At 60.6% G+C, this 115,343-nt stretch carries 98 protein-coding genes and 3 pseudogenes (1 of these 101 running past the window's edge); 52 read left to right on the top strand and 49 right to left on the bottom strand.

What is annotated here, in order from left to right:
* The 5 genes in view from CIT26_RS02035 to CIT26_RS02015 are tightly spaced (at most 13 nt apart) and all read right to left on the bottom strand, a layout consistent with a single transcriptional unit that may run on beyond the window.
* Nucleotides 1-838, bottom strand: partial view of a sugar phosphate isomerase/epimerase family protein gene (locus CIT26_RS02035; protein ID WP_095491009.1) — the 5' portion only. The gene continues 8 nt to the left of window position 1, outside the view; the window shows 838 of its 846 coding nt (coding positions 1-838); it begins with the start codon at nt 836-838; its stop codon lies beyond the left edge, outside the window.
* Nucleotides 835-2,178: a DUF6005 family protein gene (locus tag CIT26_RS02030; RefSeq protein WP_095491036.1), complete on the bottom strand. Its 1,344-nt coding sequence runs from the start codon at nt 2,176-2,178 to the stop codon at nt 835-837. Before CIT26_RS02030 ends, CIT26_RS02035 begins: the two co-directional genes overlap by 4 nt.
* Nucleotides 2,178-3,449 carry an AMP-binding protein gene (locus CIT26_RS02025; RefSeq protein WP_095491008.1) on the bottom strand — a complete coding sequence of 424 codons (1,272 nt, stop codon included), beginning with the start codon at nt 3,447-3,449 and terminating at the stop codon, nt 2,178-2,180. Before CIT26_RS02025 ends, CIT26_RS02030 begins: the two co-directional genes overlap by 1 nt.
* Before the next feature lie 13 nt (nt 3,450-3,462).
* Entirely contained in the window at nt 3,463-5,172 is a 1,710-nt protein-coding gene (locus CIT26_RS02020; RefSeq protein ID WP_095491007.1) for an IucA/IucC family protein, read from the bottom strand.
* The gene (locus CIT26_RS02015) at nt 5,156-6,595 is read right to left on the bottom strand and encodes an IucA/IucC family protein (RefSeq protein WP_342586979.1); all 1,440 of its coding nucleotides are present in this window, start codon (nt 6,593-6,595) and stop codon (nt 5,156-5,158) included. Before CIT26_RS02015 ends, CIT26_RS02020 begins: the two co-directional genes overlap by 17 nt.
* Between CIT26_RS02015 and CIT26_RS38425 the strand changes: the two genes are divergently transcribed.
* Nucleotides 6,530-6,991 (top strand): hypothetical protein, encoded by a 462-nt coding sequence (locus CIT26_RS38425; protein WP_342586980.1) that lies wholly within the window; start codon nt 6,530-6,532, stop codon nt 6,989-6,991. The two genes, CIT26_RS02015 and CIT26_RS38425, sit on opposite strands and share 66 nt — an antisense overlap.
* A gap of 165 nt (nt 6,992-7,156) precedes the next feature.
* On the opposite strand, the gene CIT26_RS02010 is transcribed toward CIT26_RS38425, so the two are convergent.
* The gene (locus CIT26_RS02010) at nt 7,157-8,284 is read right to left on the bottom strand and encodes an NAD(P)/FAD-dependent oxidoreductase (RefSeq protein WP_095491005.1); all 1,128 of its coding nucleotides are present in this window, start codon (nt 8,282-8,284) and stop codon (nt 7,157-7,159) included.
* 64 nt (nt 8,285-8,348) lie between these two features.
* On the bottom strand, nt 8,349-9,350 hold the full coding sequence (locus CIT26_RS02005; RefSeq protein ID WP_095491004.1) for an SIS domain-containing protein: 1,002 nt from the start codon (nt 9,348-9,350) through the stop codon (nt 8,349-8,351).
* Between the two features lie 102 nt (nt 9,351-9,452).
* Here CIT26_RS02005 and CIT26_RS02000 point away from each other — a divergent pair, with 102 nt between their 5' ends.
* The 13 genes from CIT26_RS02000 to CIT26_RS01940 all read left to right on the top strand — a co-directional run bounded on the left by CIT26_RS02000 (nt 9,453) and on the right by CIT26_RS01940 (nt 26,129).
* On the top strand, nt 9,453-10,319 hold the full coding sequence (locus CIT26_RS02000; protein WP_095491003.1) for a PfkB family carbohydrate kinase: 867 nt from the start codon (nt 9,453-9,455) through the stop codon (nt 10,317-10,319).
* A 163-nt stretch (nt 10,320-10,482) separates the two neighbouring features.
* Nucleotides 10,483-11,319 (top strand): ABC transporter substrate-binding protein, encoded by an 837-nt coding sequence (locus CIT26_RS01995; RefSeq protein ID WP_095491002.1) that lies wholly within the window; start codon nt 10,483-10,485, stop codon nt 11,317-11,319.
* A gap of 76 nt (nt 11,320-11,395) precedes the next feature.
* Nucleotides 11,396-12,925, top strand: coding sequence for an amino acid ABC transporter permease/ATP-binding protein (locus CIT26_RS38165; protein WP_095491001.1), 1,530 nt, complete (start codon nt 11,396-11,398; stop codon nt 12,923-12,925).
* Between the two features lie 111 nt (nt 12,926-13,036).
* The gene (locus CIT26_RS01985; protein WP_095491000.1) at nt 13,037-14,131 is read left to right on the top strand and encodes a LacI family DNA-binding transcriptional regulator; all 1,095 of its coding nucleotides are present in this window, start codon (nt 13,037-13,039) and stop codon (nt 14,129-14,131) included.
* A 585-nt stretch (nt 14,132-14,716) separates the two neighbouring features.
* Nucleotides 14,717-15,748 (top strand): substrate-binding domain-containing protein, encoded by a 1,032-nt coding sequence (locus CIT26_RS01980; protein WP_095490999.1) that lies wholly within the window; start codon nt 14,717-14,719, stop codon nt 15,746-15,748.
* 100 nt (nt 15,749-15,848) lie between these two features.
* On the top strand, nt 15,849-17,390 hold the full coding sequence (locus tag CIT26_RS01975; protein ID WP_095490998.1) for a sugar ABC transporter ATP-binding protein: 1,542 nt from the start codon (nt 15,849-15,851) through the stop codon (nt 17,388-17,390).
* Nucleotides 17,391-17,409: 19 nt separating this feature from the next.
* Nucleotides 17,410-18,399 (top strand): ABC transporter permease, encoded by a 990-nt coding sequence (locus CIT26_RS01970; protein ID WP_095490997.1) that lies wholly within the window; start codon nt 17,410-17,412, stop codon nt 18,397-18,399.
* Between the two features lie 28 nt (nt 18,400-18,427).
* Nucleotides 18,428-19,408 (top strand): sugar-binding transcriptional regulator, encoded by a 981-nt coding sequence (locus tag CIT26_RS01965; protein ID WP_095490996.1) that lies wholly within the window; start codon nt 18,428-18,430, stop codon nt 19,406-19,408.
* Complete coding sequence (locus CIT26_RS01960; RefSeq protein ID WP_095490995.1) at nt 19,405-20,400, top strand: aldo/keto reductase; 996 nt, start codon at nt 19,405-19,407, stop codon at nt 20,398-20,400. Before CIT26_RS01965 ends, CIT26_RS01960 begins: the two co-directional genes overlap by 4 nt.
* An 18-nt stretch (nt 20,401-20,418) precedes the next feature.
* Nucleotides 20,419-22,155 carry a glycerol-3-phosphate dehydrogenase/oxidase gene (locus tag CIT26_RS01955; protein ID WP_095490994.1) on the top strand — a complete coding sequence of 579 codons (1,737 nt, stop codon included), beginning with the start codon at nt 20,419-20,421 and terminating at the stop codon, nt 22,153-22,155.
* Entirely contained in the window at nt 22,128-22,970 is an 843-nt protein-coding gene (locus tag CIT26_RS01950; RefSeq protein WP_095490993.1) for a class I fructose-bisphosphate aldolase, read from the top strand. Before CIT26_RS01955 ends, CIT26_RS01950 begins: the two co-directional genes overlap by 28 nt.
* Before the next feature lie 25 nt (nt 22,971-22,995).
* Nucleotides 22,996-24,510, top strand: coding sequence for an FGGY-family carbohydrate kinase (locus CIT26_RS01945; protein ID WP_095490992.1), 1,515 nt, complete (start codon nt 22,996-22,998; stop codon nt 24,508-24,510).
* A complete protein-coding gene (locus tag CIT26_RS01940) occupies nt 24,507-26,129 on the top strand; it encodes a GMC family oxidoreductase (protein ID WP_095491035.1) in 1,623 nt (540 codons plus the stop codon). Before CIT26_RS01945 ends, CIT26_RS01940 begins: the two co-directional genes overlap by 4 nt.
* A gap of 87 nt (nt 26,130-26,216) precedes the next feature.
* On the opposite strand, the gene CIT26_RS01935 is transcribed toward CIT26_RS01940, so the two are convergent.
* Nucleotides 26,217-27,005, bottom strand: a complete 789-nt coding sequence (locus tag CIT26_RS01935; protein ID WP_095490991.1) for a class I SAM-dependent methyltransferase — start codon at nt 27,003-27,005, stop codon at nt 26,217-26,219.
* A gap of 115 nt (nt 27,006-27,120) precedes the next feature.
* Between CIT26_RS01935 and CIT26_RS01930 the strand changes: the two genes are divergently transcribed.
* The 4 genes from CIT26_RS01930 to CIT26_RS36365 all read left to right on the top strand — a co-directional run bounded on the left by CIT26_RS01930 (nt 27,121) and on the right by CIT26_RS36365 (nt 30,851).
* Entirely contained in the window at nt 27,121-28,251 is a 1,131-nt protein-coding gene (locus CIT26_RS01930) for an ABC transporter substrate-binding protein (protein WP_095490990.1), read from the top strand.
* Complete coding sequence (locus CIT26_RS01925; protein WP_095490989.1) at nt 28,241-29,308, top strand: FecCD family ABC transporter permease; 1,068 nt, start codon at nt 28,241-28,243, stop codon at nt 29,306-29,308. Before CIT26_RS01930 ends, CIT26_RS01925 begins: the two co-directional genes overlap by 11 nt.
* Nucleotides 29,302-30,087, top strand: coding sequence for an ABC transporter ATP-binding protein (locus CIT26_RS01920; protein ID WP_095490988.1), 786 nt, complete (start codon nt 29,302-29,304; stop codon nt 30,085-30,087). The genes CIT26_RS01925 and CIT26_RS01920 overlap by 7 nt, the downstream gene beginning before the upstream one ends.
* Nucleotides 30,088-30,515: 428 nt before the next feature.
* Entirely contained in the window at nt 30,516-30,851 is a 336-nt protein-coding gene (locus tag CIT26_RS36365; RefSeq protein ID WP_245318986.1) for a hypothetical protein, read from the top strand.
* Nucleotides 30,852-31,026: 175 nt separating this feature from the next.
* On the opposite strand, the gene CIT26_RS01910 is transcribed toward CIT26_RS36365, so the two are convergent.
* The 14 genes from CIT26_RS01910 to CIT26_RS36360 form a co-directional block, all read right to left on the bottom strand.
* Entirely contained in the window at nt 31,027-32,697 is a 1,671-nt protein-coding gene (locus CIT26_RS01910; protein ID WP_095490987.1) for a DUF7055 domain-containing protein, read from the bottom strand.
* Nucleotides 32,698-33,852 (bottom strand): glycosyltransferase family 4 protein, encoded by a 1,155-nt coding sequence (locus CIT26_RS01905; RefSeq protein WP_095490986.1) that lies wholly within the window; start codon nt 33,850-33,852, stop codon nt 32,698-32,700. It lies immediately after the preceding gene.
* A 12-nt stretch (nt 33,853-33,864) separates the two neighbouring features.
* Nucleotides 33,865-34,527 (bottom strand): class I SAM-dependent methyltransferase, encoded by a 663-nt coding sequence (locus tag CIT26_RS01900; protein ID WP_143747761.1) that lies wholly within the window; start codon nt 34,525-34,527, stop codon nt 33,865-33,867.
* Between the two features lie 6 nt (nt 34,528-34,533).
* Nucleotides 34,534-34,923 carry a GtrA family protein gene (locus CIT26_RS01895; RefSeq protein ID WP_095490984.1) on the bottom strand — a complete coding sequence of 130 codons (390 nt, stop codon included), beginning with the start codon at nt 34,921-34,923 and terminating at the stop codon, nt 34,534-34,536.
* Nucleotides 34,920-35,609 carry a class I SAM-dependent methyltransferase gene (locus CIT26_RS01890; RefSeq protein WP_095490983.1) on the bottom strand — a complete coding sequence of 230 codons (690 nt, stop codon included), beginning with the start codon at nt 35,607-35,609 and terminating at the stop codon, nt 34,920-34,922. The genes CIT26_RS01895 and CIT26_RS01890 overlap by 4 nt, the downstream gene beginning before the upstream one ends.
* Nucleotides 35,610-35,714: 105 nt before the next feature.
* Nucleotides 35,715-36,929, bottom strand: a complete 1,215-nt coding sequence (locus CIT26_RS01885) for a glycosyltransferase family 2 protein (protein WP_280951076.1) — start codon at nt 36,927-36,929, stop codon at nt 35,715-35,717.
* Nucleotides 36,930-37,581: 652 nt separating this feature from the next.
* Nucleotides 37,582-38,517, bottom strand: coding sequence for a lipid kinase (locus CIT26_RS01880; RefSeq protein ID WP_095490982.1), 936 nt, complete (start codon nt 38,515-38,517; stop codon nt 37,582-37,584).
* 251 nt (nt 38,518-38,768) lie between these two features.
* Complete coding sequence (locus CIT26_RS01875) at nt 38,769-39,752, bottom strand: branched-chain amino acid ABC transporter permease (RefSeq protein WP_095490981.1); 984 nt, start codon at nt 39,750-39,752, stop codon at nt 38,769-38,771.
* Nucleotides 39,752-40,639 (bottom strand): branched-chain amino acid ABC transporter permease, encoded by an 888-nt coding sequence (locus tag CIT26_RS01870; RefSeq protein ID WP_095490980.1) that lies wholly within the window; start codon nt 40,637-40,639, stop codon nt 39,752-39,754. Before CIT26_RS01870 ends, CIT26_RS01875 begins: the two co-directional genes overlap by 1 nt.
* 68 nt (nt 40,640-40,707) lie before the next feature.
* Complete coding sequence (locus CIT26_RS01865) at nt 40,708-41,904, bottom strand: ABC transporter substrate-binding protein (RefSeq protein ID WP_095490979.1); 1,197 nt, start codon at nt 41,902-41,904, stop codon at nt 40,708-40,710.
* 46 nt (nt 41,905-41,950) lie between these two features.
* Entirely contained in the window at nt 41,951-42,697 is a 747-nt protein-coding gene (locus CIT26_RS01860) for an ABC transporter ATP-binding protein (protein ID WP_095490978.1), read from the bottom strand.
* Nucleotides 42,690-43,445 carry an ABC transporter ATP-binding protein gene (locus CIT26_RS01855; protein ID WP_095490977.1) on the bottom strand — a complete coding sequence of 252 codons (756 nt, stop codon included), beginning with the start codon at nt 43,443-43,445 and terminating at the stop codon, nt 42,690-42,692. Before CIT26_RS01855 ends, CIT26_RS01860 begins: the two co-directional genes overlap by 8 nt.
* Nucleotides 43,446-43,620: 175 nt before the next feature.
* A complete protein-coding gene (locus tag CIT26_RS01850) occupies nt 43,621-43,821 on the bottom strand; it encodes a hypothetical protein (protein ID WP_095490976.1) in 201 nt (66 codons plus the stop codon).
* A gap of 61 nt (nt 43,822-43,882) precedes the next feature.
* Nucleotides 43,883-44,029 (bottom strand): hypothetical protein, encoded by a 147-nt coding sequence (locus CIT26_RS36360; RefSeq protein ID WP_095490975.1) that lies wholly within the window; start codon nt 44,027-44,029, stop codon nt 43,883-43,885.
* Between the two features lie 178 nt (nt 44,030-44,207).
* On the opposite strand from CIT26_RS36360, the gene CIT26_RS01840 reads away from it, so the two are divergent.
* Together CIT26_RS01840 and CIT26_RS01835 are read left to right on the top strand one after the other, a co-directional pair.
* Complete coding sequence (locus tag CIT26_RS01840; RefSeq protein WP_095490974.1) at nt 44,208-45,302, top strand: glycosyltransferase family 4 protein; 1,095 nt, start codon at nt 44,208-44,210, stop codon at nt 45,300-45,302.
* A gap of 77 nt (nt 45,303-45,379) precedes the next feature.
* Nucleotides 45,380-47,548, top strand: a complete 2,169-nt coding sequence (locus CIT26_RS01835; protein ID WP_095490973.1) for an amylo-alpha-1,6-glucosidase — start codon at nt 45,380-45,382, stop codon at nt 47,546-47,548.
* 126 nt (nt 47,549-47,674) lie between these two features.
* Here CIT26_RS01835 and CIT26_RS01830 read toward each other — a convergent pair whose 3' ends face one another.
* Complete coding sequence (locus CIT26_RS01830; protein ID WP_095491032.1) at nt 47,675-48,325, bottom strand: GntR family transcriptional regulator; 651 nt, start codon at nt 48,323-48,325, stop codon at nt 47,675-47,677.
* Nucleotides 48,326-48,520: 195 nt separating this feature from the next.
* Between CIT26_RS01830 and CIT26_RS01825 the strand changes: the two genes are divergently transcribed.
* From CIT26_RS01825 to CIT26_RS01815, 3 genes are all read left to right on the top strand, one after another.
* A complete protein-coding gene (locus CIT26_RS01825) occupies nt 48,521-49,915 on the top strand; it encodes a malonyl-CoA decarboxylase (RefSeq protein WP_095490972.1) in 1,395 nt (464 codons plus the stop codon).
* Between the two features lie 22 nt (nt 49,916-49,937).
* Complete coding sequence (locus CIT26_RS01820) at nt 49,938-51,458, top strand: malonate--CoA ligase (RefSeq protein WP_095490971.1); 1,521 nt, start codon at nt 49,938-49,940, stop codon at nt 51,456-51,458.
* A 111-nt stretch (nt 51,459-51,569) separates the two neighbouring features.
* The gene (locus CIT26_RS01815) at nt 51,570-52,919 is read left to right on the top strand and encodes an SLC13 family permease (protein ID WP_095490970.1); all 1,350 of its coding nucleotides are present in this window, start codon (nt 51,570-51,572) and stop codon (nt 52,917-52,919) included.
* Nucleotides 52,920-53,114: 195 nt separating this feature from the next.
* Here CIT26_RS01815 and hutC read toward each other — a convergent pair whose 3' ends face one another.
* From hutC to CIT26_RS01775, 8 genes are all read right to left on the bottom strand, one after another.
* On the bottom strand, nt 53,115-53,846 hold the full coding sequence (gene hutC / locus CIT26_RS01810) for a histidine utilization transcriptional repressor HutC (protein ID WP_095490969.1): 732 nt from the start codon (nt 53,844-53,846) through the stop codon (nt 53,115-53,117).
* The gene (locus CIT26_RS01805; protein ID WP_095491031.1) at nt 53,843-54,847 is read right to left on the bottom strand and encodes a zinc-dependent alcohol dehydrogenase; all 1,005 of its coding nucleotides are present in this window, start codon (nt 54,845-54,847) and stop codon (nt 53,843-53,845) included. The genes hutC and CIT26_RS01805 overlap by 4 nt, the downstream gene beginning before the upstream one ends.
* Nucleotides 54,848-54,853: 6 nt before the next feature.
* Nucleotides 54,854-56,176 carry a histidinol dehydrogenase gene (gene hisD, locus CIT26_RS01800; RefSeq protein ID WP_095490968.1) on the bottom strand — a complete coding sequence of 441 codons (1,323 nt, stop codon included), beginning with the start codon at nt 56,174-56,176 and terminating at the stop codon, nt 54,854-54,856.
* Between the two features lie 35 nt (nt 56,177-56,211).
* Nucleotides 56,212-57,012 (bottom strand): ABC transporter permease, encoded by an 801-nt coding sequence (locus tag CIT26_RS01795; protein ID WP_095490967.1) that lies wholly within the window; start codon nt 57,010-57,012, stop codon nt 56,212-56,214.
* Nucleotides 57,009-57,953: an ABC transporter permease gene (locus tag CIT26_RS01790; RefSeq protein WP_095490966.1), complete on the bottom strand. Its 945-nt coding sequence runs from the start codon at nt 57,951-57,953 to the stop codon at nt 57,009-57,011. Before CIT26_RS01790 ends, CIT26_RS01795 begins: the two co-directional genes overlap by 4 nt.
* A gap of 65 nt (nt 57,954-58,018) precedes the next feature.
* Entirely contained in the window at nt 58,019-59,125 is a 1,107-nt protein-coding gene (locus CIT26_RS01785) for an ABC transporter substrate-binding protein (RefSeq protein WP_077381662.1), read from the bottom strand.
* A 35-nt stretch (nt 59,126-59,160) separates the two neighbouring features.
* Nucleotides 59,161-60,306 (bottom strand): ABC transporter ATP-binding protein, encoded by a 1,146-nt coding sequence (locus tag CIT26_RS01780; RefSeq protein ID WP_245318979.1) that lies wholly within the window; start codon nt 60,304-60,306, stop codon nt 59,161-59,163.
* Nucleotides 60,307-60,424: 118 nt separating this feature from the next.
* A complete protein-coding gene (locus tag CIT26_RS01775; protein WP_095490965.1) occupies nt 60,425-61,198 on the bottom strand; it encodes an SDR family NAD(P)-dependent oxidoreductase in 774 nt (257 codons plus the stop codon).
* A gap of 218 nt (nt 61,199-61,416) precedes the next feature.
* Between CIT26_RS01775 and CIT26_RS01770 the strand changes: the two are divergent.
* Both CIT26_RS01770 and CIT26_RS01765 read left to right on the top strand, forming a co-directional pair.
* Nucleotides 61,417-61,664: pseudogene (locus CIT26_RS01770) on the top strand (plasmid stabilization protein).
* Nucleotides 61,637-61,894: pseudogene (locus CIT26_RS01765) on the top strand (PIN domain-containing protein); the annotation flags it as partial. The pseudogenes CIT26_RS01770 and CIT26_RS01765, both read left to right, overlap by 28 nt.
* Before the next feature lie 125 nt (nt 61,895-62,019).
* Here CIT26_RS01765 and CIT26_RS35560 read toward each other — a convergent pair.
* A complete protein-coding gene (locus CIT26_RS35560; RefSeq protein WP_143747760.1) occupies nt 62,020-62,259 on the bottom strand; it encodes a hypothetical protein in 240 nt (79 codons plus the stop codon).
* A gap of 606 nt (nt 62,260-62,865) precedes the next feature.
* On the opposite strand from CIT26_RS35560, the gene CIT26_RS01760 reads away from it, so the two are divergent.
* Together CIT26_RS01760 and CIT26_RS01755 are read left to right on the top strand one after the other, a co-directional pair.
* Complete coding sequence (locus CIT26_RS01760; protein WP_095490964.1) at nt 62,866-63,492, top strand: transglutaminase-like cysteine peptidase; 627 nt, start codon at nt 62,866-62,868, stop codon at nt 63,490-63,492.
* Nucleotides 63,493-63,889: 397 nt separating this feature from the next.
* Complete coding sequence (locus CIT26_RS01755; RefSeq protein ID WP_095490963.1) at nt 63,890-64,627, top strand: TylF/MycF/NovP-related O-methyltransferase; 738 nt, start codon at nt 63,890-63,892, stop codon at nt 64,625-64,627.
* Between the two features lie 16 nt (nt 64,628-64,643).
* Here CIT26_RS01755 and CIT26_RS01750 read toward each other — a convergent pair whose 3' ends face one another.
* Nucleotides 64,644-65,732 carry a GSCFA domain-containing protein gene (locus tag CIT26_RS01750; protein ID WP_143747759.1) on the bottom strand — a complete coding sequence of 363 codons (1,089 nt, stop codon included), beginning with the start codon at nt 65,730-65,732 and terminating at the stop codon, nt 64,644-64,646.
* Between the two features lie 147 nt (nt 65,733-65,879).
* Here CIT26_RS01750 and CIT26_RS01745 point away from each other — a divergent pair, with 147 nt between their 5' ends.
* From CIT26_RS01745 to CIT26_RS01715, 7 genes are all read left to right on the top strand, one after another.
* On the top strand, nt 65,880-67,685 hold the full coding sequence (locus CIT26_RS01745) for an ABC transporter ATP-binding protein (RefSeq protein ID WP_167391243.1): 1,806 nt from the start codon (nt 65,880-65,882) through the stop codon (nt 67,683-67,685).
* Nucleotides 67,686-67,691: 6 nt separating this feature from the next.
* Complete coding sequence (locus tag CIT26_RS01740) at nt 67,692-68,870, top strand: glycosyltransferase family 9 protein (protein ID WP_095490960.1); 1,179 nt, start codon at nt 67,692-67,694, stop codon at nt 68,868-68,870.
* Between the two features lie 8 nt (nt 68,871-68,878).
* Nucleotides 68,879-70,066 carry a hypothetical protein gene (locus CIT26_RS01735; RefSeq protein ID WP_095490959.1) on the top strand — a complete coding sequence of 396 codons (1,188 nt, stop codon included), beginning with the start codon at nt 68,879-68,881 and terminating at the stop codon, nt 70,064-70,066.
* Entirely contained in the window at nt 70,056-71,228 is a 1,173-nt protein-coding gene (locus CIT26_RS01730; protein ID WP_095490958.1) for a glycosyltransferase family 9 protein, read from the top strand. Before CIT26_RS01735 ends, CIT26_RS01730 begins: the two co-directional genes overlap by 11 nt.
* A 191-nt stretch (nt 71,229-71,419) precedes the next feature.
* Complete coding sequence (locus CIT26_RS01725) at nt 71,420-72,454, top strand: hypothetical protein (protein WP_095490957.1); 1,035 nt, start codon at nt 71,420-71,422, stop codon at nt 72,452-72,454.
* Nucleotides 72,455-72,492: 38 nt separating this feature from the next.
* Complete coding sequence (locus CIT26_RS01720) at nt 72,493-73,257, top strand: sulfotransferase domain-containing protein (RefSeq protein WP_143747758.1); 765 nt, start codon at nt 72,493-72,495, stop codon at nt 73,255-73,257.
* Nucleotides 73,254-73,940 (top strand): sulfotransferase family protein, encoded by a 687-nt coding sequence (locus CIT26_RS01715; protein WP_167391242.1) that lies wholly within the window; start codon nt 73,254-73,256, stop codon nt 73,938-73,940. Before CIT26_RS01720 ends, CIT26_RS01715 begins: the two co-directional genes overlap by 4 nt.
* 18 nt (nt 73,941-73,958) lie before the next feature.
* Here the strand turns inward: CIT26_RS01715 and CIT26_RS01710 are convergent, their stop codons facing one another.
* Entirely contained in the window at nt 73,959-74,876 is a 918-nt protein-coding gene (locus CIT26_RS01710) for a sulfotransferase family protein (RefSeq protein WP_095490954.1), read from the bottom strand.
* A 174-nt stretch (nt 74,877-75,050) separates the two neighbouring features.
* Here CIT26_RS01710 and CIT26_RS01705 point away from each other — a divergent pair, with 174 nt between their 5' ends.
* The 4 genes from CIT26_RS01705 to CIT26_RS01685 all read left to right on the top strand — a co-directional run bounded on the left by CIT26_RS01705 (nt 75,051) and on the right by CIT26_RS01685 (nt 78,931).
* The gene (locus CIT26_RS01705) at nt 75,051-76,220 is read left to right on the top strand and encodes a glycosyltransferase family 4 protein (RefSeq protein ID WP_095490953.1); all 1,170 of its coding nucleotides are present in this window, start codon (nt 75,051-75,053) and stop codon (nt 76,218-76,220) included.
* Between the two features lie 105 nt (nt 76,221-76,325).
* Nucleotides 76,326-77,141 carry a glycosyltransferase family 2 protein gene (locus CIT26_RS01700; protein WP_206072706.1) on the top strand — a complete coding sequence of 272 codons (816 nt, stop codon included), beginning with the start codon at nt 76,326-76,328 and terminating at the stop codon, nt 77,139-77,141.
* Between the two features lie 43 nt (nt 77,142-77,184).
* A complete protein-coding gene (locus tag CIT26_RS01695; protein ID WP_425350318.1) occupies nt 77,185-77,955 on the top strand; it encodes a glycosyltransferase in 771 nt (256 codons plus the stop codon).
* A gap of 520 nt (nt 77,956-78,475) precedes the next feature.
* Entirely contained in the window at nt 78,476-78,931 is a 456-nt protein-coding gene (locus tag CIT26_RS01685) for an NUDIX hydrolase (protein WP_095490951.1), read from the top strand.
* Nucleotides 78,932-79,008: 77 nt separating this feature from the next.
* Here CIT26_RS01685 and CIT26_RS01680 read toward each other — a convergent pair whose 3' ends face one another.
* From CIT26_RS01680 to CIT26_RS01670, 3 genes are all read right to left on the bottom strand, one after another.
* The gene (locus tag CIT26_RS01680) at nt 79,009-85,041 is read right to left on the bottom strand and encodes a DEAD/DEAH box helicase (RefSeq protein ID WP_095490950.1); all 6,033 of its coding nucleotides are present in this window, start codon (nt 85,039-85,041) and stop codon (nt 79,009-79,011) included.
* The gene (locus tag CIT26_RS01675) at nt 85,038-86,381 is read right to left on the bottom strand and encodes a hypothetical protein (RefSeq protein ID WP_095490949.1); all 1,344 of its coding nucleotides are present in this window, start codon (nt 86,379-86,381) and stop codon (nt 85,038-85,040) included. Before CIT26_RS01675 ends, CIT26_RS01680 begins: the two co-directional genes overlap by 4 nt.
* Before the next feature lie 211 nt (nt 86,382-86,592).
* Nucleotides 86,593-88,263 carry an STY4851/ECs_5259 family protein gene (locus CIT26_RS01670; protein WP_143747756.1) on the bottom strand — a complete coding sequence of 557 codons (1,671 nt, stop codon included), beginning with the start codon at nt 88,261-88,263 and terminating at the stop codon, nt 86,593-86,595.
* Nucleotides 88,264-88,596: 333 nt separating this feature from the next.
* Between CIT26_RS01670 and CIT26_RS01665 the strand changes: the two genes are divergently transcribed.
* The 9 genes from CIT26_RS01665 (at nt 88,597) to CIT26_RS01630 (ending at nt 102,604) form a co-directional block, all read left to right on the top strand.
* On the top strand, nt 88,597-91,647 hold the full coding sequence (locus tag CIT26_RS01665) for a BPTD_3080 family restriction endonuclease (protein WP_095490947.1): 3,051 nt from the start codon (nt 88,597-88,599) through the stop codon (nt 91,645-91,647).
* Nucleotides 91,648-91,723: 76 nt separating this feature from the next.
* Nucleotides 91,724-92,152 carry a hypothetical protein gene (locus CIT26_RS01660; protein ID WP_095490946.1) on the top strand — a complete coding sequence of 143 codons (429 nt, stop codon included), beginning with the start codon at nt 91,724-91,726 and terminating at the stop codon, nt 92,150-92,152.
* Entirely contained in the window at nt 92,149-93,141 is a 993-nt protein-coding gene (locus tag CIT26_RS01655) for a PGN_0703 family putative restriction endonuclease (protein ID WP_095490945.1), read from the top strand. Before CIT26_RS01660 ends, CIT26_RS01655 begins: the two co-directional genes overlap by 4 nt.
* Complete coding sequence (locus CIT26_RS36980; RefSeq protein ID WP_095490944.1) at nt 93,141-96,260, top strand: site-specific DNA-methyltransferase; 3,120 nt, start codon at nt 93,141-93,143, stop codon at nt 96,258-96,260. Before CIT26_RS01655 ends, CIT26_RS36980 begins: the two co-directional genes overlap by 1 nt.
* A gap of 111 nt (nt 96,261-96,371) precedes the next feature.
* Nucleotides 96,372-96,635 (top strand): DUF4357 domain-containing protein, encoded by a 264-nt coding sequence (locus CIT26_RS01645; protein ID WP_167391240.1) that lies wholly within the window; start codon nt 96,372-96,374, stop codon nt 96,633-96,635.
* Between the two features lie 18 nt (nt 96,636-96,653).
* A complete protein-coding gene (locus CIT26_RS01640; protein WP_095490942.1) occupies nt 96,654-98,435 on the top strand; it encodes a DUF262 domain-containing protein in 1,782 nt (593 codons plus the stop codon).
* Nucleotides 98,436-98,523: 88 nt separating this feature from the next.
* Nucleotides 98,524-99,486 carry a hypothetical protein gene (locus CIT26_RS35540; RefSeq protein WP_143747755.1) on the top strand — a complete coding sequence of 321 codons (963 nt, stop codon included), beginning with the start codon at nt 98,524-98,526 and terminating at the stop codon, nt 99,484-99,486.
* 102 nt (nt 99,487-99,588) lie between these two features.
* The gene (locus tag CIT26_RS35535; RefSeq protein ID WP_143747754.1) at nt 99,589-100,500 is read left to right on the top strand and encodes a hypothetical protein; all 912 of its coding nucleotides are present in this window, start codon (nt 99,589-99,591) and stop codon (nt 100,498-100,500) included.
* A gap of 10 nt (nt 100,501-100,510) precedes the next feature.
* On the top strand, nt 100,511-102,604 hold the full coding sequence (locus tag CIT26_RS01630; RefSeq protein ID WP_095490940.1) for a 3'-5' exonuclease: 2,094 nt from the start codon (nt 100,511-100,513) through the stop codon (nt 102,602-102,604).
* Nucleotides 102,605-103,236: 632 nt separating this feature from the next.
* Here CIT26_RS01630 and CIT26_RS01625 read toward each other — a convergent pair.
* Complete coding sequence (locus tag CIT26_RS01625; protein WP_245318977.1) at nt 103,237-104,349, bottom strand: calcium:cation antiporter; 1,113 nt, start codon at nt 104,347-104,349, stop codon at nt 103,237-103,239.
* A gap of 392 nt (nt 104,350-104,741) precedes the next feature.
* Between CIT26_RS01625 and CIT26_RS01620 the strand changes: the two genes are divergently transcribed.
* Nucleotides 104,742-105,398 carry a TerC family protein gene (locus tag CIT26_RS01620; protein WP_095490939.1) on the top strand — a complete coding sequence of 219 codons (657 nt, stop codon included), beginning with the start codon at nt 104,742-104,744 and terminating at the stop codon, nt 105,396-105,398.
* Nucleotides 105,399-105,508: 110 nt separating this feature from the next.
* Here CIT26_RS01620 and CIT26_RS01615 read toward each other — a convergent pair whose 3' ends face one another.
* From CIT26_RS01615 to CIT26_RS01605, 3 genes are all read right to left on the bottom strand, one after another.
* Nucleotides 105,509-106,639 carry a site-2 protease family protein gene (locus tag CIT26_RS01615; RefSeq protein WP_095490938.1) on the bottom strand — a complete coding sequence of 377 codons (1,131 nt, stop codon included), beginning with the start codon at nt 106,637-106,639 and terminating at the stop codon, nt 105,509-105,511.
* A gap of 162 nt (nt 106,640-106,801) precedes the next feature.
* Entirely contained in the window at nt 106,802-106,993 is a 192-nt protein-coding gene (locus tag CIT26_RS01610) for a hypothetical protein (RefSeq protein WP_095490937.1), read from the bottom strand.
* A gap of 38 nt (nt 106,994-107,031) precedes the next feature.
* Nucleotides 107,032-107,469 (bottom strand): CBS domain-containing protein, encoded by a 438-nt coding sequence (locus CIT26_RS01605; RefSeq protein WP_095490936.1) that lies wholly within the window; start codon nt 107,467-107,469, stop codon nt 107,032-107,034.
* 322 nt (nt 107,470-107,791) lie between these two features.
* On the opposite strand from CIT26_RS01605, the gene CIT26_RS01600 reads away from it, so the two are divergent.
* Nucleotides 107,792-108,202 (top strand): DUF427 domain-containing protein, encoded by a 411-nt coding sequence (locus CIT26_RS01600; RefSeq protein ID WP_095490935.1) that lies wholly within the window; start codon nt 107,792-107,794, stop codon nt 108,200-108,202.
* Nucleotides 108,203-108,256: 54 nt separating this feature from the next.
* Here the strand turns inward: CIT26_RS01600 and CIT26_RS01595 are convergent, their stop codons facing one another.
* Nucleotides 108,257-108,673, bottom strand: a complete 417-nt coding sequence (locus CIT26_RS01595; RefSeq protein WP_095490934.1) for an HD domain-containing protein — start codon at nt 108,671-108,673, stop codon at nt 108,257-108,259.
* 298 nt (nt 108,674-108,971) lie between these two features.
* On the bottom strand, nt 108,972-109,208 hold the full coding sequence (locus tag CIT26_RS01590) for a hypothetical protein (protein ID WP_095490933.1): 237 nt from the start codon (nt 109,206-109,208) through the stop codon (nt 108,972-108,974).
* A gap of 180 nt (nt 109,209-109,388) precedes the next feature.
* On the opposite strand from CIT26_RS01590, the gene CIT26_RS01585 reads away from it, so the two are divergent.
* Nucleotides 109,389-109,799 carry a hypothetical protein gene (locus tag CIT26_RS01585; protein WP_143747753.1) on the top strand — a complete coding sequence of 137 codons (411 nt, stop codon included), beginning with the start codon at nt 109,389-109,391 and terminating at the stop codon, nt 109,797-109,799.
* A 59-nt stretch (nt 109,800-109,858) separates the two neighbouring features.
* Here the strand turns inward: CIT26_RS01585 and CIT26_RS01580 are convergent, their stop codons facing one another.
* Both CIT26_RS01580 and CIT26_RS01575 read right to left on the bottom strand, forming a co-directional pair.
* Nucleotides 109,859-111,265, bottom strand: coding sequence for a PAS domain S-box protein (locus tag CIT26_RS01580; RefSeq protein ID WP_245318974.1), 1,407 nt, complete (start codon nt 111,263-111,265; stop codon nt 109,859-109,861).
* Nucleotides 111,266-111,439: 174 nt separating this feature from the next.
* Nucleotides 111,440-111,604 carry a DUF3309 family protein gene (locus CIT26_RS01575; RefSeq protein WP_077381102.1) on the bottom strand — a complete coding sequence of 55 codons (165 nt, stop codon included), beginning with the start codon at nt 111,602-111,604 and terminating at the stop codon, nt 111,440-111,442.
* Nucleotides 111,605-112,025: 421 nt separating this feature from the next.
* Between CIT26_RS01575 and CIT26_RS01570 the strand changes: the two genes are divergently transcribed.
* Nucleotides 112,026-112,529, top strand: a complete 504-nt coding sequence (locus CIT26_RS01570; RefSeq protein WP_095490931.1) for a DUF2267 domain-containing protein — start codon at nt 112,026-112,028, stop codon at nt 112,527-112,529.
* 65 nt (nt 112,530-112,594) lie between these two features.
* Here CIT26_RS01570 and CIT26_RS01565 read toward each other — a convergent pair whose 3' ends face one another.
* Nucleotides 112,595-112,816, bottom strand: coding sequence for a hypothetical protein (locus CIT26_RS01565; RefSeq protein WP_095486347.1), 222 nt, complete (start codon nt 112,814-112,816; stop codon nt 112,595-112,597).
* Between the two features lie 8 nt (nt 112,817-112,824).
* Nucleotides 112,825-113,007 carry a hypothetical protein gene (locus tag CIT26_RS01560; RefSeq protein ID WP_095490930.1) on the bottom strand — a complete coding sequence of 61 codons (183 nt, stop codon included), beginning with the start codon at nt 113,005-113,007 and terminating at the stop codon, nt 112,825-112,827.
* A 413-nt stretch (nt 113,008-113,420) separates the two neighbouring features.
* On the opposite strand from CIT26_RS01560, the gene CIT26_RS01555 reads away from it, so the two are divergent.
* Nucleotides 113,421-113,909 carry a GNAT family N-acetyltransferase gene (locus tag CIT26_RS01555; RefSeq protein ID WP_095490929.1) on the top strand — a complete coding sequence of 163 codons (489 nt, stop codon included), beginning with the start codon at nt 113,421-113,423 and terminating at the stop codon, nt 113,907-113,909.
* Nucleotides 113,910-114,299: 390 nt separating this feature from the next.
* Here the strand turns inward: CIT26_RS01555 and CIT26_RS01550 are convergent, their stop codons facing one another.
* Entirely contained in the window at nt 114,300-114,491 is a 192-nt protein-coding gene (locus CIT26_RS01550) for a hypothetical protein (protein WP_095491027.1), read from the bottom strand.
* A 489-nt stretch (nt 114,492-114,980) separates the two neighbouring features.
* A pseudogene (locus CIT26_RS38420) lies at nt 114,981-115,321 on the bottom strand (YciI family protein).
* Nucleotides 115,322-115,343 lie beyond the last annotated feature (22 nt).

Genomic DNA, 115,343 nt, shown 5'->3' with positions numbered 1-115,343 from the left:
CGCCGGCGCGGATCGGCGCGTCGCGATCGGCCTTGAGGAGATGCATGTTGCGGGCGTCGTTGGCGAGTATGTTGAAGCAGTCGCCGCCGAACCATTCCAGCGAGGCATCTACCTCCTCGCGCTCGAACAACTCATCGAAGAATTGCAGATAGTCCACCGCGCCATCGAAAAGCGCGGTCATGCCCGCCCGCTTTCCGGCCGCGGCATAGACGTTTGCCGGCTCGAAGACGGCGAGGTCGGCACGCGAGCGTACATTCTTCAGATGATAGTGCCGGATATGCGGCAACAGCGCGCGATGCGCGGCGACCGGATCGTCACCACCTTCCCAGACGTGCAAAGTGTCGAAATTGATCCCCAGCGCAGGATGATCGACCTCCTCGAGCAGGCGCTGCGTCGACGACAGCGTATCGGCAAGCGTTCCTGGATGTGTCTCCACCAGTATCTCGCAACCCTGGTCCTGCGCTATCATGCAGGCGTCCTTGAGCCGCGCCGACAGTCGCCAGCGCGCTTCTGGCGAGGTGTCCCGGCTTGCCGACTTGCCGGCGAACGTACGCACCTTGCGGGCGCCCCAGCGGCCGGCCAGGCGGCAGAGGTTCGACGTGGCGTGACGCAGCGACGCCAAATCCTCATCGAGAGGCAGATAGTCGCTGAGCATCGGCACCGAAAGGCCGAATACCGCCATCCAGTCGGCGTTGCGATCGGTCATATGCTGCATATTGCGCGCGTGTGCTCCCCAGAGTTCGATGCCCTGGAAGTCGTTCGCCGCCGCCCATCGCGCGATGTCCTCCAGCGACAGCAGATGATGGCGGAACGTGATCGTGCAGAGCGACAGCCTCATGCGACGGCGTCCTCGACATCGTGGCGTGGGGCGTGCAGGAAGCCGCGCGTGTCGCACCACACCCGATAGGTTTGGGCGAGACGGCGCTTCAGCGAGCGCTCGATCGCGTCCAGAACATCGAGTTTTTCAAACACCCGCGCCGCCAGTGCTTCGTTACCTGTCTGGCTGAGCTTCATGATGGCGTAGTGAAGCGCCTTGAATTCCTGGATCAAGGATTCGATGTCGTCGCAGATCGTGTCGAACTCGGCGTTGGAAAGCTGCAGCGATCGCCAGAAAAAGGCAAAGCCGTGCTCCAGCGCGTATTTGCGGATCGAGATGACCGGCAGCTCGCGCAGCGCCGTCGACAATTCGGCCAGTTGCAAGCCGTCGCAGCCTTCCAAATGCGCTCGGACGACCTCGCGCGTGGCACGCGTCAAAAGATTGTCGTCCTCATGAAAACAGGCAAGGAAATAGTCGCGCAGATCGACGGCCGACGGCTTCCTGATGTCGGCAGCGTCAAAGATGAAGCCGCCGGCAACGGTCGGCTGCATGATTGCGTTGATGACTTTCTGCTTCTCGATCCTGCCTTCCCAGCGGAAATCCGGGTCGAGGACCATCCAAACCGCCGGATCCTCGGTGTATTCCAGCATCAAATAGTGCGGGAATGGATTCTGGTTGAACTTGTTCTCGCGCTCCGGCAGGTGGAAGAGATCGAGCATGACCATCAGGTACTCGCTCTCCTTTTTGCGCTCCAAAAGCTCCAGCATCGTCGCCAGGTTCTCTTCCTTCGTAGCGCCCGGCCGATACCATTGGCGAACCTTGGCGCCATACAGGCGCTCGAACCAATCGCGGAAGAAGTCGTGGTTGATTTCAGACGCGTGATACGCCAGCCGCCAGCTTTTATCGACGGCGAAACCCGCATCCCAGACGCCGAAGAAGAAGGGTCGATGGTCAAGCTGCCTTTGCTTCACCGCGTGACAGACATTGCTGACGAAGCAATGGACCTTGATGTCGACGAAGTCCTCGCCATGCACGCCGATCTGCTCGGCCGCTTCTCTTTCGGCGCGAGCGAGAACAAGCTCTTTTGCGGGCTTCACCAGTGTTCCACTTGGTTCCGGCGCCTTGACGAACAGCCGCGCCAGGTCGTCCACAGTGTCCAAATCCTGGCGACTGATCACATCCTCGGGCAGCGCGACACCGTGGTCGAGTTCGAGAGCCAGCATGATCTCGAGAATGAGCACGGAGTCGAGATACAAGTCCTCGTTCAGCCTGGCTTGCGGCGCAAAGGCATCGATGTGCTGGTTGTCGAGCTTGTCGCGCAGGATGGTCCCGATTGCGTCGAGTATTTGATCGTAGGTCATCATGCCGCCTCCGTCCGTACCGGCCCGAATTCGCCCGCACCGTAGCGCGCGGCCACGTCGCGCCGGCTGATCTTGCCGTTCGCTTGGCGCGGGATCCGCTCCACCTGAAGGATTTCAGTTGGCATCTGGTGTGCTGCAAGCCGCTCGGCGCACCATTGCCGAAGCTGCGTCCGGTCGACCGCATGTTCGGCGCTGAACAAAAGCGCGACGCGCTCGCCCGCGAATGCATCCTGCTTGCGGAAGACGACGGCGTCGCCAATGCGGGCGAACGTCATGACCACGTCCTCGACTTCCTTTGGATAGACGTTGAGGCCCGAGACGTTGATCAGGTCGTCGAGACGCGACAGGAAGACCAGCATGCCGTCGTCGCGGCGATAGCCGAGGTCGCGCGTCTCGACCGCCACGTCCTTGCGCTCGACGGTAATTTCCTTCGGGTCGCCGGCCGTCCCGGCGTCACGCAACGAGAAGCGCGGCAGCACATAGCCGACTTCATTAGCAGCTTGCACATCCGGGTTGATCGCGATGCAGCCGGCCTCCGAGCAGCCGTACTGCTGGAACATGTATTTTGATTTGGCCCTGATCTGCCTGAACCAGGATTCGGGTAAGAGGGTGCCGGATGTCATCGTTGCGTGGATATGCTCGCCAGACGGCAATAGCCTGGCGAGCGTATGCAAGATGGCCGGCGACGAGATCAGGTAGGGGCGCTCCGTTTCGCGCAGCTTGCGCAGCAGGAATTTGGGGTTCCCTGTGTCCAGTACGGCGGGCGACTGGCCGCGCTTCAGCGCCACCAGCACGCCGCAGATCAAGCCGTAGGAATGGGAGGTTGGCCCGGCGATCAACGGGGTCATGTCCTGTGGCTCGACAAACGTCGAGGTATAGCTCTCGATCTCGTCGTCTATCTCGCTCCAGGCGCGCGCGATGCATTTCGGCTCGCCGGTCGTGCCAGAACTCATCTGCAGCAGCTGTCCAGCTTCGCTCGCGCGCTCCTCGCAGATCGGCTCGCCTTCCAGCCGGTTGTAGAAAAGCCAGTTGCACTTCGCCGTCTCTGCCTGCCGGCGCGCCGCGGCATATGGTGTCGAGGGATGCAGCGGCAGCACGCTGGCACCGGCCGCGCGCGCGGCAAAGAAGAACGCCAGCCAATCCTGCGCCGCGGAGAAACAGACCGCAAAACGGTCGCCTGCGCGCTTGTCGAGTTGCGCCTCAGCCGCCATGCGGTCCGCCGCATGGCGGAAATAGGTCTGATCAAAGACCGTGTCGTTGATTGCGATCATGTTCTCTGTCTCCTTACGCGACTGCAAGGCTGTTTGGAATTTCGTGAGCGCATTCGGTGCCCGGTGGCGAGAGCTTCCGCCGCAGCAGCGATTCCGTGCGGATGCGTGGCTGGAAAAGGCCAAGTGCGGCTTGCCGGTGCGTCAGTCCGAACTGCCGGCTATGGTCGCGCAATCGCCTGCCGATGTCCGACCAGAAGCCGTCTTCGTCGAGACCGTAACAGTGCCGCAGCAGATGCGAGATCTCGGCGAGGTTGTAGACGAACAGGGCGTCCAGGCAGAGTTCGCCGAGCAGATCGGCGCTCTCCATCCAGTAGTACTGGTTGGGCGCAGCGTCGCGATAGGCGGGGTTCAAGGCGAAGAAGTCGGGAACAGTATCGGGATCGCGCAGGAAGCCCGGCACATATTCGACGCTGTCGTGGAAGTCGCGCATCGCCAGCCTTACTGGCCAGCCGTCGCGGTGGATCAGTATCAGGTTCTGGCCATGCGCTTCCGTCGCGATGCCATGGCCGACGAGCAGGTGATAAACGGGCATCACCACCGTAGCCACAAGCCTGTCGAGCCAGGCGTCCAGCCCGTACCGCTCGATCCAGTCCGCGACGAACGGCCGGCTGTCGCTCTCCATGGCCATCAGCGCGTTGAGAGGCACGGCGGTTTCGCCGGGCTTGAGGCTGCTCGTAACGTCCTCCCGCCAAATCGCGGCGATCTGTCCTGCCAGCGGTCCTTCCCGATCTGCGATCGTGCCGGCATATTCGCCGAGGATCGTGAGCGGGTAGCGTGTCTCGAACAGCGAATCGCTGGCGACAATGTCCTTGAGCCAGCGGCTGATCGCCGGCGCGCTGCACACCGAATGCGGTTCGATGATGCGCTTGGCCGACGAGTTGACGAGATTCATCGGCAGTTTGAGATTAGCGCGTCGCGGGTGGTCGCGATTAAAAAGCGTCCGCACGGATTGGCTGGCGGTGTAGCGATCGCCGGCCTGGCCGAGGAAACTGGCGGAGCCCTCCGCCAGCCAGCGCGACAGTTCCGAGCCCTGCAACGCTTTCCATTGCCAGGGGTGCAGCGGCATCAGGCCGAACCGCCGTGCATCGTCGCCGAGTCTGGCACGGCGCTCGTCCAGCAGCGCGTAGGTTTCGGCGCCGAGTTCGTGCATCCAGAAAGCCTGCTCGTCCGTGGGAAACGCCGAGTGCAGACGTTCGGGCGCGACCGCCAGCCAGGCCAGCTGGAAGGCGTTGCCTGCTTCCGGGCCGTACGCGGCGTGGTCGGTGTAATCGAAGCCGGTGCGCGCCTTGAAACACGGATGATAGGGATGACCCTCGTCGATCGCGCTGTCGAGTTGCGCAAATGGGAGATCGCGGCGCGGTCTGGGCCGGAGGTTGCTTTTGTTCCAGGCGCTGAAATCAAGCGTCCGATCCAGTTCGGATGTGAGTTGCGCACGCCGTTCGGGGCAGGTGTCTATGCTCGCAAGGAGATCGCCGAGCGTCGCCGGCCGCCATTGGCCGCCGCAGCCCCGCACGATCGTTTCGGGGGCGATCCTGATCCGGCCGAAGGCGCCGATCGATCCCTCGCAGCGTATCGTGGCACCGTCGCAGCACCATTCGAAGCGGGATTTCCCGCCGCCTCGCGACACCGCGCAGTCGACCAGGCCCTCATAGACCAGGGCTTCCGCGAGCTGGCGCATCACACGCAGCTCGGGGATGCCGTGGAGATCAAGAGGCAATGGCATGTGCCTGCTCCGCGGCCATGAACAGCCCGACACGGCTCAGTGGATTGGGAAAATGCGTGTAGATGGCGCTGCCGCCCTCGGCCAGTTCATCGACATCCTGCAGCCGGATTGCCAGGTTGGCCTTTGCGGTGATGTGCGGCTTGTCCAGCAGGCTGGACGCGAATTCCCCGCCCGCGCCAGTGAGCTCTCCCGCCAGCTTTTTGAGCCGCGCACGCAGGATGCCGAGCAGTTCGGCCTCGCTTGCCAAGCCGTCATGTCCGGCGCGCGCGACGACCGAGAAGATCTGGTTGACGATGAGGTAATAGGAGAGCCGCTCGCGAATGTCACGGTCATCGAAGAAGAGGCTGCGGATCTGGACAACCTCAGGCACCAGGCCATACCACCGGGCCTTGAAACTGTTCGAGAGGTAGAATCCCTGGCTGTCGCGATAGAGGTATCGGCTAGGCAGCCCGTGCTGCGAAAGGTCCAGCAAGCTGTTCTGCTGATGCGCTTCCAGCGCGACGCCGAACCGGTCGTAGAGTTTGACCAGCGGATCGAGCACACAGTCGAGATAGCATTCGAACCAGCGACGGCACGCCTGCCGCACAGAGATATCATGATCCTGCGCGACGCGCCGGACGACGTTTTCGAACAACGAGCTGTGCCCGGGACATGGTTCGGCCGTCAGTGCCGAAACGGTTATCACGGGATCGTCGGCGCGGCCTTGGAACGGGTTTTCACGGAAGATGACTTCGAAACCGCTCTCGGCCTGTCCGGAAATGTCCAGCGTCACGTAGGCGCTGTCATGGAGAAAGCCGAGGCGCGGCTCGAACGTGTCGATCCCGGCGCATGCGAACAGGCGCGCCACCGCAACGCCGGCCTCCAGCTCGTGCCGCCTGTTAACGCGCTTGGAGTTGGTGATGCGGACGGGCAGCGAGAATTTCGGCATCCAGGCGGCGTCATCGCTGTAAACGGTGCGTACCGAGGAAGTCGCCGTGAACAACGGCCCTGCCGGACCGAGATACCGGATCTGCTCTGAATCCATGAGCCCGCGCACCGCCGGGTCGAGCATCAATGCTTGCGCCTGAAGCGGATGCATGGGCAGGAGCATCTCGCCGTTACCTGCGGCGACCTTGCCAGCGTCATTCCCCAGCAGTGACCTGACGATCGAGGTCACCGCGATGCCGGCGGAATCCTCGCGGACGAGGTGGGCAGCGGCGGCGAAATAGGTCAGCTGGAAACCGCCGCGCAATTCGGGGGCATAAACATCCTGCTGCCAGTTCGACATGCCTTGCAGGCTCTTGGGCGTCGGATGCAGCGGATGTCCGAAATACAGGGATTGCTCCGCGGCTATAAAGCCGACCAGGGGCGGCGCCCGATGGGCGGCGTCGAGGTAACGTTTCGTCGCCTGACAGCTCTGAAGAATCCGTTCGAGAAGCTCCACGTCGGCCTGTCGGTGCGCGGCCGGTCCGGATTCTCGGGCTTCCAGCACAAGCAGATGCACGGCCAGGATCGGCTCTATCTCGTGCCAGTTCGGACCGGCATCCTGACGCATCCATATCTGTCCAAAGAGGTGCATTCCGAAAAGCGATCGGGATTTGATTTCGATACGCAGGACTACATGCCGCGACGGCAGGGAAATCTCCACGCAATCGAAATTCCGTTCTCCAATGCGGTGGAATACGGGAATCCCGGAATTCAGCTCTCGCAGATAGCTGTTTGCGAAGGCTCGAAACGTTGCCTGTTCTGCTGCAATCTGATTCTTGTCGATCATTCGTTGCGGACGCCATGTCACACAGACGCCGCGCAGGCGCTCTGTGCTGAGTTTCAAAGGTTTTGATGGCGCCGCGCGTGAAGGGCCAGCCTTGCTGCGGCCGCGGCTAAAACTAAACTACGATTGTCATGTTATCCTAGTCAGGTGCGCGGATCAACCTCCGAAGGCGGTCATCTGGGCAATGCCAGCGCGGCTTATCTGGACAGTTCGTCCTCGGCCGCGATTGCCCTTTCAGCCGAAACGGTTGGCGCGGAAGGCAGCAAGCATGGGGTGCGGATTGCCGGAGGCGATTTCTTTGGCTAGCAATTCGCCGACGATCAGTCCAAGCGTGGCGCCGCTGTGGCTAAAGGCGACGTGAAGATCGGCGACGGTCTCGACGGAGCCAAGCACCGGCTCGCCATCGCCGGGGATAGGCTTCGGGCCAACGGCGTAGGTAGCGAGTTGGAGCCGCGGATTGCCTTCGAGCACGGCGCTAGCTTCGTCGAGCAGTCCTTTGACGGTTTTGTCGAGCACGGTGTAGGTGTCGTCCGAGTTGACCACGACTTCTTCCTCGGACCATGCCGAATCCAAAACAAGTGCGCCATCCGGCGTCGGGCGCACCGCCACGCGCGGCGTATTCAGCACGGCACGGAGGTCGGTCTTGATCGGCTTGGTCTTCAAGAGAAGTGAAATCGGCGTGGCGTCGGGAACATGGACTCCGATCTCCGCAAGCATGGTAGGCGTCGCTGGCCCAACGGCAAGGACCACTGCATCCGCCTCGACCGCCGCACCGCCAGCAGTGACGACGCCACGTGCGCGACCACCTGTGGCAACTATCCGCGCGCGTCCAGCGTCCTGAACAAGCTTGCCGCCGCGCGAGCGGAATTCATTGAGCAGCAGATCGATCAAAGAGGGCAGGTCAACCCATCCTTCGCCAGGATTGAAAATGGCGCCCTGCGGGGTGACGGCACCGGCATTGACCCCGGGCGTCACTGCGCCAACTTCGGCAGGGCCGAGCAGAAGCGCGTCATAACCAATATCCTGCTCCAGCTGCCAGATGGACGCGATCTGGTTCGCCTCATCATCCGCATCCCAGGTGAGGCCGCCGTCAAAGCGAAGCCAGGACGCGGTTTTCGGCCTGGTGGCGGCCAGGGTCCGATAACGGTCGACGCCTGCAAGCCTCAAGCGGTGATAGGCAGTGTCTGCGCGTCGCGCTGAGTTCAGCCAGGAAAGTGAACGGCCGGATGCACCGTTGGACGGCGCGCCGTCGTTGACAATCGTCACATCAAAGCCAAGGCGGGCGAGGTGCAGCGCAGTTGAGGTGCCAAAGATGCCTGCGCCGACAACGACGACATGGCGCGGCTTTCGGGATGCAGTCATAGAGAAATCCTTCTACGCAGAAGATGGGCCGGAAAATGCTAGATCGCTACAAAGCGCGGCGGAACTAGTAGTCCGACAGCTTCTTCATGTAGCGCCTACCCTCGAGCATCGGCCGATCGCGCAGACCTGCCAGCTTGTAGGCAAAACGCCATAGAGTGTCGAAGAAGACCAAAGGCACGAGATAGGGTTTGATATGTTCGGACATACCGCCGAGGTCGAGTTCCGCCCCATCGAGCACCAGGATGTTTTCCCGGCTGCCGTACTTGATAAGGAAATCACGGGCACGTTCGGAAAGGCTCCGCGTTTCGTCCAAACCCAGCAGGACCACGAAGCAAGCATCCCTATCCACCACTTCGAATGGGCCATGAAAGAACTCGTTTGCGTGTATTGCCTGCGAGTCGTACCACTGCATTTCCATGAGCACGCAGATGGCGTAGGAATAGGCCGCACCGTAGCTGGCACCGCTGGCTAGTGTGTAGATTGCCTCTCGAGATGCGAAGCGAGCGGCGAAGGTCTCGAACCGGTCAGCGTAGGCCCGGTGCGCGCGCTCGATGGCCGGTTGAAGATGGCTCAGGCTGATCAGCAGGTCGTCGGTTAGCCCGCCGTCCTCCCGAGCATCCATCAAACCGGCGAGCAGCATGTAGAGCACGCCGTAATTGCTGTAGGCTGCATTGATTGCTTTGCCCGTCGTATACGAGGCCTGGTAGGCAATCGGGTGGTCGACCGCCCGCGCGAGGGGCGATGTTTGGTCGAGCGTCATGCCGATTGTCGTTGCGCCTCGGTCTTTTGCGTGATTGGCCGCCCGTACGGTCTCCTTGGTGGTTCCTGTCTGCGAGCAAAGAACCACGAGCGTGTCAGATCCCAACCGCCGCGGATCTCGGCAGACGAACTCATCCGCGTTGTAGATGTCGCAGGCGAATGTGCCACTGTGGCGGTCGAGGAAGTATTTGCCTGCCATCATGATCGAGAGCGAGCCGCCGCACGCCACGAGAAAGAGGTGCGAAAACCGCCTGCCCGCCGTAGCGGTCAGGGCGCGTTCTACGTCGGCGGGCAGGGCGGAAATCATGAGCTTCCTCGTCTCGCTGGCAAAGCTTGGGGCGGGCGCATAATTGACAGACAGCATTGACTGTGTGAACGTTATCACATCCTTTAAACTGAAAGTCATGCAATGGTCAAGATTGCCACGATCGGCGATAACGTGGTCGATTGTTATCTTACTCGCGGCGAGATGTTTCCTGGCGGAAACTGCCTCAATGTCTCGGTCTATGTGAGCCGCTTCGGCGGGCAGTCGGCCTATGTGGGAGCGATCGGCAAAGACCGGGCCGGGGACTTGATCCACACGGCACTGGCGTCAGAGCGTGTAGACCTCACCCGATTGCGGCGCCTCGAAGGGTCGACCGCTTACTGCCTCATAGGTCACCGAAACGCCGATCGGATTTTCGTGGATTTCGATCTCGGCGTCTCAACGTTCACGCCGACGCAAGAAGATCTGGATTTTCTCTCAGGCTTTCAGGCCGTCCATATAGGCCAGTCCAGCGGGTTAGACCCGTGGGTTGCCGCAGTCTCGGGTAAATCCCTGTTATCTTATGATTTCTCCACGCGGCGGGAACCGGAACACCGGCGCGAGATTGGGCGCTATTGCTATCTGGCCTCCGTCTCGGGTGACGGTCTCGACGACAATGAATTGGCTGCAATTGCATCCGAGCTGCTTGCATGTGGTTCAAAGTGGGTTCTGGTGACTCGTGGTCGAGCCGGCGCGGTGCTTCACAGCGACACCGTCTCCTACCGCACCCCGGCGCGGCTGGTCGAACCCGTCGACACCCTGGGCGCGGGCGACACCTTCATCGCCAGAACGCTATTCGGCCTGCTTAACGAAGAGGCGCCTCAGGACATTCTCCGCCATGCCGCTGAGGCGGCGGCCGCTACCTGCCAGTACTACGGGGCGATCGGCCATGCGTCAGCAATAGATATAGGGAAGATGACGCCGGAGATCCTCCGCGGAGCGGGTCACGTTCAAGACGGAAAAACCGTCTAGCTGCGAAATCCTCCGGAACAATTGACGCGAGAAACGGACAATGCTAGATGAAGTGATAACGTTCTCATTCATCTAACTGAACGCCACCAAAGAGCGTTTTGATGAATCAGACGTCGAGTGGGATCGCAAGGGCTGGGTTCGGCCAATCGTAAGAGGAGAAGACATGCAAACGAGTTCAAGCAGGCGCCAACTGGCGAAATGCGGTCTGGCGCTGACTATCGCGTTGGTGACAGGATTTAGCACATTGGCCTCGTCAAAGCAGGCAAAAGCGGCCGACAACCCCTACAACCTCATCGACCCGACGGTGATCAGCGTCGGAACCATGGGCGATGCGAAACCCTACGTCTTCACCGACGCCAACGGTAACTTCACGGGCTTCGACGCTGAACTCTTCCGCGACGTGGCGGGCCGGCTCGGGTTCAAGGAGGAGCAGGTCGTCTTCACCGGCCAGGAATTCTCGGCGCTGCTGCCATCCGTTGCCAACGGCCGCTTCGACGTCGCTGTCGCCGCCATTGGCACGACCGCGGAGCGCAAAAAGACCGTGGATTTTGGCGACGGCTATCTCGCGGGCTACCTTTCGATCATTTCGGCTGATCCAGCTCTGACGAGCAATGAGAGCACCGCCGGAAAGCGCATCGGCGTGATCCAGGGAACGCTGCAGGAAATCTATGCCGAGAAGAAATTGAAGGGCGACATCGTCAAGTTCCCCGACAACAACACCGCGGTGGCCGCGCTGAACAACGGGACGATCGATGGCCATTTCACCGACTATGAGTCGGCCAAGCAGTATGTAGAACGCTATAAGAACCTGAAGATAACCATGAACGTGCCGTCCTTCGATGCGCCAGCCGGGTTCGTGGTCAAGAAGGGCAACGATGCCTTCCGTGAGGCGCTAAACAAGGCACTGCGCGAGGCCATGGACGATGGCACTTGGAAACGGCTGCACGAAAAATGGTTCGCGGGCACCCCCATGCCGGATCAATATCTGCCCAAGAAGTGAATTCGAGCGACTTCGCTGTGTTTTCCGGCCGGGCCCGTGAGCAACGGTGCCCGGCCGAGTTATAGATGGACTTGATATGAGCTGGTTCGACACCTTCGCCCGCAGCTTCCTTGATTTCCAGGCGATGGCAGAAGTTCTGCCAAACATGGTGATGGTCGGCCTCAAGAACACCCTGATCCTGGCCGTGGCCTCGACGTTTTTCGGGACGCTGATCGGTATCGTTCTCGCCGTGATGGGGATTTCCGAGAACCGGCCGCTGAAACTCCTCGCGCGGGTCTACACCGATATCTTCCGTGGGCTTCCCGCCATTGTCACCATTCTGATCATTGGCCAAGGCTTCGCGCGGTTGGGCCGGGACCTGTTCGGTCCATCGCCTTATCCGCTGGGCATTCTTGCACTCAGCCTTATTGCCGGCGCCTACATCGGAGAAATTTTTCGGGCCGGCATTCAGAGCGTCGAGCGTGGTCAGATCGACGCCACCCGCACTCTCGGAATGACGTATGGCCAAGGCATGCGCCTGGTGGTGATCCCGCAAGGCATCCGCCGCGTCCTGCCGGCACTGGTCAACCAGTTCATCGGCAACGTCAAGGACTCCAGCCTGGTCTATTTCCTTGGCCTGCTCGCCTCCGAACGCGAACTGTTCCGCGTCGGCCAAGACCAGGCCGTGCTAACCGGCAACCTGTCACCGCTCTTGCTGGCCGGCGTGTTCTATCTCGTGATCACGGTGCCGCTAACCCACCTCGTCAACTACATCGACGCGCGCATGCGCGTCGGCAAGCGTATCACCGGCGTGCAGAGCGGCCTCAAGGAAGTCGCCGAGCTTGCGGAAGCCGGCGTGCCGGGCGCAGGGAAGTCGCCCGCAGCCGCGCCCACCCGCTTCAAGGGCGGCAGCATCGAGGTCAAGAATATCGACATGGCCTACGGTGCCGTCCAGGTGCTCCATGACGTCAGTCTGAAAGTGGAGCCCGGGACGGTCACCTGCCTGATCGGGCCATCCGGCTCGGGCAAGTCGACCTTGCTGCGTTGCCTCAACCGCCTCGTCGAGTGTCGAGCCGGAGACATCCTGCTCGATGGTGAAAGCATCTACAAGCAGACCCCTGACCAACTCCGGCGGCGTGTCGGCATGGTTTTCCAGCAATTCAACTTGTTCCCCGACCGCAGTGCGCTCGCCAACATCACCCTGGCGTTGCGCAAGGTAAAAGGCATGTCGCGCCAGGAGGCTGAGCGCGCGGCCTTAGCGAGGCTGCATGAAGTGGGACTCTTGGAGCGCAAAGACCATCGGCCGGCAAATCTTTCGGGCGGACAGCAGCAGCGGGTGGCCATCGCGCGCGCCCTAGCCCTCGAGCCCGAAGTCATGCTGTTCGACGAAGTCACCAGTGCTCTCGATCCGGAATTGGTGAAGGGTGTCCTAAACTTGATGGCCGACCTCGGACGGGGCGGGATGACGATGGTGGTCGTTACGCACGAGATGAACTTCGCTCGCAAGGTTGCAAACCAGGTCGTGTTCATGGACGAGGGGCGGATTGTCGAGGCAGGGCGACCAGAGGACCTTTTCGACAATCCGCAAAGCCCACGTCTTCGGCGCTTTCTGTCTGAGGTGCTGTGATTGCAATGGTGTGTGCAACGGCGAGTGCTGCGGTGTTCGGGCTTGCGGGGTGGGCCTAACTGCCACTAGCTCGTCTTTACGACGCACGAATGGGCGGCGGGGGCTTGCTGAGTGATTCAAAGATCGTCGAAAAACGCAACCATCATAGAGGTCGCTCGCCGGGCCGGGGTCAGCTCCGCCACGGCGGGGCGTGTGCTTGGTGACTACGGCTACAGCAGCCCCGAGGTTCAGGAGAAGGTGCGCGCCGCCGCAGCTGCGCTGGGCTATCGCCCCAATCGCCTGGCAAAAGGTCTGATCACCGGAAAGACGCAGACTATCGGAGTTGTAGTCGGCGATATCGAAAGCCCATTCTACGCGAGCGTGCTGCGCGGAATAGGGGATGTCGCGCGCCGTGGCGGCTTCGGGGTTATCGTTACGAATAGTGACGAAAATGCCGAACTCGAGCGAGAGGCGGTGCAACTGCTGCTGGAAAAGCAGGTCGACGGGTTGATCGTCTCGTCGACCTTCGTGGATGAGCCGGATCATCTTCGTGAGGCAGTCGCGGCCCGCTGTCCCGTGGTGCAGTTCGACCGCGTCGTGGCGGGCCTGGAAACCGATTCCGTGGTGGTCGACAACGTGTCTGTGACGCGCAGCAGCATCGCTGCGATGATCGAGGCCGGACACAGCCGCATCGGCATACTGGCCGAACTAGGTCCGGGCCAGCGCGATGATGTCGGCTCGTTTGTGGCGAACGTTGATCTCTCCAGCGCCGACGTTCGCTACCACCATCCAAGCTGGCAACGGCTGTTGGGTTATCTGGAAGCTCATCGTGCCGCAGGTATCGAGCCGGATCTGCAATTGATCCGCCGCGTGGCGGTCTATTCTAGCGAGGCAGCCCGCAAGGAGGCGCTCGATCTGCTGACGATGCGCAATGCGCCGTCCGCTCTATTTACCGCCGACGGTGTGATGTCGACAGGCGTTCTGGAGGCGACTTCCGCACTGAAGCTTGCGATTCCAGGAGGCGTTTCGCTGCTTTGCTTCGACGATCTCGACTGGATGCAGTTCGTGGCCCAAGGTATCACAGCCATCGCGCAGCCAGCGCATTTGATTGGAGCGGCGGCGGCGGAGCTTCTCTTGAAGAGGCTGGTGGAGGCCACCTTACCTTTCGAGCACCGTGTCCTGACGGCCCGCCTGGTGGAGCGTAATTCAATTGCGGTGCATGTCTAACTGCAGGCTGGACGATCTGAGGTCCCGGAATGGCAAGCAGGCGCGTCCCTGACATTCAAGCCGTGGCTGCGTTGACCTAAAACGGTCGTACGTCATTCTGGAAGACATCGCCAGGTCAGTTTGAAACGCTGAACTGAGCTTGCCCGGCTCGTTCGTTCGCCAACACTGGCGTCCCATCTGTGCTAGTCATCGCATTGAAAAATTGCATAAACTACAGCGTGTCGATGGTGCTGTTGGCTACGCGTTACTATGGACTCGGCCCTCACAGCGGCCGAAATGATCGACGTCAACAGGAATACTGCGCCGCTTTGCCAGTACTAGTGGGCCCGCCGCGATCTATCGCGCGAACGGCTTAGTTCCGTGGCGCATCCGCTGCGATAGCGAACCGAGGTTGTCTGGGTCGGCCGAGTGCACCAAGCAGGTGTGAAATATATTTCTGCATGTGAATTTTATTGACACTCGAGCCAACTCCTGCGAATGATCAGCTGCTGGGCCTCGGGAGGAGGTTCGGTGTCAGCAACCACAAGCGGCGGCACGTAAGTGTCAGGCCGCCCAATTGACCAGGCTTCGGCCGAGGGAGGACTCTTGCGCAAATTTTTGAGCATGCTCGCCATTTCGGCAGCAGCCACCACAGTGTTGGGGGCAACCCACGCCGCGGCTCAGGCCGCTAACCCGTTCAAGTGCGAGCCGGGTGAAAAATACGTCATGAACGTCATGGTTTCGGGCGTCGAATATTGGTTCCCGGTCTACGAGATGTTCAAGCAGGCTGGACAGCAGTTCGGTTGCGAGACCGAATACACCGGAACGCCCGAATACGATGTGAACAAACAGATAGCGACATTCGACCAGGCGCTGGCTCAGAAGCCGGCTGGCATCCTGGTGCATCCGATGAACTCCGATCCATTCATCGAGCCAATCAATCGGGCCATAGACCAGGGAACGGCAGTGGTCACATTCGCCGCAGATTCGCCCAACTCCAAACGAGTATCCTACATCACCTCCGACAACGTCGCCGAGGGCACCTATGCCGCCGATGCAGTCGCCAAGGCGATGGACGGCAAGGGCGAATACGCAGTCCTCGAAAATCCCGGACAGGATAATCACGATAAGCGCATCGCCGCCTTCATCGCCCGCATGGAAGCCAAATGGCCGGATATGAAGCTCGTCGGCCGCGCGGCGTCGAACCAGGATGCGACGAAGGCCTATCAGGCTGTGCTCAGCCTTGCCCAGGCGCATCCCGAACTGGGCGCGGTGTTCATGCCGGAAGCCAACTCGGCAATCGGCGCCGCGCAGGCCGCGAAGGAAGGCGGCGGCAAGATCCGGGTTATGCTGGCCGACGTCAACGCCAAGATCCTCGATATGATCAAGGCCGGCGAAATCTTTGGTTCAGTCAATCCGAACCAGGGCATGCAGGGCTATATGGGGTTCATGCTGCTGTGGCTGGCCAAGCATCCTGAGTTGATCGATCCGATGAACGACGCCCGGCGGTCGGGATTCAACGGCATGGGCGTGCCTTTCGTCGACAACGGCTTTTCCATCGTCACTGCGGAAAACGCCGACGATTTCTATTGGGATGCCTACCTCACGCGGCGCGGCACCAAGGGCATCGAGGAATAAGTCCCACCGCCTTTGGGGCTCTTCGGAGAAATGCTCGAACCGGACGGGGCGCGCTCGCGCCCCGCCGACCCAACCGCCACATCAACACTAGGGGGACGGAGTGACTGCCGCCGCCATTCTTGAAATCCGCGACATATCGAAATCCTTCGGCGCCATCAAAGCGCTGACCGAGGTCGATTTCACGCTGCAGCGAGGCGAAATTCACGCGCTGTGCGGCGAGAATGGCGCGGGCAAGTCCACGCTGATGAATATCATCGCCGGCATTGTGCAGCCCGACGACGGCACCATTCGTCTCGAAGGCAGGGACGTCACCATCGCATCGCCATCCGTCGCGCAGCGGCTTGGCATAGGCCTCGTCCATCAGGAAATCGCGCTGTGCCAGGATGCCACGGTCGCCGAAAATATCCTCATGGCGGCCATAAACAATCGGCGCGCGCCGCTGATGAGTTTTCGCCGGCTCTACGCCGATGCGCAGAAGATAATGGACCTGCTGGCACCGATCCCGGTTGAGACACCGGTCGCCGACCTTTCGATTTCCAACCAGCAACTTGTGGAAATCGCCAAAGCGCTGACGCTCGAATGCCGGGTGCTGATGCTCGACGAGCCGACAGCCGCCCTGACCGAGACCGAGGCGCAGCGCCTTTTCGCAATCGTCCGCGATCTCAAGGCGCGCGGAATTTCAATTGTCTACATCAGCCACCGCATGGCCGAGATCTTCAGCCTGTGCGACCGCGTCACGGTGTTTCGTGACGGCAGATATGTAGCGACCGATTTTATCGCTTCGGTCACTCCCAAAGAGGTCGTGCGCAAGATGGTCGGGCGCGAAATCACGCAGCTCTATCCGCAAAAGCTCTCGCCTGAACGGCGCACGGGCCGCCCTGTGCTGTCGGTCGGGAATCTCTCCTATCGAGAGGGTCCCGACGGCATCAGCTTCACGCTTGGTGCAGGCGAAATTCTTGGCATCGGCGGATTGATTGGCGCTGGCCGCAGCGAGATGGTTCAGACCGTTTGCGGCTTGCGCCCGAAGGTGTCGGGATCGGTCGAACTCAATGGCAAGCCGGTCAGCATCAGGACCTACAGCGATGCGGTGCGCGCGGGCCTGGTCTACCTCTCTGAGGACCGCAAGGCGTCTGGCCTGTTCCTGGACCTGTCGGTTGCCTCGAACATTTCCGCGCTGGACCTTCGGAAACTGACCACACCGCTTGGGCTGCTCGATCGCCGCGCCGAGGCAAAGCAAGCCAGCGACCTGGTGGAGCGCCACGGTGTGCGCATGGGCGGCATCGAGACACAGGTGTCGACGCTTAGCGGTGGCAATCAGCAGAAAGTCGCCATCGCCAGGCTTCTTTCGGTCGGCCCCAAAGTGGTCATTCTGGACGAGCCCACACGCGGGGTCGACGTCGGCGCCAAAGTGGAAATTCATCGCCTGCTTCGCGACCTCGCCGAGCAGGGCGTTGGCGTTATCGTGATTTCATCCGAGCTTCCGGAATTGATCGGGCTCAGCGACCGGGTGCTTGTCATACGCGAAGGTGCCATCGTCGGCGAACTGGGGGCGGACGAATTGACCGAAGAGGCGATCATGCTGCTGGCTTCGGGTGTCCGCCAGCAGCGATCAAACGCAAGGCATGTTCAGAATGTCGCTTAGACAGACCGGAGGAACCCTCATGGACGCCGAAATCAAAGCGAGCGCCCCCGGGCTTGGCTGGCGCAACTGGCTGCGTCTGGGGTCAATGCGCGAGGCGGGGCTGATCGCGATCATGCTGGCGCTGTGCATCGCCATGACATTCGCCTCGCCGCATTTCCTGACCTGGGGAAATTTCCGCGCGATGCTGATGAGCTTCTCCATTGAAGGCATCGTCGTGGTCGGCATGACGATACTCCTCATTGTCGGCGGCATCGACCTTTCCGTCGGGTCGGTGGTCTGCTTCTCCATGGTCGTGTCAGGCGCTCTCTTCCTGATGGGACTGGACCCGTGGACCGCGAGCCTCATCGGGATAGGCGCCAGCGCGCTGGTCGGCGCGACGATGGGCTTCTTCGTGACCGTTATCGGGCTCAATCACTTCATCACATCGCTGGCGGCGATGGTGATCGTGCGCGGCCTCTGCCTTGTCATCACCAAGGGAACCCCGCTGTCACTGTTCACCCTGCCGCCCGGGTTCAAGGCGATCGGCCAGGGCAGCTTCGGCAATGTGCCTTATGTCATCGTCATCTTTGTCGTGGTCGTGGCCATCTTCGATTTCCTGCTTCGGCGTGCCACCGCCTTCCGCAAGGTCTTCTATACCGGCAGCAACGAGAAGGCGGCCCAGTTTTCGGGCATCAAGACCAAGCAGGTCAAATTCTGGGTCACGGTCCTCTGCTCCACCCTCGCGGGCTTTGCCGGCGTCATCTACATGTCACGCTTTGGCGCTGCCACCCCGACCTTCGGCGCTGGCATGGAACTCAACATCATCGCCGCGGCCGTCATTGGCGGAGCATCGCTCAATGGCGGCTCGGGCACCATCTTCGGCGCCATACTGGGCATGGCGCTGCTCTCAGTCGTCACAAGTTCGCTGATCCTGCTCGACGTTTCAGTCTATTGGCAGGACATGATCAAGGGATGCATCCTGCTCGCGGCAGTATCAATCGACCACTTCCTGCACCGCAGGAAATCCTGAGCAGCAGCGCGAGAATTGAGCATCCATCATGTCACCAACCAATTCGCGGGACGACATCACGATCGTCCGCCAGATGTATCAGGCGCTTGTGCTTCATTACATGGAAGCCAAAACGCAAGCCGAAATCGCCAAGGAGCTCGGCATCTCGCATGCGACCGTCAACCGGCTGATCAAACGCGGTCATCAACTCGGGCTTGTCGAGATCAAGATCAAGTCGCCGGTCGAGCAACTGGTCGACATCGAGGCGCGGCTTGTCGCGATAGGTGGCCTCCAAAGGGCCGTCGTCGTCCCTTCCGTTTCGGACAATCCGCAGACTGCGCTTCAGCGTGTCGGTGAGGCCGCAGCCAGGCTGGTGCTCGAGACGATCAAGGACGGCGACACGATTTCCATCACCGGGGGCAAGGGGGTGAGTGCCGTTGTCGCCGGCCTCAAGCCGAGCCGCAGCTACGACGTCGAGGTCGTTCCCGCGACCGGCCTGGTTCAGGGCAAGCATTACACCGACGTCAATCATGTCGCGTCTCTGATGGCCGACAAACTCGGCGGGCGCGCCTATCAAATTCACGCGCCGCTGTTTGCCGACAGCCCGGCCCAACGCGATATGCTGATGGGCGTGCGGGCGGTTTCGGATGTCTTCAGCAAGGCGCGGGAAGCAACGCTTGCGGTCGTCGGCATCGGCTCCATCCTGACCGACGATTCGAGCTACTACGATCTGCACCCGTCCTCGAGCGCCGACCGGCTGGCCATCGAACGCTCGGGCGCGGCGGGCGAGCTGCTCGCGCATCTCATAGACAGCAACGGCAAGCTCGCCGACTACCGCCTCAACCACTCACTGGTTTCGCTGACGCTCGAGGAATTCGCGACCATTCCGCAGTCGATAGGGGTCGCCAGCGGGGCAAGCAAGGTGGTCCCGATCCTCAGTGCCATGCGCGGCTCTCACCTTGACACTCTCGTCACCGACGAAACCACCGGCTTGAAGATCCTCGAGCTCGCCGAAGGAAATGCAGCATGAATTCTCGACAAATCACCCGCTCAATCGGCAAGTCCGGCGTTGTCGCTTCGGCGGTGGGACTCGGCACCTGGGCCATCGGCGGCTGGATGTGGGGTGGCACGGATGAAGCAGAATCGATCGCTGCGATCCAGGCGTCCATCGATGCCGGCGTCTTGCTAATCGACACCGCGCCGGCTTACGGTCTCGGCCGCAGCGAGGAGATCGTCGGCAAGGCCATCAAGGGCCGGCGCGACCGCGCGGTCATCGCCACCAAATGTGGCCTGAACTGGCATTCGAAAAAGGGCAATCACTTCTTCGATCAGGATGGAACGCCGGTGAACCGATATCTCGGCGCCGAGGGCATCGCTTATGAAGTGGAACAGAGCCTGAGGCGGCTCGGCACCGATTATATCGATCTCTACATCACCCATTGGCAGGACCCGACGACCCCCATTGCCGAAACAATGCAAGCGCTCGAACGTCTCAAATCAGCTGGCAAGATCCGCGCCATCGGCGCAAGCAATCTCAACGCCGCCGAGCTGCAGCAGTATGTAGGAACTGGCCAGCTTGACGCGATCCAGGAAAGATATTCGATGCTGGATCGCGAGATTGAGCAGACATTGCTGCCGATCGCGCGCCAGCATCAGGTCGCTGCGCTCAGTTATTCGTCGCTTGCGCTCGGCCTGCTTTCGGGCGCGATCGATCCGGCACGTGAGTTCAGCGGCGACGACCAGCGCAAAGACAACCCGCGCTTCTCTCAGGCCAACCGGCGCAAGGTAGCCGCTTTGAAGCATGCCTTGGCGCCGGTCGCGGAGGTCCACCAGGCAAGCATGGCGCAGATCGTCATCGCCTGGACGCTGGCGCAGCCCGGCATCACCTTCGCGTTGTGTGGAGCGCGAAACGCGACGCAGGCGCTCGACAACGCCAGGGCAGGGGAGATTTTACTGAGCGCCGCGGAACTGACGGCCATCGATGCGGCGGTGGCCGGGCATCTCGTAGCGATAGATGCGTGATCGAAAGCGCGTCCTGAGATGAATCGCATCCAGACGATCGCCGGCTTGCGCGAGAACCCCGATATTGACGTCCTCGTCATAGGCGGCGGTATCAACGGCATCAGCGTGTTTCGCGAACTCGCTTTGCAGGGCGTCGATGTGCTGCTCGCCGAAAAGGGCGATTATTGCTCCGGCGCCAGCGCGGCCCTTTCGCGCATGGTACATGGCGGCTTGCGCTATCTTGAAAACGGGGAGTTCAAGCTGGTCCGCGAATCTCTGCTCGAACGCGATCGGCTGTTGAAGAACGCGCCGCACTACGTTGCGCCACTGCCAACCACGGTGCCTATCTTCGACCTGTTCTCAGGCATCGCAAATGGCGCATTCCGCTTCCTTGGGCTAAGCCGTCGTCCGGGCCGGCGCGGCGCTTTGGTTATCAAGGCCGGCCTGGCGATGTATGATTTCTTCACCGCCGCACGGCGTATCGTCCCGACGCATAAATTCAGGAGCCGTGCTGAAACACTCAAGGTCTGGCCTGCAATCAACCCTGCTATTCGCAATTCGGCGACATACTATGATGCCTGGGTCAGCCATCCCGAGCGGCTGGGTACCGAGATGCTGCGCGATACTATGAAGGAAAAGCCGTCCGCCCGGGCGCTCAACTATGCACGGGTATCGCTCAATGACGCGAGTCTGGTGCTTAACGACGGACTTTCTGGCGAAACCGTGGCTGTGAAGCCGCGGCTCGTGGTCAACGCCACTGGCGGCTGGATCGACTTGACCAATTCGGCGATCGGAGCCGTTGCGCCGAAGCTTATGGGCGGCACCAAAGGTTCGCATCTGATCGTCGACAATCGCGAGCTTCACGACGCGCTCGACGGTCACATGATCTACTATGAGAACGAGGACGGCCGGATCTGCATCCTGTTCCCCTATCTCGGCAACGTGCTGGTCGGCTCGACGGATATCCGTGTCGACGACCCCGACCAGGCGCGCTGCATGGATGACGAGCGGCAATACATCCTGCAGTCGCTGTCCTTCGTGTTTCCCGCGATCGAGATCGCCGATACCGACATCGTCTTTCAGTTCACCGGGGTGAGGCCGCTGCCGATAAGCCAAGACAGTGTTACCGGGCGCATTCCCCGCGATCATTTCTGCGAACTCGTCGAGGGCGCCGGCATACTGCCGCCGACGCTCTGCATGATCGGCGGAAAATGGACAACCTTCCGCTCGTTCGGCGAACTGGCAGCCGATATCGTGCTCGAGCGATTGTGCCGACAGCGCATCGTCGGCACCGAAAACATGCCGATCGGCGGCGGCCGGCATTTTCCCACTGCTCCCGAAAAATGGTGTGCAGAACGCGCGGCGGCGCGCGGCCTGTCGCTTGACCGCATGCGTAGCCTCTTCGAGCGCTACGGTACCGCGGCGGATGCCGTCGCCGCCTATATGGCAGCGGGACATGACGATCTCTTGCCCGGCAGCGACTACTCGGCCCGGGAAATTCAATATCTCATCGCTAATGAATATGTCGAACAGTTGGAGGACCTGCTGCTCCGCCGCACGACAATCGCCATCACCGGTGCTCTCTCTCCCGACCTTCTCGATGCGGTTCTCGATATTCTCGCTGTCGAAAAGAGCTGGGACGCCGCGCGTAAGGCATTCGAGCGCACGGATTTCCTCGCCCTGTTGCAACGCCGGCACGGCATCGATCTCGACCAGCTATCTCAAGAAGACGAAGGAAGGAGCGCCGAATGCGCATCAACAAGAAAGTCCGCATGAACCGGTTGTTCGGCCGGGCGCGCTGTCTCGACGTCGCAATCGACCATGGCGTGTGCAACGAGCCGTCGTTTCTGGAAGGGCTCGAGGATATGGCCGACGTCGTCGCCCAACTGGTCGCCGCGGGACCGGACGCCATTCAGATGAATTATGGCCAGGCCGATCTGCTGCAGTCCTTGCCTGGCAAGGACAAGCCAGCATTGGTCATGCGCATAGACATGGGCAATCCGTATAACAAAACCCGCCATCGCTCGATGTGGGCCATCCTGCAGAACGAAGCCGAGCCACTGATTGGCGCGCTGGAAATGGATGCGGCCTGCGTAGTCGTCAATCTATTCATGCTGCCCGATGAGCCGGACCTATTCCGGCAATGCGTCCACAACATTGCCCGCGTTCGCGCCGACTGCGAAAAATACGGCCTGCCGCTGATGATCGAGCCGTTGGCGATGCTGCCGAACTCGGATCGCGGAGGCTACATGGTCGACGGCGATCCCGAAAAGATCGTCACCCTGACCCGGCTCGCCAGCGAGATGGGCGCCGACATCATCAAGGCGGACCCGACCACCGATCCGAACGACTTCCACCGGGTGGTGGCGGCGGCGCGCTGTCCTGTCCTTGTGCGCGGTGGGGGCAGGGAGGATTTGCGCGCCGTCTTCGACAAGTCGGCGGCGCTGATGGCACAAGGCGCGGCAGGCATGGTCTATGGCCGCAACATATACCAGCATTCCAACCCTCGCGCCGTCGTGACAGGATTGATGGCGATCATCCATGAGAATGCGGATGGAGCGGCGGCCTGGGAGCTCTACCAACAAGAATAATCTTTGCAGCTTGGGAGGAGCTTCAATGCAGCGATACATTCTTGGTCTTGATGCGGGCAACACCGTCATCAAGGCCATCATCTTCGACACCGCCGGTCGCGAGCTCGCGCTCGCCGCCCGGGACGGCCGCTCCTGCATGCCAAAGCCGGGCCATGTCGAGCGGGACCTCGGCGAATTATGGCGCAACGCCGTCGAGGTCATCCGCCAGTGCCTCGACCAGTCGGGCATCGACCCCCGCGACATCGCGGCGATCGGCTGCGCCGGCCACGGCAACGGGCTCTACGCGCTGGACCGCGGCGGTGACCCGCTGCTCGGCATCCAGTCGCTCGACACGCGCGGTGTCGGCATCGTCAGCGAATGGGCGGCCGCGGGCGTTGGCGACCGGACCTATGCCCACTGCCTGCAACGGCCCTGGGCGGCGCAGACGCCGACTCTGCTGGCGTGGCTCAGGCGCCATGACCCGGCGCTTTTTGCCCGAATAGGCACCGTCTTCCTGTGCAAGGATTTTGTCGTCAACCGCCTCACCGGCGCGCGCTCGACCGAGACCACGGATATGTCGGGCTGCGGGCTTTTGCACATGCCCGGCCGATGCTACGAGCGTGAGTTGCTGGCCGCCTACGGGCTCGACGATTGCATGGAACTGCTGCCGAACGTGCTGGAAGCCTCCGACATCGCCGGCCATGTCACGCGCGATGTCGCCGATGCCACCGGCCTTCTTGCGGGCACGCCTGTGGTGGCGGGCCTGTTCGATGTCGTCGCCAGCGCCATCGGTTCGGGCGTCACCAGCACCGGCGCCGCCTCGATCATTGCCGGCACCTGGAGCATCAACCAGGTCATCACCGAAGAGCCGATCCGCGATCCCTCGATCTTCATGCTGTCGACGTTCGATCCGGTGCGCTACCTCGCCATCGAATCGAGCGCCACTTCGGCCGCAAATCTCGAATGGATCGTGCGTGAGTTCTTCGAGCATGCGCCGCCGGCAGGCGCATCGCCATTCGAGATCTGCAGCGAGCTCGTTGCTTCCGTCGATCCCGCGGGAGACATGCCGATCTACCACCCCTTCCTTTACGGTTCGCAGCAGAATGGCAAGGCGCGTGCAGGTTTCTACGGCATCGCCGGCTGGCACACGCGGGCGCATATGCTGCGCGCACTTTTCGAGGGGGTCGTCTTCGAACACCGGCGCCATGTCGAGACGCTGCGCCGAGCGGGAGCGACTGTCAGCCAGGCGGTTCTTTCGGGCGGCGGCTCGCGCAGCGCCATCTGGCCGCAGATATTCGCCGATGTGCTGGATGTGCCGGTGACCGTAGCGCGCAGCCGCGAGACTGGTGCGCTGGGCGCTGCAATTGCGGCTGGGACAGGCGTCGGCCTGTTTGCCGACTTCTCTGCGGGCGCGGCTGCGATGACCGCGCCCGACCGTTGCTACCAGCCCAATAGCGCGATCGCACCGGTCTATGAGCGGCGCTATCGTCTGTATGGCGAGATCAACCAGGCCATGGGTCCGCTATGGGACAGGATGGCAAGCGAACGGACGTGCCATTGACACAGACCGCTGCCGAGTTTGGACACTACGACTTCATCATCGTCGGCGCGGGTTCAGCCGGCTGCGTGCTGGCCAACAGACTGTCGGCCAATCCAGGCACGCGCGTGCTGCTTCTGGAGGCCGGCGGCAGTGACCGCTACCACTGGGTCAATATTCCCATCGGCTATCTCTATTGCATGGGCAACCCGCGCACCGATTGGCTGATGAAGACCGAGCCGGAGGCCGGGCTGAACGGTCGAGCACTCAACTATCCGCGCGGCAAGCTTCTGGGCGGCTGCTCGTCGATCAACGGCATGATCTACATGCGCGGCCAGGCGGCCGACTATGATGGCTGGCGGCAAGCCGGAAATCTTGGTTGGGGCTGGGATGACGTGCTTCCGTATTTCCGCAAGTCCGAGGACCATTTTGGCGGCGCCAACGACCTTCATGGCGCCGGTGGCGAATGGCGCGTCGAGCGCCAGCGTCTGTCGTGGCCGATCCTGGATGCGTTCCGCGATGCTGCCGAGGAACTCGGCATCCCCCGGACCGGAGATTTCAACTGCGGGACCAACGAGGGGTCGGGCTATTTCGAGGTCAACCAGAGGAAGGGCGTGCGCTGGAATACCTCGAAGGCGTTCCTGCGGGGCGTGCTCCGGCGGCCGAATTTGCGCGTCGTAACCGGCACCGAGACCGAGAACTTGGATTTCGACGGAGCTTGCGTCACCGGCGTTGTCTTCCGCATGGGCGGCCAGGTGCATCGTGCGCGGGCAGGCGAGACGATACTTGCCGCTGGCGCGATCAATTCGCCGAAGCTGCTCGAGCTTTCCGGCGTCGGCCGACCCGACGTGCTTGGTGCAGCAGGAATCCCGGTTCGCCACGCGCTGGAAGGCGTCGGCGAGAACCTGCAGGATCATTTGCAGATCCGCACGGTCTTCAAAGTCGCCAATGCCTCGACGCTAAACCAGCGCTACCACAATCTGTTCAGCCGCGCGGCCATGGGCGTCGAATACGCCATCCGTCGCAGCGGACCGCTATCGATGGCGCCGAGCCAATTAGGTATCTTCGCTAGAAGCGACCCACGCCTGGAGACGCCCGATCTCGAATATCATGTCCAGCCGTTGAGCACTGACCGGCTGGGCGAGCCGCTGCATCGCTTCCCCGCGGTCACGGTTTCGGTTTGCAACCTCAGACCGGAAAGCCGCGGCACCGTCCACATAGGGACGCCCGATCCGCAGACGGCCCCGAAGATCCGGCCGAACTATTTGTCTACCGAGGGAGACAGGACAGTGGCTGTAGCATCGCTCCGCCACGTCCGCCGCTTGATGAAGGCGCGCGCCGTTGCCCGTTTCGCGCCTGAGGAAATACTGCCCGGTGCACAATATGAAAGCGACGAAGATCTCGTCCGCAAGGCCGGCGATATCGGCACTACGATTTTCCACCCGGTCGGCACCTGCAAGATGGGCGCGGGCTCGATGGCAGTGGTCGACGGCCGGCTGCGGGTGCACGGCATTTCTGGCCTGCGCGTCGTCGACGCTTCGATTATGCCGACGATCGTTTCCGGCAACACCAACTCTCCAGTGGTCATGATCGCGGAGAAGGCATCGGAAATGATCTTGCAGGACGCCAACCAGGAGAAATAATCCTCGGTGGTGAGTTGACGCAGACCGGCAGCTATTCGCTGTCGTGCCTCTCCTGTGAGGCGACCGATGCCGGCAGCGCCGCGGAGTTTACTGCCGCTTTGTCGCGCAGATCGCGAAGCGATGTTGCGTGGCGCGTTCGAGCGCCTTGGGCCAACTCATCTGTCGAGCCTGTGCGCGATGGATCGCGCCCAGTTTCCAGTCGACGACCGGCTGCTCCAACCCGGCTTCGGCCAGCAAGCGAACTATCTCTTCCGCCCGTGCGCCGCCCGAGAAATAGACACGAGCAAGAATGCTCTGGTGGCGTCTGGCCATCGAGGAGCCGTCATTATCCGAGACCCGGGACTTGCCGGCCGTGAGCTTCTCCCAAACTTCCCGCAAACCCATCGCCCAGTTGCGGCTGACAAAATCGCCGTCGATGACCAGCAGCTTGCCGCCGGGCTTCAGCAGCGACAACCATTCGGCAAAGGCCGCCTTCGGATCCAGCAGCGTCCAGACCAGGTGACGGGTGACGATGACATCGTAGCTCGCCTTGTCCTCGAGCGTCCGTTCGGCATCCCTTACGATGAAGCGGATATCGGCGCCGCGGTTTTGTGCCTTGGCGCGCGCCTTGGCGAGCATGGCTTCCGACCAGTCGAGGCCTGTCACCACAAAGCCTAGATCGTGCATCAGATGCGAAATAACGCCTGTCCCACAGGCGAGATCCAGAGATGCTCGCCCGGCGCCTGGCCCAAGGTGCCTGCTTATGAGCGCATGCCAGGCTGCGCGCTCCCGCTCGGAAAAAATCTCGTGGCCGACCTGCAAGTCGAACGTCTCGGCGCGCTCGGACCAATAGTCCCGAATTTCATCGCGCAGCGAATAGTTTGCGTGAGCCGTCATTGCCCGAAACGCTCTCCCCTAAAGCGGTACATTGGAATTGCTCTAAAAGATAATTCTTGATTACACAATTCATGTTTTCTAAAGCCGGGCCGGTAAACTGAATTGCGAGAGCCCAATGATTTTGAAGTCGATATTCGCGGCCGCGGTCGCCCTCGCGGCCTCCATGCCGCTAACCCATGGCGCGCGCGCCGAAACCGTCACCGACATTAGCGGCCGCAAGGTCGAGGTGAAGACGCCGGTCGAGAAGGTCATCCTCGGCGAAGGCCGGCAAATCTACCTGATTGCCGCGCTCGATACCGACAACCCATTCAAGCGAATTGTTGGCTGGCGCGAGGATTTCTACCAGGCCGATCCCGACAATTACGCCGTCTATCTGGAAAAATTCCCCTCGATGGCCACGATCCCGACCTTCGGCGGTTTCAAGGACGGCACCTTCGACATCGAGCAGGCCATCGCGCTTCAGCCGGACGTGATGATCATGAACATCGAGTCCAAGCAGGCGACCGAGGACGCGCAATATATCGAAAAGCTCGCCGCCGTCGGCATTCCGGTGGTCTATGTCGATTTCCGCGAGCATCCCTTCACCAACACCGAGCCGAGCATGCGCCTCATCGGCAAGCTCTTTGGCCAGGAAAAGCGCGCCGAGGCGTTCATCGCCTACCGCGCCGCGCAGATCGCGCGCGTCACCGAGGTGATCGCAGAGAAGGATCCAAAGCGCCCAACCGTCTTCGTCGAGCGCGCCGGGGGCTATTCCGACGATTGCTGCATGAGCTTCGGCAACGACAATTTCGGCAAGTTTGTCGAGATGGCCGGCGGCCGGAATATCGCGGCGGATCTGATCCCGGGCACCTTCGGCGCGCTCAATCCCGAACAGATCATCGCAAGCGATCCTGACCAGGTGATTGTCACGGGCGGTAACTGGGAGGCCTATGTGCCGGGTGGCAAATGGGTCGGCGTCGGTCCCGGCGCGGACGAGGCGGCAGCACTGAAGAAACTCAAGGGCCTGACGGAGCGGCCCGCCCTCACCGGCATCAAGGCGGTGGAGAATGGGCGGATCCACGCCATCTGGCACCAGTTCTACAACAGCCCGTATCAGTTCGTCGCCATCCAGCAGATGGCCAGGTGGCTGCACCCCGACCTGTTCGCCGATCTGGACGCTGAGGCCACCTTCAAGGAGTTGCACGAGAAGTTCCTGCCGGTCGACTACAGGCCTGGCCATTGGGTCTCGCTCTCCAATGAGCAGTGAACCAGCGGCACTATCGGCCAAAGAAGGGCGCGGCCTCTACCGCGCCCTCGTCCTGCGCAAGCAACTCATCCTCGCAGGGCTCGCCCTGGCGCTGCTCCTGAGCCTTTGCATCGACCTCGCGCTCGGCCCGGCCAGCTACAGCCTGGACCAGGTTGTGCTCGCGCTCGTTTCTCCCAGCAGCGTCCCGCTTCAGGTGCGTGTCGTGCTGTGGGAAATCCGGCTTCCCATCGCGCTTATGGCCGTGGTCGTCGGCGCGGCACTGTCCGTCGCCGGTGCACAGATGCAGACTATCCTCAACAATCCGCTCGCCAGCCCGTTCACGCTCGGCATTTCGGCGGCGGCCAGTTTCGGCGCCGCGCTCGCGCTCGCCTTCGGCGTCACGCTCATCCCCGCGGCAATCGAATATGTCGTGCCGCTCAACGCCTTCGTGGTGGCGATGCTGACCGCGTTCGTTATCCACCTGCTGAGTCTCAAGCGCGGCGTGACGGTCGAAACCATCGTGCTTCTCGGTATCGCGCTCGTATTCACCTTCAATGCGCTGCTGTCGCTCGTCCAGTATCTTTCCTCAGAGCAAGCGCTCGCCGCGGTCGTGTTCTGGACCATGGGAAGCCTCGCAAAGGCCACCTGGCCCAAGCTCATCATTACCAGCCTCATCCTTCTCGCAACGCTTCCGATATTCGCGCGCCGCGCCTGGGCGCTGACGGCGCTGCGGCTAGGCGAAGACAAGGCCGCGAGCTTTGGGGTCAAGGTCGCACGGCTGAGGCTCGAAACCATGATGATGGTGAGCCTGCTCGCCGCCATTCCCGTCGCCTTCGTCGGCACGATCGGCTTCATCGGGCTTGTCGGTCCGCACATCGCCCGCATGCTGATCGGAGAAGATCAGCGCTTCTTCCTGCCCGCCTCGGCTCTTTCGGGGGCACTCATCCTTTCGGCGAGTTCGGTTGCCAGCAAGTCGCTCATTCCAGGCACGATCTTCCCGATCGGCATCGTCACCTCGCTTATCGGCATTCCCTTCTTCATCTCGCTGATCCTCTCGAATGTGAGGCGCTCATGGTAACGATCAGGCTCGATGGACTCGGAGCCTTCCACGGGGCGCGGCTCGTCCTTTCGGACGTTTCAACTCCCATTTTTCGGGGCGGCGAGGTAGTCGCCGTTATCGGGCCTAACGCAGCGGGCAAGTCGACGCTGTTCAAGCGCATCGCAGGACTTCTGAAGGGCCCGGGGCGTGTCTGCCTCGATGGAGCGGCGAAGGGACCGGGTGGCATCTGCTACATGCCGCAGGATACGGCAGCCAACGCAGTGCTAACCGTTTATGAATCGATCCTGCTCGCCCGCAAGCAGGGCGCGGCCTGGTCCGTTAGTGATGGCGACCTCGCACTCATAGACGGCATCCTGACCGCGCTCAGCATCTCGGATCTTGCCTTTCGCAATGTCGGAGAATTGAGCGGGGGGCAAAGGCAGGTGGTGAGCATCGCCCAGACCCTCGCGCGCGAACCTGAAATCCTGCTGATGGACGAGCCGACGTCCGCGCTTGACTTGCACCGGCAGGTCGAGGTGCTGAGCTTCATGCGCGGGCTCGCGCACAAGCAGGGGATTGCGGTGCTGATCGCAATTCACGACCTCAATCAGGCCCTGCGCTTCGCCGACAAATGCATCGTCATCGCCGACGGCCGGATGATCGCCTGCGGCACGCCGGAAGAGGTCGTTACGCCGGCGCTCTTGCGTGACGTTTATCGCGTCGAGGCGCGGGTCGAGCGCTGCTCGCGGGGCATCGGCCATGTAATGGTGGATGGCATCGCGGACGAAGCGGCAGCGGCCGCGTCGATAGCAGCTTAGGCATCTGTGGTCGAAAGCCAAAACCTAGAAAATAGATCGAAAGTTCTGGCGTAAACGTTTGAATTAAAAATATTTTCCATCGCCAAGGCGGCTATTTTGGCGACAAATGGAGGCGTTCACTCACGACCGCTGCACGTCCTTCGACGAGCCGCTTTTGTACGAGACACCTTGGCTAGACAGAGGTCGTGAAAACGCGCGATAAGGTTAGCCTGCGCTAGATTCAAAGATGGCCGGGGCACCAGAAGATGGCACGCCGAATATGCAACGCAATGCTTGGCTTCGCGGCGCTTGCCATAACCGCGTGCCAATCGGCTCCTGAAACGCCGCGACCCACCCTCGAACCTGCATTAGAACCTGGTACCATTCCTGCCCAAACTGCCTCGGATCCTGCCGCTGTTCCCTCCGGCTCAGCAATTATGGATCAATCCGTGGCGGTCACTCCCCCCGACAAGGCCGTTCCGACAAAGTATGCTGTTTTTTCGGGTCTATGGGCCGGACGATTGGATGGGATGTATGACGCCAAACTTGCTGTTCAGACGATTTCTTCCAATGGGAAGGTGACGGTTACCTATGCGTGGGGAACTCTGGGCGACAACCATCCGGGAGAGGCCGCCGGCGCTGGACGAATTGTGGGGACTACGTTGAAGCTTGAGCGCCTACCGAATGGCGCAGACGTCAGTTTTGTCATGCGGCCCGACAGAACCCTGGCCGGAACCGTTAGGCTTGCCGGCCAGACCTACACGGGCGCGTTCCTCAAGCAATGATCAAAGACGTGTCTGAAGGCTATGTAGGGGCCAGGCGACTGTTCCATATCGCAGCCTGCTGTTCCGGGGTGGGCGGCCTGCAGGCCGTGATCCCAAATGTGAGCCTTAATTCATCTATGGTCGGCATTCCGATTGCCTTTTCAGGGCTTGGCCAGTGAGTCAGTATCCCGAACACTCAGTCGTAGGCATTGGCAAACATGCTCAAATTGTCAGTGCCGTGTTTGAAGCGTCCGGCGTACGAACCTTGTGGCAAGAGCAATGCCTCGCCTGAACCCATCCGCAAAATTACAGTCTTCGGCCCGCTTGAGAGGTGGACTGGCCGATCAAAGACGGTGCCGTCAATGTCAACCGCGCCCCGTAATGGCGTTCCGGTTGCGCTGTACAGGCCATATACGCTAGGGAATGGGACATCGAAGACCTCCTGCTCATCGAGGTAAAGTCGACGGCCGGCAATCCTCAAGTTTGGTGCGACGGTGACATAGCTGTTCCGGATCAGAGGTGCGATTACGGGATAGATATATTCCGTGCGGTAAGACCACAGGATCATTTTAGGCGGAGACTTACTGAATACTTCATAGGCCTCGGATCTGTCGCCCTGCCGCAAAGTCGCGAGGACATAGTGTCTATCAAGCCATAACGTCGACGGTTCGCTCCTGTTGGGCAGCATCCCGATGCCGTCGAAGTACCGGTCACCCGGAGCGAGCAAAGATTCTGCACGCGCGACCAGTTCAAGTTGCGCCGCGTTGTTGAAACGAAGGTAAACAATATTGCTGACGAAACTTAGGACCACGGCGGTCACCAGCGCCACCGATGCAATTCGAAAGTGGCGTGTGTTGGCCACGATCCGATCCAATGGTGCCAGTGACCACAATGACATGAACGGCAACGCCATGATGAATACGTAAGGCCAAGGCTGATCGTGAATGAAGACCAGAACGGTGATCACGATCGAGAAGATAAGCGCGATGCGATTTCTTTCCTCAAGCTGCCTGAACCGCATCAGTGACAAAGCCATTCCAGAGAAACAGAAGACGTAGAGTACTACGTTCCGCAAAAGCGTCTGCAACACGAGGTGCCTCAGTCCGCCGTACTCAACACCCCCGCGGGTCGCAACTTCAATCGGACCGAATACAAGGCTCTCGGCGATGGGGACCGGGTTGCTGCCGCCGAAAACGAAGCAGTACGCAAGGATCGAAAGAGTCCACCCCAACACCAGACATGCCCCGCGAGCCAGCCCAGTTGAATAGCGTCTCATCATGGCTGCGTCAGTGAACAAGCCGAGCCCCAGCGCAACATTGAAGTAGACCGATTTTTGAGTGGCCAGGAAAGCCAGTCCGCTTAGGACGCCTGCAGCAAGTACATGCCGTGCCCTCAACGCATGTGCGCGCACCACGACCAGGAGCGCAGCCACCGCGAAGAACACCGCCAGCGGTTCGGCGATTGTTCGGAAAACACGCTCCATGAAGTTCGAAAAGCACAGTAGGACGAGAACGATGCTTAAGGCACGCACGCGATCCTCCCCGAGCGCACGGGCGCAGGCGTATACCATGGCAACGATCGCGCAGCCCAGGAGCGCGGTTTGTATGCGCCCGACAAGCAGAATAGACGTGGCATCCCAGCCTACCAGGTGCGCCAGCTTAAAGAACGCTGTCGAACCCGCCGCTTTACTCGGCTGAATTGTATCGAAGAGTTCCCTGAACAGATATTTGGCGTATCCGAGCTGCCCGAACTCGTCCATGACGAAGAGACTATTCCACGCAAGGACGAAAAGCAGAATAATCTTCACCATGATAAGACCGAGTACGATTGTGCCTATCTGGTATCGGTCTCCACCGTAGGCTTGCATTCAAAGATCGCCCCGATTTTCAGGAGAATTGGGCTTCTCTCCTCGTGCCAACGCAAGTAGACGCTCCGCCATAGACCTCCAGTCATAATGTGCTAACGCGTAGCGAGCCATGGCGGCCCGTTCTTTAGATGTGGGTGCAAGGGAATTAATGGCTTGGGCGCAACGTCTGGCCGAGCCTTCCGCGTCGCTGAGATCGATGGTCACGCCACAGAGCCAGTCGGTTGCGCTAGGGTCGGCTCGGTTGCTGGGTTCACCGCAGACGACCGGCAGCCCAGATGCCATCGCCTCCTGGATTACGAGCGGAAAGCCTTCGCCCACACTCGGCAACAGCAAGAGGTCAACACTGCGATAGAGGGCGGCTAGAGCCTGCGGGCTCTGAGTCCCAAGGTCATGGACGTTGGCGAGTCCCCACATGGCGGGGCAGATCGGTCCGCTGCCGACCATCAGAAAGGTCAGGTCTTCCCTGGACGCAGCCAGGGCGCGTACCACCCTGAGCCCCTTCTTCTCGACATAGCGACCAACGAAGAGAATGCGGCGCGCACCCGGCGCAATTGGCATCCCGGCCAGAGCGTCCGGCTCGGGAGCCAAACCTTCGCCGGGATGAAAAACTGCACTGTCGACACCATTGAACAGTAGGGAACACGGCATGCGGGCTGGCGTACCGACAAGGTCGTGTCGCACGCTATCGCTAATGAACACGAGTGCGTCGGCCGCCCTCAGCATCGGGCGCGTGACGACGATGTTGGCCAGTGCAACTGCCGAGCGGAGCACGCGCGATGAAAAAGCAACGCCAGCAATATGCTGGATCAAGACAACGCGCTTGCGGTGCGCCTTCGCCATCAGCAATGCGAGTATCGAGGTGACGTACAATGCGTCATGCACCACCACCGCGTCGCAGCGGCGCACTTCGCGAGCCAGGGTTCGGATCGCGCGCGCACCCGGTAGGGGCATGGGCAGGCCAGTGATCTTCTCGATTGGGTTGGCGCAGGCAAGCGAATGCGCCTCAACTTCGGTATACGGCGCTGGATCGGCATTACTGGCCGCCCAGACTGCCTCAGCACCTAAGCTTGCGAATTGGCGGCACAATTGTCCGGCGACACGTTCTATGCCGCCGCCATGGGCCTCATAGAAATGGCTGATCGTGAGAATGCGCAACGGGTTATTCGGTCATACTGGCTCGAAGCGCATTGTTACTTCGAGCCGATTGGGAAACAGCAGTGCACCGACGCTTTTTCGATAGCGCGCTGGTGTAGCGCGACCAGCGATGCGGTAGCCACTGTTGGCGGCCAGCATCTCCCATTCTGCTCGAGTGAGGTAACGCGCCCAGATCATGCCCCCAAAGGGGATATTCCCTATGGCATCCAAGGCCATGAGCCGCAGGTTGTCCAGCGTGCCGCATCTTTCGTGATCCTTGATATAAAGTGGACCGGTTACTACCCGCCGTATTTCGCGCAAGAGATCCGAACGGGCAGTGACCGGAACGTGGTGCACCACGTTGTTGAGCGTCGCTGCTTCAAAAGTTGCGTCAGCGAAAGGTAGTGTTTTGCCGTCATATTGCCGGGTTGGTACGCTGAGCGAGGAGCAGAAGCGATCGATTAGATCAACTGCCTGGACCTCGTCGACTGGGAAAAGTTCCGCCATGGCCTGGGCAATCACGCCAGTGCCGCCGCCGACGTCGAGCAGGTTCCGATGGCGCGCGGCCCATACCTCACGCAAACTATCGAGCATCGTCGCTTGGTAAATTGGGACCCTGCTCCGATACATCGCCAGATGACGCGATAGGATGACTTGCAGAAGCCGCGGGTCGATTGGCGACATCGTTGTGTTCATCGTCAATCACCTGAGCTCCGTCCAGCGGGTCGGCGTGACGATGGCCCAGCGACCGAGCAGGAAATTCAGAGCTAGCATGCAGACCGAAGCGATCGGTGCGGCGAATGTCATCGGCAGATCGACCTGCTCATGCCAGAACCAGGTGGCAACGAAAGCGAACGGTATATTTGCCGACATTGCGATGAAGTAACGAACCAGGCCAATCGCGGCTAGCGGCTGACGAAAAGTGAACAACCCATGCAGAACATACCCGGCGCAAGCAACGATACCGAAGGATAGCAGCACGGCGAACCACAGCGGCATACCGACACTATCTGCCAAGATGACAACGGCGTTGTGTAGCGCTATGCACAGGCCGGCGACAGCAACGTAAGCGAGAGGGGTCCGCACAGTCATGCAGCAGCCTTGCGAGCTCGTACCAGGAAGACACACGCGTCGTCATCGCGTATGTGAGCGGGCGTAATCCGGTCTTCCAACTGAGCGCGCAGGTTCATCAACACGGCCAACGAGGACGCCAAAATACCACCGATGATAGGCACACGCCTGAGGATGAAAGAAAATCCCGTCGATCGGATCAGTGTGGTAGTCGCCAGCGGACCGACGATTGCGTGCACATCCTCCACTTCGAGGCCTCGATTGGCGAGGTCCACGATAAGCCCGGTGCGTGTCCAGCGGCGATGATCTTCGGGGTGAGGATGATAGAGCCAAGTGCCGTGGGTAGATAGCAGCAGCACGCCATCATCGCGCAACAGCCTCCGTATTTCGCCACAATAGGCGTCGAGGTCGCGCACGTGCTCAAGTACCTGCACCGAAAGCACTGCACCTGCGGCACCATCGGCCAGCGGCACACGGCCCTGCTCGTCTATTTGCAAGAAACCGTCACCGCCGATGTCTGCACCGCAATAATCGATATTCATCTGACGCATCATGTCAGCATACGGCATGTCGCCGCAGCCAAGGTCTACCATCAGCGAGCCTTGTCTGACATGCGCACTTGCTTCTTCCCGCAACAGTCGCGCAAGCGCGCGTAGGATCAGCCAGTCCGTATCCCAGACGCGTGGAACAGCCCTGCGTTGCCTCATGCGGTCCAGCCCCCAAGAACACGCATGATCTGCCCCGCGGCGTCGCCATCCATAGCTAGACCCGCAAGGGGGGCAAGCAGGTCCGGAATCCCCGAAACCGAATGGTTAGCAGACACGTCGATTGTCCAGGTTATCCAGGAGCAATTTGAGTACAAACCCGGAAAGCACCATGGAAACGCCTGCCACGCAGGCCGTGGTAATCACAAAAGTCAGATGCACGGATTGCTCCATTGAGCCGCCAACGAAGATCCATCGCAGCGCCAGCAATATGTCCCCGAGGAAACCAACCGTCGCGAGCACACCTCCGGAGAGGACTAGCCATTCCAGCGGGCGACTGCGCGTCAGCCAGGCGATCATCAGTCCTGCGGGTATAGGGTGATAGATTGCGATCGCTACCTTGGCCAGCGTCCCGAAGAGAATGGCCGAAAGACCGATCAATGTTGCCATGGACGAGAGCGCGACGAAGTGGATCCCGAAATACTGCCCACCTATGGTGACAGGCCCAGCAGCGAGGATGGCAAGCCCGATGACACCGGCGATCAGCAGGATTAGTCCGGGTAAAAGATACATCGTGTCCGGTGCATGAGCTACGATCAGCCGCAGGTGTCGCCACCCGTCACGGAAAGAGCGCAGGTGTGGAGGGCGGTCACGTTTGTCTGGATAGAGCTTGATTGGCACCTCACGGATGATCAATCCGGCGCGATGCGCGTTGATGACCATTTCGGAAGCGAATTCCATACCGGGCGAGCGTGCGCCCATTCTTTGGAATGCGTCACGAGTGAAACCCCGCATCCCGCAATGAAAATCGCCTATGGGAGAGTGGTGAAGCCAGCGCGCAATCGTCGAAAGCACAGGATTCCCAAGATATCGGTGCAGAGGAGGCATGGCGCCCGGCTCTATCCCGCCAGCAAAGCGATTGCCCATGACCAACTCCGCGCCATCCTCCAGCGCGTCGATGAAGTCGTCGAGTTTGCTCCAGTCGTAGGAATCGTCTGCATCGGCCATGATCAGGTACTTGCCGTGCGCAGACCCAGCCGCTGCACTAATCGCGGCGCCGTAGCCCTTGACCGGCTGGTGCGCGACGCGCGCACCAAGCGACCGGGCAATCTCCACCGAGCGATCGCTCGATCCATTGTCCCCGACCACCACCTCACCTCTGATCCCCCGCTTTGCGAACGCATCAAGCGCCTTTCGAATGCAGATGCCGAGCGTGCGCTCTTCGTTCAGGCAAGGTATGATCGCCGATACCAAGGGAGCCTCCAACTCAAGGAAGCCTTGGTCAGTTTGGCCCGTCGCGACGTCAGACCAGCTATTCATCATTCCACCTGATCCAGTCGAATCGTCAGCTGCATCGAGAGTCGGGCATGTGACCAACGTGTTGCTTCTGGCCTTTATCGACCTGGAAAGAACAAGTTGCGTAATTATTTCCAAAGCCTAATTACCGTTGGGCGCGTTAATTTTTTGTGCTTATGCAACCACGACGATTGCAATCAGGAACACGATAGCTCCTGGCCAACACGACGCGCACAGCGCAAACCTAGCGGGAGAATGTCTGGAACTTTGGTGGATAGCTGTCGTTCGCGTCAATCTGCAAGCCTGCAGCCGCTTTGGGAGGCGTTCGGTCAGCTCTTAGCTGACGTTGAGGCCGGTCATGACACGGTGTTGCAAATCACCTTCGCCAGGCTCTGACGAGCCGAGGGGGAATCAAGCAGGCACTCCATTCGAAGACGCGATGTGAGCGCAGAATGTCGCGAAATCGCGTAAAGACGCTGCTCAAGTTCGAGTGTACAGCGGTGGCGGGACCATAAGGGGCGATGCGGAACGATCCAATTCAAGCCCACGAGCCCGCCTAGCGGTTGGGCTGTGCATCCGGACAGACGCTTAACGGGCTCGCCCTCATGACACGACCAACGGAGGAGAATGAGATGACCGCAGGCGGTTGGATCTATTCGACGTTCGCTTGGTCGCCTGTCTACCCGCTGACCGCGTCACCAAGAACCTTTGTGCGGGGTTGCATGCGCGCGGCGGCAGGCGCGAAGACCGAAATCGCCTTCGGGTGGACCTTGAAATGCGCCGGGGTCGAGGTGACGATCTCACCATCGGTGTTCACCGGCATCGGCCTTTTCGTCTCGATGTCGAACTCGACGCATCTGGCCGTGCGAACCTCGCTCCAGGCGCCGTGTGTGCCTGAGCGGAACGAGCGCAGCAAGAGCGCCATCTTCCAGAGATTCGTCATTTCCAGGCTGTACAGGTCGAGATGGCCGTCATCGATCTCCGCCGTCTCCTCAACGACGTTGCCGCCGCCATAGTGCCGGCCGTTGCCGACTGCTATCTGGTAGGTCTCGACCTCGGTCGCTACCCCCTTTTCGGTAATCCTTGCTTCGAAGTGGCGGGCCTTGGTCAACACTTTCATGGCCGCCAAGGCATAGCCAAACCTGCCGAAACGTTTCTTCAGCGCCGGGTCGAGACCCTGGGCAAGGTCGGTGCTGAGGCCAATGCTCGCAACATTGAAGAAAGCGTGACCATTGACGGTCCCGACATCGATCAGACGCCTTCCGCCCTGTACAATCACGTCGGCGGCCTTCCGCAGATCCAACGGTATTTCGAGCGTTCGTGCCAGATCGTTCGCCGTCCCCATCGGAATGATGCCCATCGGCAGCCCGCTTTCCATCGCCGCGACCGCCGCCGAGGACACCGAGCCATCGCCGCCGCACACGATCACAAGGTCGGCCCTATGGCGAAGGCGCACGATGTCGCGTGCTATCTCGGGCAGCGCCTCAAACGTCTCGACGCTGACGCGGAGCCCGCCGGCTTCCAGCCGTTCGACGACCGGTGCGATAGATTCCTGCCCGCGTCGCGCCTTTGGATTGACGAGCAGAAGCGCGCGTCTGGTCGTGATGTCGTTCATGCGGCGTAGATAGGGTGCGTGCCTGCGGATTACGACGTCAACAGGCGCGCCTGGGAAGACCCAGAGTTGAATTTTCGTAACAGCCCGAATTGCTGGTTGTCACATCCGATGAGGAATCTGCACAGTTGAGGCCGCTGTGCGCCCGTCTCCGCTGCGGTCAACTTGGCCGAATCTGGCGCTCAAACGTCCTTGGTGGGCCGACTTCTCGATGTCGACCGTCGATGATCCGAAATTTCGGTTTCATGACCTGTTCAGAGCGGTTTCCGGATCCATTTTGCCAGGACGCCAATGATGCCCTCCCGGAACAACAGCACCGCGACAACGAAGATGATGCCTTGGCCGATCGTGACCCAGTCGCCAAATGTCGCGAGGTAATTCTGCATCGTGACGATGACTGCCGCGCCGACGATCGGTCCGAACACCGTGCCCATGCCGCCTAAGAGCGTCATCAGCACGACCTCGCCGGACATGGTCCAGTAGACGTCGGTAAGCGACGCCAATTGGAACACGATTGCCTTGGTTGCGCCGGCGACGCCGGCGAGCGTGGCCGACAGCACGAATACGGCGAGCTTGTAGCGGTTGACCCGATAGCCCAGCGAGATCGCGCGGGGCTCGTTCTCGCGGATCGCCTTCAACACCTGTCCAAACGGCGAATGGATGATCCGATAGATCAGCAATATGCCGGCGAAGAAGATGGCGAGCACGAAGAAATAGAGGACTTCGCTCGAGCGCAGGTCGATCAGCCCGAACAGATGGCCACGCGGCACGGCCTGGATGCCGTCCTCACCGCCGGTAAACGCCGCCTGCAGCGAGAAGAAATAGATCATCTGCGCAAAAGCCAGCGTCACCATGGCGAAATAGATGCCGTGGCGGCGAATGGCGAGGGAGCCAATCGCGAGACCGAGCACGGCTGCCACCAGCGTGCCCGCGATAATGGCGAGTTCAGGCGTCAGACCCCACACCTTTGCCGCATGGGCCGAGACGTAGCTCGCCATGCCGAAATAGGCAGCGTGGCCGAACGACAAAAGCCCGCCATAGCCGAGCAACAGGTTGAAGGCGCAGGCAAACAGCGCGAAGCACAGCACCTTCATGACAAAGATCGGGTAGAGCAGAAATGGCGCGGCGATGAGGAAGACGAAGAGCGCGGCGAAGATCGCAAAGTGATGACGTGGCATGCCAGCGGCGCCAACCGAGGTGATGGCCGCCATAGCGATCGGGTTGGTGTCGGTTGTCATCACACACTCCGCCCAAACAGACCCGCGGGCTTGACGAGCAGCACGAGCGCCATGATGACAAAGATCACCACGGCCGAGCCTTCCGGATAGAACACGCGGGTCAGGCCCTCGATCAGCCCAAGCCCGAAGCCGGTGAGGATCGAGCCCAGTATCGAGCCCATGCCGCCGATGACGACGACGGCGAAGACGACAATGATCAGGTCTGCCCCCATGTTCGGATTGACTGCGTATATCGGCGCGGCGAGCACGCCGGCAAAACCCGCGAGTGCGACGCCGAAACCATATGTGAGCGTGACCAGCAGCGGCACGTTGATGCCGAACGCGCCGACCATGACAGGGTTCTCGGTAGCTGCCCTGAGATAGGCGCCAAGCCGGGTCTTTTCGATGATGAACCAGGTCGCGAGGCACACGATGAGTGAAGCCACGATCACCCAGGCGCGCGAATTGGGCAGGTACATGAAACCGAGATTATGCCCGCCGGTCAGAAGCGGCGGCGGCGGGTAAGGCAGGCCGGATACGCCGAAAAACTGGCGGAAGAAGCCGACGATGATCAGCGCCAGGCCGAAAGTGAGAAGCAGCCCGTAGAGATGGTCGAGGTGATAGAGCCGTCGGATCAGCACGCGCTCGAGCACGATGCCGGTGACGCCGACGATCGGCGGCACGATGAACACGGCCCACCAGTAGCCGACGCCGAGATAGTTGAGCAGCATCCAGGCGCCGAAGGCGCCCAGCATGTACTGCGCGCCATGCGTGAAATTGATGATGTTCAAGAGCCCGAAGATGACCGCCAGCCCGAGGCTCAGAACCGCATAGAACGACCCATTGATCAGCCCGAGCAGCAATTGGCCGAACAGGACCTGCGGCGGAATTCCAAGCAGTTCGAACATGGTCGCTCCGGCTGACTTGTCGACGAAGGACGCGCCGAGCGGCTCGGCGCGTCGTTGGCGAGGCTCGCTTACTTGACGAGCGGACAGCCGCCGTCGGCGAGCGGGCGGAACGCTTTGTCGGCCGGAATGGTGGCCACCGTCTCGAAATAATCCCATGGCCCCTTCGATTGGTCCGGCTTCTTGACGCGGAACAGATACATCTCGTGCAGCTTGCGCCCGTCCGCGCGGATCGTGCCCTTGCCGAACAGCGGATCATCGGTCGGCATTTCCTTCATCTTGGCCATCACCTTGGCCGCGTCCTTGTCGCCAACGGCCTCGACGGCTTTAAGGTAATGCAGGACCGAAGCGTAGACTCCGGCCTCGATCATCGAGGGCTTCTGTCCGGCATTCCGCTCCTGGAAGCGGGCAGAGAATTCCCGCGTTTGATCGTTCTTGTCCCAGTAGAACGCGCCGGTGAGCACGAGGCCCTGCGCCACGTCGAGGCCAAGCGCATGTACGTCATTGATGAACATCAGCAGGGCGGCGAGCGCCTGGCCACCCTGCGTGATGCCGAATTCCGACGCCTGCTTGACCGCGTTGATCGTGTCGCCGCCGGCATTGGCGAGGCCGACGACCTTGGCACCCGACCCTTGCGCCTGCAGCAGGAAGGACGAGAAATCCTGGCCGGGGAAAGGATGACGGACGGCGCCGAGAACCTTGCCGCCCGATGCTTCGACGACCGCCGACGTATCGCGCTCGAGCGCGTGGCCGAAGGCGTAGTCCGCTGTGACGAAGAACCAGCTATCGCCGCCCTGCGCGACCATGGCCGATCCCGTGCCGTTGGCAAGCGCCCAGGTGTCGTAGGTCCAGTGGACGGTGTTGGGCGAACAGGCTTTGCCGGTGAGGTCGGACGAAGCCGGACCCGAGGCGAGGAAGATCTTGTTCTTCTCCTTGGTGATCTCGTTGACGGCGAGCGCCACCGACGAGGTTGGCACGTCGGCGATTACATCGACATTTTCGGTGTCGTACCACTGGCGCGCGATATTCGAGCCGACGTCCGGCTTGTTCTGGTGGTCGGCGGAGACGATCGACACATTGATGCCCTTGTCCGCCGCCTTGAAGTCTTCCGCCGCCATCTGGGCGGCGATGACCGAACCTTCACCGGCGATGTCTGCATAGATGCCGGAACGGTCATTCAGAACGCCGATCTTGACATCCGTGGCGTAGGCCGCACCGGCCATCAGCAGGCTCGTCAGCGAAGCCAGAATAAACCCCATTTTTTTCATCGCTACTCTCCTCCGATTGCGGCGCAACGCGCCATTGATAATTGCCTCAGACACCGAGATAGGCGTGCAGTTTGTCGATGTTGGCGTCGAGTTCGTCGTTGGGGATCGTGTCGATCACGCGCCCCTGTTCCACCACGTAGTGCCGGTCCGCGACCAACGCGGCGAAATGAAAATTCTGTTCGACGAGCACGATCGTGAATCCCTCCTCCTTGAGCCGGGCAATGGTGCGGCCGATCTGCTGCACGATGACGGGAGCAAGTCCTTCGGTCGGCTCGTCGAGCAGCAAGAGCTTCGAGCCGGTCCGCAAGATCCGGCCGATGGCGAGCATCTGCTGTTCGCCGCCCGAAAGCTTGGTGCCTTGGCTCGAAAGCCGCTCCTTCAGGTTCGGGAAGAGCTCGAAAATCTGCTCGACGCTGAGCCCACCGGGGCGCACCTGCGGCGGCAACATCAAATTCTCCTCGACCGAGAGACTGGAAAAGATGGCGCGTTCCTCTGGGCAGTAGGCGATGCCCATCTGTGCGATCAACCGCGACGGCAGCTTGATCGTCTCCCGGCCGTCATAGGTGACCGAGCCCGAGCGCCTGGAAAGGATGCCCATGACGGCCTTCAGCGTCGTCGTCTTGCCGGCGCCGTTGCGGCCGAGCAGCGTCACCACTTCGCCTTCGCCAACCTCGAAACTCACGCCGTGAAGCACATGGCTCTCGCCGTACCAGCCCTGCAGACCATCGACGCGCAGCAGCGGTCTCGCCGACGGGGCAGCAGCCGGCCTGCTCGTCAGTTCGACTTCAACCATGTCCGGCCCCGATATAGGCTTCGATAACGCGTGGATCCTTGGAAACCGCAGCATAATCGCCTTCGGCGAGGACTTTGCCGCGCGCGAGCACGGTGATGCGGTTCGACAGCGAGGCTACGACCGACAGATTGTGCTCAACCATCAAAATGGTGCGGTTCTTGGAGATGCGCCGGATCAGCGCCGAGATCCGCTCGATGTCTTCTTGCGCCATGCCGGCCATAGGCTCATCGAGGAGCAGCATTTCAGGGTTCAGCGCCAGCGTCGTCGCGATCTCAAGCGCGCGTTTGCGGCCGTAAGGCAGATCGCTGGCGCGGATATCTGAAAACTCGGTCAAGCCGACATCGGCGAGAAGAGCCGCACCCTCGCTATTGAGCTTGGAGAGCACTTTCTCGGAGCGCCAGAAATCGAAACTGTCGCCGCGCCGGCGCTGCAGCGCGATGCGGACATTCTCGAGTGCCGTCATGTGCGGAAACACCGCCGATATCTGGAAGGAGCGCACAAGGCCCAGTCGCGCGATGTCGGCCGGCTGCATCCTGGTGATGTCGCGGCCTTGGTAGCGGATCGCGCCGCGCGTTGGCTGGAGGAATTTGGTCAGCAAGTTGAAGAGGGTTGTCTTGCCTGCGCCGTTGGGGCCGATCAGCGCGTGAATCGATCCTCGCTCCACCGTCAGGTTGACATTGTTGACAGCGACGAAACCCCCAAATTCCTTAGTCAATCCCGCGGCTTCGAGGATCGCTCCGGAATTCATGCGCGGGAGCCTTCGCCCGTCATCGGCGTGAAAACGTGGAACCGCGCTGCGGGGCTGTCCTCCCCCAGGGTGACCTCCATGGTTTCCTCCCGTGGCTCTCCCGCCCGCAACAAACGACCTAATGCACATCGCGTCAAGGCTGCAATTTTCAGAAGCGTCTAACTTCGCGAAAAGCTTAGCTCCGTTGGCTCGAGTTCGGGTTTTCCCGGTCTGCCCAGGTGATCTTGCCCTTTGACGCCTTCGATCCGCCTCCCCATTCCTGGGCATTCCAGGCTTGGGCGCCGCCCTTGGCCGGTTCCTTGGTCTTGTCGCTGCCGCTTGCCCCCTTTCCGGATACAGGCTGGTCGGCTTTCGTAAACGAGTTTGTCTTCGTCATGGTCACTCCTATCGGTGGTCAGGGATCGCAGCCATATGGTCCGGCTCCGGGCGGGCGTCGGTCAGTCCTTGCCGCGGTTTGGATCCTTGCCGGCAGCCTGGCTGCTCTTTTGCGGCTTGTCCTTCTTGTCCTGATTGCCGCCGCGGTTGCCGCCATGTTCGCCGCTGGATCCCTTGACGGCTTTTGTGTCCTGAAGCTTCGTAGCCATCCTGGTTCTCCTTTTGGTCCATCCACTTGAACTCCCCTGACGCGGCGATTGTTCCCGCCGGGAACATATCGGCGCTTCGAGAGTTGGCGCAGGAGGACCGCACCGCAATGAACGCGAGGAAGGGGATTGCCGTCGGAGCTTTTTGAAGGATGACCTTCGCTTTCGAGAAGTGTTGCAGATGAAAATTGCCCAGATCGCCCCCCTTACCGAAGCCGTGCCGCCGCGGACCTATGGCGGGACCGAGCGAATAGTTTCATATCTGACCGAGGAGCTTGTTCGACAGGGGCATGATGTGACCTTGTTCGCCAGCGGTGATTCACGCACCTCGGCCGAATTGGTACCGTGTTGCGATATTGCGTTGCGCCAGAATCCCAGGGTTCGGCACGATATTCCCCACCACGTGACGATGCTTGAAAAGGTGCGCAGGCGGGCCGATGAATTCGACGTGCTGCATTTTCACATCGATATTCTCCACTTCCCCGTACTCCGGGACTTTGCCCAGCGAACCGTTACGACACTTCATGGAAGGCTCGACCTCCCGGATCTGGCGCAGCTTTACGCGATGTTCGATGACATTCCGCTGGTTTCGATTTCTTACGATCAACGCTGGCCCATGCCGCCTGTCCATTGGGTCGGAACGGTGTATCACGGGCTGCCTCGCGATCTTCTCCCTTTTCGCCCGAAAGCCTCGGGCTATCTCGCATTCCTCGGCCGCATCTCACCGGAAAAGGGGCCGGAAACGGCCATTGAAATCGCAGCGCGTACCGGAAGGCCGCTGAAGATCGCCGCCAAGATCGACAAGGTAGACCAATCGTACTGGAAAGAGAGGGTCGAACCCCAATTGCTTCGAAATTCGAACGTCGAATTCATCGGCGAGATCGACGAACGGCAAAAGGCAGACTTTTTGGGTAATGCGACAGCGCTTTTATTCCCTATAGACTGGCCGGAACCCTTCGGCCTCGTAACCATCGAGGCGATGGCCTGTGGCACGCCTGTGATAGCGTTCAGGCGCGGCGCCGTTCCGGAGGTCATCGACGATGGTGTGTCCGGGTTGATCGTCGACACGCTCGACGGAGCTGTGGACGCGGTACGGCGGATAAACGGCCTCGATCGCGCACAGGTGCGACGGGCTTTTGAAGAGCGATTCACGGTCGAGCGCATGTGCAGCGACTACGTGGCGATCTATAGCTCGCTCTCGGACGACATAACGACCGCACTTGGTTCTCAAAACAAGCGCGCTAAAAATGCCGCAATGATGACTATGTCTACCTGACGGAGCAAGGCGACGGCTCGGCTGCCCGGATCAGCGCCTGAGCCGCCTTGGTCGCTTCTGAACGGGAGGGGTTGACCATGACCACTCAACTCGAAGACCGCAAGATTGATCCAGCCGTGGCGCTACCGGCAATCGATGAAACGGCACCGCGCGAGCCGCATCGGCAATTTGCGCTGAAACACGAGGATTGTTTCGTCGTCGCAGACAGCTACGGCGATATACGCGGCACCGGCGACGGGCTTTTCCGCGACGACACGCGTGTCCTGTCGCGCTTCCGTCTGTTCATCGGCGGCCGGATGCCGTCGCTGCTCGGCGCCTCGCTGTCGCAGGACAACATCCTGTTCACCGCCAATCTCACCAATCTAGCCACTATCGGGCCGGATGGCAGCGAAGCGTTGCCGAGCGTCGTCCACATCGATCGGACGCGGTTCATCTGGCAGGACCGCATGTTCGAACGCATCACCTTCACCAACTATTCCGCGCGCGAGGTGGTTCTGCCGGTCCGGCTCGACTTCGACGCGGATTTCCGTGACATGTTCGAGGTGCGCGGTACTACGCGTAGCCGCCGCGGTCGTGCGCATGACGCGCTGGTCGGCGAGGCGAGCGTAACGTTCCGATATGAAGGCCTCGACAATGTGGCACGTCAATCGGTCATCGCATTCTCGATCAAGCCCGATCAGGTGCACCCCAACCACGCCGACTTCCTCATTCTCGTGGCAAGGCGTGACAGCAGAGCATTGTACCTGGAGGTCGGTCACAGCGAAGAAGTCCCGTCCAGTGATCGCTTCCGCGCGGCCGCCGCGCGAGCCCGCTTTGCCATGCGTTCAAAGCGCCGGCAGGGGGCCACTGTCTTCAGCTCCGGCCGCGTGTTCAACGACTGGCTGACACGCACGCGCGCCGACATCGCGCTGCTGACGACCGATCTGGAGACGGGGCCATACCCGTATGCCGGCATCCCCTGGTTTTCGACGGCTTTCGGTCGCGATGGCGTCATTTCCGCCTTGCAGATGCTCTGGCTCAATCCGGACCTTGCCCGTGGGGTACTGGCCTTTCTTGCCCATTATCAGTCGACCGAGACCTCTGTGTTCGACGATGCCGAACCTGGCAAAATCATGCATGAAACCCGCAAGGGAGAAATGGCCGTGCTGCGCGAGCTGCCGTTCGGCCGCTACTATGGCGGCGTCGACACCACGCCGCTCTATGTCTATCTGGCTTCGTCCTACGCCGATCGCACCGGAGACGAGGCGTTCGTCGATCGCATGTGGGATTCGCTGGGCGCTGCCACTGCGTGGATGGAAGAGGTCGGAGCCCGCAACGGGGAAGGCTTTGTAACCTACAACAGGGCGGCCGACACGGGTCTGTTCAATCAAGGCTGGAAGGACAGCTCCGATGCCATCTTCCATGCCGACGGCACAATCCCCAAAGGGCCGATCGCATTGGTCGAGGTGCAAGGTTATGTCTTCGCCGCATATCAAGGTATGGCCGCGCTGGCCGCCAGACGCGGCGACGATGCAAAGGCGGCGCACTGGAGCATCCTGGCAGAGAGGATTCGTGAGGCGGTGGAGACGCATTTCTGGATGCCGGACCGAGATTTCTATGCTTTGGCAATCGACGGAGAAGGCAAGCAATGCGCGGTTCGCGCGTCCAATGCCGGTCACCTGCTTTATGTCGGGTTGCCTTCAGCGGAACGGGCGCAGGCACTTGCCACCCAGCTGCTCTCTGGTCATCTCCATAGCGGTTGGGGCGTTCGCACACTGGCCGACGACGAGATCCCATTCAACCCGATGTCTTATCATAATGGCTCGATCTGGCCGCACGACACCGCGCTCTGCGCCTCCGGGCTCGCCCGCTATCACGAGCGCGATAGCGTCGTGAAGCTGATGAGCGGTATGTTCGAGGCGGCGGTCCGTTTCAACATGCGCCTGCCGGAGCTGTTCTGCGGCTTTACGCGTGCGGCCAGCGATTCACCGGTGGCCTACCCGGTCGCCTGTCTGCCGCAGGCATGGTCGGCCGGCTCCGCGTTCATGATGCTGCAGGCCTGCTTAGGCATCCGGGTCGACGGCTGGAAGCGCGAGATCACCGTCGAACGCCCGCGGCTGCCGATCGGTATCGACAACATTGTTATCCGCCACCTGGCCATCGGCGAGGCGAAAGTCGATCTCATCTTCGAGCGCATTGGCGACCGCGTTGTGTGTTATCTCGACCACCGCCATGAAGGTCTGGTGCCTCTGGTGGTGCGCTCATAACGCAGGCCGGCTCCCCATGTGCTCCGTGATGGACACTGCCATCAATGACTACGGCGCAACCGATACCTGCGCCGATCGCCAGCGCACCGACTGTACGGTGGTACCTGCCCAAGCCAAACCGGACGACTATCTGCTCGCCAGCGTCGCGACAAGATCGCTGAAACGTTCGCCCTGGATGCTGACATGCTGGCGCAGGAGCGTGCGCGCCCGCTCCGCGTCGCCGGCTAGGATTGCTTCCACGATCGAGCCATGCTCGGCGAACGAGGTGGCAACGCGGTTGCGCACGCGCAATTGGAGACGCCTGTAGGGCTGCAGACGGCGATGCAGTGCGACGCACTGCTCGGCCAGGAAACCGCTGTGGCTGGCAGCATAGATAGCTTTGTGAAAGCGTTCGTTGTCGTAGTAGTAGAGGTCGCTGTCCCCAGCCGAGGACGAACGCTCGCAATCTGCATGCGCGGCCAGGATGGTCGTGCGATCGGCATCGGTGAACCGTCGCGCGGCCAGCGAACCGGCCAAACCTTCAAGTTCCGCCATCACCTCGAACATTTCAAAAATGCGGTGCGGTCCCGGATCGATCACCACGGCACCCCGGCGCGGCCGGATCTCCACCAGCCCGATCGCGTTCAACTGCATCAGCGCCTCGCGCACCGGCGTTCTCGACACGCCGAAACGTGTTGCCAATTGCACCTCGTCTAGTCGTGCACCGGGGGCGAAGTCGTTCGAGATTATGCCGTTTTCAATCTCGTCACGTAGGCGCTGAACGACATTCTCCGCCATCTTTTGGGCCTTCCAATGCAACATGATAAATCTTGTATGCAAGAACGTTGACTTTGCGTACAAGGATGTTTAAGAACGATACCACAAAAGGCAAGTCGCACACAAATGGGTGGACGCATCCGAGCACCAGCACGCGTCGAGACCGCGCGGAGGGTCTGCTTGCGCCGATTTCGACTTTGCCAGGAGGACTCCGACATGGCAGGCATCTCGTTCTTTAGCGATATGGTGCAAAGCATCACCGATCGCGGCCGCAGGCTGCTTGCGGCAGGGGCGCGCAGCGAGCCGGTCCAAGCCGAGACGAATATCGAAACACTCTGCGACATGCTTTTGTCGAGCCGGGGCGAAGCCTCGGGCATGGCATTGGCAGCCGAGGTCCTTCAGCGCTGGGCGCAACAGGACGCGGCCGGTCAGCAAGACTTCGTGCGTATGCTGCACGAACAGTTCGGCCCAGACATCGCCAAGCTTGACAAAGCCATCGAGCGCTACCGCAGCGACAGGAGTTCGGACGCCGTCATCGAACTGCACCAGGCCGCCGAGCCGCGTCGCCAGGAACTGGTGCGCAGACTCAACCTGGCCCCCAAAGGCACGGCAAGACTGGTGGAGATGCGCGAGCGCCTATTAGCCATGAAGGATGCGACGGAACCGTTTCGCGCCGTCGATGCCGACTTCGCCCACCTGTTCGGCTCATGGTTCAACCGCGGTTTTCTGACCCTGCGTCCGATCGACTGGTCGACGCCAGCCGACATCCTGGAGAAGATCATCAGATACGAGGCTGTGCATGAAATCGCCGGCTGGGAGGAACTGCGGCGGAGGCTAGCTCCAGCCGACCGCAGGTGCTTTGCGTTCTTCCACCCGCGTCTCGCAGACGATCCGCTGATCTTCGTTGAGGTTGCGCTGACCAAGGCGATTCCCTCTGCCATCGCTGATGTGCTCGATGTAAACCGTTCGCCGATCACGGCCCAGGACGCCACCACCGCTGTCTTCTATTCGATCTCCAACTGCCAGGACGGACTGCGCGGCATCTCTTTCGGGAACTTTCTGATCAAGCAGGTGGTGGAGGATTTGCGCCGCGACCTGCCTGGCTTGAAGACCTTCGTGACGCTGTCGCCGGTTCCGGGTTTCGCTGGCTGGCTAGCAAGACTGCGCAAGGCGACCGATGCGAGCCTCGATGATCAGGCCCTCAAGACGCTCGAGTTGCTGGACGATCCGAGCTGGGCGGACAATCCGCAGAAGGCACGGGTCGTTGAAGCTGTGCTCCTCCCGCTCGCCGCACGCTATTTCGTCAAGGAACGTGCCACCGGCAGACGGCCGGTCGATCCGGTGGCGCGTTTTCATTTGGGCAACGGCGCTCGCCTTGAACGGCTGAACTTCCTCGCCGATCGCTCCGCCAAGGCGATGCGGCAGTCCCACGGCTTGATGGTCAACTATCTTTACAAGTTGGACGACATCGAGGCGAACCACGAAGCCTTGGCGCAACATGGCGAGATCGCTGCTTCGCCGGAGGTGAGAAAACTGGCGGCAACCGCTTCGACCGACACCAGTATCGGCGCCCCGGTTCGTCGACGCCGCACTGAAATGCAGAAAACCTAATAAGCAAATTGGGAGGAGTTCAATGAGCAATCACCTGTTCGACGCCATGCGAGCATCCGCCAAGTCAGGCGAGTCGATTTTCATCGAGACTATTGATGGTCAGCGTTGGACCTATGGAGATGCGCTGCGGCTCTCCGGACAGATCGCCAGCGCAATTGATGTGCTCGGCGTTCGCCCAGGCGACCGCGTCGCGGTCCAGGTGGACAAGAGCCCGCTGGCTCTGATGCTCTATCTCGCATGCGTGCGCTGCGGGGCGATCTATCTGCCGCTGAATACCGCCTATACGCTGGCTGAACTCGACTATTTTATCGGTGACGCCGAACCGCGGCTCGTCATCGTCTCCTCGAGGTCGCGAGTTGATGTCGAAAGGATCGCGCACGGTTACGGCGCGATTGTCGAAACGCTCGATGCGGACGGCGCCGGGTCGCTCATGGAGTTGGCCCGGGACGAGTCTGCCGATTTTCTCGACGCGGCGCGCGCGCCTGACGATCTCGCCGCGATCCTGTACACATCTGGGACCACCGGCCGTTCCAAGGGCGCAATGCTGACGCACGACAACCTTTTGTCCAATGCAATAGCACTGCGCGAATGCTGGCACGTGACCGCAGCCGACCGGCTGATCCACGCGCTGCCGATTTTTCACACGCATGGGCTCTTCGTGGCGACCAATGTCACCCTGGTTTCCGGCGCCTCGATGTTTCTGCTGCCAAAGTTCGAGCCTGGCGAAATCCTTCCTCTGATGTCGCGGGCGACGCTGATGATGGGCGTGCCGACCTTTTATGTCCGGTTGCTTCAGCATGAGGGCCTGAACCGGGAGACGGTCGCCAACATTCGGCTGTTCATCTCCGGCTCGGCGCCGCTGCTCGCTGAAACGCACGCCGCATTCAAGCAGCGCACCGGTCACGCCATTCTCGAACGCTACGGCATGACCGAAACCAACATGAACACCTCAAACCCCTATGACGGCGAGCGAAGGGCAGGGACAGTAGGTTTCCCACTCCCGGGCGTGTCGGTGAGGGTCACCGATCCAGCCACGGGCGAGACGCTCGGACCAGGCGAAACCGGCATGGTCGAGATCAAGGGCCCGAACGTTTTCAAAGGTTACTGGCGGATGCCTGAAAAGACGGCGGCGGAGTTCACCAAGGACGGCTATTTCATCAGCGGCGACCTCGGCAAGATCGATGAGGCGGGCTATCTCCACATCGTCGGCCGCGACAAGGACCTGGTGATCTCCGGCGGCTATAATATCTACCCGAAGGAAGTCGAGGGTGAGATCGATCAACTCGACGGTGTCGCCGAGAGTGCGGTCATCGGCATTGCACATCCGGATTTCGGCGAGGGGGTGACGGCCATCGTGGTGCTCAAGCCCGGTGCCACAATGGACGAAAAGGCCGTGCTCAACGCGCTGCGCGACCGCCTCGCGCGCTACAAGCAGCCGAAACGGGTGATCTTCGCCGAGGACCTTCCGCGCAACACCATGGGAAAGGTGCAGAAGAACCTTCTGCGCGACCGGTTCAGCAACCTTTACATGCCCGCCTCCTAGGAGGCGCTGACTACCCTGCGTTGGTGCTTGGGAGCGAGACCAACGCAGGCTGATCTACCACCGATGGAAATGAGAACGGGCGCCTGAAGGCGTTTCCCGAGGGAGGAAGCTATGAACATCCAGATTCTGTCGATCGCGCTGCTGGTCGGCATGTTCGTGATCGCCACCATCCAGCCGATCAATATGGGCGCACTCGCCTTCGCATGCGCCTTTCTGGTCGGCTCGCTCATCATGGCTATGAAGCCGGTGGAAATATTTGCTGGCTTCCCGAGCGACCTCTTCCTGACACTGGTCGGCATTACCTACCTGTTCGCCATCGCCCAGATCAACGGTACTATCGATTGGCTGGTCGAGGGCGCGGTCAAACTGGTGCGCGGACATGTGGCGTGGATTCCCTGGGTCATGTTCCTGGTCGCCGCCGTCATCACCGGCTTCGGTGCGCTCGGACCTGCGGCGGTCGCCATCCTGGCCCCGGTGGCGCTGGGTTTTGCGTTCCAGTACCGCATCAATCCGGTCATGATGGGATTGATGGTTATTCACGGTGCACAGGCGGGCGGCTTTTCGCCGATCAGCGTCTATGGCGGCATCACCAACCAAATCGTCGAAAAGGCGGGGTTGCCGTTCGCGCCGACATCACTGTTCCTCTCCAGCTTCTTCTTCAACCTGGCCATCGCCGTCCTCGTATTCTTCGTCTTCGGCGGCTCGAAGGTGCTGCGTAAGTATTCGATCGCGTCGGGACCGCTGCCTGACCTCCACCCCGAGGGCGTGACGCAGTCAATCGTCGGCCACGGCGGCACGCCGGCTACTCCGATCAGCCATCACGTCTTTGAGGAGCAGAAAAAAAATGTTTCGGCGCTTTCCGGCCTGACGACGGAAAGATTGACGACATTAATCGGCCTAACCGCGCTCGCGGTCGGCGCACTTGTCTTCAAGTTCAATGTCGGCCTGGTGGCGATCACTGTCGCGGTCGCGCTCGCACTCCTCTCGCCGAAGACCCAAAAGGCAGCGATCGACAAGGTCAGCTGGTCGACGGTGCTCCTGATCGCCGGCATCATCACCTATGTCGGCGTCATGGAGAAGATCGGCACGATCGACTACGTCGCCCACGGCATTTCTAGCCTGGGCATGCCGCTGCTGGTTGCACTCCTCCTCTGCTTCACCGGCGCCATTGTATCGGCATTCGCCTCATCCACGGCATTGCTGGGAGCCATCATTCCACTGGCCGTCCCCTTCCTCCTGCAGGGACAGATCAGTGCCATAGGTGTGGTTGCCGCGATCGCGATCTCCACCACCATCGTTGACACCAGTCCGTTTTCGACCAACGGTGCGCTGGTCGTCGCCAATGCCCGGGAAGCAGAGCGCGAGAGCGTGCTCAAGACGTTGCTGATCTACAGCGCGCTCATCGCCATCATCGGTCCTGTCATCGCCTGGCTGGTTTTCGTGGTCCCCGGGTTAGTTTGAACGGTCGGCCGCGTCCTGGACATTCCCAATCAGTCTGGCCGCTTCGGTGCAATTTGACCGGCGGCCAGGCTTGACCCCGAACCTGATGTGGGTCGGCGCCAACAAGAAAAACGGCGGCGCAGGCAGAACTGATTCCTATCAAAGCAGCCGTTTGGCCGATAGGCTGCCACGCCCGGCTTGGCTACGTGACCCCGCTCATGCGGGCGAGGGCGCGTAGCGGCTGCCAAGCGAATAGCGGCTGCCAACATAGGTGAGCTTGTTGACGGTGGCGACCGCCGCGCCTGACCAGGTCCGCCGATGCAGGAGCAGGCAGGGGTCGCCTGGCTGGATCATCAAACGGCGCGCGGCCACCTCGTCGGCTGCGATGGCCGAGATCACGTGCTCCACTTCCGTCAGCGGCGTCGCCCGCTGCAGATAGTCATAGGTGGTGGTCGCAACGAAATTTTGCCGGTGGTAGTCCGGTGCGAGAGCCGAATTGACGAAGCGCTCCTCGAGCTGGACGGGCACATCGTCCTCGAAATGCACGATGATCGAATGGGCGACCGGTCTGCGGCGCATGAACTCGAAGGCGACGATAAGGTCCAGCGCAGGGTCGCGGATCTTCTCGAGCACGACGACCTCGGCCCTGTGGCGTCCGCCGCGCGCGGCGATCTCGCCGGCGATGTTCCTGATTTCGATGAGAGCAGATTGCGGTTTCGGCGGCGCCACGAAGGTGCCCACGCCCTGGATGCGCAGGAGGTGGCCTTCCGAGGTCAGTTCCCTCAGCGCCCGGTGCACGGTCATGCGCGAGACGCCGAGCGTGCTGACCAGCTCGTTTTCGGAAGGCAGCCTGCGGTCCTTCGGCCATTTGCCGCTGCCGATGTTGCCGAGCACGTAGTCCTTGACCTTTTCGTAGAGCGGTCCGGCGGTTTCGGGAAGCTTGATCATCGCCCTCTCTCTATTCGGACGATGGTCTTCAAACCGCCGCTCGTGCCTGCGATCAGGCGCTGGTAGGCGGCGGGGATTTCGTCGATCGCGATCTCCTCGGCCACGAAACGCGACAGCGCCGGCGCGAGATCACCAAGCATCGCGACGGCCGGCGCAAGCTCGTCGGCGAAGGCGTGGCAACCGACAAGCGCGATCTCGCGTTCGACCAGGAGGTTGGGGTCGAGATCGAGGCGGCCATGCGAAATGCCGACCAGCGCCAGCGTGCCGCCGCCGGCCAGAAGATCGAGCAGCCGCGCCATCACCGCCACGCTGCCCGTCGCGTCGATGGCATGGCGCAGGTTGGGATCACAGGGCAGGGCGTCCAGATCGACGACGGTTGCGCCGCTCACCTCGGCCACAAGATCCGCACGCGCCGCATTGCGGTCAGCGACGAGGACAGGTCTCTCGCCGGGCCGCGACAGGAGTAGCGCCGCCAGCCCGCCGATCGGGCCGCAACCGGCGATAAGCACCGGCGCCCCGGCCGGCGCCGACAGACGCCGCACTGCGTGCAAGGCGACCGCCAGCGGCTCCGCCATGGCGGCGATTGCGGGATCGAGCGCGGGGTCGTGGCGCAGGAGCAGCCGCGCCGGCAGCGCCGTTTCTTCCGCGAAGCCGCCGTCGCAGAGCTCGCCCACAAAGCCGAGTGTGGCACAGACATTATGCAGGCCAGCCCGGCAAGCAGGACATTCGCCGCACCAGAAACGCGAATCGGCGACCACCCGGTCTCCGCAGGCCAGTTCGGACACGCCGGCCCCCACGGCGGTCACTTCACCGGCGAATTCATGCCCGACGACGCTCGGCGCGCGGCTGATCCACTGACCAGTACGGAAGTTATGGAGGTCGGAGCCGCAGATGCCGGCGGCCGTCACCCTGAGCCGCACCCAGCCAGGCGTTGGTTCGCCGGGAGATGGCACATCCTCAACCCGCAAATCGCCCGCCGCATGGAGTCTGGCCGCCTTCATCATCCGCTACCGCACCAGATATCGGTCGCGCACGTCGGAGACGGCGTGTTCATGCGAGGAGAAGCCTTCATAGCGGGCAAGTGTGCGGGCATGGCGGGCGAATTCCGGATAGGCCGCCGCCGTCACGTAGCCGATCGAAGAGCGCTTGACGAAATCCGTGACCGAGAGCGGTCCGCAGGTACGCGCCCAGCGGCTGGTCGGCAGCACGGCGTTGGGACCCAGCCCGAAATTGCCGATCGAAACCGGCGTGTGCGGCCCCATCAGGATCTCGGCGGCTTCGGTGATGTGGCCAAGGTGCGCAAAGGGATCGGTGGAGAGGATCTCCAGATGCTCAGGTGCGTAGTCGTTGACGAAGCGGTAGCTCTCCTCGATCGATGCCGTCAGCACGATGCCGCCATAGGCACCGGTCAGCACCGCGGTGGAGAACGCTACCCGCTGATCGGTCATGCGCGCCCAGTGCTCGGGCAGCGCCGCCAGTGCCTCCTCCGCGACGCGGCGGCTGTGGGTCACCAGATAGGCCGACGAGTCGGGCCCGTGCTCCGCCTCGATCAGGAGGTCGAGCGCGGCCAGTCCGCCATGCACGCTGTCGTCGGCGAGGATAATCGCTTCCGATGGACCAGCGGGAAGGCCGGGATCGATGACCCCGGCAAGCAGCCGCTTGGCCGCAACGACCCAAGGGCTGCCTGGACCGACGATCTTGAGCGCGGGCCTGATCGTCTCTGTGCCGTAGGCGACCGCGGCGACCGCCTGCGCGCCGCCGCATTTGTACACCGTTTCGACACCGGCGAGGCGCGCCGCAACCAGTGTCGCTGCGTCCACCGAACCATCGGGCGCTGGCGGCGTCATGATAGCAAGCTCCGGGACGCCCGACACCACGGCGGGCACTGCGGTCATCATTGTCACCGAAGGGAACGCCCCCTTGCCGCGCGGGACATAGAGCGCCACCGAGCGGATCGGCGTGAAGCGGTCCCCGGCATACGCGCCGGGCCGCATTTCCTTAAGCCACATCGCTTCCGGCTTCTGCTCTTCGTGGAAATGCCGGATGTTGTCGATGCCGAAGCGAATGGCGGCGACCACGTCCTCGTCCACCATGCCGAAGGCGGCGTCGAACTCGGCGGGGCTGACCTTCAGCCGCGCGGCATCGAGATCTGCCTTGTCCAAGTCGCGGGCGAAGCGAATGAGCGCGGCGTCGCCTTCTGTTCGTACCGCCTCGATGATCGGTGCGGCCTTCTCCATAAAGCTGGAGAGATCGGTCTCTGAGCGCCGCATCAGTGCCGCTCGACTGGCGACGTCGAGTTGGCTCAAGTCGTGGAACGATACGTTTGGCATAGGATTTCCTTTTCGGCCCGGCGGGCCGGCATTCCTCATTTCGATTTCAGGAAGATGTCGAGCCCGACCAGCCTGTCGAGCAGGAAGACGGCGACAGCCGAGCAGGCGATGAAGACCACGGAGATCGCGGCAAGATCCGGCGTGATGATCGAGCGGATGGAGTTGTAGATCAGCACCGGCAGCGTCACGATGCGGGCATCGACGAGCAGCAGGCTGACCAGGAACTCATTCAGCGCAAGGATGAACATCAGCAGCGAGCCGGTGATCACCCCCGGCATAACCGCCGGCAGGGTGACGGAGAAGAACACCTGGAGCGGCGGCGCGCCGCAATTGGCGGCGGCCAGTTCAAGATCCGGGTCAAGCCCGGTGGCACTCGCCGTCACCGCCCAGATCATGAAGGGAAGGTTGATGACGCAGCAGGCGATGCCGACCGGCCAGAGCTGGCCAAGAATGCCGGCGTTGCCGAAAATCAGCATGAGGCCGATGCCCGATCCGATCAGCGGGATGGTAAAGGGCAGCAGCAGATAGATCTGGATCGTCTTCTCAAAACGCACCGCATATTTCGCCAGCGCGATGCCGGCCAGCGTGCCCACCGGAATGGCAACGATCGTACAGACCGCCGCGACATGGAGCGTACGCAGGAAAGCGTTGCGCAGGTCGGAGGCCTGCGAGATACGCGCGTACCACCGAAGCGACAGCCCATCCGGCGGAAACGTGATGATGTTGCCGCCGGTGAAGGAAGCGCCGAGCACGACGACCGTCGGCGCCGAAAGCGTCACCAGGGCGATCGTCACCAGGGTCCACAGAACAACCGATTTGCTGCGCGAGCCGCTCACGCCCGGGATCTCCCCATGGCGAGCGTTCCAGCTCCAAACAGCGCGAACACGAGGCCGACAAGGATTGACCCGAGCGCGACCAGCATAAGCGCCAGCGTCGCGCCGAGACCCTGATCGGACGTTCGGAAGAACTGGTCGTAGATGGCGTTGGCGATGAAGTCATGGGAGCCGCCGCCAAGGATCGCGGGGACCGCGAAATCGGTAAGCGAAAGCGTCAGCACCACCACACCGGCGCCGATGAAGCCCGGACGAGCGAGTGGCAACACGACATGGATGAACGTGCGAACCCAGTTCGCGCCGAGCGATCCAGCGGCCGCCTCCAGCTCCTCGGGAATGGCTGTGAGTGCCGGCGCGAGCATCAGCACGGCAAACGGCAGCATGTATTGGACGAGGCCGAACAGCACGGCGGGATAGTTGTAGATGAGCCGCATCGGGGCGACCCCGACAAGGCCGAGTGCCTCGTTCACCATGCCCTGGTTGCCTAAGATGATCAGCCAGCCATAGGCACGCACCACCTGGCCGATGAAGAAGGGCAGGAACAGCGCAATCAGCAGGAATTTGCGCAATCCTGGCGAACGCGTGCGCACCATCAGATAGGCGTAGGGGAAGGCGAAGACGAGTGTCACCGCGGTGACGATCAGGGCGGCGATGAGGCTGCGCTGCGCGACAACGAGGAAAAGCGGCTCCGTCAGCGCCCGCCGGAAATTGGCGATGGAATAGTCGTCCGAGAACTGGAAAGTAGTGGTGTCGAGCGTGCGCAGGCTGGCGTCCGCAATCTGGATGAGACCGAGCACGAGCAGTCCGACCAGCAGCACCGCCGGAAGCAGCATCAGATAGGGCGTGGCGCGTCGGAACCGCGCCGGCCAGATGGCGGCGGCAACGCCTTCCAGCGCATCCATGATGCGCCATTTGAGGGGATAGGCTGTCCTGGCTGCCCGCATGAAAAATCCGTAACTGACGTCGTGAAGGAGCCGGTGCCGCTAGCGCAGCACCGGCCGACCCGGCGTCAACCCTGCATGATCGCCTTGAACTTGGAAAACCACTCGCTCTCATTCTCGACCTGGATCTTCGACGAGATGCGGATGAGGCGCTGGAAATCCGCTTCGGTGGTCGGATAGGACGGATCGCCCACCAGATCCTTCGGCGGTGTGAGGCCCGGCACCACGCCCGGCAAGCCGAGGCCGTCCAGCCAGACCTGCTGGGCTTCCTTGGTCAGCGCATGGTTGATGTACTGCTTGGCCCAGTAGAGTTCGTTTTCCGGCAGGCCCTTGGGAATCCACAGACCGTCCGTGTCGAATTTCGCACCCTCCTCCGGCACGACCCATTCGATTTTCACGCCATTCTTGCGGGCCTCTCGGGCGTTGGTCGAGATGGTGCAGGCGGCGTCGATCTCGCCGTTCTGGAACCAGGTGGTGAAGTCGGGATCCTCACCGAGCAGCGGCTGCTGCGCCTTCATCTTGGTAATGAAATCCCAAGCCGGCTGCATGTTGCCGGGTATGTCCTCCAGCTTGCCGCCACCGGCGACCTGGGCTGGGAAATGGAAGCCGATGCCGTCATTGTAGAAGGCAAGCCGGCCCTTGAACTTCGGGTCGAGCAGGTCTTTCCAGGACTTCGGCGGTCCGTCCGGGAATGCCGCAGGCCGATAGGCAAGCACATAGACATAGCCGTAGGTGTTGACGATCGGGAAGCCTTCCAGGCCGGCCGGCTTGGCAAGGTCCGTCACATTGGCGAGGTTCGGCAGGTCGGAGAGGTCTTCCGTCACGCCGCGCAGTGCCGATTTCGTGGCATTGGTGGTGGTGTCCCAGTTGATGTGGATCGGCGGGACCCGGTTCTGCGCTACGGCCGCCCAGACCTTGGGCTGGATCTCATTGTCTTCGGTCAGGTCGTGACGGACAGCAATCCCCGTCATTTTGGTGAAGCTGTCGGACACGCCGGCCTTCAAACTATCCACCCAACTGCCGCCCCAGGCGCGCACGATGATCTCCGCCGGCTTTTCCGGTTCCTGCGCATAGGCGCCGCGCAGGCCGAGCGCCGAGGCGCCGCCGAGCGCAGCGGTGGCCTGAAGGAAGGTTCTGCGGGAAAGATGGGATAATGTCGGCTTAAAGCGCTTCATCTGCATTCTCCTCTGGGTTTGACCGGTTTCCGGTTCTATCGAAAAACAAGCATGTCCCTGGCATTCCACCCCAGGAACACACTTTCGCCTATGTCGAACTGCGTGTGCGCGGCGGGATCATGGTCAAAAACGCGAATGACCTCGTCGCCAATCGCGGCGCAGGCTACCTCGTAGACCATGCGCTCGCCTTCGAAGATGGTGTCAGTGACAGTCCCGGCTAGCATGCAATCGAGCTTCGACAGCTGCGCAGCATCGCCGGCGAGACGGATCTGTTCGGCGCGGATCGCTCCCGACGCCTTGTCGCCCTCCGCAGGTGGATTGACCGGATCGCCGATCTTTCCGGCAAGCATCAGATCACCTCGAAGGATGGAGACGTCGCCTGCTTCCGAGACGGCCCGTACCGTGCCGGCAATGAAGTTGGTGACGCCGATGAAATTGGCGACGAAGGCGTTACGGGGCTGGCGGTAGGTGTGGATCGGCTGCGCCTTCTGCTGGATCTCGCCCTGGTCCATGACGACGATGTCGTCGGAAACCACCAGCGCCTCGCGCTGGTCATGGGTGACGTTGATCGTGGTGACGCCGAGCTCGCGCTGGATGCGGCGGAATTCGAGCTGCATTTCCTCGCGCAGCTTGCGGTCGAGTGCAGCGAGCGGCTCGTCGAGAAGCAGCAGGTCGGGCTCGAACACCAGCGCGCGCGCGATCGCGACGCGCTGCTGCTGTCCGCCGGAAAGTTCGTGAATGCGCCTGCCGCCGTAGCCCCCGAGCCGGACCAGTTCGAGATATCGCTCGACGCGTTCGGGAATGGTGCGTGCGTCGCGCCGACGCATCTTCAGCGGGAACGCGACATTCTCAGCCGCCGTCATATGTGGAAACAACGCAAGCCTCTGAAAGACCATGCCGATCGACCGCTTGTGCGGTGGCACTGCGCTCACCGCTTCGCCATTGATGAAGATCTCACCGCTGCTCGGGGTCTGGAACCCGGCGATCATCCGCAGGAGGGTTGTCTTGCCGGACCCAGAAGGCCCGAGAATGGTGAGGAACCGGCCCTTCGGCAGATCGAAGGACGCATTCTTGACGGCATGAACCCCATCGAAGTCCATCCCGACGTTGCGGACCGTGACTGCGATTTCCCTGCCGCCTTCCGCTTCGCGTGAAGCTACGGCCCGGAAAGGCTCCTGCATGGCGGTTCCCCTTGTTTGTCGCCGGTCGCATGCAAGAACGTCCGGCGTTGTGAGGTGGTATATACAACCATATACAAGTCGGGTCTACACGGTTATTGTTGCACCACACCTCAGTCGCTCAGATGGATGCGAGATAGCCGCCGTCGACTGGGAGGCAATGCCCGGTGACATAGGCTGATGCCCCGCTCGCCAGGAACACGACGGCTCCGGCCAGATCCTGCATCGTGCCGAAGCGCCGCTGCGGGATCTTGGCCAGCATCGCCGTCTGCCAGTCGGGATCCTGATAAAAAGCATCCGTCATCGCCGTATGGAAATACCCCGGAGCGATGGCGTTGACGCGGATGCCGAGCGATGCCCATTCCGCGGCGAGCGCGCGCGTCATGCCCAGGAGCCCAGACTTGGACGAACCGTAAGGCACCGCGGCCGGAATGCCGACATAGGAGGTCAGCGAGCAAAGATTGATGATCGCGCCACCGCTGTTGCCGGCAGCCATCCGCCGCGCCGCGGCCTGCGCACAGAAGAAGGCGCCCTTCAGATTGGTCGATACGATGCGGTCCCACACTGCTTCGTCGACGTCGAGCGAGGGCTGGACTTGCTCATAGCCGGCGTTGTTGACCAGGATGTCGAGCCCACCAAAGGCATCCGCGACATCGTCGACCACCACGCGGATACGATCGGTGTCGAGCACGTCGAGAGACCGGCAAAGCGACCTGCGCCCGTTAGCGCTAATTCGGTCCGCCGTCTCACGAAGGGATGTTTCGTCGCGAGCGGTCACCGCGACGTCCGCACCAGCCGCGGAGAGCGCCTCCGCCATGGCCTGGCCGATGCCGCGGCTGGCGCCGGTCACCAGCGCTTTTTTTCCCGTCAGGTCGAACAAGGGAGCGGCGTCCATGCTGTCACGGCTCCTGTATTTTTCGAAATTGCATAAGGTCGGATTGGAAACGAACACCAGTTGCGGCCGGTTGTCTATACATCCTGCGCTATTGCCGGGGTCGCTTCATGCGCGATCTTCGCTGGCCGACGATCACGGAACTGTTGGATGGCAAGCCATCATCTGCCATCTTGCTGGCAGTGCGGATGGCTCATATCCACGGCAAAAGGAGTTCCATTATGGCCGAACCTCAGCTTTCCGTACGCAGCGCCAAGGCGCGCGATCTTGCCCATCGGCTTGCTCGACGCGAGAACCGCTCGATCGCCGACGTGGTTGAGGGCGCACTGGAATCTATGAGGTTCGGCAAGCAGGTCGTGAGCCGGCATCGACGTTCTACACTCGTATTGCCAGCGCTTATGGTACCGAAATCGACCTTGAAGCAGTGATCCGGGGTAATCGGACGCTGAACTTGCGCTTCCAGCCGTGACCATCGCCGAGATCGCCTTCGGCATCCAGAAAATTCGACCCGATCAGCGTGCCGAGCGTTTGGACCAGGGACTGTCGGATTGGCGTCGCCGGTTCGCCGGCCGCGGGAAGTCGGCACCCGACGGCATGATTGCTGCAATCTCAAGGGTGAATAGCGGCCGCTTGGCGACGCGGAATTTGGGTGTCTTCGGCACGACTGGTCTCAAGTCGTTCTCTCCGTGGGAGTTCTGACCCGTCGGATATGGCTCATTCAGGACTGGAGCATGGCGGCAGGATTTTCTTGCGCCCCTGTCCAACCACCCTCGTTGCATTGCGGGTGATTGGACAGTTTTGCATGGGAATACAAGTTCCGTATATTAACGGCCTGCCCATGGTGCACGACCCCTAAGCACCTTGCCGGGCTGTGGCTGTTCTTCTTTCGGGGCTACCACCGTTTGAGGCAACGAAGCCGTGTGACCGGTATCCAAGGTCATTCCGCTGTTGTCGACGCCAGTAGCGAATCCGCGGGTCGGGTCGCGATCCGGGTTTTGATTGGCAGCGAGCGAGACTCCTGTCGACAAGGCAAGGAGGACGAAAGCCGTTGCAAGTTTGTTCATCGTATTTTCCTTTCTTCGAATGAGCAGACCGGCCAATCGGCGCCTCGCGCGCTATTGACTCCTGCTTGCGAAACCGCTGTCGGCGTTCTGTCTCGTCACCATGACGAGCCTTCCTGCTCACGATTGGAACTTACGCTACCCCTGTCGCAGAGGTTTGCCCGGGTGCCATCGAAATGTATCCGAATGTATGCGAAATCTACGCGAGAGCGCCGTAGCTCTTGGCCTTCGGTCGCTTCGACAATTTTGGCTACAACTTTTTCTCGGCCGTCTGTCCACGTTTGGGCAGCCAAATACGTGTCGGCGTCGTCATCCGGTCCCGTAAGCGGCGCTGCTGAAGAACCTCAGTGACGTACAGGCGCACAATTCCCCATTGTTTGGGTCGTCGATAAGCGCAGGTACGCCGATGCGATCATGCGAGAACACGCGAGGGTCTTCCAGTGGCCATGGAAATTCCCTGGCGCTGACCGCGCGGCGTCCAGCATTCGGTCGTTGGTGATGGTTCGCGACGGTAGCTGTAAATTGTGTGTCGGCTGCGTTGATGTGCCCGTGAAAAGATGGTAACGCGATATTAAATATTGTTTCGGGTCGTTACCTTGGGCGGGGCGAATGGGATTGGTTATACCGCGGGCATGGCTGTGTGCCGGCCTACTGTTGGGCTTGATGATGTCCGCGACGCCGATGGAGAAAGCTTCGGCCGATGCGGTGTCTGGTGCCATGGCCACCGGGCAGCGGAGTTCCATCCCGGTCGGCCACGTTGAATTCTGCCGAAGGCATGCCTCAGAATGCAGGATACGATCGGGCAGGGTCCCTCCAGTCCTTTTGAGCAGAGGCATGGAAGACAAACTCGCGTCCGTCACCAAACTCGTGAATAGATCGATCAAGCCCGTGAGCGATTTTGCCGTTCACGGAATGATGGAATTTTGGTCCTATCCTGACAGCGCGATCGGCGACTGCGAGGACTACGTCCTGCTTAAGCGCCGGATGCTCAATTTGGAGGGCATATCGCTCTCGAACCTTCTGATCACCGTCGTCAAAAAGAAAGACGGCGAGGGGCACGCAGTGCTGACGGTCAAGACCGACAAAGGCGACTATGTGCTCGACAACCTCAACGACGAGGTGAAGCTTTGGTCGAAAACTGGATATAGATTTCTAAAAAGGCAATCGTCCACAGATACCGGGCGCTGGGTCGCGATACTTGAATACCGCGACGTCCTGGTCGGTGCGGTCGACTGAACCTCTCGCCGCCGCAAGCGCGATGACGAGCCTGAGCTTTTCGACGCGCACCTGCCGCAGGGCGTTGATCCGGCTGCATGCAAACATGTGATAGTGAGACGCCGGTGCCATCAACTGCGCGCGCAGCGCGAGCCTGGCAGTGAGTTAACTCCGACAGCCCGGCAGGGATCGACTATTTCCTGACTAGGCCCAAGCACGTGACCCGTGATCTTGAGTCGCACTCGATGGGAGTTCCATTCTCGACTTTGGCTCATTACGAGCACCGGGAAGCGCTTCCTTGCGGCGCTCGACGAACCCACGTCCTTCAGCCGGGAACTCGATTTCATTCCGCGCTTGATGTCGGCAGAGCTTTCTCTTCTGCCCGTTTTGTGAACATATCGAATGCTGGAGGATACAGATGAAATTGAGAGACGCGGCGCTTGCTGTTATTTCGAAAAAACGCAGAGGCGTGGCTTGGTATAAGGTCTCTCAGAAGAAGGCCGACAAATACGGCTTCTATGTTTATTCCAGTCATATGGTCTGGAAAGACCAGCCGTTTTTCCGAAAGGCGCTGCAGCGGGTCAAAAACATCCGCGGGATTCCTGATCCCCGGGCTTTCGTCCTGCAAAGCTGCTTGCGATCGATCGAGCGTATCGATGGCGATGTGGCCGAATGCGGCGTAAGGCAAGGCCGGTCGACGATATTCATGCTGATGAGCGATCTTCGGCCACGGCACTACCACCTTTTCGACTCGTTCGCTGGCCTCTCCGAACCAACCGCAGAGGATCGCAAGCTAAACGGCCGAACGCCATGGAAGTCCGGCGATCTCAGCACCGACGAGAAGGTAGCCAGAGAGAATATTTCCGACTTCAGCAACACCACTTTTCATGTGGGATGGATACCAGACACTTTTTCCAGCGTGTCCGACCGGCGTTTCGCCCTGGTCCATATTGACGTCGATCTATACGAGCCGACACGTGACGCGCTTGCCTTCTTCTACGATCGGGTGTGCGCGAATGGCATGATCATTTGTGACGATTACGGCTCTGCGCTCTGTCCTGGAGCCCGAAAGGCCTTTGATCAATTCTTCGAAAACCGCCCTGAAGGCATCATCGAACTTCCAACGGGGCAGGCGATTGTCGTAAAGGCAAGCTAGTGCTGATTGGCTGCGGCTACGGCGACGACGGAGCAAAGTACGCATTGAAGAACTGTTCAACGATCTCGTCGACGACTGATATCTTTACGTGTCGTAAGTCCTCTCTATAGCTACGAGCAAGGCCTCCATAGGTAACAAACTCGAATGAGGGAAGATAATGGACATTGTCCCGTTCCCGGCAGACTTGACCAAGCACAGCCCGAAGAACGGATTTGCCTTCAGTGCTCGCGGTGACGACATCCGCGTCTTGAAACGTCCGAGCCAACGCAACCGGTGAGACTGTAAGAATTATCGGTGCATCGGGTTTGTGTTGACGGACCATGTCCACGGTGGCCATCACGTTGGCGTAGTTTTCCTGAAAGCTGCTGACGTGAAGCGCCGTTTCCTGCATCCCGCCTCCGCCACGATAGAGCGGTTTCTGTGCTGCTATTTTGCCACTGGCCTTGTTGATGAAGACCTCAGTCATTCCGAAGGTGAATATGAATGCCGTGGCTGCATCGAAGCCAACCCGCATCTCTCGGTTCATGCTCTCGATCACCTCTTTGAGAACTTGCGGAGATTTGGCGAAGATGCCACGGCGGTACGGGTCCTGAAAGCAGATTGGGCCCCAAGGAGCACGTTTCTTGACCTGCCACCAGTCGTCATGGGCCTGATCCCACAACCCGAGCATTTGCTCGATCTGAAGGCGAACCGTGAAGGTGTTGTAGAAGTTCATATGCTCCTGCCGAGGCAGCTCATCTACAATGGCCTGTGCCGGGTCGAAGCTGATATTTCTATAAGACGGAACGCATGCGATCTGCCTGCTTGTCAATGCACGTCGAATTTCCTGCGCGAAGCAACTACCCATCGTGAAGAATATGTCGTCAGAAGTGAATATTGAGTTTTTACGGATTGTAATGGCGCCAGAACTGACAAAGTCGTCATACTTAGCGTTTGATTTGTTCGATGCCATCAAACGGATAGGTTTGATGTATCCGAGTTGGTGGCGGAGCCGAAAGTACTTTCGTCGAACTCGTTCTAGTAATGTCACAATAGCTCCATGATCTTCATAGCCGGCCGCCGACAGCAATGCCCGACATTTAGTCCGCTTCGCCGCCAGCCGCAATCAGGAGGATTCAAGATTGACTATAACTTCGAACGAAGTCAGACGTCAGGTACCAGTTTGGCGCATGTGTGACGGCGTCGAGAGAATTTCATGGATCGGCAGGAGCGAAGGTCGTCACAAAAACGATACATCGCATCGGGAAACGGAATGAGCGCAAAGAAACGAATTTCAGCGGCCCTGACGTATCCGCCGGTCAAGCGCCTGATCGTCGAAAACCTACCACCGCATAAGACGCTGTATGTGACAGGTTTGCTGTGTTCGATCGCCGCTGCGGCGGCGACCGGCGCAACGGCTTGGATCATGAGTGTCATGGTCAATACCATTTATGTGGATCGGAACGCTGCCGCCGCATGGGGTATCAGCCTCGTGATTATCGGCATTTTCCTGATCAAAGGAATCGCTGACTACTGCCAGACTATTACGACGGGGAAGATTCGCCGGGCTATCGTTTCGGACCTTCAAAATCGGCAGTTTTCCCGAATGGTGCGTTTCGACATCGGCCGGTTCGCCAACCAGCATCCGGCGAAATTCGTCTCCAAGATCATGTTCAACGCGCGCGCCGGGGCCGCCGTTATTCTCACCCTCACAAGCAGCTCTGTCTCCGATGTGCTCAAGCTGATTGCCCTGGCAAGCGTCATGGTCAAGCAGGATCCGGTGATGTCGCTGATATCCGTGACGGTTCTACCGCTGCTATTCCTATCGGTGGGCGCCATAACCAAGAAGCTCAAGGCGCTGGCAAGGGGTGAGACGGAGTTGGCTGCACTGGTCCAGTCGATCGGCACGGAAGCCGTCGAAGGCATCCGCACCATCAAGTCCTTCCAACTCGAAGACAAGGCAGCCGCCAGCTTCGCAAAGGCCGTCGGCAAGATGGAAAGGCGCGGCATCCAGATCAACCGGACATCGGCGTTGATGAGTCCATTGATGGAGACCGGCGGCGGTTTCATCATCGGCCTTTTCGTTATGTATGCCAGTTGGCAGACCCTCGGCAACGGTAAGACGCCGGGCGAATTCATGGGCTTCATAACCGCCTTCATGCTTGCCTATGAGCCCGTCAAGCGGCTCGCCCGGGTCAATGTCGACATCCAGAAGCAAATGGTAGCCGTCGAGCAGATGTATGATTTGATCGATACCCCCGAACAGCGACAACTCGCAACCGCGGGCGAGCATCTCACCGATGTCGAGGGCAGCATCCGTTTTGAAGATGTCGCCTTCACCTATGGCGGCAACAGCCCGGCGCTGCACGGTGTTTCCTTCGAGGTGCGACCTCGTGAGAAGCTGGCGATCGTCGGCCGCTCCGGCGCCGGCAAGACAACCATCGTCAATCTTGTCCTGCGCCTGATGGAGCCGGACAAGGGCAGGATTCTCCTCGACGGAAAGGATATTTCGAAGATCAGCCTCTCCGACGTTCGCGACAATATCGCACTGGTGTCACAGGACGTCTTCCTGTTCGAAGGCTCGATCCGTGACAACATTCGTGACGGACGCCCGAACGCCACCGATCGGGAGATCGAGTCCGCGGCGGACCTCGCCCGGGTCACCAGCTTTGCCTCTAACCTGGAAAACGGGCTCGACACGCTTGTCGGGCCGAGCGGTACCAATCTGTCGGGCGGGCAGAAACAACGCGTTGCCATCGCGCGCGCCCTGCTCAAAAATGCTCCGGTGATTGTCTACGATGAAGCAACATCCGCGCTCGACGGCGAAAACGAACGGGCGGTCATGGAGGCTGCGTTCGACGATGCATTTCAGCGCACGGTGATCTGCATTGCGCACAGGCTTTCAACCATCAAGGCGGCCGATCGTATTCTGGTATTTGACGCTGGCATGCTCGCGGACTCCGGGACTCACGACGAGCTTGCCGAGCGCAGCGAAATCTATCGCTCGATCTTCCATCTGGAAGCGTCCGCTCCGATCGTCGAAGGCGGCAAAACGCTGCGGCAGAGCGTATCGCGCTGAAGGCCGATGACCAGCTTTTACCACGGTTCCTACATCCGGTACGTGATTGGCGGATTGGGCCTGCAGTTGCGCCGATACACAAAGGCCGTGCGGAGGCTGTTTACCGGCTCCAAACCTCGTTCCGTTCTTGAGCAGCAGGCCAAGGTCGACGCGCTGATCGCGCGCCGGGACTGGACAGGGCTTGAAGCAAGTACCAATGAAATGGCCATCATGGCCGATCGTGCCCGCGACCCTGAAATGATGCAGAAGGCAGGCCAGGCGTTCGAACGGCTGGGCAAGTTCGCGCGGGCGGCCGAGCTTCGGCTTTCCGCTCGCCGGCAACGAAAAGGGAAAGGTGCCAACGAGTGGACTGGAGAAGACCTCGGTTCGGATACACTGCTGATCGATCTTGTAGAGGATGACCCTCGCAGTCTTGGCCGGGTTATCCGCCATGCGCGACTGGCCGGCGCCGCCGCTGCATGTGCGCAAAGCGCGACAATTCGGGTCGAGCCGCGCCTTGTATCGCTTGTACAGAGGACGTTCCCGAATGCGACCGTGGTCCCAGCGCAGCAGAATGTCGTTGGCGACAAATTTGCGACCTTCGAAAATCTCGCCTGGGTTTTCGGCCGCGATGCCGAAAGACTTGCCGCCGATTTCGTGCCGCTGCGGGCAGATCCTGAACTCGTCGCGACATTCCGCAAGCGCTATCGCTCGATGACGGATCTGCCGCTGGTGGGTCTGTCCTGGGGCAGCAAATCCCACACCAAGGACGTGCCTGATTTCCCCGAATGGGCGCGGTTCATCGCCCAGACACACGCAACATTCGTTTCCCTCCAGTACGGACAGATCAAGCCGGCGCTGCGGCGCCTGCGCAACGGCAATGACGCGCGGCTTATCTATGACGACAGTGTCGACCAGATGGTTGATATGGACCGTTTCGCCGCGCAGGTCGCCGCGCTCGATGCCGTCGTAACGATCAGCAATACGGCGGCCCATCTGTCCGGCGCACTCGGTGTTCCAACTGTTTTCCTGATCGATGACAATTTTCAGACAGCGTGGCCAGTGATTGGCGATCGAACGCCCTGGTATCCGAACGGCGTCGTCATGCGCAAGGAAGGACGCACGTGGCCGGTGGTGCTCGACGACGTCGGCCGGCGCCTCTCGTCGATTCTGACGGTGCGTTCGACGCTGTCTAGCGATAGTTGAGGGTCGCCGTGCCGAACAGACGATCCATCCTTGAGAAGGCAAAAGCTGCCGACCTGCGCCCGCAAGGTGTTGACGGCAAGCGGCTGCAGAATGTTCTCGATCGGGCGAAGAAGTTTTTTAGGCGTCCCTCGCGCCATGCTGACGAAAGCGTCGAACGGCATATGAGCCTGATGGCGCAGAGTGTCGAGCGGCGTGACTGGCAGGCGGCCCGGGATCATGCGCTGGCACTCGGCCTGCTCGGTGAGCAGCTTGGCGATCCCGGGCTTGTCAAAAAAGCCGGGCGTGGATTGAGACGGCTTGGCGCTGGGAATCGCGCCTGGCAGTTGATTGCGTCGAGCAAGCAAGTGCCCGGCCGGCCCGAATGGGATGGCAGTGATCTTGCGGGTCGCCGGCTTGCCGTCGAGCGGCGCGAAGGCGATCTTGCAATCTTCCTCCAGTTCGCATCGCTGCTTGGGCCGGTGATCGCAGCTGCCGACCGATGCACCGTCTTTGTCGAGCCGCGATTGGCGCCACTTTATCGCAGAACATATCCTGCGCTCGATGTCAGGCTAGAAGGAGAAGGGGAGGTGGCGGCGATGGACGCCGATGTCTTCGCCTGCTTCGAGACACTGGCGAAGCATTTCTGGCCGGATGAGCCGACAGCACGCGCGCCCTTCCTTCCATTGGAGCCGGATCGCCGCATGGTCGCCCAGTTGCGCAGAACCTATCTCGATCGTGGCCCGGGTCCTCTGATCGGCTTCGCCTGGGGAAGCCTGAACAAGAGCAAGGACCTGCCGGCTCTGGACGATTGGCGGGCGCTGCTCGGCAATCTGCCGGGACGTTTCATCAGTATGCAGTATGGCGATGTCGGGCCAGCGCTCTCCGAATTCGAACGCTGGGCGCCGGGACGCATCATCCATGACGCTTCCGTGGACCAGTTGTCGGATATGGATCGCTTTGCCGCGCAAATCGCGGCGCTCGATGCGGTGGTGACGATCAGCAATACCGGCGCCAATCTGGCGGGAGCGCTGAGCGTCCCGACTGTGGTCATGCTCGACGATGGGTTTCGGCTGTCGTGGCCTGCCTTCGGCGAGACGGTAGCCACATATCCAAGCGTTCGGTTGGTTCGAAAGGGTGGCCAGGCATGGGCGTCTGCAATGCAGGAAGCAGGCAAACGGGTTATGGAAATCGTCGGTGGAGTTGGTGATGGCCGGTAGCCAACTCCTTCGCCGGTTCCGCCGCGGTGTCGCGCTTGCAGGCTACAACTACAAGGTCTGGTTCCGTCGCCACCGGCGGCAGCTTTTCCTTCGTTGGCGTGATGGCGACATTGCCGATCGGATGGCGGATTATCGGCGAAGCGTCGAGGCGCGCGATTGGCCGGCAGCGCTGCCGAAAGCCCTGGCTCTGGGTTCGATCGCGAAGTCGAGGGGTGAGGTTCGCCTGCTCGACGAGCTTAGCAAGGCGCTGATGCGTATGGGCGCCTACGGCCCGGCGGCCGAGCTCAAGATCGCCCGGCGCCACATCGTTGAGGGCCGCGTCAACGGCGAATGGCTCGGCCAGGATATCTCGGACCAGGTCCTGCTCGTCGATCTGATGGAGACCGAAAAGCAGGGTCTGGCCACCGCGATCCATCATGCGAGTTCCGTCGGCCGCGCGCTCGCCCGGGCCGCTCGTTTGATCGTCCTGGTCGAGCACCGGTTGGTGCCGCTCTTTCAGCGGACATTTCCCGCCGCCGATGTGCGAGCTGTCGGTCCGGGGAACAAGGCCGCCTATTGCGAGGCCCAGGCCTTTGCGGGCGTTCAGCATCTGACTGCCGTGTTCGAGACAGATGAGACCACGATCCGGGAGCATTTCGTCCCGCTGAAGCCGGACCCGGCGCGGGTCGCTGAACTTCGCGCTCGCTATCGGAAGGATGGGCGGCCTTTGGTCGGCATCGCATGGGGCAGCTCCAATCCCGGCAAGGACCTCCCGCCACTTACGGCATGGCGCGGGCTTATCAGCCGTCCGGACCTCCGGTTCGTTTCGCTGCAATATGGCCAGGTCGAGTCCGACCTGAAGATCCTGACCGATGGCGAGCTCGCGCGTATTCTCCATGACGGATCAATCGACCAACTCGTCGATATGGACCTTTTCGCGGCGCAGGTTGCCGCGATGGACGCCGTGGTAACCATCAGCAACACCGGGGCGCATCTTGCGGGCGCGCTCGGCATCCCGTCGGTCTTTATCCTTGGCGATGGTTTCAAACGTTCCTGGCCGGTCGAGGGCGATCGCACACCCTACTATCCATCTGCAGTGCTGGTCTCGAAACGGGAACGGCCTTGGGCCGCGGTGATGGAAGACGCACAAAACCACATGGGCTCACTCATCGGCGCTGGTTGAATCCATCACACAATACGTCGCGAGTGTGCCAGGCAGGTCACAACCGGCGAAGTAGTCAAGCGTCTTTCTTGACGGCGAGAGCATTGTAAACTACCCGGCGGGCGGCCGTTCTGAATTTCACGGATAAGAGGCGATGTATATCTTTGGGTAGGTCGAGAGCCAAGGCGGCTTCTCCTGTCAGCGAAGGCTTTGTGCAGCGGCTCCTCGCGGCGTACCGGCTTGTGCATCCAGGAAATCTGTTCAAGCGCGGGCGTATCTACGCTCGCGGCAGGGCAGCGACGAGGACTGTCTACTTCGTCCCACACAACCGCAACAATGTTCGGCTGCTGGCTGACGCGGCAGAAATTCTGGGTGACCGCGGCATCCGCTGCGTGTTCGCGCATCTTGATGGATTGAAACGCGGCGGCGTAGCGCGACCTGAACTCAACGCCCGGGGAATATCGCATATCGGCTTTGCCGAACTCGAGCGGATGATCAGACCCGGCGACATGCTGGTGACTGGAAATGACTATGCGCCGCAATTCTTTAGGCGGTTCATCGACTCCATCAACTTCGGCATGGTCCGTGTGGTCGGCCTGATCGGGGGTGCGCGACTGCTGCAGCCGCATCGATTTGTGAGAGCTGACTACATCCTGTCGATGGGACCAGCGGCGCTGCAGCAAAGACGACAGCCGACATACGTGGTCGGCTCGCCGGTCATTGAGCGTGCCGTCGGAAGCGCTGGCGCCAGGCACGATGAAGGGCTTTTTGTGCTGGTCAACTTCAAGGGGGATATCGAAGAGCCCGCAGATCGCCAAGCGATTGAAGCCGTGACAGCCGCATGCGCGAAACTCGGCCTTGCCTATGTCGTTAGCGTTCACCCCACGATGTTCGCAAAAGTCGATATGCCGAACAAATCGACCCTGGATTTCGCACAGCTGCTCCCGGACGCTCTGGCGCTCGTAACGCGCCCAAGCACCACTGTTTACGAAGCAATCGCCTGCGGCATTCCGGTGGTGCTGTATCCGCTGGTTTCGCCCATGGTCGAGTTCGACAGGCCTATGGGCGCTTTCAAACCAACATTGTCGGAGCATGACCTTGTCGAGGATATCCGCGCTGCGGTCAGGTCAAGGCTGACTTATTTTGAGCAAAGCCGGGACTTCCTCAATGCCAATCTGTCGATTGATCCAAAGGTGCCGGCTTCGCAACGGATCGCCAATGCCTTAATCGATATTTACAATCGCTGATCTGCTCGATCAAAGTGCCCGCAATCGGAGTCCGCAAGTTGAGTTTGTTTTCCAACTTTTTTGCAAGAAAGCCGCCCCTCCTTGTCGTCTCGTTTCCCAAATCCGGGCGGACCTGGCTGCGAGTAATGCTTGACGATCTGAGCGTCGATGCGGCTTACACGCATGACGGTTCCGACCACAAGGATCTGCGTGACATTACGCAGATCAGCCCCGACAAGTCTCGCTACAAACGGCAACGGATTCTATTCCTGACGCGAGACCCCCGCGACACTGCGGTGTCTGGATATTTTCAGGTCAACAAACGCCATGGGCTGGAAGCAGGTCCGATCGGCGATTGTATAAGAAGCCCCAAACACGGTGTCGAGAAGATTGCCCTTTTCAACCTGCAGTGGTTCGCAGCCGCAAGTCACATGCGAAAGATTGCGCTTCTGCGCTATGAAGATGTGCAGCGGGATACAAACGATGCATTGCGCAGCATCGGGAAATTTTTGGGGAAACCCTTTGAGGAGTCCCAGCTTGCCGATGTTGCCGCCAGCAGATCGTTCAAACGCATGCAGCAATCTGAAATCTCAGGAGAACTGGGTGCGCGCTATGGCGGGAGATTGCAACCGCGCAATCCTGACGACCCGGAAAGTTTCAAGGTTCGAAAAGGTAAGGTCGGCGGTTATTTGGACTACCTCAGCGCGGATGATGTAGGCTTTTGTGACGACGTGCTTGCGCGGCTCGATTACTGGAGGCGGCTCGATGAAGCCTTTCAGCGGCATGGCATATCTTATGCCGACGACAGGGCAGGTGTGACTTGATCCGATGCAAAGGCTTTGTCTGCGGATGCGGACATAGCGGCACCACGCTGATAGCGACGATTCTTGCTTCGCATGCCGATGTCTTTTTGCCATTCGAAGAAACCAACGTGTTTTTCAAATGGGCTCCACTTGCGCTGTATCGCTACTCGAAGCTGAAACGGGCGGCCATTGGGGCGGGCAAGTCGGTGCTGCTGGAAAAGACACCGCGTCATATCAGGCGTGTCGACCGGATACGACGCCTGGTGCCGGGCGCGAAGTTCGTGATGCCGGTACGCGATGGGCGCGATACCGTTGCTTCGCTGACCAGGCGGCTCGGCGGTGCGACCGAGAGCCTGGATCGCTGGATTTCGGACAACACAATGGTGCTTGCCGAGCGCGGCAGCAAGGACGTCCTGATTTACCGCTACGAAGATCTTGTCGATGACCCGGAAGCGACCATCGAAAAGATCTGCACCTTCCTGGGATTGTCGTTCGACCAGAGTTTGCTCGACTATCATCGGAACCCGCAACGATGGTTCACACTTGATGCGCAACCCCAACATGCCGCGTTGCGCAACCAACAAGTGAACCAGCCGATTTATGATGGCCGCGGCCGCTGGAAGACCGAACTGGGTCAGCAGGAATTGATGGAGCTTACCGAGGGGCGTGGGAAACCCCTGATGCAGGCGTTCGGATATCTTTGAGACGGCGGCGCGACCGCTTTACGCTGGAAGCGCGCGCGGATAGCCAAACTGATCGAAGTCGCGCTCATACGCACGATAGATGGTGTCCGCCAGTTCTGGCGTGAAATAGTCGGCAAGCCTGCGGCGCGAGGAGGTGTGCAGAGGTGGCATCGCCGCGCGTCTTACCTCGTCGCTCGCATCGACATGATCGAGAACCCGTTCGAAATCCTTTGCGAAAGTCTCGGTCTTGCCGATGAGGTCGAACGCAACGCCTGGAAGGTCGACGATGTCGCTTTGCCTCTGCCAATGCTTGTCGATGCGCCATGTGGACGTCGTGCAGGCAAAGGCGACGAAATCTGCAAAGGACAGGCTCTTGTCAGCACCGACAGGCAGCGCCGGATCAGCCCTTTCGCGGTTGGCCAGATAGACCTCCACCCTGCCATAACCAGGCACAAGGGGACGGTCGCGATATTGGTCGGCCCAGCACGACAACAGCCTTGTATAGGGATTGCGAACGAAGGTGAATCGCAAGGCTTCGGGACTTGTGGCCATGCGATAGAACTGCACGACGCCATGGCGAGGCGCCTGCAAGTTCGACGCCTTTCGGTTGTGCACCTTCCAGTTCTGGTCGCTGCGCCACCCCGACACGGTGTCGTTGCCGATCATGGCTGCAAGGTTGCTGCGAATGCGGCTGCTCGCCGCCTTTGGCGTGGCGAGGTACAGGATCTTGAGTTGCGGGACTACGTCGATCAGGTCGTCCGGCAGATATGCGGTTTCCATGGCTCTGCGGTAAAAAGCCAGCGCTTCCGGATGCGCCCAGGCAAGAAACGGCTCCTTGACCAGGCTGCGAAGATTTCGCAGTCCTGGTCGCAACGAGCGCTCGAGGCGGCGGATCACGCCGATCTTGCGTTTGCCCGGAATGACCGTGTCGGCGGGCGAAACATGGCTGGTGGTCATCGGCAAAACCCTCGCCTTGAAAGCAGTCTACCAGTCGTGGCATAGCCGCAACCACGCAGAACTATAGCGAATTGCCCCTATCCAGGACCGGCTTGCTGCGCTTAATAGACTGCGAAGAAAGTCCCGCCAAGTTCGAAAGCTTAATCGTGGTGCAAAAGGGCGTAGCGAGATTGCATGGATTTGTCACAGCATGATCAACCGGTTCAAGCCGAACCGAAGACGCCTATTGTGTTCGTACGCCAGCGCTATGCGCCTTTTGGCGGAGGCGAGATCATGCTGGAAAACATCATGGCGGCGTTCGCCGCGCGTCAACGGCCGGTGGCCGTGCTGTCCGGCGACTGGCCGCGATACGAGGGCATAGAATTCATCCATTGTGCCGGTCGCCGCTTTCCCCGCTCCCAGCGGGCGACGTCCTTTGCTCGGGCCGCATGCCGCAAGATCGCCGAAATGCCGCCGGCCCTGGTGCAGAGCAACGATCGCCTTCCGTGCTGCGATGTGTTCCGGGCCGGGGAAGGCGTTCATGCCGCCTATCTTGCCGAGCGGCGGCGTTTCGAGACGCGGCTTGGCAGGGCAGCGATGGCGCTGAGCCCCTTTCACCGCCAGACGCTGCGTCTTGAACGCACAACCTATGCGAGCCCACGGCTTAAAGCTGTGATTGCCATTTCGAAAATGGTGGCTGAGGATATTATCCGTCACTACGACTATCCGGCGGAACGTGTGCACCATGTTCCCAACGGGGTTGACCTGCGCCGTTTCAACCTGGAGCTGCGTCAGCAGCATCGAACTGCGGTCCGCTCACGGCTCGGCATCAACGATGACAGGTCGGTCGTCCTGTTTGTCGGCTCGGGTTTCGCGCGAAAAGGACTTCTTCCATTGCTGAAGGCTGTCGCCACGCTGGACGGTGAGCCGGAGGTATGGGTCGTTGGCCAAGATTCGCGCGCCAATGCCTTCAAGCAGGCCGGCGACAGACTTGGTCTTGGCGCAAGGCTCAGGATGCTGGGGCCGCAGAAAGACACCTTGCCATGGTACGGCGCCGCCGACATTGCCGTGCTGCCTTCCATCTATGATCCATTCGGCACAGTGGTGATCGAAGCCATGGCCAGCGGCTTGCCCGCCGTGGTAAGCACCGGGTGTGGGGGGCGCGAGCTTGTCGATCGGTTCGACCCGGCGCTTGTTTGCGACGCAGCCAGCGTCAACGACCTCGCCGCCGGGCTTGCCCGCGCGTTGCAGCTGTCGTCACGGCCTGAGACTGCGGCTAAGGTCAGAGCGGCGGCCGAACACTACGATTTCAACGTCATGATCAGGAGAATGATAGCGCTCTACGAAAGTCTCGACCTGAGATAATTTTCGACATTTTTTTTGAATCCGTTAGTATCACTCGGAGTGCCAACAGGCCGGGGGGACAGTTTCTTTGAACAACAGCAGTTTTGACGCCGGAACCGTCTGACCGTGCCGGCGCTCTCAGTCATCATAATCAGCCGCAATGAGGAAGCGTGCATTGCACGTTGCCTTCGCTCGGTACATTTTGCCGACGAAATCGTCGTCCTCGACAATAACAGCACCGATCAAACCAGGGACATCGCCAGTGGACTCGGGGCCAAGGTCCTGATCACCCTCGATTGGCCCGGTTTCGGCGCGCAAAAAAACCGTGCGCTCGCCGCGGCGACAGGCGATTGGGTCCTTTCCCTTGATGCCGACGAATGGGTCGAGCCACCCCTGGCTGCAGAAATCAGAGCCGCTATCGCCAACCCAAAAGGCTATGACGGCTTCGAGATACCAAGAAGATCCCGCTTTTGTGGGCACATTGTCCGCCATGGCGGCTGGTCGCCCGATCTGGTGCTCAGGCTTTTCCGTCGACAGTCCGGGCGCTTCAGCAACGACACGGTGCACGAGAAGGTAGTGATGAATGGGAAGGTCACGCGATTGTCCCACTCTATGGAGCATGACTCCATCGCCGACCTGGCAGACGCGCATGACAAGATCGGCCGATACGCAGAAGCGTCCGCGGCGCGGTTGCTTGCCGAGGGCAGAAAAAGCTCGATAAGCAAGGCGGTTTTTCGGTCGGTCTGGGCCTATATGAACAGCTATGTTTTCAAGCTGGGATTTCTGGATGGTTCGACCGGTGCGATGGTCGCCGCTTATTCGGCCAGCTACACCTATCAGAAATGGGCGCTTGTCGCATTGGGCAGCGAGACGAAATCCGCCGAAAAAAGCCGGACCGAGGTGAAAGGCAAATCCGTGAGATTCAGAAATCGTCCTGGCTAATTTCTGCACCATTGTTGCCGAGTTGTTGCCAGACAGCTAGGGTATGACCGTTTTGAAATCAGGAGCCAAGGTACTGAATATGACTGATGCGTTTAGGGTATTCGTTGGATGGGACAGCCGTGAGCCAATCGCCTACGACGTAGCGCGGCACTCTTTGCTTAAAAACGCTTCAGTGCCGGTATCCGTCATTCCAATCAAACAGGACGAACTGCGTGCCCGTGAGCTGTATTGGAGGGAAAAAGATCCGCTCGCGTCAACAGAGTTCACCTATACGCGGTTTCTCACGCCTTTTCTCGCCGACTACACGGGTTGGGCTTTGTTCTGCGATTGCGACTTCCTGTGGCTCGGTGACGTCGCAGGTTTGCTGGAATACACGAAGTCGAACAAGGCGGTCTATTGCGTCCAGCATGACTATACGCCGAAGGCCACCACGAAGATGGACGGCGTGGTCCAGACATCCTACCCACGAAAAAACTGGTCCTCGCTGATGCTGTTCAATTGCGCGCACCCTTCGGTTAAATCGCTTACGCCAGAGGTCGTGAACCGCGAAAGTGGCGCCTACCTCCATCGAATGCAGTGGGTCGCCGATGAGGACCTGGGCTCGTTGCCAGTAGAGTGGAACTGGCTTGAAGGTTGGAACGAAAAGCCGGCGCTTGGCACACCCAAGGCGGTCCACTATACAAGCGGCGGTCCGTGGTTTGCCGAGTGGCAGAATGTCGACTATGCGGATCTGTGGATAGCCGAACGCGACGAATTCTTGGGTAATGCCGATCAAACAGAGGCGTCTCTTCGCGCTCGGCGAGCCGGTAGCTAAGCCAACCGATCGGCTCGACTATATCAGGCGTTTCGTCGAGGTCGCCGGCAACGCGCGGTTCGTGCAGGTCGGTGAACAGACCGCGTGTGCCCGGCCGAAATCGAACCGAGCGGGTTGTCGAAAAGCACTTTTGGCGGCGTGCTTTCCAGCGCGCCAATGAATCGCCTTGGGCCAATCGCACCCCGGTTCAATCCGCAGGGCATTGCGGCATAGTTCGCGGATCGCTGACCACTCCAGATCGAATGAGTTTGCACTCGCTACTGTGATTTCGGAGGATCACGTCTGGGGCTATTGGCGCCCCGATGCCTGTTGGCCCAATCGGCCCGATGAGACGGGACGGGGCCGCAACCCAGAGGACGATATGAGGTCGTCTTTGAAAAGCGGGGAGCTAGATCGTTTCGTGTCGTATTGATGGGGTGTAGCCAGTCGCATCGACACAGGGCAGGGCAGTCTATCGACAAATGGAACATCCCGTTCAGCCTACCTGCGATGATAGGCTGGATTCAGGAGGCTTCAGGCGATGGCGAAAAGAAGTGCGGGCATCCTGCCTTACCGCAGATCGACCAACGAACTGCAGGTGTTGCTTGTCCATCCGGGCGGGCCGTTCTGGCAAAACCGCGATCTTGGCGCGTGGTCGATTGCAAAGGGCGAGTATGGTGATGACGAACAGCCGGAAGCTGCGGCGCGTCGCGAATTCGTGGAGGAAACCGGCTGGGAGCTCAAGGGAGCACTGCTTCCGCTCGGAGAACTGCGCCAGCGCGGCGGCAAGCTCATTACGGCGTTCGGCGTCGAAGGCGATTTCGACGCCGGCAGCCTGCGCAGCAACATGTTCGAGATGGAATGGCCGCCGCGCAGCGGCCGCATACAATTCTTTCCAGAGATCGATCGCGCAGGGTGGTTCGGCCTCGATATGGCCCGGGAAAAGCTGCTTGTCGGCCAGCGGCCTTTTCTCGACCGGCTTGTGGTGTCTGTCTAGGGCGACCCAGTAGCCGACCGACATCTATGACTGATCGTGCTGATCGATAGACGCTGGTGATCGTATCCTAGTCTGGCCTAGCCTCGCCATACTACCATCTGGCTGTCATGATCATGCCTACGGTGGAGCTTTCCCGCGAGGTTTGCAACACGACCTGCCGCGGCATGCGGCACGGCACTCGCTTCGAAAGAACGATCGTGACCGTCATACATCTGCCAGCCAAAGCCCTGGTCCAAATCAACAATCAGCCGCTTCCCCGATTCATAGGCGAGCGTCAGGCTTCGTTTGTGCGGCGGCTGTCCGACCGCGAGCGAGACATCAAGATTGCGACGGTCGCCGTACGCTCCGGCAAAAGCGTTCAGCAAATCGTCGTCAGCAATATCCGAGGCTACGTGGCGCCGTGAGAAACCAGAGCCTTTATCGGGAGCGGTTTCGATGGAGACCGAGATCGTCTCGCCATCGGCAAGCGCGGACACGGTATCCAGCAGGAGGCGCAGTACGATAGGGGAGCGAGCGAAGCGGTCACGGTAGATAACTTCCACCGGCCGTTCCCTCGTCGCAATGCCGCAATCCGCCGCCGCTTTGCGGATCGCTTTTGCCATCTTCTCCCCGAGCACGCCTATGGCGCCGTCGAACGCCTGATCGAGGACGACCACGGCGGCGCCGCTCGCCGGGGCCAGACACTCGGGGTCGACCGTCTTGATCGTTGGCTGGAAAGCAAGCGGCGCGTGGGCGATGGGGAGGTTGTGGCTGGCGCCCCAGTCAGGTCCAGCCAGACCAACCGCATGGTCCCGGCTAGCCCAGCCTTTCCCGGCTGCCCCATCCGTCGCATACGCGAACAGGATGGCACCATTGTCGAAGCACATCGGCTCGCCCTCGGCGAACATGAGCTGGTGCCGCGACCCGTAGTCGCGAAGATAGAGAAGCTGCGCCGCGTCGAGCGAATCGACCGTACCTTCGGGAAGGACCAGCGTAACGGGCCGTCCATTACCCGCCCAGCGCCGGAACAACGAGGTAGGGAGCCAATCCTCGAGCGACGCCGGATCACCCGCCTGTGTCCAGAAAAACAATCTGGATTGGCCGCGAGCATTCAGCCAGTCGTCGATTTCGGCCAGCGGCCGCTCGGAGATGTCGGCATCTTGGGCGAACACATCGTCGGGGGAGATGACGTCGGGAAGTGCAAGATGGGCATCCATGAAGGCGATGGCCTTCCTACGGTCGAGTTCTTCCTCCTTCTCCGGTGCGTCGGAGACGAGGACGCAGGACGAGCAAGCGTGTGTACAATCGCGCGGGCATTCGAGAATGGTGCGGGCACTTTTCAGGATGGCGCGCATATCGTCAGCGGCGCGAACGACATAGCCAGCGCCACCTGCTGCACGGTCGTGCAGGAAAATGGACAGCGTGGCGCTGGTCACCGCGTTGCGCGACGCACCAATGCCATAGCCCATTTCCTCAGGCTCAATGCCGAGGTGACGTGCGACTGCTTCGCGCATTGCAATGGCGATCGCATTCGCCGCGCCGATATCAGGCGTCGCCGCTGGCTGGAATTCAAGGACATCGGTGTGGATCTCGTGGCCGAGATGGAGGCCAACCTGAATGGCGAAGGGCTTGTCGTTGCCATCGCACGGATCCTTGAAATTCTCGGGCGAGCGGAGCGGCTTGTGGTCCAGGAGGCCAGTGCATACCATCTGGCCGACTTTCATCGGCTCCATGCGGCCGCAGCGAAGACACAGCCCGTAGCCGCTCGGCGCGTCGCCCGGTCCCTTCGTGTGGTAGTAGACGGTCCCACGGCGGTTTAGCCGCAGTCGGCCCGCGGTCGGCTTGCTCAGCGCCTCACATTGGACAGATCCCGCTGAAATGCGGCTCCGTTCGGGCCGCACATAGGCAACCTGGTCGACATCCGCGTGCGGCTCTACGTGGTGATCACGCAGGAAGCCAGCGGGCTTGAGGTAATTCTCCACAGTGACCGCCGCGTCGCCGCAGGACCGGCAAAGGTCAGGCCACGAGCCGGCCCCGGTACAAGAGTCACCGCAATGGGTGCAACGCATGGCCCACCGTAGCGCCTGAATCTCGCGCACGCCCTCTTCGCTGGAGGGCCGGTGCCAGTTCAGCGTAACGCCGCCGACCCGGTAGACCTGCCCATCGACCACTGTCTCCGACCCCGGCGCGTAGTCGCGGATGGCGATGTCGAGCGGCCGCTTAGGTCCGCCATGGCGCCGGCCAGCTTGCCCGTCGCCTGCGTCGTGATCGGACGCGACACGGCCGAGTTCGAAGGAGACGACATTGTTTGGAAAGCCGTGGCCTGGAAGGAACCCCCTATCGGAGAGGTCGGCCAGCAGGAATTCGCTGCACAGTCGTTTCAGATGAATCTCGATTGATTTGGCGGCCCCAATCTCGGCAGCGCCCGGCACCTGCTCTTGCAGGGCCTGCCACTCGCGAACGAAGTCAACTTCGACGTCGGCCATGGCGTCAGCGGTCAGTGCGGCGAGGTCGCGCCGTCCATCAAGGACGGTGCCGCGCACAAGCCGGTGAAGCGCCGCTTCGCTGTCATCGGCTGTGGTCGCAAGGGCTAGCCAATTGAAGAAGAGCGCGACAGGTCGCTCAGCCTTGACCGGGCGCGACGAACGCGGCGATTCGGGACAACCGAAGAAATCGCCGGCCTTCATGCTCATGGCATTGCCGCTATGCAATGAAAGGAAGCGGCCGAGCAGAAAAGCGCCGACATGGCGCAGCACAATAGGTCGGCTGTCGAGTGCAACGCGTGGCGCGGCAATCGTGCGCTTGAGAAAGCTCGCGGGCGCGCGGAAAGCTTCGCGGTCAAGCGGCCGGTCCTTGGCAAAGGTGAAGGCGAGTGACAACGGCTGGCCGCGTCGACCCGCACGGCCGACACGCTGGCGATAATTGGCGATCGACGGCGGAACGTTCGTCATCATGACACCGTTCACCGAGCCGATGTCGACGCCCATCTCCATCGTCGTCGAGCAATTGAGAAAGTTGATTTCTCCGCCCTTGAACCGGGCCTCGTAGCGACGCAGCCGCGAGGGCGACAGTTGCGCGGAATGCTCCGCCGATCGAGCGTAAGGCGAGAAGAGCGCAATGCGGTCGTGCAGGTCCGTCCAGAGTCCACGCGTGCGCAAGTCCGTAACCGTTTCGTTGGTTTCGACGAAGGCGCTGCGGGCCGTCTCGCCCTCGCTTACGGGGCAAATCGGTAAATTGATTGGCTCGGCGCGATCCTTGGCAGTGCGGGCATAGGGCGTTAGTCCGAAGGGCGCGACATCGACGATGCGCCTGGTCACAGGACAGAAATTGGCCGACTTCAGTGGCGCTAACTCTAGAAGGTTGAAGTCAAGCGCACGCTCGCCGCTTTCATTCGAGGGAAAGAGTGGCAGGAGCTGGTTCCACGCCTTCTCCAGCCAGTCGTTCATCTCCATCCGGTCTTCCTTCGTTCCCGGATTGAGGCCGAGCCCCAGGCGAAGGAGTTCTATCACCTGGGGAATCTTCGCCGATGTCGAGGCACGTGGCCAAGCCTGCTGGTAGTGACCCGCTTCCAGGCCAGGGGAAACGAGCCTCTTCGGATATCCCTTTCGTGCAATCCAACGGAGTGCGTCACGGGTCACGGCAACGGCGTATGGTGATCGGACCGAGAAGATGAGAATGCAGGTCAGAAATGCCTTCCAATCATCGAGCGTCGCGCCGCGCTGAAGGAAGTTCCGAGGCGCGTCCACGACCCTGGTGACGGCCGGATAGAGCAGTTGCGCAAGGCCCATTGTTTCCGGCGTGTTCGCCCTACGCGGGCGGCGCAGCATTTCGCGCAAAAGAAGCGCATTGGCCAATTGGGAAGTCGCAGACGATCCCGACATCTTGAATATGTCAGCCCGATCGCCCCATACCTGCGGTAGCCATTCGCGCACTTCGATGCGATCAGCGAGGCTCTCGCGCAAATCCGGCCAACGAATGGTCCCGTTCCCGGTATGCGTAGCCAACTCCTTTTCACAATCGGCGACAAGTGACGTGAACAGGGCGTCGTCCTGCCATCCGTCGCGGGTCTTTATTTGTGCAATCCTCGCGCGCAGCCTAGCCGTTTCCTCGGTCTCCCCGCCACCAGAGGCCTTGAGTTGAACGGCTTGATAAATAAAAGAGCGGACGAAGGCCCGTTCGGATTCGATCTGCAGGCGCGCGGCCATGCGTGCGGTGCCTTGGCGGCTGTCGGTGAAGCTGATGAGCTGTCGTCCGCTCGCTGGAAGGTCTGGCGGAATCTGCGGCAGCGCGGGCACGGCGACCTTGTCTGAGGGGGGCATGGCCGCGAGCAACATCGGCGCAGCGTTTCCAATGATGAAGGGCGCGCCGAAACGGAAGGGATAAAGCTTGTCCCCGGATCTGTTCTTGGCACTGCAGGACGGGCAAGCTCCTCTGCCGTCGCCATGGGATGTTAGTCGGTACCGGCCCTCGCCGCCGCCATCCGCTGTACGGCCAGTCTTCTCGTCGATGAACAGCGGTCTGAGGCCAGCGTCTGATAGCGAGAAGCAATGGCGGATGGACGGCATGTCGAGGAGAATTTCCTCCTCATTCGTGTCGTCTTCCGCCTCAGCATCAGTACTTTCGCGTAAGGTCTCGAACAAGAATTCGTCGGCGGGCGGCACATTGCGTGGCGGAGTGAGGCGATCGCCCTTTTCCTCAGCGATCATGAAGGCGTCGCCGCATTCATTGCAGGAAACCAGCTCGGCGACTGGCATCCTGCAGGAGGGGCAATTTTCCTCGCGTTCATAGAGAACGCGTCCGGCGCTCCAATCTTTTCCGACAGTGTCCGGGCAGCCCGGATTGGTACAGCACCAGAGACCCGGCAATGCGCGGTGGAAGGAATGGACTCGAAGAGGAGCGAGGGTTTCGCGAGCGGTGCTTTGCGCGCGGGTTAGCGCCATGGCCAGCATCTCGCCGTCCGTTCCCATCCTGCTGCCGAGTTGGTCAAACTCTTCGGCGGTGACAGATTGGTCCTTTAACTTCTCGACGAGCGACCAGACGGGATCGTGGCCGCCGAGCGCGTCGAAGAGCGCAGGTGGCGGCAGCGCGGACAGCGCAGCCGCGTCGGGCGCCGCGCCTCCCTTCGCCGGGCGTCGCGGCAACTGCCGATCTCCGGTGATCATGACGACATTGTCGAGCGAGATGCCGCCGATGTCGGCGAGGAACCTGCGTAGCTTCGCCTCGACATCGGCGCCTTCTCCGATCGTCGCGGAGGTAGCAACGAAGCGGACGGTCGCCGGGTCTACTTCGAAGGCTTCCATGACCCGGCGCAGGAGCAACGCCACTTCCGCCGCCGCCGAACCGACCAGCGTATGCGCCTCGTCGAGCACGATCCACTTCAGCCGGCCTCGGGACGCCTCCAGGATCGGCCGGTCCTGTGGACGGACCAGCATGTATTCGAGCATCGTGAGGTTCGTCACAAGGAGCGGCGGTGGCTCGTTGCGCAGGGTCTGGCGGTCAGGCACGGTCTGGGGTGCACGCGACAGCGCTTCCCTCTGTTCGTTGGCCTTCAGCCTTTCGCGTAGATTGCCGTTGTAGAGGCAGTAGCGGATGGCGCCCCCGGCAGGCTTGGTCCAGGCATCGAGGCGCTCCTGCTGGCTCGCGATTAATGCGTTCAGCGGATAAAGCATGATTGCCTCGACACCGCTTACCCGCTCGTTGCGGCGATAAAGGCTGTCTAGCAGGGGCACGAGGAAGCATTCTGTCTTTCCGGAGCCGGTGCCGGCGGAGATGACCGCGCTTTTCGGTTTCGGTCCTCCAAGTGTCCGCCACGCAGCGGTCTGATGCCGGTAGGGAAAACGCTTCCGCGGGAAGGAGTAGCCTTCGCCGCTGTCATCTCCGACAAGGGCCCCGACCGTCCGTCCGTCGAGCAAGTTGCCTGAAAGAGCGTCTAGTGGCTCGTCGGCAGTTACGAACGGGAAGGCGCCCTCCAGGATGGGAGGTGGGATCAGCGCGCCCTCGCCATTGGGACTCGCCAGCGTCTTCCGGAGGTGGGCACTCAGAGCAGGATGCCGCAGCCCTGACTGGGCGATCACGGCCTCGGCCATGCGTTGGCGCAAGCGGGCTAGCGTCTCGAAGGGTCGAATGGTCATTTGGCGAGGAACTCGAGGCAATGAGGATAGGCGGCGGCGATGTAGTTGCGGTCGATATCGAGCGCGTTGCGTAGGCCCGCCGCGATCTCCGCTGACATGGTGAGTTTTCCACAGGCTACGCCTGCGAGGCAGAGCGGCACGAGAAGCATCGGGAAGTGGTGATGGTCGAACCCATCGAGTCCAGGCGGCACGCCGAGGCTTGCAGCTCGCTCGGCGAGACTGCGCGGCAGTTCGTCGTGCTGGTCATGGCGCAGGCGCATGTAGTCTTGAGCGATTGATCGGAGATCCTGAGAAAAGTTCTTGCCGAGGCCCAGGGAACGAACGATTCCGGCAAACCATAACGTTCGCTCGCCAAGTGACTCGAAGCGTTTTTGCATCTGCAGCGTGGCTTGGGCAGTGGCTTGGGGGACTTCGAAGACCGTCGACAAGTCTGAAACAGCCCGGTTCCATTCTGTCGCTGCGGCCAGCTTCCAGGCGTCGAGCGGCAAAGCCATCCAAAGGAAGGGTAGATCGCGTTCAAGCACCAGTATGGAATCAAGTCGCTCAGGACTCGCGGCCAACAACAGGCGGCATAGAAGCGTAGGACAAGAAGGCAACTCTCGCGTGATGTCCATCGCTCGCGGGCTGAGGCCGTTGAGGGATGCGACGATGCGGATGAGTTGGGAAATCTCGGCCCCTCTTTCCTTATCATCGGCTACGATCCGCAGTTCCCTTTGGATGGCTTGTCGGCGGGCGTCCTCATCCGAAACGAGCGCAATATCCTGCAGCCGCGTGAGCGTTTGACGCCGAACAGAATCGATCGGCGCTTCAATAATCGAAGGACGCGTCAGAACTGCGTCACCCCTGCGGCAATACACGAGGTATGAACCATCGGGATTGGCCGGCAGTTGGAACAGGCCGTTGCCAATTTGCAGGAGCGCGATCTCCGTTTCTGGTTGCAGAAGCGATCGTGCGACGGCGCGTACGTCAGCGCCAAGATTCGCAAAGAGGACCTTGCCGTCTGTCACGAGCGGAAGGTCTTGATTCCGGCGTATGGTGCAGAGTGGGCGATTGCGATCGTCCCTTATCATCACCCTCGGGCCGCGTTCGGTTGACAGGCCGAGAAGGCTTTCAGCCAGCGCACCGAAGCGCACCATGGGAGTCTCGCCTTCCACGCGGCGGGCGATCAGCGCCCGTGCATCGCCCGCCCCGCGCAGGTCGAGGTCGATCGTGACCGGCTCACCAGTCACTAGAACGGCGCCACGTAGATCGGCGGGCGACAGCACTGGCGCGTCTTTGCGAATCTTGCCGGAAGCATCAACGAGCAACGTCTCATTTGCGACGAGACCGAGTGACGCCATAACTGTGGCCCCTTCAGGATCGGTCAGTCGGAGGCGCTGCTGGGCTGTAGGCGCATCGCGCCATGACGCCAGGAAGCTGTTGCCCGATCGTTCTACCTCGATCGTTACACCGTCCGTATCGACCGGCGCGATGGACTCGTTACTGTCCAGTGGCTGGATGAAGAAGGATTCCTGGTCGACCGCGCTCGCGTCCTTGCCTTACCTAACGGCTTCAGCATCGAAGGGCGCATCGAAGCCGCGGGGGCACGTGTGTCTTGGCGCGGCCTGCGGGATTGGGACCTTCCAAAGCCTGTCGTGCGTGCACTTCGCGCCCGTCCCGCAGGATGCGCAAGCGTGGTGTGCCGGCGGAGCCGTTCGTGCGGACCAGTAATGGCGCGGCGACAGGCTGGATGGACCCGTCGTCCAGTGACAGCGATGGCAGATAAATCGTCTCAAGATCCAGCCGCCGTTCCTCGTCCGAGGATGCACCCGCCTGAACGCGGTAGCGTTCGCCCTCTCCTGTCTCAACAAGCGCCATGCCCTCCACACGCCAGAGGGCCCGACTGTCGTGCTGCCACATGAGTTCCGCGACGCCGTCATCGTGACCTAAGACCCTGGTCCCTTCCGACACCCATACGAAAAGGTTTTCCAGGGTCGAACGAACCGAGCCGGTCCCAATGAGTTCTAGCCGATCCTCTCGCTCCGTTTGCCGCAGCACGTGACAAGCCGAGGCCGCAGTGCGGCCACCGGGCCAGCACACGGCCGGCAAAGTATTGCCCTCGCGCGAAAGTGTCACCGCTATCGCGTCTGAGAACGGCAGCGGGCCGACGAATCCGGGACGACCGAGCGCCTGCGAGGTCACCTCGAATTTGCCCTTTGAATCCGTTTCCGACCGATAGACCAGCGCGAATTCACGGGAGGTAAGCCGAGCGGCGCCTCCGGCGAAATAGGCGCGAAAGCGGCCTTCTTGTTCATCGGCGAGCGCATCAAAACGGAGCGGACCGTCGGCCTGCACGACGAATCCCTCAATCCACTTGCCACCGGGGTGTTGCGCGAGAAGGCGCCTGAGTCCGATGCCGCCACCCCGCGCCTTAGGCGCGACCGTAAGCAGATCGTTAAAGAGCCTGCTGCAGGCAGCCTGATCCTCGGGCAGATGAATCGGAAGGCGGTCGCGCCAGCCTTTCGCTTGCGCATCAAGCCAGCCAGCAGGATTGTTGTTTAGCTGGTCCCTCGGTAAGGCGCGGCGACATTCGATCAACCCGGCGATCAACTCCGCAGCCAGAGCGAAAATGCTGTCTTCTTGGTAGCTGGTAGGCAGTCCTTCTGCATGACGGATGGCGATTGATAAATAATCGGCGTGGGACGAGGGCCACCCCAATGCGAGCGAGTCGGCCATCACGTTCTCGAAATAGCTCCGCACCGCGTTGGCACGTTCGCCGACGAGAAGCGTCGATGGAAGCCCACCGTTGCGGGCGAGCGTCATCAGATACTCGTTACGGGTACGCCGTGGTCCCTCATTGACGATGAGTTTCAGTTCCCACCAGTCCAGCCCAGCGCGTGCGATTTCGTTCCGCTCAATCTTGGAAACCTCTTCCGGCACCACGCCGACATCCTGCCAGCGCCGCCATAGGGTATCAGCCTCCCTGCGAAACCACTCCGCCGTAACAAGAGCAAAGATGGCGCAAAGCGGGCGGTTGCTTCCGTCCAGCAATGCAGAAGCCTTTCGCAAGAGCGAGAGGCCATATTGATATTGAGAGTCGCTGATGCGGTAGCGATACAGCGGACGACCATCGGGCTTTTCAAGGCCGCATTGAGCGAGGATTTCACTCAGAAAGCGATGTGATGGCGATGCCTGGGTGCCCGCCGGAACTCTTGTCGAGCTACGCCTAAGACCGATACTCACGAATCATCCGCCCAAACCCTTATTGCCCCGTTCCAATGAAGCGCCATAGCTGCCGCTTGTCCAGCGTGTAAGCGCAATAATTCAGTGTCGGTAACCATAGCGTTACATCGCGGTATAAAATGTTAACACTAGCTGCTTCGGGTCGGAGTGTGTGGTAACTGGGCTGACTGTTTCGGGACCATAATTCGGTCCTCCAACCAAATTCGAGGAGAGCTTCGGCCGATGGCGCCGATTTCCAGTTGAGAACCAACTTTTCCGGAACAACAGCCCGATCGAGGTTGATAAACGAATTCCATCCCATGCAAGATGCGCAGGATTCGCTCTGGGGGGAGCATGACGAAACCTTTTTATGCCGAGCCGATCCTCAACTCTCCGTACTTGCCGCCGACGCGGCATCACGCGCTTGGAGAGGACGGCCAGCCGCTCGAACATCCTCCGATCGAAGGTCGACGCCGGTCGAAGTATGTTACGCCTGTTCCGAAGGCGCGGCGCACGAAGGCGGCGGTCGCGCGGAGCCAGACGTCGCTTGCATTCGATGCCGACGAGGGTGACACCAGCGGCTACAATCCAACTCCGATCATCAACGAAATCCGCAATCACCTCGAATCCTGGCGGGCTCTGCCCAATCCCAACGACTGGGGAGTGACGCCAGTCACCCAGCGCCTGTTACAGCACTGGCGTCATCACGAATTCTCCAACCAGAAACCCTTCTTCTGCCAGATCGAGGCGGTCGAGACGGCAATCTGGCTGGCCGAGGTCGCCCGCGGTCGAAAGCAGTACGCGCATATCTTCCGGCACCTGCAGGAGGCCAACCGAGACGCCAACCCGGACCTGTTCCGCCTGGCGCTGAAGCTCGCGACCGGGGCAGGCAAGACGACCGTCATGGCCATGTTGATCGCCTGGCAGTCGATCAACGCGGCGCGACAGTCCAATTCGCCCCTGTTCTCCCGTGGCTTCCTGCTGGTCGCGCCGGGCATCACCATCAAGGACCGCCTCCGCGTCCTGAATCCTTCAGACACGGACAACTACTACCGCACGCGAGAGCTGGTGCCCGCCGAACTGATGACCGACCTCGGCAAGGCCAAGATCGTCATCACCAACTACCACGCCTTCCAGCGCCGCAAGGCGCATGACCTCAACCCAGTTGGCGAGCGGCTGATGCAGGGGCGCACCGGGCATCCCATCGAGCAGCAGGAGACCGAGGGTGAGATGCTGCAGCGGGCCTGCGGCGAACTCCTGCATCTGAAGAACATCGTCGTCATAAACGACGAGGCGCATCATTGCTACCGGGAACGGCCCGGCACCGACGAGGAAGCCGAAGCCAAGGGCGAGGAGAAGGAAGAGGCGAAAAAGAACAACGAGGCGGCGCGGCTTTGGATTTCCGGCCTGGAGGCGCTCAAGCGCAAGGTCGGCCTGCGCGCGGTCTACGATCTCTCCGCCACGCCCTTCTTCCTGCGCGGCTCGGGCTACGAGGAAGGCACGCTGTTTCCCTGGGTGGTGTCGGACTTCAGCCTCGTCGACGCGATCGAATGCGGCATCGTCAAGCTGCCGCGCGTCCCCGTCGCCGACAATTCGGTCAACGCCGAGACGCCTGTCTATCGCAATTTGTGGGACCATATCGGCAAGGCGATGCCGAAGAAGGGCGCGGGCAAGTCCGGCGAACTCGACCCGTTCTCGATCCCGGCGCAGCTCCAGACCGCGCTGATCTCGCTCTACAGCCACTACGAGAAGGAATTCGACGAATGGCAGCGCGCCGGCATCGGCGTGCCGCCCGTGTTCATCGTGGTGTGCAACAACACCGCCAGCTCGAAGCTCGTCTACGAATGGGTTTCCGGCTGGCAGCGCGAGCGCGAAGGCCAGCTGCAGACCATACACCACGGCCATCTCCCGCTGTTCAGCAACTTCGACAAAAACACTGGCGAGCCGTTGCCTCGCATGAACACGTTGCTGATCGATTCCCAGCAGATCGAGTCCGGCGAGGCGCTCGACGCAACCTTCCGCGACATGGCGGCGACCGAGATCGAGCAGTTCCGCCGGGAGAAGCAGGAGCGCGAGGGCGCGGCCGCCGGCGCCATCTCCGACAGTGAACTGCTGCGCGAGGTGATGAACACGGTCGGCCAGAAGGGCCGGCTCGGCGAGCAGATCCGCTGCGTAGTTTCGGTCTCGATGCTGACCGAAGGCTGGGACGCCAACACGGTCACCCACATTCTCGGCGTCCGCGCCTTCGGCACCCAGCTTCTGTGCGAGCAGGTCATCGGCCGGGGCCTGCGCCGCCAGTCCTATGAACTGAACCCCGAGACCGGACTGTTCGAGACGGAATATGCCGACATCCTCGGCATTCCCTTCGACTTCGCGACCGAGCCGCAGACGGTCACGAAGAAGCCGCCGAAACCGGTCACGCGAGTCGCGGCGGTGCGTGAGCGCGAGCGCCTCGCCATCCGCTTTCCGCGTGTCGCAGGCTACCGCACCGAATTGCCGCCGGACCGCATCCAGGCGACCTTCAACGCGGATTCGACGCTGACGCTCACGCCGGAACTGGTCGGACCTTGCGAGACCCGGCTTGAAGGACTCGTCGGCGAGGGTCACGACATTTCGCCCGATGCCCTAGACGACATGCGGCCGAACTCGGTTGCTGTGCATCTGACCAAGCGGCTGGTCGAGCGCTATTTCCGCGACGGCGCCCAGGACCCGCCCTACCATCTCTACAACCTCATCCAGCCGATCACCCGGCGCTGGATCAGGGACCATCTGAAGACGACTGGCGGCACGAAAATCGGCATGCTCACCTATGCCGAGATCGCCGAAAAAGCGGCTGGGCTTATCTACAAAGCGATCGTGCGTGAGGCGAGCGCGGATGGTTCGCCGATCGTCAAGGCGATGCTCGACCCCTACAATCCGCACGGTTCGACCAATCACGTCGCCTTCAACACGACGAAGACGAATCTCTGGACCACGTCGCCCCTGAAGAGCCACATCAACTACGTCGTATGCGACAGTGACTGGGAGGCTGAGTTTGCCCGCGTCGTCGAAAATCATCCGGCGACGCTCTCCTATGTGAAGAACCAGGCGCTGGGCTTCGAGGTGCCATATCTCAGTGGCTCCGTCACTCGCCGCTATCTGCCCGATTTCATCGTCCGGATCGATGACGGGCATGGCGTCGAGGACCCGCTCAACGTCGTGGTGGAGATCAAGGGGTTTCGCGGTCTCGACGCGCAGATCAAGTCCCAGACGATGGAAACACTCTGGGTGCCAGGCGTGAACAATCTGAAGACTTTCGGCCGATGGGCGTTTGCCGAGTTTCGCGATGCGTTCGCGATCAAGGATGAATGGGAGAAGCTGGTGAAACGTCATTCGGAGCCCTCGGGAATGGCGGCAGCCCAATGAGCAGCGCATTCCAGACGAACCAGGTGGCCCTCAGCGACCGAGGCCGAAATGTGGATTGCGGCGGAGTGATCGGTCGATGACCTACAACGACCTCAAGACGGAAGTGATCAAGCGCTTCTGGTTGCATATGTTCGGCCGTCACAAGGGCGAGATGCTGCATGGCAAGGCGCAGCCTGTCGGCGCACGCTGGCATGCCATGCCGGAACTGGGTTTGGCGATTAGCATCACTACCGGCATCGATTTCGTTCGCGTGTTCGTCCGGACGACGGACGGTGGGAAAGCGTCGAAGTTGCGCGAGCGCCTGACACACTGGCAGGACGAACTGGTTCCAGCACTTGGCGCTCCGCTGAAAAGCCCGGGCGAGAGCGACAGGTTCTTCTCGATCAGGCTTGATCTCGACATGAACGACGAAGGCAACTGGGATCAGGCAGCCGATTTCCTGTGGGAGACATCGCAGCGCTATGAAAAGGCCTTGGGTCAGACGTTGGGCGGGACCACAGCATGACCGACCCACGCGAGCTGCACTTCGTCGAACAGGAACGTGCGCGGCAGTCGGCGTTCTTCCACGCGACCTTGCCCGATGAGTGCGGGTTTGAAGGCTGCGACTACCGCCTCGCACCCGCCAACAGGCTTTCCAACCTCAATCCTGAAATCCGCGATGTTGCCGCGCGCTATTTCTCCGACAACGCCATCGCCTGGCACCAGCACGCGGCCCATGGCCTCTCCTCTCAGGTCTGCTGCCTGAATTTCCTGATGCCTCTCGCGACGCGCCCGGAGATGTTGGCGCGCCTCGTCCAGCAGGCGGTCGGCGGCGACCTCCCCGAAATGCTGGAAGTCGAAAAGGGACCCGACGGCGAATCCTGGTTCGTCGGGTTCGAATGGATCGGCCGCATGGATTACCTCAACGAATGGCCGCGGACCGGGTCGCCGAAGCGCGGCGCCAACGTCACCAGCGCCGATGCGATCCTGCGCTTCCGTCAGGCTGGCCGGATCGAAACTTTGTTGGTCGAGTGGAAGTATACGGAGTCCTATGGAACTCCGCCCGAACAGAAGCGTGAGGCGGAGCGTCTTCGCCGTTACCAGAGCATGGCATTCGCGCCGTTCGGCCCTGTCCGCAGCGATGCTGGCCTAAAACTCACCGACCTCTTCTGGGAACCGTTCTACCAGCTTTTCCGCCAGCAGATGCTGGCGGCTCGCATGCAAGCCGAGCAAGAGGACGGGGCCGAGCGCGTCCGCGTGCTCCACATCGCGCCGGCTGCGAACCGGCGGCTGGCCCGCGTTACTTCGCCTGCGTTGCGTCCGCTTGGCGGCGACGCCTTCAAGGTTTACCGCTCGCTGCTGGTCGAACCCGACGACTTCCTCAGCCGCTCGACTGAATCCTTGTTTTCGCCACTGATTGCCGATGCGCCAGTCAACGACGGCTGGGCGAACTACCTTCGTGACCGCTATGCCTTCCTGGCGCATGCCTCCGACATAAAAGACGAGAAATCCTGATGGCCAAAACGCCCATACAAAAAGCCATCGACGCGCTCACCCATGACGCAGCGCGGCGCATCAACAACCCGACCGCCGAGATGGCCGCGCTGTTCGAGCAGCAGGCGGAGATGCTGGGCGAGACCGAGCGCTCCATGAGCCTGCCACGCCCGCGGCCGCTGATGCTTGGCGAGACCAGGCAGCGGGATGGCGACCTCGACCCGCAGATTGTCTGGAATGGCGCGCGGATAAAGATCACCCGCGAGCAGATGCGAAAACTCGCCGAGACCGGCGAGATCGAGATCGGCGACGCGCAGCTTGTCTGGAAGGGCAAGGACACCCAGGATTGGTCCGACCTCGTGGTCAACGCGCCGCCGATCTATGTGCAGGAGAAGGTGCACCCGAAGGCGATCATCGACGATCTGAAGCGCCGCTCGGATGCGCGCCGCGAGACGGAGACGGACACGCCCGACCTCTTCGCCGATTTCAACGGGCTGGATGTGGATCAGCGCGCGGATTTTTACCAGCATTCCCAGCACTGGACGAACCGTTTTGTCCTCGGCGACTCGCTGCAGGTGATGGCGAGCCTGGCCGAGCGCGAGGCGATGCGCGGAAAAGTGCAGTGCATCTATTTCGACCCGCCCTACGGCATCAAATTCAATTCCAACTGGCAGGTGTCGACGCTGTCGCGCGACGTGAAGGACGGCAAGGTATCAGATGTCTCGCGCGAGCCGGAACAGGTGAAGGCGTTTCGCGACACCTGGAAGGACGGCATCCACTCCTATCTCACCTACCTGCGCGACCGCCTGATGGTCGCGCGCGAACTGCTGACGGAGAGTGGCTCGATCTTCGTTCAGATCGGCGACGAGAATGTCCATCGCGTGCGGGCTCTGATGGACGAAGTATTTGGGGAGGAGAACCTCGTAGCGTTGATAGGGGTTAGCAAAACGTCCGGATTGCAATCGGGCACCTCGTTACCCGCAATTTTGGACTACGTCATTCAATATGCGAAGGACATCGGCAAGGCGAAATTCAGACCGCTCTTCGTAGACAAGCGGGCCGAGACCGATTCAGTTTCGGAATACTTTTACGTGCAAAACGAAACTGATCTCAGCCGAAGAACGCTTTCAGCAGAAGAGAAGGCAGGCACAATCATTCTTCGTCCCGAAGATCGGCCATTTAGCTTGAGCGATCTCACCAAACCTGGTCCAGGTCGTAAATACGAATTCCAGTTCGCGGGAAAGACATTTACATCGGCTAGCCGATGGTGGGGTATGCCACCGGAGAGCTTGGCCAGGGCTGGAAGGGCGAACCGTCTGCTAGCAAGGAAAAATGACGTCCGGTTCATCCGATTCCTCGACGACTTTCCGGTTCGCCCGATCAACAATTTATGGCGGGATACAGCATTTACCAGTCGCTCTGAGGACAAGGTCTACATAGTCCAAACTTCCTCGACGGCCATACAACGCTGCATTCTGATGACGACCGATCCTGGCGATCTCGTGCTCGACCCGACCTGCGGCTCCGGCACGACTGCGACGGCTGCCGAGCAGTGGGGCCGGCGCTGGATCACCATCGATACGTCCCGCGTGGCGCTGGCGCTTGCCCGCACGCGGCTCATGGCGGCGCGCTATCCCTACTATTATCTCGCCGACAGCGCCGAGGGTCGCGCGCAGGAGCAGAAGGTGTCGCGCAGGATCCAGCCGCAGGCGCCGACCGCCGGCGATATCCGCCAGGGATTCGTCTATGAGCGCGCGCCGCGCGTTACGCTTAAATCCATTGCCAACAATGCCGAGATCGATGTGATCTGGGAGAAGTGGCAGCAGGTTTTGGAGCCGCTGCGAAGGGAGATGAACGAGGCGATGGGATTCTCCCCCCTCGAGTGGGAGATGGCCGCGAAGCGGCCAGAGGGGGTAGCCTCAGAAGGCACTACCAGATTGTCGAGCACTGCCGCGGCGACCCCACCCCAATCCGCTGCGCGGATTGACCCTCCCCTCAAGGGGGAGGGAGAGGCCGCGCCCGGCTGGCAGGAGTGGGAAATCCCGCGCGACCTCGACCAGTGGCTGGAGACGAAGGAAGGCGCGCCTAAGGCCGGCCTCGTCAGCGCTCGCCTGCGCGAGCTGCACAAGGGCTGGTGGGAGGGCCGCATTGCGCGGCAGAAGGAGATCGACGCCTCGATCGCCAAGGCCGCCGATGTCGAGATGCTTTTCGATCGCCCCTACGAGGACCGGACAAAAGTGCGCGTCGCCGGCCCGTTCACGGTCGAGAGCCTGTCGCCGCACCGCGTCGTCACCGCCCGCGACGACACGCTGGGCGCGGAGATTTCGGCCGCGCAAGGCACGATGCAGCCCGCGCCGAAGAACGTGCCGGACCAGGATTTCGGCCACATGGTGCTCGACCATCTGCGCTCCGCCGGAGTCCATCAGCAGGAAAAGCGCGACACCATCCGTTTCAACTCGGTCGAGCCATGGCCAGGCAACTGGCTGGCCGCCGAAGGCCGATACAATGATGGGGATGGCCGCGAGAAACGCGCAGGAATCCTGATCGGCCCGGAATTCGGCACGCTGACGCGCAGCCAGATCACCGCCGCTGCCCGCGAGGCTTCGGATGCCCGCTTCGACGCACTGATCGCCTGCGCCTTCAATTTTGAGGCCCAGGCCAGCGACCTCAACCGCCTCGGCCCGCTGGCGATCCTGAAAGCCCGCATGAATCCCGACCTGCATATGGCCGAGGACCTGAAGAACACGGGCAAGGGCAATCTTTTCGTCGTGTTCGGCGAGCCGGATGTCGACCTGATCGAGACGGCCGACGGCGAGCTTCAGGTGAAGGTCAACGGCGTCGACATTTTTGACCCCTCGACGGGCGAAATCCGCTCGGACGACGTCAAGGGTATCGCCGCCTGGTTCATCGACACCGACTACAACGAGGAGAGTTTTTTCGTTCGCCACGCCTACTTCCTCGGCGCGAACGATCCCTACAAGTCGCTGAAGACGGCGCTGAGGGCGGAAATCGATGAGGACGCCTGGGCGACGCTCTATTCAGATACGTCACGGCCATTCCCAAGGCCGAGCACGGGGCGGATTGCCGTCAAGGTGATCAACCATTTTGGGGATGAAGTGCTGAAGGTTTTTGGAGTGTAAAACATGGCAAAGATGACAGTAAACATGGACCCAGAGCTCCTGGACCTAACTTTCCGATATCGTCCGCATGACGCGCAGGCGGACGGCCGGGTTCTGCCTGACGGAGGTTTCGTGGTGCTCGCAGGCTCAACGGCAGTGAAAGACAGTTCGGCGACCAAGAAGCGCGATCGCGAGGAACGTGATCGACTGGTGAGACATGGCATCCTCGCGGCGACTGGCGATTCAAAGCTTCTGAAATTCACACGCGACCATGAATTCACGAGCGCCAGTCGCGCGGCCGGCATCATCAAGGACGACAACGCCAGTGGCCCTCAGCTCTGGATTGAAATCAAGTCGGGCAAGTCGCTGAAGGATTTCCTTTCCCCATCCTCTTAAACTCGGGTTCCATTCGTCATGCCATACTCCGCAGCCACCGTCGCCGAGACGGTCATGAACATTAACCGCAGGTACTTCCTGCCGGCTATCCAGCGACCCTATGTCTGGAACTCCGAGCAGATTGTCAGGCTTTTCGATTCCCTGATGAAAGGTTTTCCCATCAGCTCATTCCTGTTTTGGGATGTCGCGACGGAGAACAAGCAGAACTGGCAGACCTATCGCTTCGCGGAGAACTTTCGCCAGGGCGAGATCCACAACGAGCACGCAAATCTGGACGGTCTCGATGCCACGCTGGTGTTGGACGGCCAACAGCGACTGACGTCGCTGTTGATTGGCCTGCGCGGCTCGCTCACCGAAAAGGTCAAACACAAGCGCAACACTAGCGTTGACGCTTGGCGGACCAAGAAACTCTACCTCGACCTCCTCGTTGAGCCGGACGATGTCTTTGACGAGGATGATGAAGAGCACGACGAGGAACTGTATGCCTTCGAATTCCGGGAGACTCCCCCGCCACACCTACCAGGGCAGTTGTGGATCCGGGTTGGCGAAATACTCGAACACCGAGACGATGCATCATTCGAAACGTTTAAGGCCAAGAAACTGGGCCTGCTGCGCCTAGACGCACCCAAGGCCGAACGGGAAATTGCCGCGCGCAATCTGGATCGGCTACGCTGTATGGTCTGGCAGGATGAATCGGTCTCCTTCTATACGGAAAAACTGCAGGACTATGACCGCGTCCTTCGGATATTTGTCAGGGCCAACGATGCAGGGACAAAGCTCAGCAAGTCCGATCTGATGATGTCGATGATTTCGTCCCGCTGGTCGCAATTCTCTGCGCGGGAGGAGATCGTCAATCTTGTGCATGAGATCAACAACGAGGGTACCCGTCGAAACGCCGTCACCCGAGATTATGTCATCAAGGCAGCGCTATTGCTGTCCGGTCTCAATCACCAGTATCAAGTTCGCAATCTGACTCTCGCCAATATCGATTCCATGCAGTCCGCATGGCCGAAGGTCAAGAAGTCTCTACGCGCAACATTCGCACTTCTGAACACCTATGGATTGGACGAAACAAATCTTACGTCGCTGAATGCGACCCTTCCGATCGCGCAATATTTGCACCTAACAGGGCACGACCTGCTTACGCAGGATACTCCTTTCAACGTCGTGAATGCCGAGAGGATCAGACGCTGGATCATCGCCGCCTTGATCAACACCGTCTTTGGCGGTGCATCTGATGCGACGATCACCGTCGCACGCAACGTCATTGAAAAGTCCAAGCCGGGAAGTGAGTTCCCGTTTCTTCAACTGCACGCCGAACTTTCCAAGCACTTGCGACGTTCGTCTGCCTTCGAAGATAGCACGATTGACGACGTGCTTAAGCTTAGCTATGGCAAGAAACTAACCTTCCTCGCGCTCACACTGCTCTATGATGAGCATCGTTGGGGCAACATTCCTTACCACATTGATCACATATTTCCTCACGCTGTGCTATCTCGCAACGCACTCATGGCGCTGAACGTGTCGCAGAGCAAGATTGACGAATTGCGCGATCTCGAAAATCGCTTTGCTAACCTCGAACTTCTCTCCGCGCCCGAAAATCTGGAAAAGAACGCACAACAATTCAGCACCTGGATCAGAACTAGAGACGCGGGGTTTATTTCCCGACATAGAATTCCGGAGGGGGAGCATCTGCAAACGGTGCTGATGCTTCCCAAGTTTATCGAGGAACGCGAGAAACTCATCCGAAAGCGCCTTCGCAGGTTGCAACTTGATCCCGCGTCTGGAAACGCTGACTGATCATGCCCACGATCCTCGCCGACAGCTTCAGCGCAACTCTCGCCAAGCACCTCGACGACAAGGTGCTGAAAAGGATTGTGCGTTTAACATGAGCAATGCCCCCTATAACGGATACAGCGGGCAACAGCGGGCAAGGATCATGCCCGCCTATCGCAGGTTGACGGGGCGACACGCTCCTTTCGAGGGCGAACCATGCGCAATGTGCGGTGATCCTGACCGGCCCCAGGGAGAATGGCATTCGGAGGACTATTCCGAGCCGTTCAGCTTTCAGCCGCCGCAATCCTACCCTCTGTGCAAGCCCTGCCACAGCAGGCTTCACAAACGCTTCAATGCGCCGCCAGCCGAATGGGAACTGTTCTGCCTGCATCTCGAAGCGGGTGGATACGGGTCGGAATTCGTCCAGTTGCGGAGCCTTCCTGAACGGCGGGCGCTAGGCCAAAAGATTACGTCTGGACATAAGGTTGAGTTGCCTGTCATTCGCGTCCGAACGGCCGGGCCTTATTGGTGGCGATCACTGACGCTTGACCCTGAATCTCTGGTCGCACCCTGGGCGCGTCCACGCCCCTTGCGGCCGAGACCAGACGAGGCCGCATTCCGTCGAGCATTCGAGCAAGCGGAATTATCCGATCGCGACATCGCATTTTTGCGTGCACATGCTGGCGCACTGCGCCGCACCGCGACAATGCGGGTGCTGGCGCGAGAGGCCTTGGGCAAAGACGATCCCAAGACCGCAAACCTGCTCTACGGCAAACTGGCGGGCCGTCTCACATCGCTGCTTAAATGGGAGCCGGACCTCCGTAATGACGGCTCGCCCATCCGGATGAGCCTCCTGGCCGAGGGTTGGTGGCCGTCCGGGCGTGAATACGAATGGACGATGGTGCCCTCTGCCGCTGAAGCCGTGCGGAATTGGAGCGAGGGTTCATGGTCGCGGAGACAGCCTACACATGTGCCGCAGGTTGGCGTGGTCACGACCGTTCCCGAGCAAGCCTCGAAGGATATTAAGGTCATCAATAGCCTCGAAGACGAGGTGTTGAACGTGTTTGGGGTGTGAGGGGTGGGACGGGGCTACAACCACTATTCAGATTGTGGCTGCGGTTGGTGCTCCAGCACGTGGGGCAACGTCAGGATCGACCGCTCGCAGTTGCGAAGGTCGATGCAAACCCGCGACGCAGAGCGCATCCTGCGGGAGCAGCGGGCAAGCAAGGGTTACTCATCCTGCTTTGTAAATCCGAACGCGGTTTGTCCGGTTTGCAAGGCTGCGGTCTTCTATTACCAGAACGACAGAGGTAGCCGCGTCTTTTTTGATGACCTAGGCCCACCGTGGCCGAAACACTGCTGCACCGACAATCCCCAGTTCTCAGTGAACGCAATATCGCCGCGCCCTCAATCCCGTGCGCGTGGAATGCGCCTTGAGCTCGCAGAAGCCGCCAGTTTCCTCGGAATATACGATGGAGGCCGCTATCACAGGTCCGGCTATGCCATTGACTGGCAAATGATTGAAATCACGTCAGTCGAGCGTAAGGGATTTCAACTCTTTCTGGCCGGTCAGCTAATTGAAATGGCCGATGGTCCCGTGGTCCACTTCTCTATCACGTGCCCAGACGAAATCATCACTGTGGGCGACGTCGTCAGTGGCTCGTATTCGGCGATTAGTGTCTTTCATCCTGCCAAGTGCGAACCTCGATCCTACAAGGCCACCTGGTTTGAAAACGAGCGGTTTCTAAGGGTCATTCCCACTGGCGAACATGCGCTGAGGCCTCTGCGAGAACCACACACATTGATTGAGGCTGGGTCGGAGAGGGTTACTCCGGCATCAGTACTGATACGCCGTTCAAGAACTCATCGCGCTCGGTCTGTGACTAAAGCGCCTCCACCGCCGAAGAAGAAGTCCAAGGCCAAATCGCACCCCAACAGGAAGGCGATCAGGACAATTCCACCAGCGAAGCAGAATGCGGAGCCAAAGCCCAAATCTGCGGGACAAATGAAACGTGATGAAATGATTTCGAAAGTTGTGGTGGAATACCGTCGCGATCGACGTTCTCGGTTACCGAAGGACAAGAAGTAGAGAGTCGATATTGACCACCATACTAGCCGACAGCTTTACCTCATCCCTCGCGAAGCTCGCCAATGACGAGCAGAAGCAGGCGAAGCTGACGGCGTTCGACCTCCAAGCCAACCCGGATCAGCCTGGCCTGCAGTTCCACCGCATCGACAAGTCGAAGGATCCCAATTTCTGGTCGGTGCGGGTCAACCGGGACCTGCGCATCATCATCCACAAGACAGGGGACAGCGTAATGCTGGCCTATGTCGATCATCACGACGACGCTTACAAATGGGCCGAGCGGCGCCGCATCGAGACGCATCCGTCGACCGGTGCGATCCAGATCGTCGAGGTGCGCGAGCGCGTCGAGGAAGTGGCGTTGCAACCAGCGATCCAACCCGTTCAGGCCGACCTGCCATTCGAGGTCGCTCCGGACAAGGAGAGCATCCCCGCGCCGCCGCTATTCGCAAAACTGACGCCGGACCACCTTCTCTCCGTCGGCGTGCCGCAGGACTGGTTGGCCGACGTCGCCGAGGCAACCGAGGACAGCTTCTTCGCCCTGGCCTCGCACCTGCCTCAGGAAGCGGGAGAGGCGCTGCTCGAATATGCCGCCACGGGAATCCTGAAACCCGCCGAACCCGTCGAAGACCCGCTTGAGCATCCCGACACGATGCGTCGGTTCCGGGTGCTGGAAGGGCTGGACGAGCTGCAGGCGGCGCTCGACGCGCCGTTCGAGAAATGGGCGGTGTTCCTGCATCCTCTGCAGCGCGGCGTCGTCGAGCGCGACTACTCCGGGCCCGCTCGGGTTGCTGGCTCCGCCGGGACGGGCAAGACCGTGGTGGCTCTGCACCGCGTGATGCGCATCCTTCGCCTCGATCCGGACGCACGCGTGCTGCTCACGACCTTCTCCGACCCCCTGGCCGATGCGCTGAAACGCAAGCTCGCCGTGCTTTCGGGTGGCCGCGACGATCTGGAAGGCCGTGTCACCGTCGCCTCCTTCCGCAGGATCGCCGAGGAACTGTTCGGGCTGACGGCGGGGCGAAAGGCGCATATCGCCGACCGCGAGACGGTCCGCGGACTGATCGAGAGGGCGGCGAACGATGCAGGCGTGCATGGCTTCTCGCCGCGCTTCCTGATCTCCGAATGGGAAAACGTCATCGACGCCTGGCGAATTGACAGCGCCGACGCCTATGCCGAGGTGCCGCGCATGGGCCGCAAGAACCGCTTGGGGCAAAAACAGCGCGAGGCGCTGTGGCAGGTGTTTTCGCGCGTGCGCGAAGCACTTCGACAGAAGGCGCTGTTCACGCCGGCTTCGTTGTTCCAGGCAGTGACCTCCACTTACGCTTCGCGCGCGGAAAAACCGTTCACGCATATCGTGGTCGACGAGGCGCAGGATCTCGGTGTTCCGGAGTTGCGCTTCCTTGGGGCTATCGCGCCTGACAGCCCCGATGCGCTTTTCTTCGCTGGAGACATCGGCCAGCGCATCTTCCAGCAGCCTTTTTCCTGGAAGGGGCTCGGCATCGACGTTCGCGGGCGCTCCTTCACGCTGAAGGTGAATTATCGCACCTCCCAGCAGATCAGGCAGATGGCCGACCGCCTGCTTCCCAAAACTATCCGTGACGTTGATGGGCTAGAGGACGATCGGCGCGGTGCGGTATCGGTCTTCGAGGGGATCGAGCCAACGGTGGTGATTGCCGACGACGAGGCCGCGGAGCGCGACGCTGCCGCTGCCTTCATCCGCGCCTTGCTCGAAGACGGCATCCCGCCCGACCAGATCGCCATTTTCGTCCGTTCCCCTGCCGAAGTTCCGCGCGCCCGAGCGATTGCCGAGGCCGCCGCACTACCGTATCGCACCGTATCTTCCGGAAAGGCCAGCGATGACACGGCCCTGGTCGGCATCATGCATCTCGCCAAGGGGCTGGAGTTCCGGACGGTCCTCGTCGTGGCCTGCGACGAGGGCGTTCTGCCGCTCGCGGCCCGCGTGGCGGACGTGGCCGACGAGTTCGAGCTAGACGAGGTCATCGCCACCGAACGGCAGCTTCTCTATGTGGCTGCGACCCGGGCACGGGATCGCCTGTTCCTGTCGAGTGTGAAGCCGGGTTCAGAGTTTCTCGAGGACCTCATATAGCGGGCGCTTGCGGCGGCAAGGTTACGCTAATGAGCCTTTGGCAGCTGGATTGCCATAGCTGAAGGCGAGTGATTGCCGCTTTCTGCGGACCGCGGTGACCCGGCCTGATCCGCCCTGTTGAAAACCAGAGAATCTGTGGACCAAGATCAGCTGGAAGTTGTGGCAGCGATCACGTAGTTCGTATCCTATTTCGCCGCAGCTCCTATTTTGAATTCTTGCGAGTGACCGAACGGGCCTCTCAACTGCATCAGACGGACTGGCACGATAGACACAACGAGTCCTTGACGGCTGGTGGCGGCGCGGAACGGACGCCGATTCTCAACAAATCAAAAATCTCATACAATTCAAACAATTGCAAAGCCATCAAGGTTTCGTTCCGACACAATAAGAACTGTCTCCCGCGATGACTCGAAAATTGACTGCACCAACGTATGAATATCGGGCATATACGTGTGGTTGAATTCGTCGATGTCAATATAGAATCTGACACGGCCAATAAAATGGCTTGCCGCCCTTGCAGAACCCAAGCCCACGCAGCCTTCAGATATGGATCGTGTCGCGCGACCTACCACAACTGACGACTGAATTGGCTTAGCGCTGCGATGGCCGACAGACGGCTGGTGATCGCTATCCTAGGGCACGAAGATAAGGAACAGATAGGCGACAAACACGACGAGATGAACGAGCCCCGTCAGCATAGTTGTCCGGCCAGTCCCGAAGCTCACGATGCTGATGGCGAGCGCGAGGATGAGAAGCACGGTATCACCCGGGCCTAGACCAAGAGTCAGGCTTCGTCCGGTGAGTAGGCTCGCCGCACCGATTGCCGGGATTGTCAGGCCGATTGTGGCGCAGGCCGAGCCGAGGGCGACATTCAGCCCTCGCTGAAGTTCGTTATTGAGCGCTGCCCGAACTGCCGATACCGCCTCCGGCATAAGCACAAGCGCAGCGACGAAGAAGCCCACGATTGCGTCCGCCTGGGTAACTTGAAGAAACGCGAGCCCATTCTCGATGCTGCCGGCCACCTGCTCGGTCAGAAGAACGATCCCTGCCAGTCCGACAAATAAAAGGATCACGTTGGTGGTCACGTTCCCACCCTCAGATACATGCTCCTCATGTTCCGCGCTGGACGTGAGATCCTCGATAAAATCGCCCCGATGGCGCACCATCTGTGCAAAGACGAACGCACCATAGAGGAGGATGGAAAGAACGCTCACGAAAGCGAGTTGCGATGCGGAGAACGTACCGGGGCTTGTTGCAAGAGTGTAGTTTGGAAGGATCAGCGTAAGAACCGTCAGCGCCATAATGACGGCAAGGGAAGCGCTGGTGCCCTGTCGTTTGATGTCCTGATATCGATGCTTCAGCCCACCCAGGGTGAGGCAGACCCCGACCACACCAGTGCACACGATCATGACCGTCGAAAACACGGACTCGCGTGCCAGCGTCGGGTTGTTCTCGCCATGCAGCATCATCGAAACGATGACCGATGCTTCGATGGCCGTCACCGAAAATGTCAACAGCAGCGTGCCATAAGGTTCACCGAGCCGCCGTGCGACGGCTTCGGCATGATGCAAAACCACAAACACGGTCGCGAAGATGAAGATAGCGACCACGATCAACGCAAGGATCTTGATCGAAAGCAGCGAAGGCTCCATCGACGCGGCGCCGAAATGAATTAGCGCGGCCAGGCCCAGGGAGCCGATTGGGAACAGATATTGGCCGATCGGTCGTCGTCGATGAACAGCCAAGACGGATTTCCTCATCGCCATCGACGGCCGCAGATCGGGTATTACAGAACCGGACCGAGGCCCAATCAGTGTACTTGCGGCTGCCTGTCCGTTCAATGGCCGCGTGCTCAATCGACTTGGCGTAACGAAACTGCCGAGCTCGATGCCGCATGTGCCGAATCACAATTAAGCCTTGAGTTTTTGCGCTTACGGCAATAGCTAGGTGCTACCAGGCCGGGCCCCTCTGGCAGTCCATCAGGGACTGTGATGTCGGACTGGAATTCAATCCGGGTGGCCTGGCTTTGAGATTTCTTCAGCTGTAGCAGTATTTCTCTTGTCATACGCGGTGTCCGCGTTGCTCTACGGTTATGCTCGCAAGCCGTGTCACCCCTAGCTGAACGCAAGGGTGCCGTATGACAGAATTTTTTAGTCCTGAAGCAATGACCGCTCTCTTGCAGGTCATCATGATCGACCTGGTGCTGGCCGGTGACAACGCCATCGTTATCGGCCTTGCCGCGGCCGGACTTCCCAAAGAGCAGCGCAGAAACGCAATCGTCGTTGGTATAATCGCAGCGGCCGTTCTGCGCATCGGCTTTGCGGCCGCGACAACCCAGCTCCTGCAGATCGTCGGCCTGTTGTTGGCTGGCGGTATATTGCTGTTGTGGGTGTGCTGGAAGATGTGGCGCGAACTCCGGCAAAACCATGCGCAGGAAACACAGGCGATCGAAGCGCTTTCGGAAAGTGATGTCGACTATGATGGCATCGTAGCTGGCAAAGCTCCACGCAAGACCCTGGCGCAGGCAACCTGGCAGATCATCATCGCCGACGTCTCGATGTCGCTCGACAATGTTCTGGCGGTAGCGGGTGCTGCGCGCGAACATCCAAACGTACTGATCTTCGGCCTTGTCCTCTCCGTCGCGCTGATGGGCATTGCCGCAAACCTCATTGCCAATCTGCTTCAGAAGCACCGTTGGATTGCCTATGTCGGCCTGGTGGTCATCCTCTACGTAGCTGCCGACATGATCTATCGCGGTGCGCTTGAACTTCTGCCTCACGTCGGGGGCGCTTGAGACACAGAAAATGGGCCGGAACGACGTCGTTCCGGCCGATTTCTGCTCATCGCTCTCCTACGATCTGGAGCGCACTCACCCGATCCGGCGTAGAAAGAATATCCTCCTGCTCAGATCCGTGTGAGTCGCGGTTTGCTCCCACGCAAACGACCAAATCGGAAGGCATCCGAAACCGCCGAGCGGACCATAAGCATCTCGCCTATGGTTTCGTGTGTCATGAGCCCGACCAGCCGATCGGAACTGTCCACGACGGCAACAGCAGGCACAACTGCCTGCTGCATGAGCCGCAGGCCTTCTTCCAGGCTTTTGCGGTAATGTATTTTCGGGATATCGTTTCGCATTGCGCTCGCGACCGGTGCGGCGGGTCCCTTTTCCTTCAATGTCCGGATCATGTCGTTGCGTGTCACCAATCCTTCAAGATGGCCGGCGGAGTCGATGACAGGGAAGTCGTGCTGCGTGGTCGCGAGCAGCATCTCGATTGCCTCGTCAAGCGTCGCCGACCGTTCCAGCCGGGCGAACTCGGTGATCATCACGTCACCGACCAGGACGCTTGTGGCTACCTCGCGGATCTGTGCGTTCTGGGCTTCCGCTGCCGCGGCGAGATAGACGAAGATGCCGATGAAGATTAGCAGCGGGTTGTAGAACAGCCCAAGGAAACCGAAGACGAAGGCCAATCCTTGCCCGATCGTGGCGGCGATCTGGGTCGCGCGCGACCAGGAAAGGCGGGCGGCGAGGGCGGCGCGCAGGATACGGCCGCCATCCATCGGGAAGGCCGGGATCATATTGAAAAGGACCAGGAAGACATTGACCCCGGCAAGCCTGGCGAGAAAGTTCGTACGCGGATCCTCGATCCCGGCCATCTGTTCGACACTCGCCGACCCGCCGAGCAAGACGAAGATCAGCGCGGCGATCGCGACATTGACCAGCGGCCCCGCGACCGCGATCACGAACTCCTGCCCCGGCTCTTCGGGCATGCGTTCCAGCCTGGCCACGCCGCCGATCGGGAAAAGCGTAATATCCGGCGTGCTGATGTCGAAATACCGTGCGGCGGCGATGTGGCCGAACTCATGCAGGACCACGCAGGCAAAGACGGCAATGATGAAGGCAACGCCTTCCCAGGCCGCTGGCGTGCCGCCGATCTGATAGTGCGTCAGCCAAATCCAGACGAGCAGAAGCAGGAAGGTAAAGTGAACGCGCACGGTGGTGCCGGCGATCGTCCCGAGGTTCAGCGACCAACCCAAATCTGTCCACTCCGAGAGGCCCCACCTTCACCATAGGCTTTGGCAGGACGCTTGCAATCGTTCGAGAACATCAGGCGCTCAAGCTCATCGTCTGCGACTAAGGGCTACCCGGCTGCGAGATACCCCGCCTCGGTCGCGCGGTCCCGTCGCAAGACGAGTTTATCACGACATGACATCCCGGTGAACGTCTTGCGCCGTCGTGATCCGATGCGTCTGAGTCTGCACGGTCATTTCGCCCTGTCGCGCTTTTTCGGCGCTGAATCCATGGATTGTTCCTGAACCTTTGCCGAAGAACATCGCAATGCAGAAGGCGCCCGGCCGGGCGCCGGCGTTGGCCGACGCGCCGCGGAACAAGATATCCGTTGACCTGGCACTGCCGTGTCGCGCGTCAGTCAGTGAGCAGTCTGCGAATGCTCGCCGCCCGGCTTCGAGATGTCGCTTAAAGCCTCACCCGCTTCTGCCGCTTCGCCACTCGTCGCGAGATCGCCAAGAGAGATGATGCCGACGAGCCTCTTGTCGCGGTTCAGAACCGGAAGCCGACGTACCTGCAGGTCGCCCATGTTCTCAAGCACATGCTCGACGTCTTCGTCATCGAAGCAATATTTGACCTCCGGGCTCATGACATCACGCACCTTCGTGTCAGGTCCCTTACCCAATGCTACGCCGCGGATCGCGATATCACGATCGGTGATCATCCCGACCAGCCGGTCGTGGTCGCCCACGGGCATCACTCCGGCGTCAAGCTTGCCCATGATCTGCGCTACTTCGCGGATGGACTGTTCGGGGTTCGCGACCTGGACATTCCTCGTCATGCAGTTGTCGACTTTCATGGCAATCTCCCTTTAACTTGCGAAGCCCCGCCGCCGGTTTTGGTGTTGACCTAGGAAACGAACTCTTCGGCAGTAACGTTCCCTCGAATCTGAATGCCCCGCAGGAGGTTTTTCACCTGCAGCCGGAAGGCTGAGAAAGCCCGTGTCGCGGGGAGCTTGCGGCATGTCTTTGACGCGAAGTCGAACCACACAACGGCCGCGCTTCACTGCGCCCATCGCCGTAACTGCCGCGGCAGCGACAAACGCCAACGACCGGCCAAACTGGAACCCCGATGGGCGATACGACGTTCCAGGAGACAACTCCAGCCAACGGAGAATTCGAATGCAGCCCTTAGCCGCAAATTCCGCCCGCCATCCCGGCGCGCTTACAATCACCCCGTTCAATGGAACCGTGACGGTCAGGTTCTCCGACGCGATCGTCGCCTCAACCGAGCGGGCAAAAGTGCTTCACGAAGAAGGACATGATCCCGTTTTCTATATCCCTTTCGAGGATATCTATTTCGACCTGCTGGAGAAGACGAACACCACAAGGCGCTCCCCGTCGAAGGGCACGGCGAGTTACTGGCGGGTTCATGCGGTCGGCGGATCGGCTGATGACTTCATGTGGGCCTACGAGACGCCCGACACCCCGGCAAAAGCCATCGCGCGCCATGGCGCCTTCGACCCCGACAAAGCGCGGATCGATGCCGATCCTGCCGAGGACAAGCGACACACGCCTCACATCCCCGAGTAGACGGCGCTTGAATTTCCACATCGGCCGGTTACGCCGCAGACGGCAATCTTTTCGTCATTCGGAGAATTCTTGGTCGATGATCCGCAGGCCGTCTTCATATTTCGATGTCGAGGTGCCAATCTGCCGTGCCTGCCACAGATTGTCGGCGAGATCTGCGCGCTTGACCGGCAGCGCCAATGGGTTAGCTGCTGCTCTGCGCACGAAAGCGAGGTCGTCCTCGTCCGGCCGGCGTGTCATGGCATCGACTGCCGACATGATGGATGTTCCAAAACCAGCCGCCTCGAGCCGATCGCGGTCCCAATCGTCGCTTTTCTCAAGAACGTCGTGAAGGTAGGCAACGGCCTTTTGGTCGAGGGTTTCGACAGCGTCAACGACCCGGCGGCAATGTTCGATATAGGGCCGTCCGGTCTTGTCCGTCTGCCCGGCATGAGCTTGTTCGGCGATTTTTGCCGCGCGGTAAAGCACGCTCACTGCTTCGATCCTTGCTGGCCTGTGTATTGATGCAACCGGCCTTTGCTCCGATGCACGGCGTGCCTCAAGAAAGCGTGTGGCGCGGTAGCCCGTGTCACCGAACGCGCGACGATTGGCTGAAGTTCCAGAGCGCGGGCAAGGCTCCGGCACAAGGCGTCCATCCACTCCAGGACGCTTGGCCACGCTCGAAGGCTGGCCCAGCCAGATCGGCGAGCCGAGGACGAATATATCGGCCGCCCGCTACCTCCGTCGGGTTGCCTTTAGCCGCTTTTGGGATCGACCATATCTGGCGAGACGGCTAGTCGCGAGACGGTCCATCAACAATCCCGGAATTGGGCAGAACTCCAAAATCCTGTGACTTGGCACCTTGTGCCGCCGTCAAAAATCCGTCGGCATGGAGACCGCGCCGCAGCAACTCTCTCACGGCCGCCGATCGGCTTGGCATGCGCCTTTCGAAGCGCCAGTTTTCCAATGCAGCCAATTCATCGGCAGTTAGCATGATCTGCAGTCGTTCGGGTCTTTCCAGTTCGGCCATTTCTGCCTCCAGCCGCTCAAAGTTAGTATTTAGCTAAGAGTTAGGGAAAGGCTGAGTGAGCGTCAAGGTCGGTCAATATGCCGTTGGCGTGAAAGGCTCGGAGTTAATGTGAGGCGTCGATGCGGTAGCCTGCGTGATATGCTAACTATTTGATTTTGTGGGTAATTTTATGGATTCAGCTTGTTATTCGAGCCGATCTGGCACATGCTGATTCCGAGGGACAAACCGCTCCTGAAAAAAGGGTTCGCCATGAGAGACGGTTATTCGGTTCGTTTGTGTCACGACGTTGACCGGCAAGTGTGGGCAGCCGCCCGGTGCAAGGGGATAGTCAATGTCACTGCGGTGGCTGAGACCGTGCGGCTGCGAAACCTCGCCGAAAACGTTGCGCTTGAAGACATCGAATGCCTGGTGTTGCAAGCGGCCCAGTTCTACGGGGCAGCCATGGAATTCGACAGCCTGACCGTCTTCGAATTGGCTAACGTCCATCGGCTCTCAGTTCATCGCGATGCTTTGCCTGGGGGAGGCAACCTCGATGTTGTGGAGGACAGGGCTGTTTTGCTCTATCTTCGTCAGCCGGACCGAACGCAATAGGTCCGGCCGAGCGTCAGCACAGTCGGTCGGAGGGAAAGGGTTCAGCTTCACGGGCGCTTTCAGTCGGCCGCGTTATCCGCCACTGACGCCTGGACGAAATGCAGCGGCGCCTCGAGCGTCCAGGTGACGCCTTGCTCATGGAACTCCAGCCGCCCGCTGCCGCTGAGAGCCTGCGGCGCCACTCGCTCGAGGACGACCACTCCGAAACCGCGCCCCCTGACAGCGTCCAGAATCGGCCCGTCCAACTCACGCCAGACTAGGCGAAAGGTATCGGCGCCGTCGCCGGCAGGGACCACATTCCAATCGATTTCGACGCGTCCGCCGCTGCAGGACAGCGCTCCATGTTTTGCCGAATTGGTGGCGAGTTCGTGAAAGGCTATCCCGAGATACTGCACGGCATTCGGCTGCAGCATCAGCATCGGCCCGGCCATCGACACGCGGGACTGCGCTGCAAAGGCCTTGAGCTGTGCCTGGATGAGCTCGCCGACCGTCGCGCCGCGCCACTCGGCATTGACCAGGAGATCATGGGATTCCGAAAGCGCCGTGATGCGCTCCCGGACCTGCCCGAGGAAAGCCTCAGGTGTGCTCGTCAGCTTGCTGGTCTCGCGGATCATCGAGATGATGACCGAGAACTGGTTCTTCACCCTATGATTGACCTCGCGCATGAGCAGACGGATGCGCCGTTCGCTCTCCTTGTGGGAACTTATGTCGCGCGCGATCTTGGAGGCGCCGACGACCCTCCCGATGGCGTCGCGGATCGGCGAGATGGTGAGCGAGACCGAAACGAGCGTGCCGTCCTTGCGCAGGCGCATCGTCTCATAGGAGGGGACGCGTTCGCCGACTCGGATGCGGCTGATGATCGAGACCTCCTCGTCGAGACGATCGGGCGGAATGAGCATCGTTACCGGCCGGCCGATCGCCTCGGCAGGCGTGTAGCCGAACAGACGTTCTGCAGCATCGTTCCAGCTGGTGATGATGCCGTTCATGTCCTTCGAGATGATGGCGTCCATCGACGACTCGACAATGGCGGCAAGACGCATGCGGGCTTCATCGCCTAGCGTCTGGGTGCGCAGGTCGAGCAGCGTGTTGATGGCACCGACAACATTGCCCGCTTCGTCGCGAAGCAGGCGTGGGTGAGCCCTGAATGGGACGAGTTCGCCATCCGGCCGCTCCGCAATCGCCTGGTCCCAAGAGACATCCCGTCCTTCGCGCAGCGCCACGGCCATCGGACACTCGCTATGCGCCATATCCCGACCGTCCAGATGACGAAGCTTCCACGAGCCGCACCATAGGTCCCGACCGACAACAGGACGATGGCCCCAGAGCTCAGCTGCGGCTTCGTTGAAGAAGGTGATGCGTCCCTGTTCGTCGACGGTGTAGATGGCGACGGGCAGTGCCTGCATCAGATCGGCAGTCGGAATCCCCGAAACTCCGAGGCCGATATCGGCTTGTTCAACGAAGTTCACGTATGGGCGCCATTCTCGTGGATTTCTGCAGCGGGCATAATGCCCTTGAGCGATTTCGGTTCCGTCGGGACAATCACGTGCGCCCCTTGTCCCCAGCCGCGGCGACATTCCCGGACGAGCCCCTAGAGCGACACCGGATCAACGCTGAAGTTTGTCCGCCTAATCGTGCGGGCACTAAATGCGTCCGAGAAGGACCAGGATAATCAGGATCAGCAGCACGAGACCGAGGCCGCCACCGCCATAATAGCCAGTGCCGTAGAACGGCCCGCCACCCAGACCGCTGAACCCGCCAAGCAAGATAAGGATCAAAATGATGATGAGTATGGTTCCGAGGCTCATGGCGGTTCTCCCATTCTTGCGCTGCCGCGCCATACAAGGGCACGTCCATGCGCCTGTTGATGACGGTATGAACTCCCAGAGGGGGCTTCCTGTTCCACCGGAAGTAGCATCGTTGTCGCTCGTCTAGCGGGAAAAGCCGGTAGGCTCACGAGAAAGCCCGCCGGCCGGGAGCCAGCGGGCAACAGGCTTTTTCAGCCTCAAACCGCCTGGAGGGACAGGCGATCACAGCAAGAATGCGTGACGCGGTCCGAAGTTGCGGCGGTCAGCCAAAAAAGCCCGCAGCTACTGCCGCGGCGGTGGAATTTCCCCATCTTGCAGCGAGACCGTAGTCGCGGAATTTCAAGGCTGTGAGGGAACTCATGCGGACATAATCCGTTCACGAGTGACTGTGCGCGGCGGACGTGAGCGAGAGGACGGTGTAGTGAGCGCGACAGGCCTCGACGTCTTCGACAAGACGCTTCAGACCACCAACGTCTGGCTCAATGACCTGATGGAGGAGCTCGGCCCAGACAGGCAGCTCTGCTGGAAGGTGCTGTCGACAGTCCTGCAGATGCTGCGCGACCGGCTGCCTTTGGGACTGGCGGCGCATCTCGGCGCCGAACTGCCAGTTCTGGTGCGTGGCGCCTACTACGATCAGTTCGAGCCGGCAAGGCAGCCGAGCGATTGGGACTGGGACGAGTTTGTCATCGAAGTCGCGGATCGCTTGTCCGATGCACGGCTCTTGGATGCCAACGATGCGGTGCGTTCTGTCTTTGCCACGCTATCGCGGCATGTCTCGCGTGGTCTGGTCGCGAAGGTCCAAGCCACTTTGCCGGAAAAGCTGCGCACCATGTGGCGCTCAGCCGAGGAACGGGTCGTTCCACCGGATCAAAGCGCTGCCCAGACCATCTCGCAGCCAGGCCGTGCTCACAGTCAGACGGCCTGATGTTTTGCGCCTCGCATTTTCAGCAAAAAATGCACGCACCACTCCGCAGGCACGTGAACAGCCATTCACCTTCCTTCTCGTGCCGGCCGGGTGCCGCCGCCCTTCTTCTCGGGGTCATGAGTATGGTGGCTGTCGCGTTCGCCTCCGCCGCCTGAGATCTTGCTGCGGCTGCGCAGATCGGAATCGGCTGGCGGCTTTTCTATCACCAGCGGCTCCTTGGCATTCTCGTGCGATGCGCCAGGACCGCCATGGCGGATGCTGGCGCGGGTCTTCTTCGACGTGGACATGAAATCACCTAACGGTCCTGCTGGTAGCCTTGATGGGTCGTATTGACCTTCGTGTTGCCCTGCTGGCCCTGTTTGTCGGGATTTGGGGCGGAATGGCTGTGCTGCGTTTGGTCGACAGGAACCGACTTCTTATCGCCCGGCCCCTTAGGGCTCTGGTTCTCTACCGGAACGGGTGGTGGTTTTGTGCTCATGACGTTCTCCTTTCACTAGCCAAAACAAGCAGGCCCCGAGAAGGTTCCTGATACGAACCGTGCGAGGCTCCTTGCATTCAACGGGGAAATCCTTCGCGATCTCTCCCTTCTCGGCCAGCAGATTGAGCGCCGCGCGGCGTCGCCCGCCAAACCGCTTGGCGCTGCGGCCGACAGCACAGGGGGAAAACTGTAACCCATGTATCCGGTTCAAACTGTTACCCATCTATCAACTGGACAGAGCCGCCTTTCCCCTCTTTCAGGAATAACCCTGGCTCGACTGTGGGCCGCGCCCTGTGGAAACAGGCGCCGCGCCGTCGGTCACGACAGCTGGTTCCTGAGGGTGGAAGACCGACATTCGTTGACAAGAAAGACATCACCGTCGCAGCATCGTTTACAAGCGGGGAGGTGTCTCAATGTCACTGAAAGTCCGGGCTGCCTCGGAGGCAGACTTTGACTCGCTCGTTCGGCTCAATCAGGTGATTCAGAGTCTCCATGCTGAATTGCATCCGGACGTTTTCAAACAGGCAGCCGATCCGTCTGCGGTGAGGACATTCTTCGCAGCGAGACTGGCTGATCCGAAGAGCTCGACCGCGATTGCTGAGATTGATCGTGCTCCAGTCGGCTACGTCTGGTTTGAAATTCAGTCGCTGCCAGAAACGCCGTTTACTTTCCCTCGGCCCCGGATGTATGTGCACCACATCTCGGTTATGCCGGAAGCTCGTCGTCGTGGAGTTGCCACAGCTTTGATGTGCCATGTTGAACAGCGAGCTGCTTGCGAAGGTATCGACGAAATTGCCTTGGGCATCTGGGCAGCCAATCTCGACGCGCGGCATTTCTTCGGATCGCAAGGATGCGTTCCGTTCAACATTGCACTTCGCAAGAAGCTTGTGACAGTCAGCTAACCGCTAAACGAGCGCGGCGTTTTTTCGTTGCTCTTGCCGTTTGGGTTCGGCACCGGCGCCTCCCTCACGTCACGGGGAGGCGGGTCCATGTGGTCAGGCTCCGGTGATGTTTCCTTGTCATCGGGGCGGCGGATAGGCTTCTTGTTTGGGTCAACCCTTTTTGGTGTTGCAGGGATTTTCTCGGGCACAGCCAGTTCCTCCAGCTTTGGAAACAGAACTGGCTCGCAGCCCCATGGTTCCCGGACGAGCCAGCGGTTGCCGAGATTCCGCACCTCATTCCGCGCGGCTAACTCCTCCCACTGCCCACTGCGCGAAAACGGGGAATCGCCATTGAGGCGTCGCCTCCACCTGACCGACGGTGCGCCTGATCAAGGGCACTGAGAATGAGCCCTACGCCCAACCCACGTGATCCGATTTTGCGAGCTTTAGAAACAGGTCGAACCAAAACCGATGCTCGGGTCCACCTCGATCGCCAAGCGTCTCGAACGCACAATACGCGACCGAGGTCGTCGGGTCTTTGCCGTATTTGTCGATCGCAGCATCAATCGCCTCGTCCTCAGCCAAGAACTCCCATCCTCTAATTTCGCTGACGTGAATTCCCACGTTGACCTCCTCAAACTTGCCTAGGCAAGGCCAATGCTTGGGCGGTCCTGAGTCACCGCTGCATTGCGAGAAGTCACGTCAATCGTGATGGAGGTCGATCAATACAAAGGTCGACGCCGCGATCAAACTGATCAACGCTCGAGTGTCGCCGGCTGAAGCTGCAAGGCAACTGAGTCTTGGCCGCTCGAGGGTTCATCGAGAAATGAGGGCGACTGTGCATCAGTCGGACGGCGTAGAGAGCATTTCCGACGCTTTTCAAACTCTCGCTCCGGGGAACTTCGAGGGCAAATCGTGACCCGAATCGGCCATTCCGGCCGCCTATTGGCGTCTCGGAAGCGGACGTTTACGGCCGGTGGTAGTAGCCGGGGCATTTCGAAGCTAAAAACCGGCGGTCTCGCACACCTCGATCGTCCCCATCNTCGGAAGCGGACGTTTACGGCCGGTGGTAGTAGCCGGGGCATTTCGAAGCTAAAAACCGGCGGTCTCGCACACCTCGATCGTCCCCATCCGAGCGAGTCCCGCTCCGCGATCTCCATCGCCTCCGCAAGGTTCTTCGCTTCGATGAGCAGGAAGCCACCCAGATGCTCCTTGGTCTCTGCGAAGGGCCCGTCGGTCCAACTCGCCTTGCCGGCACGAACGCGCAATGTCTTTGCGGTCTTTGGATCGGTAAGAGCGTTGGAGGCGAGATAGTGGCCTGATCGCCTGAGCTCTTCATTGGAAGCTAGGGACTCCCGGTCGATCTCGGCCCATTCCTTGCTGGCGGCGTCAGCAAGGTTTTGATCGATGTAGAAGAGACAAAGGTAGCGCATCGGGTTCCTCCATGGTGCCGTC

It is taken from the genome of Mesorhizobium temperatum, from assembly GCF_002284575.1.
Lineage (GTDB): Bacteria > Pseudomonadota > Alphaproteobacteria > Rhizobiales > Rhizobiaceae > Mesorhizobium > Mesorhizobium temperatum.
This window is presented reverse-complemented; position numbering and strand designations above follow the sequence as displayed.

Excerpts from the sequence above, each read along its gene's own strand:
- CIT26_RS02030 (WP_095491036.1), bottom strand. The coding sequence starts at position 2,178 with ATGACCTACGATCAAATACTCGACGCAATCGGGACCATCCTGCGCGAC.
- CIT26_RS02025 (WP_095491008.1), bottom strand. The coding sequence starts at position 3,449 with ATGATCGCAATCAACGACACGGTCTTTGATCAGACCTATTTCCGCCAT.
- CIT26_RS02020 (WP_095491007.1), bottom strand. The coding sequence starts at position 5,172 with ATGCCATTGCCTCTTGATCTCCACGGCATCCCCGAGCTGCGTGTGATG.
- CIT26_RS38425 (WP_342586980.1), top strand. The coding sequence starts at position 6,530 with ATGGGCGGCGTCGAGGTAACGTTTCGTCGCCTGACAGCTCTGAAGAAT.
- CIT26_RS02010 (WP_095491005.1), bottom strand. The coding sequence starts at position 8,284 with ATGACTGCATCCCGAAAGCCGCGCCATGTCGTCGTTGTCGGCGCAGGC.
- CIT26_RS02005 (WP_095491004.1), bottom strand. The coding sequence starts at position 9,350 with ATGATTTCCGCCCTGCCCGCCGACGTAGAACGCGCCCTGACCGCTACG.
- CIT26_RS02000 (WP_095491003.1), top strand. The coding sequence starts at position 9,453 with ATGGTCAAGATTGCCACGATCGGCGATAACGTGGTCGATTGTTATCTT.
- CIT26_RS01995 (WP_095491002.1), top strand. The coding sequence starts at position 10,483 with ATGCAAACGAGTTCAAGCAGGCGCCAACTGGCGAAATGCGGTCTGGCG.
- CIT26_RS38165 (WP_095491001.1), top strand. The coding sequence starts at position 11,396 with ATGAGCTGGTTCGACACCTTCGCCCGCAGCTTCCTTGATTTCCAGGCG.
- CIT26_RS01970 (WP_095490997.1), top strand. The coding sequence starts at position 17,410 with ATGGACGCCGAAATCAAAGCGAGCGCCCCCGGGCTTGGCTGGCGCAAC.
- CIT26_RS01965 (WP_095490996.1), top strand. The coding sequence starts at position 18,428 with ATGTCACCAACCAATTCGCGGGACGACATCACGATCGTCCGCCAGATG.
- CIT26_RS01960 (WP_095490995.1), top strand. The coding sequence starts at position 19,405 with ATGAATTCTCGACAAATCACCCGCTCAATCGGCAAGTCCGGCGTTGTC.
- CIT26_RS01955 (WP_095490994.1), top strand. The coding sequence starts at position 20,419 with ATGAATCGCATCCAGACGATCGCCGGCTTGCGCGAGAACCCCGATATT.
- CIT26_RS01950 (WP_095490993.1), top strand. The coding sequence starts at position 22,128 with ATGCGCATCAACAAGAAAGTCCGCATGAACCGGTTGTTCGGCCGGGCG.
- CIT26_RS01945 (WP_095490992.1), top strand. The coding sequence starts at position 22,996 with ATGCAGCGATACATTCTTGGTCTTGATGCGGGCAACACCGTCATCAAG.
- CIT26_RS01935 (WP_095490991.1), bottom strand. The coding sequence starts at position 27,005 with ATGACGGCTCACGCAAACTATTCGCTGCGCGATGAAATTCGGGACTAT.
- CIT26_RS01930 (WP_095490990.1), top strand. The coding sequence starts at position 27,121 with ATGATTTTGAAGTCGATATTCGCGGCCGCGGTCGCCCTCGCGGCCTCC.
- CIT26_RS01925 (WP_095490989.1), top strand. The coding sequence starts at position 28,241 with ATGAGCAGTGAACCAGCGGCACTATCGGCCAAAGAAGGGCGCGGCCTC.
- CIT26_RS01920 (WP_095490988.1), top strand. The coding sequence starts at position 29,302 with ATGGTAACGATCAGGCTCGATGGACTCGGAGCCTTCCACGGGGCGCGG.
- CIT26_RS01910 (WP_095490987.1), bottom strand. The coding sequence starts at position 32,697 with ATGCAAGCCTACGGTGGAGACCGATACCAGATAGGCACAATCGTACTC.
- CIT26_RS01900 (WP_143747761.1), bottom strand. The coding sequence starts at position 34,527 with ATGAACACAACGATGTCGCCAATCGACCCGCGGCTTCTGCAAGTCATC.
- CIT26_RS01895 (WP_095490984.1), bottom strand. The coding sequence starts at position 34,923 with ATGACTGTGCGGACCCCTCTCGCTTACGTTGCTGTCGCCGGCCTGTGC.
- CIT26_RS01890 (WP_095490983.1), bottom strand. The coding sequence starts at position 35,609 with ATGAGGCAACGCAGGGCTGTTCCACGCGTCTGGGATACGGACTGGCTG.
- CIT26_RS01885 (WP_280951076.1), bottom strand. The coding sequence starts at position 36,929 with ATGATGAATAGCTGGTCTGACGTCGCGACGGGCCAAACTGACCAAGGC.
- CIT26_RS01880 (WP_095490982.1), bottom strand. The coding sequence starts at position 38,517 with ATGAACGACATCACGACCAGACGCGCGCTTCTGCTCGTCAATCCAAAG.
- CIT26_RS01875 (WP_095490981.1), bottom strand. The coding sequence starts at position 39,752 with ATGACAACCGACACCAACCCGATCGCTATGGCGGCCATCACCTCGGTT.
- CIT26_RS01870 (WP_095490980.1), bottom strand. The coding sequence starts at position 40,639 with ATGTTCGAACTGCTTGGAATTCCGCCGCAGGTCCTGTTCGGCCAATTG.
- CIT26_RS01865 (WP_095490979.1), bottom strand. The coding sequence starts at position 41,904 with ATGAAAAAAATGGGGTTTATTCTGGCTTCGCTGACGAGCCTGCTGATG.
- CIT26_RS01860 (WP_095490978.1), bottom strand. The coding sequence starts at position 42,697 with ATGGTTGAAGTCGAACTGACGAGCAGGCCGGCTGCTGCCCCGTCGGCG.
- CIT26_RS01855 (WP_095490977.1), bottom strand. The coding sequence starts at position 43,445 with ATGAATTCCGGAGCGATCCTCGAAGCCGCGGGATTGACTAAGGAATTT.
- CIT26_RS01850 (WP_095490976.1), bottom strand. The coding sequence starts at position 43,821 with ATGACGAAGACAAACTCGTTTACGAAAGCCGACCAGCCTGTATCCGGA.
- CIT26_RS36360 (WP_095490975.1), bottom strand. The coding sequence starts at position 44,029 with ATGGCTACGAAGCTTCAGGACACAAAAGCCGTCAAGGGATCCAGCGGC.
- CIT26_RS01840 (WP_095490974.1), top strand. The coding sequence starts at position 44,208 with ATGAAAATTGCCCAGATCGCCCCCCTTACCGAAGCCGTGCCGCCGCGG.
- CIT26_RS01835 (WP_095490973.1), top strand. The coding sequence starts at position 45,380 with ATGACCACTCAACTCGAAGACCGCAAGATTGATCCAGCCGTGGCGCTA.
- CIT26_RS01830 (WP_095491032.1), bottom strand. The coding sequence starts at position 48,325 with ATGGCGGAGAATGTCGTTCAGCGCCTACGTGACGAGATTGAAAACGGC.
- CIT26_RS01825 (WP_095490972.1), top strand. The coding sequence starts at position 48,521 with ATGGCAGGCATCTCGTTCTTTAGCGATATGGTGCAAAGCATCACCGAT.
- CIT26_RS01820 (WP_095490971.1), top strand. The coding sequence starts at position 49,938 with ATGAGCAATCACCTGTTCGACGCCATGCGAGCATCCGCCAAGTCAGGC.
- CIT26_RS01815 (WP_095490970.1), top strand. The coding sequence starts at position 51,570 with ATGAACATCCAGATTCTGTCGATCGCGCTGCTGGTCGGCATGTTCGTG.
- hutC (WP_095490969.1), bottom strand. The coding sequence starts at position 53,846 with ATGATCAAGCTTCCCGAAACCGCCGGACCGCTCTACGAAAAGGTCAAG.
- CIT26_RS01805 (WP_095491031.1), bottom strand. The coding sequence starts at position 54,847 with ATGAAGGCGGCCAGACTCCATGCGGCGGGCGATTTGCGGGTTGAGGAT.
- hisD (WP_095490968.1), bottom strand. The coding sequence starts at position 56,176 with ATGCCAAACGTATCGTTCCACGACTTGAGCCAACTCGACGTCGCCAGT.
- CIT26_RS01790 (WP_095490966.1), bottom strand. The coding sequence starts at position 57,953 with ATGCGGGCAGCCAGGACAGCCTATCCCCTCAAATGGCGCATCATGGAT.
- CIT26_RS01785 (WP_077381662.1), bottom strand. The coding sequence starts at position 59,125 with ATGAAGCGCTTTAAGCCGACATTATCCCATCTTTCCCGCAGAACCTTC.
- CIT26_RS01780 (WP_245318979.1), bottom strand. The coding sequence starts at position 60,306 with ATGCAGGAGCCTTTCCGGGCCGTAGCTTCACGCGAAGCGGAAGGCGGC.
- CIT26_RS01775 (WP_095490965.1), bottom strand. The coding sequence starts at position 61,198 with ATGGACGCCGCTCCCTTGTTCGACCTGACGGGAAAAAAAGCGCTGGTG.
- CIT26_RS35560 (WP_143747760.1), bottom strand. The coding sequence starts at position 62,259 with ATGAACAAACTTGCAACGGCTTTCGTCCTCCTTGCCTTGTCGACAGGA.
- CIT26_RS01760 (WP_095490964.1), top strand. The coding sequence starts at position 62,866 with ATGGGATTGGTTATACCGCGGGCATGGCTGTGTGCCGGCCTACTGTTG.
- CIT26_RS01755 (WP_095490963.1), top strand. The coding sequence starts at position 63,890 with ATGAAATTGAGAGACGCGGCGCTTGCTGTTATTTCGAAAAAACGCAGA.
- CIT26_RS01745 (WP_167391243.1), top strand. The coding sequence starts at position 65,880 with ATGAGCGCAAAGAAACGAATTTCAGCGGCCCTGACGTATCCGCCGGTC.
- CIT26_RS01740 (WP_095490960.1), top strand. The coding sequence starts at position 67,692 with ATGACCAGCTTTTACCACGGTTCCTACATCCGGTACGTGATTGGCGGA.
- CIT26_RS01730 (WP_095490958.1), top strand. The coding sequence starts at position 70,056 with ATGGCCGGTAGCCAACTCCTTCGCCGGTTCCGCCGCGGTGTCGCGCTT.
- CIT26_RS01710 (WP_095490954.1), bottom strand. The coding sequence starts at position 74,876 with ATGACCACCAGCCATGTTTCGCCCGCCGACACGGTCATTCCGGGCAAA.
- CIT26_RS01705 (WP_095490953.1), top strand. The coding sequence starts at position 75,051 with ATGGATTTGTCACAGCATGATCAACCGGTTCAAGCCGAACCGAAGACG.
- CIT26_RS01695 (WP_425350318.1), top strand. The coding sequence starts at position 77,185 with ATGACCGTTTTGAAATCAGGAGCCAAGGTACTGAATATGACTGATGCG.
- CIT26_RS01685 (WP_095490951.1), top strand. The coding sequence starts at position 78,476 with ATGGCGAAAAGAAGTGCGGGCATCCTGCCTTACCGCAGATCGACCAAC.
- CIT26_RS01680 (WP_095490950.1), bottom strand. The coding sequence starts at position 85,041 with ATGACCATTCGACCCTTCGAGACGCTAGCCCGCTTGCGCCAACGCATG.
- CIT26_RS01675 (WP_095490949.1), bottom strand. The coding sequence starts at position 86,381 with ATGGCGTCACTCGGTCTCGTCGCAAATGAGACGTTGCTCGTTGATGCT.
- CIT26_RS01665 (WP_095490947.1), top strand. The coding sequence starts at position 88,597 with ATGACGAAACCTTTTTATGCCGAGCCGATCCTCAACTCTCCGTACTTG.
- CIT26_RS01660 (WP_095490946.1), top strand. The coding sequence starts at position 91,724 with ATGACCTACAACGACCTCAAGACGGAAGTGATCAAGCGCTTCTGGTTG.
- CIT26_RS01655 (WP_095490945.1), top strand. The coding sequence starts at position 92,149 with ATGACCGACCCACGCGAGCTGCACTTCGTCGAACAGGAACGTGCGCGG.
- CIT26_RS36980 (WP_095490944.1), top strand. The coding sequence starts at position 93,141 with ATGGCCAAAACGCCCATACAAAAAGCCATCGACGCGCTCACCCATGAC.
- CIT26_RS01640 (WP_095490942.1), top strand. The coding sequence starts at position 96,654 with ATGCCATACTCCGCAGCCACCGTCGCCGAGACGGTCATGAACATTAAC.
- CIT26_RS35540 (WP_143747755.1), top strand. The coding sequence starts at position 98,524 with ATGAGCAATGCCCCCTATAACGGATACAGCGGGCAACAGCGGGCAAGG.
- CIT26_RS35535 (WP_143747754.1), top strand. The coding sequence starts at position 99,589 with ATGCAAACCCGCGACGCAGAGCGCATCCTGCGGGAGCAGCGGGCAAGC.
- CIT26_RS01620 (WP_095490939.1), top strand. The coding sequence starts at position 104,742 with ATGACAGAATTTTTTAGTCCTGAAGCAATGACCGCTCTCTTGCAGGTC.
- CIT26_RS01605 (WP_095490936.1), bottom strand. The coding sequence starts at position 107,469 with ATGAAAGTCGACAACTGCATGACGAGGAATGTCCAGGTCGCGAACCCC.
- CIT26_RS01600 (WP_095490935.1), top strand. The coding sequence starts at position 107,792 with ATGCAGCCCTTAGCCGCAAATTCCGCCCGCCATCCCGGCGCGCTTACA.
- CIT26_RS01590 (WP_095490933.1), bottom strand. The coding sequence starts at position 109,208 with ATGGCCGAACTGGAAAGACCCGAACGACTGCAGATCATGCTAACTGCC.
- CIT26_RS01575 (WP_077381102.1), bottom strand. The coding sequence starts at position 111,604 with ATGAGCCTCGGAACCATACTCATCATCATTTTGATCCTTATCTTGCTT.
- CIT26_RS01565 (WP_095486347.1), bottom strand. The coding sequence starts at position 112,816 with ATGTCCACGTCGAAGAAGACCCGCGCCAGCATCCGCCATGGCGGTCCT.
- CIT26_RS01560 (WP_095490930.1), bottom strand. The coding sequence starts at position 113,007 with ATGAGCACAAAACCACCACCCGTTCCGGTAGAGAACCAGAGCCCTAAG.
- CIT26_RS01555 (WP_095490929.1), top strand. The coding sequence starts at position 113,421 with ATGTCACTGAAAGTCCGGGCTGCCTCGGAGGCAGACTTTGACTCGCTC.